93 protein-coding genes, 1 tRNA gene and 1 pseudogene are annotated in these 97,703 nt (G+C 33.0%); 66 read left to right on the forward strand and 29 right to left on the reverse strand.

Translation table 11 applies throughout. From position 1 onward, the window contains the following. The first annotated feature begins 147 nt into the window (after positions 1-147). Positions 148-654 carry a hypothetical protein gene (locus ACRBBL_RS24870; protein WP_431371807.1) on the forward strand — a complete coding sequence of 169 codons (507 nt, stop codon included), beginning with the start codon at positions 148-150 and terminating at the stop codon, positions 652-654. Positions 655-763: 109 nt separating this feature from the next. On the opposite strand, the gene gldA is transcribed toward ACRBBL_RS24870, so the two are convergent. Continuing rightward, positions 764-1,660, reverse strand: a complete 897-nt coding sequence (gene gldA, locus ACRBBL_RS24875; protein WP_431371808.1) for a gliding motility-associated ABC transporter ATP-binding subunit GldA — start codon at positions 1,658-1,660, stop codon at positions 764-766. A 495-nt stretch (positions 1,661-2,155) separates the two neighbouring features. Between gldA and ACRBBL_RS24880 the strand changes: the two genes are divergently transcribed. From ACRBBL_RS24880 to ACRBBL_RS24900, 5 genes are all read left to right on the forward strand, one after another. After that, positions 2,156-2,986 (forward strand): prephenate dehydratase, encoded by an 831-nt coding sequence (locus ACRBBL_RS24880; RefSeq protein WP_431371809.1) that lies wholly within the window; start codon positions 2,156-2,158, stop codon positions 2,984-2,986. Further along, positions 2,983-4,128 (forward strand): pyridoxal phosphate-dependent aminotransferase, encoded by a 1,146-nt coding sequence (locus tag ACRBBL_RS24885; protein WP_431371810.1) that lies wholly within the window; start codon positions 2,983-2,985, stop codon positions 4,126-4,128. Before ACRBBL_RS24880 ends, ACRBBL_RS24885 begins: the two co-directional genes overlap by 4 nt. A 1-nt stretch (position 4,129) precedes the next feature. Then, positions 4,130-4,513 (forward strand): hypothetical protein, encoded by a 384-nt coding sequence (locus ACRBBL_RS24890; protein WP_431371811.1) that lies wholly within the window; start codon positions 4,130-4,132, stop codon positions 4,511-4,513. A gap of 1 nt (position 4,514) precedes the next feature. After that, positions 4,515-5,363 (forward strand): prephenate dehydrogenase, encoded by an 849-nt coding sequence (locus ACRBBL_RS24895; protein WP_431371812.1) that lies wholly within the window; start codon positions 4,515-4,517, stop codon positions 5,361-5,363. Positions 5,364-5,511: 148 nt separating this feature from the next. After that, positions 5,512-6,594, forward strand: a complete 1,083-nt coding sequence (locus tag ACRBBL_RS24900) for a chorismate mutase (protein ID WP_431371813.1) — start codon at positions 5,512-5,514, stop codon at positions 6,592-6,594. A 92-nt stretch (positions 6,595-6,686) separates the two neighbouring features. On the opposite strand, the gene ACRBBL_RS24905 is transcribed toward ACRBBL_RS24900, so the two are convergent. Genes ACRBBL_RS24905 through ACRBBL_RS24920 form a run of 4 tightly spaced genes read right to left on the reverse strand, consistent with a single transcriptional unit; the run spans position 6,687 to position 7,839 of the window. Then, complete coding sequence (locus tag ACRBBL_RS24905; protein ID WP_431371814.1) at positions 6,687-6,968, reverse strand: hypothetical protein; 282 nt, start codon at positions 6,966-6,968, stop codon at positions 6,687-6,689. A 25-nt stretch (positions 6,969-6,993) separates the two neighbouring features. After that, positions 6,994-7,290, reverse strand: a complete 297-nt coding sequence (locus tag ACRBBL_RS24910; protein ID WP_431371815.1) for a class I lanthipeptide — start codon at positions 7,288-7,290, stop codon at positions 6,994-6,996. Positions 7,291-7,315: 25 nt separating this feature from the next. Further along, positions 7,316-7,585, reverse strand: a complete 270-nt coding sequence (locus tag ACRBBL_RS24915) for a hypothetical protein (protein ID WP_431371816.1) — start codon at positions 7,583-7,585, stop codon at positions 7,316-7,318. A 14-nt stretch (positions 7,586-7,599) separates the two neighbouring features. Further along, positions 7,600-7,839, reverse strand: coding sequence for a hypothetical protein (locus ACRBBL_RS24920; RefSeq protein ID WP_431371817.1), 240 nt, complete (start codon positions 7,837-7,839; stop codon positions 7,600-7,602). Positions 7,840-8,096: 257 nt separating this feature from the next. On the opposite strand from ACRBBL_RS24920, the gene rsgA reads away from it, so the two are divergent. The 13 genes from rsgA (at position 8,097) to rlmN (ending at position 21,457) form a co-directional block, all read left to right on the forward strand. Then, positions 8,097-9,050 carry a ribosome small subunit-dependent GTPase A gene (rsgA, locus tag ACRBBL_RS24925; protein WP_431371818.1) on the forward strand — a complete coding sequence of 318 codons (954 nt, stop codon included), beginning with the start codon at positions 8,097-8,099 and terminating at the stop codon, positions 9,048-9,050. Positions 9,051-9,192: 142 nt separating this feature from the next. Further along, a complete protein-coding gene (locus ACRBBL_RS24930; protein ID WP_431371819.1) occupies positions 9,193-9,450 on the forward strand; it encodes a hypothetical protein in 258 nt (85 codons plus the stop codon). 14 nt (positions 9,451-9,464) lie between these two features. Continuing rightward, positions 9,465-9,917: a D-aminoacyl-tRNA deacylase gene (gene dtd, locus ACRBBL_RS24935; protein ID WP_431371820.1), complete on the forward strand. Its 453-nt coding sequence runs from the start codon at positions 9,465-9,467 to the stop codon at positions 9,915-9,917. Between the two features lie 107 nt (positions 9,918-10,024). After that, positions 10,025-11,932: a DUF3857 domain-containing protein gene (locus ACRBBL_RS24940; RefSeq protein ID WP_431371821.1), complete on the forward strand. Its 1,908-nt coding sequence runs from the start codon at positions 10,025-10,027 to the stop codon at positions 11,930-11,932. A gap of 37 nt (positions 11,933-11,969) precedes the next feature. Continuing rightward, complete coding sequence (locus tag ACRBBL_RS24945; RefSeq protein WP_431371822.1) at positions 11,970-13,973, forward strand: transglutaminase domain-containing protein; 2,004 nt, start codon at positions 11,970-11,972, stop codon at positions 13,971-13,973. Between the two features lie 221 nt (positions 13,974-14,194). Beyond that, positions 14,195-14,524 (forward strand): nucleotide pyrophosphohydrolase, encoded by a 330-nt coding sequence (locus tag ACRBBL_RS24950; protein WP_431371823.1) that lies wholly within the window; start codon positions 14,195-14,197, stop codon positions 14,522-14,524. Positions 14,525-14,598: 74 nt separating this feature from the next. Further along, on the forward strand, positions 14,599-15,828 hold the full coding sequence (locus tag ACRBBL_RS24955) for a 3-phosphoshikimate 1-carboxyvinyltransferase (protein WP_431371824.1): 1,230 nt from the start codon (positions 14,599-14,601) through the stop codon (positions 15,826-15,828). 78 nt (positions 15,829-15,906) lie between these two features. After that, entirely contained in the window at positions 15,907-16,962 is a 1,056-nt protein-coding gene (queA, locus tag ACRBBL_RS24960) for a tRNA preQ1(34) S-adenosylmethionine ribosyltransferase-isomerase QueA (protein ID WP_431371825.1), read from the forward strand. 229 nt (positions 16,963-17,191) lie between these two features. After that, positions 17,192-17,575 carry a VOC family protein gene (locus tag ACRBBL_RS24965; RefSeq protein ID WP_431371826.1) on the forward strand — a complete coding sequence of 128 codons (384 nt, stop codon included), beginning with the start codon at positions 17,192-17,194 and terminating at the stop codon, positions 17,573-17,575. A gap of 221 nt (positions 17,576-17,796) precedes the next feature. Continuing rightward, entirely contained in the window at positions 17,797-18,840 is a 1,044-nt protein-coding gene (locus tag ACRBBL_RS24970) for a hypothetical protein (protein ID WP_431371827.1), read from the forward strand. A 70-nt stretch (positions 18,841-18,910) separates the two neighbouring features. Next, the gene (locus ACRBBL_RS24975; protein WP_431371828.1) at positions 18,911-19,363 is read left to right on the forward strand and encodes a hypothetical protein; all 453 of its coding nucleotides are present in this window, start codon (positions 18,911-18,913) and stop codon (positions 19,361-19,363) included. Positions 19,364-19,384: 21 nt separating this feature from the next. Continuing rightward, entirely contained in the window at positions 19,385-20,377 is a 993-nt protein-coding gene (locus ACRBBL_RS24980) for an ADP-ribosylglycohydrolase family protein (RefSeq protein WP_431371829.1), read from the forward strand. A 36-nt stretch (positions 20,378-20,413) separates the two neighbouring features. Next, complete coding sequence (rlmN, locus tag ACRBBL_RS24985; RefSeq protein WP_431371830.1) at positions 20,414-21,457, forward strand: 23S rRNA (adenine(2503)-C(2))-methyltransferase RlmN; 1,044 nt, start codon at positions 20,414-20,416, stop codon at positions 21,455-21,457. A gap of 211 nt (positions 21,458-21,668) precedes the next feature. Here rlmN and ACRBBL_RS24990 read toward each other — a convergent pair whose 3' ends face one another. Continuing rightward, positions 21,669-22,793 carry a choice-of-anchor J domain-containing protein gene (locus ACRBBL_RS24990; RefSeq protein WP_431371831.1) on the reverse strand — a complete coding sequence of 375 codons (1,125 nt, stop codon included), beginning with the start codon at positions 22,791-22,793 and terminating at the stop codon, positions 21,669-21,671. A 303-nt stretch (positions 22,794-23,096) separates the two neighbouring features. Between ACRBBL_RS24990 and ACRBBL_RS24995 the strand changes: the two genes are divergently transcribed. From ACRBBL_RS24995 to dnaG, 6 genes are all read left to right on the forward strand, one after another. Further along, a complete protein-coding gene (locus ACRBBL_RS24995) occupies positions 23,097-24,074 on the forward strand; it encodes a polyprenyl synthetase family protein (RefSeq protein WP_431371832.1) in 978 nt (325 codons plus the stop codon). Between the two features lie 70 nt (positions 24,075-24,144). Continuing rightward, a complete protein-coding gene (locus tag ACRBBL_RS25000) occupies positions 24,145-24,708 on the forward strand; it encodes an RNA polymerase sigma factor (protein WP_431371833.1) in 564 nt (187 codons plus the stop codon). Continuing rightward, a complete protein-coding gene (locus ACRBBL_RS25005) occupies positions 24,695-25,498 on the forward strand; it encodes a hypothetical protein (RefSeq protein ID WP_431371834.1) in 804 nt (267 codons plus the stop codon). Before ACRBBL_RS25000 ends, ACRBBL_RS25005 begins: the two co-directional genes overlap by 14 nt. A 48-nt stretch (positions 25,499-25,546) precedes the next feature. Continuing rightward, positions 25,547-26,608 (forward strand): hypothetical protein, encoded by a 1,062-nt coding sequence (locus ACRBBL_RS25010; RefSeq protein ID WP_431371835.1) that lies wholly within the window; start codon positions 25,547-25,549, stop codon positions 26,606-26,608. A gap of 212 nt (positions 26,609-26,820) precedes the next feature. Beyond that, positions 26,821-28,113 (forward strand): erythromycin esterase family protein, encoded by a 1,293-nt coding sequence (locus tag ACRBBL_RS25015; RefSeq protein WP_431371836.1) that lies wholly within the window; start codon positions 26,821-26,823, stop codon positions 28,111-28,113. Positions 28,114-28,233: 120 nt separating this feature from the next. Continuing rightward, entirely contained in the window at positions 28,234-30,195 is a 1,962-nt protein-coding gene (gene dnaG, locus ACRBBL_RS25020; protein ID WP_431371837.1) for a DNA primase, read from the forward strand. A gap of 130 nt (positions 30,196-30,325) precedes the next feature. Here dnaG and ACRBBL_RS25025 read toward each other — a convergent pair whose 3' ends face one another. After that, positions 30,326-30,955: a response regulator gene (locus ACRBBL_RS25025; RefSeq protein ID WP_431371838.1), complete on the reverse strand. Its 630-nt coding sequence runs from the start codon at positions 30,953-30,955 to the stop codon at positions 30,326-30,328. 162 nt (positions 30,956-31,117) lie between these two features. After that, positions 31,118-31,906 carry an NAD(+) synthase gene (nadE, locus tag ACRBBL_RS25030; RefSeq protein ID WP_431371839.1) on the reverse strand — a complete coding sequence of 263 codons (789 nt, stop codon included), beginning with the start codon at positions 31,904-31,906 and terminating at the stop codon, positions 31,118-31,120. A 204-nt stretch (positions 31,907-32,110) separates the two neighbouring features. On the opposite strand from nadE, the gene gldB reads away from it, so the two are divergent. From gldB to ACRBBL_RS25045, 3 genes are read left to right on the forward strand one after another with little or no spacing between them, the layout of a single operon-like run. After that, positions 32,111-33,061 carry a gliding motility lipoprotein GldB gene (gene gldB / locus ACRBBL_RS25035; protein ID WP_431371840.1) on the forward strand — a complete coding sequence of 317 codons (951 nt, stop codon included), beginning with the start codon at positions 32,111-32,113 and terminating at the stop codon, positions 33,059-33,061. Continuing rightward, the gene (gldC, locus tag ACRBBL_RS25040) at positions 33,061-33,399 is read left to right on the forward strand and encodes a gliding motility protein GldC (protein WP_431371841.1); all 339 of its coding nucleotides are present in this window, start codon (positions 33,061-33,063) and stop codon (positions 33,397-33,399) included. The genes gldB and gldC overlap by 1 nt, the downstream gene beginning before the upstream one ends. 12 nt (positions 33,400-33,411) lie before the next feature. Continuing rightward, positions 33,412-33,846 carry a hypothetical protein gene (locus tag ACRBBL_RS25045; protein WP_431371842.1) on the forward strand — a complete coding sequence of 145 codons (435 nt, stop codon included), beginning with the start codon at positions 33,412-33,414 and terminating at the stop codon, positions 33,844-33,846. 12 nt (positions 33,847-33,858) lie between these two features. Here the strand turns inward: ACRBBL_RS25045 and ACRBBL_RS25050 are convergent, their stop codons facing one another. Continuing rightward, positions 33,859-34,611, reverse strand: coding sequence for a DUF5995 family protein (locus ACRBBL_RS25050; protein ID WP_431371843.1), 753 nt, complete (start codon positions 34,609-34,611; stop codon positions 33,859-33,861). 260 nt (positions 34,612-34,871) lie between these two features. Between ACRBBL_RS25050 and ACRBBL_RS25055 the strand changes: the two genes are divergently transcribed. Continuing rightward, complete coding sequence (locus tag ACRBBL_RS25055; RefSeq protein ID WP_431371844.1) at positions 34,872-35,249, forward strand: GTPase; 378 nt, start codon at positions 34,872-34,874, stop codon at positions 35,247-35,249. Here ACRBBL_RS25055 and yihA read toward each other — a convergent pair. Continuing rightward, entirely contained in the window at positions 35,224-35,832 is a 609-nt protein-coding gene (gene yihA / locus ACRBBL_RS25060; protein ID WP_431371845.1) for a ribosome biogenesis GTP-binding protein YihA/YsxC, read from the reverse strand. The two genes, ACRBBL_RS25055 and yihA, sit on opposite strands and share 26 nt — an antisense overlap. Positions 35,833-35,843: 11 nt before the next feature. Continuing rightward, positions 35,844-36,608 (reverse strand): alpha/beta fold hydrolase, encoded by a 765-nt coding sequence (locus tag ACRBBL_RS25065; protein ID WP_431371846.1) that lies wholly within the window; start codon positions 36,606-36,608, stop codon positions 35,844-35,846. A 283-nt stretch (positions 36,609-36,891) separates the two neighbouring features. Between ACRBBL_RS25065 and mraZ the strand changes: the two genes are divergently transcribed. The 16 genes from mraZ (at position 36,892) to ACRBBL_RS25145 (ending at position 53,798) form a co-directional block, all read left to right on the forward strand. Next, positions 36,892-37,359 carry a division/cell wall cluster transcriptional repressor MraZ gene (gene mraZ / locus ACRBBL_RS25070; RefSeq protein ID WP_431371847.1) on the forward strand — a complete coding sequence of 156 codons (468 nt, stop codon included), beginning with the start codon at positions 36,892-36,894 and terminating at the stop codon, positions 37,357-37,359. Beyond that, positions 37,346-38,242 (forward strand): 16S rRNA (cytosine(1402)-N(4))-methyltransferase RsmH, encoded by an 897-nt coding sequence (gene rsmH / locus ACRBBL_RS25075; protein ID WP_431371848.1) that lies wholly within the window; start codon positions 37,346-37,348, stop codon positions 38,240-38,242. The genes mraZ and rsmH overlap by 14 nt, the downstream gene beginning before the upstream one ends. 2 nt (positions 38,243-38,244) lie before the next feature. Further along, positions 38,245-38,565 carry an FtsL-like putative cell division protein gene (locus tag ACRBBL_RS25080; RefSeq protein ID WP_431371849.1) on the forward strand — a complete coding sequence of 107 codons (321 nt, stop codon included), beginning with the start codon at positions 38,245-38,247 and terminating at the stop codon, positions 38,563-38,565. Positions 38,566-38,570: 5 nt separating this feature from the next. After that, on the forward strand, positions 38,571-40,577 hold the full coding sequence (locus ACRBBL_RS25085) for a penicillin-binding protein (RefSeq protein ID WP_431371850.1): 2,007 nt from the start codon (positions 38,571-38,573) through the stop codon (positions 40,575-40,577). Further along, positions 40,574-42,037, forward strand: a complete 1,464-nt coding sequence (locus ACRBBL_RS25090) for a UDP-N-acetylmuramoyl-L-alanyl-D-glutamate--2,6-diaminopimelate ligase (RefSeq protein ID WP_431371851.1) — start codon at positions 40,574-40,576, stop codon at positions 42,035-42,037. The genes ACRBBL_RS25085 and ACRBBL_RS25090 overlap by 4 nt, the downstream gene beginning before the upstream one ends. 31 nt (positions 42,038-42,068) lie before the next feature. Next, positions 42,069-43,304: a phospho-N-acetylmuramoyl-pentapeptide-transferase gene (mraY, locus tag ACRBBL_RS25095; protein WP_431371852.1), complete on the forward strand. Its 1,236-nt coding sequence runs from the start codon at positions 42,069-42,071 to the stop codon at positions 43,302-43,304. Between the two features lie 148 nt (positions 43,305-43,452). Continuing rightward, the gene (gene murD / locus ACRBBL_RS25100; protein WP_431371853.1) at positions 43,453-44,793 is read left to right on the forward strand and encodes a UDP-N-acetylmuramoyl-L-alanine--D-glutamate ligase; all 1,341 of its coding nucleotides are present in this window, start codon (positions 43,453-43,455) and stop codon (positions 44,791-44,793) included. Between the two features lie 123 nt (positions 44,794-44,916). Beyond that, positions 44,917-46,119, forward strand: coding sequence for an FtsW/RodA/SpoVE family cell cycle protein (locus ACRBBL_RS25105; RefSeq protein ID WP_431371854.1), 1,203 nt, complete (start codon positions 44,917-44,919; stop codon positions 46,117-46,119). Positions 46,120-46,155: 36 nt separating this feature from the next. Continuing rightward, positions 46,156-46,506, forward strand: coding sequence for a four helix bundle protein (locus ACRBBL_RS25110; protein ID WP_431371855.1), 351 nt, complete (start codon positions 46,156-46,158; stop codon positions 46,504-46,506). A 125-nt stretch (positions 46,507-46,631) separates the two neighbouring features. Continuing rightward, complete coding sequence (gene murG, locus ACRBBL_RS25115; protein ID WP_431371856.1) at positions 46,632-47,732, forward strand: undecaprenyldiphospho-muramoylpentapeptide beta-N-acetylglucosaminyltransferase; 1,101 nt, start codon at positions 46,632-46,634, stop codon at positions 47,730-47,732. A gap of 4 nt (positions 47,733-47,736) precedes the next feature. Beyond that, on the forward strand, positions 47,737-49,089 hold the full coding sequence (murC, locus tag ACRBBL_RS25120; protein ID WP_431371857.1) for a UDP-N-acetylmuramate--L-alanine ligase: 1,353 nt from the start codon (positions 47,737-47,739) through the stop codon (positions 49,087-49,089). Further along, entirely contained in the window at positions 49,079-49,798 is a 720-nt protein-coding gene (locus ACRBBL_RS25125; protein ID WP_431371858.1) for a cell division protein FtsQ/DivIB, read from the forward strand. Before murC ends, ACRBBL_RS25125 begins: the two co-directional genes overlap by 11 nt. 3 nt (positions 49,799-49,801) lie before the next feature. After that, on the forward strand, positions 49,802-51,160 hold the full coding sequence (gene ftsA, locus ACRBBL_RS25130) for a cell division protein FtsA (RefSeq protein ID WP_431371859.1): 1,359 nt from the start codon (positions 49,802-49,804) through the stop codon (positions 51,158-51,160). A 22-nt stretch (positions 51,161-51,182) separates the two neighbouring features. Beyond that, positions 51,183-53,123, forward strand: a complete 1,941-nt coding sequence (gene ftsZ, locus ACRBBL_RS25135) for a cell division protein FtsZ (protein ID WP_431371860.1) — start codon at positions 51,183-51,185, stop codon at positions 53,121-53,123. A gap of 100 nt (positions 53,124-53,223) precedes the next feature. Beyond that, positions 53,224-53,673 (forward strand): GatB/YqeY domain-containing protein, encoded by a 450-nt coding sequence (locus ACRBBL_RS25140; RefSeq protein ID WP_431371861.1) that lies wholly within the window; start codon positions 53,224-53,226, stop codon positions 53,671-53,673. Positions 53,674-53,724: 51 nt separating this feature from the next. Next, a tRNA-Arg gene (locus tag ACRBBL_RS25145) sits at positions 53,725-53,798 on the forward strand. Positions 53,799-54,179: 381 nt separating this feature from the next. Here ACRBBL_RS25145 and ACRBBL_RS25150 read toward each other — a convergent pair. After that, on the reverse strand, positions 54,180-54,920 hold the full coding sequence (locus ACRBBL_RS25150; RefSeq protein WP_431371862.1) for a LytR/AlgR family response regulator transcription factor: 741 nt from the start codon (positions 54,918-54,920) through the stop codon (positions 54,180-54,182). A gap of 1 nt (position 54,921) precedes the next feature. After that, positions 54,922-55,947, reverse strand: a complete 1,026-nt coding sequence (locus tag ACRBBL_RS25155) for a sensor histidine kinase (RefSeq protein ID WP_431371863.1) — start codon at positions 55,945-55,947, stop codon at positions 54,922-54,924. Positions 55,948-56,232: 285 nt separating this feature from the next. Here ACRBBL_RS25155 and ACRBBL_RS25160 point away from each other — a divergent pair, with 285 nt between their 5' ends. Continuing rightward, positions 56,233-56,787: a class I SAM-dependent methyltransferase gene (locus tag ACRBBL_RS25160; protein ID WP_431371864.1), complete on the forward strand. Its 555-nt coding sequence runs from the start codon at positions 56,233-56,235 to the stop codon at positions 56,785-56,787. A gap of 45 nt (positions 56,788-56,832) precedes the next feature. Next, the gene (locus tag ACRBBL_RS25165; RefSeq protein WP_431371865.1) at positions 56,833-58,179 is read left to right on the forward strand and encodes a serine hydrolase domain-containing protein; all 1,347 of its coding nucleotides are present in this window, start codon (positions 56,833-56,835) and stop codon (positions 58,177-58,179) included. A 245-nt stretch (positions 58,180-58,424) separates the two neighbouring features. Here ACRBBL_RS25165 and ACRBBL_RS25170 read toward each other — a convergent pair whose 3' ends face one another. Continuing rightward, positions 58,425-66,857: a BspA family leucine-rich repeat surface protein gene (locus tag ACRBBL_RS25170; protein WP_431371866.1), complete on the reverse strand. Its 8,433-nt coding sequence runs from the start codon at positions 66,855-66,857 to the stop codon at positions 58,425-58,427. 159 nt (positions 66,858-67,016) lie between these two features. Further along, the gene (locus ACRBBL_RS25175; protein WP_431371867.1) at positions 67,017-68,681 is read right to left on the reverse strand and encodes a tetratricopeptide repeat protein; all 1,665 of its coding nucleotides are present in this window, start codon (positions 68,679-68,681) and stop codon (positions 67,017-67,019) included. A 338-nt stretch (positions 68,682-69,019) separates the two neighbouring features. On the opposite strand from ACRBBL_RS25175, the gene ACRBBL_RS25180 reads away from it, so the two are divergent. From ACRBBL_RS25180 to ACRBBL_RS25195, 4 genes and pseudogenes are all read left to right on the forward strand, one after another. Beyond that, positions 69,020-69,163, forward strand: a complete 144-nt coding sequence (locus ACRBBL_RS25180) for a hypothetical protein (RefSeq protein WP_431371868.1) — start codon at positions 69,020-69,022, stop codon at positions 69,161-69,163. 89 nt (positions 69,164-69,252) lie between these two features. Beyond that, the gene (locus tag ACRBBL_RS25185) at positions 69,253-70,218 is read left to right on the forward strand and encodes a polyprenyl synthetase family protein (RefSeq protein WP_431371869.1); all 966 of its coding nucleotides are present in this window, start codon (positions 69,253-69,255) and stop codon (positions 70,216-70,218) included. A 220-nt stretch (positions 70,219-70,438) separates the two neighbouring features. Beyond that, positions 70,439-71,923 (forward strand): glycoside hydrolase family 30 protein, encoded by a 1,485-nt coding sequence (locus tag ACRBBL_RS25190; RefSeq protein ID WP_431371870.1) that lies wholly within the window; start codon positions 70,439-70,441, stop codon positions 71,921-71,923. A 13-nt stretch (positions 71,924-71,936) separates the two neighbouring features. Next, positions 71,937-72,002: pseudogene (locus tag ACRBBL_RS25195) on the forward strand (hypothetical protein); the annotation flags it as partial. Positions 72,003-72,115: 113 nt separating this feature from the next. On the opposite strand, the gene ACRBBL_RS25200 reads toward ACRBBL_RS25195, so the two are convergent. From ACRBBL_RS25200 to ACRBBL_RS25225, 6 genes are all read right to left on the reverse strand, one after another. Next, the gene (locus ACRBBL_RS25200) at positions 72,116-73,192 is read right to left on the reverse strand and encodes a 2Fe-2S iron-sulfur cluster-binding protein (RefSeq protein WP_431371871.1); all 1,077 of its coding nucleotides are present in this window, start codon (positions 73,190-73,192) and stop codon (positions 72,116-72,118) included. Between the two features lie 119 nt (positions 73,193-73,311). Beyond that, positions 73,312-74,508 (reverse strand): aromatic ring-hydroxylating oxygenase subunit alpha, encoded by a 1,197-nt coding sequence (locus ACRBBL_RS25205; protein ID WP_431371872.1) that lies wholly within the window; start codon positions 74,506-74,508, stop codon positions 73,312-73,314. 3 nt (positions 74,509-74,511) lie between these two features. After that, positions 74,512-75,468 (reverse strand): sterol desaturase family protein, encoded by a 957-nt coding sequence (locus ACRBBL_RS25210; RefSeq protein WP_431371873.1) that lies wholly within the window; start codon positions 75,466-75,468, stop codon positions 74,512-74,514. A 6-nt stretch (positions 75,469-75,474) separates the two neighbouring features. Continuing rightward, positions 75,475-75,873: a hypothetical protein gene (locus ACRBBL_RS25215; RefSeq protein WP_431371874.1), complete on the reverse strand. Its 399-nt coding sequence runs from the start codon at positions 75,871-75,873 to the stop codon at positions 75,475-75,477. Between the two features lie 58 nt (positions 75,874-75,931). After that, on the reverse strand, positions 75,932-76,195 hold the full coding sequence (locus ACRBBL_RS25220; RefSeq protein ID WP_431371875.1) for a hypothetical protein: 264 nt from the start codon (positions 76,193-76,195) through the stop codon (positions 75,932-75,934). 286 nt (positions 76,196-76,481) lie between these two features. Further along, positions 76,482-76,775 carry a DUF6787 family protein gene (locus tag ACRBBL_RS25225; RefSeq protein WP_431371876.1) on the reverse strand — a complete coding sequence of 98 codons (294 nt, stop codon included), beginning with the start codon at positions 76,773-76,775 and terminating at the stop codon, positions 76,482-76,484. A gap of 236 nt (positions 76,776-77,011) precedes the next feature. On the opposite strand from ACRBBL_RS25225, the gene ACRBBL_RS25230 reads away from it, so the two are divergent. Genes ACRBBL_RS25230 through ACRBBL_RS25250 form a run of 5 tightly spaced genes read left to right on the forward strand, consistent with a single transcriptional unit; the run spans position 77,012 to position 80,365 of the window. Then, positions 77,012-77,398 (forward strand): hypothetical protein, encoded by a 387-nt coding sequence (locus ACRBBL_RS25230; RefSeq protein WP_431371877.1) that lies wholly within the window; start codon positions 77,012-77,014, stop codon positions 77,396-77,398. A 15-nt stretch (positions 77,399-77,413) separates the two neighbouring features. Beyond that, on the forward strand, positions 77,414-78,583 hold the full coding sequence (locus ACRBBL_RS25235) for a hypothetical protein (RefSeq protein WP_431371878.1): 1,170 nt from the start codon (positions 77,414-77,416) through the stop codon (positions 78,581-78,583). A 4-nt stretch (positions 78,584-78,587) separates the two neighbouring features. Beyond that, on the forward strand, positions 78,588-78,944 hold the full coding sequence (locus ACRBBL_RS25240) for a hypothetical protein (RefSeq protein WP_431371879.1): 357 nt from the start codon (positions 78,588-78,590) through the stop codon (positions 78,942-78,944). Between the two features lie 16 nt (positions 78,945-78,960). Then, complete coding sequence (locus tag ACRBBL_RS25245) at positions 78,961-79,506, forward strand: YceI family protein (RefSeq protein WP_431371880.1); 546 nt, start codon at positions 78,961-78,963, stop codon at positions 79,504-79,506. Between the two features lie 7 nt (positions 79,507-79,513). Next, positions 79,514-80,365 carry a DUF5777 family beta-barrel protein gene (locus tag ACRBBL_RS25250; protein ID WP_431371881.1) on the forward strand — a complete coding sequence of 284 codons (852 nt, stop codon included), beginning with the start codon at positions 79,514-79,516 and terminating at the stop codon, positions 80,363-80,365. Positions 80,366-80,417: 52 nt separating this feature from the next. Here the strand turns inward: ACRBBL_RS25250 and ACRBBL_RS25255 are convergent, their stop codons facing one another. Beyond that, positions 80,418-80,978: a Crp/Fnr family transcriptional regulator gene (locus ACRBBL_RS25255; RefSeq protein ID WP_431371882.1), complete on the reverse strand. Its 561-nt coding sequence runs from the start codon at positions 80,976-80,978 to the stop codon at positions 80,418-80,420. Positions 80,979-81,382: 404 nt separating this feature from the next. Here ACRBBL_RS25255 and ACRBBL_RS25260 point away from each other — a divergent pair, with 404 nt between their 5' ends. Together ACRBBL_RS25260 and ACRBBL_RS25265 are read left to right on the forward strand one after the other, a co-directional pair. Continuing rightward, entirely contained in the window at positions 81,383-81,745 is a 363-nt protein-coding gene (locus ACRBBL_RS25260; protein WP_431371883.1) for a hypothetical protein, read from the forward strand. Positions 81,746-81,791: 46 nt separating this feature from the next. After that, complete coding sequence (locus ACRBBL_RS25265; RefSeq protein ID WP_431371884.1) at positions 81,792-82,436, forward strand: hypothetical protein; 645 nt, start codon at positions 81,792-81,794, stop codon at positions 82,434-82,436. An 87-nt stretch (positions 82,437-82,523) separates the two neighbouring features. Here ACRBBL_RS25265 and ACRBBL_RS25270 read toward each other — a convergent pair whose 3' ends face one another. The 3 genes from ACRBBL_RS25270 to ACRBBL_RS25280 form a co-directional block, all read right to left on the reverse strand. Continuing rightward, the gene (locus ACRBBL_RS25270) at positions 82,524-85,598 is read right to left on the reverse strand and encodes a CHAT domain-containing protein (RefSeq protein ID WP_431371885.1); all 3,075 of its coding nucleotides are present in this window, start codon (positions 85,596-85,598) and stop codon (positions 82,524-82,526) included. Between the two features lie 69 nt (positions 85,599-85,667). Next, the gene (locus ACRBBL_RS25275; RefSeq protein WP_431371886.1) at positions 85,668-86,390 is read right to left on the reverse strand and encodes a hypothetical protein; all 723 of its coding nucleotides are present in this window, start codon (positions 86,388-86,390) and stop codon (positions 85,668-85,670) included. Then, a complete protein-coding gene (locus ACRBBL_RS25280) occupies positions 86,387-86,923 on the reverse strand; it encodes an RNA polymerase sigma factor (RefSeq protein WP_431371887.1) in 537 nt (178 codons plus the stop codon). The genes ACRBBL_RS25275 and ACRBBL_RS25280 overlap by 4 nt, the downstream gene beginning before the upstream one ends. Before the next feature lie 211 nt (positions 86,924-87,134). On the opposite strand from ACRBBL_RS25280, the gene ACRBBL_RS25285 reads away from it, so the two are divergent. Continuing rightward, entirely contained in the window at positions 87,135-87,896 is a 762-nt protein-coding gene (locus tag ACRBBL_RS25285; protein ID WP_431371888.1) for a helix-turn-helix domain-containing protein, read from the forward strand. Positions 87,897-87,994: 98 nt separating this feature from the next. On the opposite strand, the gene ACRBBL_RS25290 is transcribed toward ACRBBL_RS25285, so the two are convergent. Together ACRBBL_RS25290 and ACRBBL_RS25295 are read right to left on the reverse strand one after the other, a co-directional pair. Then, the gene (locus tag ACRBBL_RS25290) at positions 87,995-88,348 is read right to left on the reverse strand and encodes a hypothetical protein (protein ID WP_431371889.1); all 354 of its coding nucleotides are present in this window, start codon (positions 88,346-88,348) and stop codon (positions 87,995-87,997) included. Between the two features lie 296 nt (positions 88,349-88,644). Further along, on the reverse strand, positions 88,645-88,839 hold the full coding sequence (locus ACRBBL_RS25295) for a hypothetical protein (protein WP_431371890.1): 195 nt from the start codon (positions 88,837-88,839) through the stop codon (positions 88,645-88,647). 175 nt (positions 88,840-89,014) lie between these two features. On the opposite strand from ACRBBL_RS25295, the gene ACRBBL_RS25300 reads away from it, so the two are divergent. The 3 genes from ACRBBL_RS25300 (at position 89,015) to ACRBBL_RS25310 (ending at position 91,310) form a co-directional block, all read left to right on the forward strand. Beyond that, the gene (locus tag ACRBBL_RS25300) at positions 89,015-90,763 is read left to right on the forward strand and encodes a helix-turn-helix domain-containing protein (RefSeq protein ID WP_431371891.1); all 1,749 of its coding nucleotides are present in this window, start codon (positions 89,015-89,017) and stop codon (positions 90,761-90,763) included. 125 nt (positions 90,764-90,888) lie between these two features. After that, complete coding sequence (locus ACRBBL_RS25305) at positions 90,889-91,056, forward strand: hypothetical protein (RefSeq protein WP_431371892.1); 168 nt, start codon at positions 90,889-90,891, stop codon at positions 91,054-91,056. A 59-nt stretch (positions 91,057-91,115) separates the two neighbouring features. Then, entirely contained in the window at positions 91,116-91,310 is a 195-nt protein-coding gene (locus ACRBBL_RS25310) for a hypothetical protein (RefSeq protein WP_431371893.1), read from the forward strand. 62 nt (positions 91,311-91,372) lie between these two features. Here ACRBBL_RS25310 and ACRBBL_RS25315 read toward each other — a convergent pair whose 3' ends face one another. Then, positions 91,373-91,732, reverse strand: a complete 360-nt coding sequence (locus ACRBBL_RS25315; protein ID WP_431371894.1) for a lipocalin family protein — start codon at positions 91,730-91,732, stop codon at positions 91,373-91,375. Positions 91,733-91,931: 199 nt separating this feature from the next. Then, positions 91,932-93,545, reverse strand: coding sequence for an alkaline phosphatase family protein (locus ACRBBL_RS25320; RefSeq protein ID WP_431371895.1), 1,614 nt, complete (start codon positions 93,543-93,545; stop codon positions 91,932-91,934). Between the two features lie 386 nt (positions 93,546-93,931). Between ACRBBL_RS25320 and ACRBBL_RS25325 the strand changes: the two genes are divergently transcribed. The 4 genes from ACRBBL_RS25325 to ACRBBL_RS25340 all read left to right on the forward strand — a co-directional run bounded on the left by ACRBBL_RS25325 (position 93,932) and on the right by ACRBBL_RS25340 (position 97,643). After that, on the forward strand, positions 93,932-94,678 hold the full coding sequence (locus ACRBBL_RS25325; protein ID WP_431371896.1) for a LytR/AlgR family response regulator transcription factor: 747 nt from the start codon (positions 93,932-93,934) through the stop codon (positions 94,676-94,678). A gap of 185 nt (positions 94,679-94,863) precedes the next feature. After that, complete coding sequence (locus ACRBBL_RS25330) at positions 94,864-97,044, forward strand: S8 family serine peptidase (RefSeq protein ID WP_431371897.1); 2,181 nt, start codon at positions 94,864-94,866, stop codon at positions 97,042-97,044. A 234-nt stretch (positions 97,045-97,278) separates the two neighbouring features. Then, a complete protein-coding gene (locus tag ACRBBL_RS25335) occupies positions 97,279-97,425 on the forward strand; it encodes a hypothetical protein (RefSeq protein WP_431371898.1) in 147 nt (48 codons plus the stop codon). 80 nt (positions 97,426-97,505) lie between these two features. After that, on the forward strand, positions 97,506-97,643 hold the full coding sequence (locus ACRBBL_RS25340; protein ID WP_431371899.1) for a hypothetical protein: 138 nt from the start codon (positions 97,506-97,508) through the stop codon (positions 97,641-97,643). Positions 97,644-97,703 lie beyond the last annotated feature (60 nt).

Consider the following 97,703-nt stretch of genomic DNA (forward strand, 5'->3'; position numbering starts at 1 on the left):
CTTTACTGCGCATTATACAGGACAGCTTATTTTTAATTAATATAGAACTAAAACTATAAGTTACCTTATTCCAAATATAGTTTCACTCATTCCTAATTTTTTAGGATATTAAAATTTCCGTAATTTGTAGTATAAATTTAAAGAGAAATGAAACTGGTTTTTACACTACTGTTTTTTTGCTTAGTTCAAACAGAAAGCTATGCGCAAAACGAAAAAATTACTGCAGAAACAATTGATAATTTGTATGTAAAAGCCTTAAATAATCGTTTTGATATCATGCTAAGCAGTGGTTATACATCTCTTGAACCAACAGCAGAAAGCAAACGTATCAAAAATAAACAAGTTTCAAATCGGTATAAATTTCCATCTTCAGATGAATTAAAAACACGTTCATTACAAGAAAAAAGAACGATACGTTTGATTCGTCTCGGACATAAAATCATTTCAAAAGATACCATAGATATTAACTTTGGGAATGTAGGATATACTGCAAAAGAGGTAAAACATTCTGCAGGAAGAATACAAACCTATATAGATATTGCCGTAAGTTGTGGTGGAACAAAAGGATATCAGCCTTCCATTCGATTTGTATATGACAAGACAAAAAATGATTGGATACTCATCTACAATTCATCAATCGTGACAGAAAATTAAAGACGAAAAAGTATTGAGTATTGAGAGTTTCCAAAGAAAACCGATCACAAAAAAGAATCACTTAATTTCAATCGAAACAATTCAACATTTAAAATCTAGCATTTATAATTTAATTAGAAGTCAACTCCCGAAACAAACTCTCCAAATTTTTATTCTTCTGATTAATCTGTAAGGTCTTCAAACTATTATCATGCGCAAAATCAAACACGGTCGATCGCATATCCTTGCTAGTATCAAACGTGAGTTCGTATATCAAGCCACTCGTATTTACAACCTTAGTTACATGCGGAATCTGTTGAATCAATACATCTTCAATGCGATAATTAAATTCAACTTCAATTACTTGTTCCTGGTTCTTTTTAAGTTTTGCTAATGTAGTATCGGCAACAATCTCTCCTTTATTAATAATAATCACACGATCGCAAATAGCTTCTACCTCTTGCATAATATGTGTAGATAGAAAAATAGTCTTCTCTTTTCCAATAGAAGTAATCAAATTACGAATCTCCGTCAACTGATTCGGATCCAAACCTGTAGTAGGTTCATCCAAAATCAATACTTCCGGATCATGTAACAACGCATTAGCCAAACCAACACGCTGACGATATCCTTTAGACAATTCGCTAATCTTCTTCTTAGCTTCGGGTAACAACCCTGTCATTTCTATTACATCATCAATACGAGATTTCGAAACCTTATACACATTTGCATTAAACGCTAAATATTCGCGCACATGCATATCTAAATACAACGGATTGTGCTCTGGAAGATACCCAACACTTCTCTGAACATTTCGTGCGGCGGTTGTAGTGTCAAACTCATTCACAACAGCAGTTCCTGAACTTGCCTTCAAATACGTAGTCAAAATTTTCATCATCGTCGATTTTCCAGCTCCATTTGGACCTAAAAAACCAACAATCTCTCCTTTAGTAACACGAAAAGAAACATTATCTAACGCTTTCTGTTCGCCATAAATTTTTGTGACATTTTCTACTACAATTGACATATTACAAGAATTTGAAATCCAAAACTACATAAATTTTTATCAGTATTTCCTATGTTTAAATCAAATAAAAACAAAAAAAACGATGCTTTATTGATAAAAACGTTTTTCTTTAAAAAATATTGGAAAACGATTTTGATTATAAAAATTAATCTATACTTTAGCTAAGTAAATAAAAAACAACGATGTACAATACAAACTATTTTTGGCAAGGATATTTTTACTTCTTTATAGAGAAGTCGGGACTCCATGTTATATAGTTAAGTAGTGTATCAACCATATAAAAAAAAGTTCCGAACCATGTTCGGAACTTTTTTTTTGTACTTATTTTGAATCTTAGGATACAATAAAAAGTGAATAAAAATTTGTCTAAATGCGGTGCTTTTTGAAAGCCATAGCACGATACTACTAAAAAGAGTAGCAAGACAGAAGTGAATTTGTTCTACTTTTCGGGTGGATTAAAAATCAAGATAAGTTGTTGAGTAACAATAATAGTAAATGGAAAAAACAATTGCAATACAAGGAGTTCAAGGATCTAACCATCATAAAGTAGCACAGCTATATTTTGGAGAAGAAGTACAGTTAGATGAGTGCTTATCTTTTGATGCGTTGGTACATAGCTTAACGCACGAAAAAAGTAGTTATGCTATCATGGCTTTGGAAAACACCATCGCAGGTTCTATCATTCCAAACTACGCACTAATTGATAAAAACAATATTCACATCAATGGTGAATACTATCTAAATATTCATCATCACTTAATGGCATTGCCCAATCAAACCATTGAAGATATTTCAGAAGTATGTTCGCATCCAATGGCGCTATTGCAATGCAAAGAATACTTTAAGCAATATCCGCATATCAAACTTGTTGAAGATGTAGACACAGCGGCAGTAGCAAGAAGAATTCAAGAAAAACAACAAAAAGGAATTGCCGCAATAGCGACTAAAACTGCAGCAGAATTATTTGAATTAAATGTGCTTTCATCAGAAATTCAAACCATTACTAGCAATGCAACACGTTTTGTTATTCTACAAAAACAAAAACCAATTGAAGACATTGATCAAGTAGACAAAGCTTCATTACGATTTGAATTAGATCACAAAAGAGGAAGTTTGGCAACTGTGCTCAATGTTATGAGCGATTGCAAACTAAACCTTACCAAAATACAATCATTACCAATCATTGAAACTCCTTGGAAATACGCATTCTTTGTAGATGTTACATTTGAATCTTACGAAGACTACACCAAAGCACTTTCAGTATTAGAAATAATGTCAACGACACTAAAAGTTTTAGGGGCCTACAAAAACAGAAGAAACATATGATTCCTGCAAAACGTATACATACCGTAGAAGAATACTACTTTTCACGCAAATTGAGAGAAGTACGTGGCTTGGTTGCTGCTGGAAAATCCATCGTAAATCTAGGAATAGGAAGTCCCGATTTACAACCGCCAAATGTGGTTGTCGATGCTTTGGAAGCCAGTTTGCATGATGAAACAGCACACAAATATCAAAGTTATCAAGGAATTCCAGCATTGCGAGATGCCATTGCACAATTCTATCAAAAAAACTATAATGTTTCGCTTGATTCCGAAACCGAAGTATTGCCACTCATGGGAAGCAAAGAAGGAATCATGCACATTTCAATGGCGTACTTAGATGAAGGCGATGAGGTGTTAATTGCAAATCCGAGTTACCCAACGTATACATCGGTAACAAAACTCTTAGGTGCTATTCCTAACTATTACAACTTAGATGCAAACAACAATTGGTTGCCAAACTTAAAAGAAATAGCAAAGCAAGATTTGAGCAAAGTAAAGCTTATGTGGGTAAACTATCCGCACATGCCAACAGGCGCAAAAGCGAGCAAAGCATTCTTTGAAGAACTTGTTGTATTTGCAAAAAAGCATCAAATTCTCATCATCAATGACAATCCATACAGTTTTATCTTAAACGAAAATCCGTTAAGCATATTAAACATAGATGGCGCAAAAGATGTGGCTTTAGAACTCAATTCGCTAAGCAAATCATTCAATATGGCTGGTTGGCGTACAGGAATGGTTATGGGAAAAGCGGAGCATATTCAACATGTGTTAAAAGTAAAAAGTAACATGGATTCAGGAATGTTTTACGGAATTCAAAAAGGAGCAATCAAAGCATTGGAAAGCTCCAAAGACTGGTTTACAGAACTCAATAATATATATGAAAAGCGTCGTAAACTTATATGGGAATTAGCGACAAAATTGCACTGTGTATTCAGTAAAGAAACTGCAGGAATGTTTGTATGGGCAAAATTACCAGCAGAAAATCAACTGACATCAGAAGCGTTTGTCGACAAGCTATTATATGAAAAAGATGTGTTCATTACACCAGGAAGCATATTTGGAACGCAAGGTGAAGGATATGTTCGATTCTCATTATGTGTGTCCGAAGAAAAAATAAAAGAAGTCATTCAACGAATTTGACATGGAAAAGCAAATAGCAATCATACACGCATACATTAATGCGTACAATAACTTTGATATCTCAGGAATGATACAAAACATGCAACCTGATATCATTTTTGAAAACTATGATTCTGAAAAACGAACGCTTTCTACAAAAGGAATTGAAGAATTTAAAACGCAAGCTAAAAAAGCAGCAACGCTATTTTCAATGCGGAATCAACAAATAAAAGGAATACTAAAAAATGATGCAGAAAACAAGTTTGAAGTATCAATACTATATAAAGGAATTTTTGCAGTAGACATAACAGAAACGCTAAAAAAAGGAACTGAAATTACGCTTGAAGGAAAAAGTATTTTTTACTTCTGCAATCAAAAAATAAATAAAATTATAGATAAAAGTTAATATGAACGTATACATCATAGGAATTGGACTCATTGGCGGAAGCATGTCGCTGGATATTCAACAAAAATATCCGGAAGCAACCATCTATGGAATCGATGTAAACGATGCTCACTTACAAGAAGCACTGCAAAGACAGTTAATTCATGAAAAAGCAACGCTTCAAAATGTGCAAAATGCAGATATTGTCATCATAACTATTCCTGTGCATGCTTCTATCAAGATCATCACAGAAGTACTAGATACAATCAATGATGATGCACTTGTTATTGACGCAGGTTCAACGAAAGAAAAAATTTGTGAAAGCATTGCTGCACATCCAAGACGACGCAATTTTTTAGCAGCGCATCCAATTGCAGGAACTGAATATTCGGGACCTTCAGCAGCAATACAATGTTTATTTGATGGAAAAACAAACATCATTTGCGAAGTAGAAAAAACAGCATTCAGCCTGCAAGAAAAAGCACTAGAGGTATTTAAAAACTTAGGCATGCGCATCCGATACATGGATCCAAAATCGCACGACAAACACATTGCGTATGTATCGCATCTATCGCACATAAGTTCGTTTATGCTAGGAAAAACGGTCATTGAAAAAGAAAAAAACGAGCGCGATATTTTCGATTTGGCAGGTAGTGGATTTGCTTCCACAGTGCGTTTGGCAAAAAGTTCGCCAGACATGTGGACACCAATATTTGAGCAAAACAAAGTAAATGTAATTGAAACACTCGACGAATACATTGCAAACTTACAGGAATTCAAAAGCCTCATGTTACAAGACAATTTTGAAGGAATATATAAAGAAATGGAAAACACAAATCATATAAAGAAAATATTAAAAGGAATCGAATAATAACAATTTGGGCGTTACCACCGAAAAATGGTGGTCAGGCTTTCGGCTATATCTTTTTATAAAAAAGGATGCCGCCTCAATCCTTAACGCCAAGGTTCCCACGAAAGTGGGAAAATAAAAAGAACCAATAAGAAAAAAAGAGATCATCATGGAGAATAAAAAAGAACTCGGAAACTGGCTAAATAACTTCGGATTAGAACATCCAATTGTAATTGCCGGACCATGTAGTGCAGAAACAGAAGAGCAAGTATTAAAAATTGCACACCAACTAAAAGACACGGACGCAACCGTATTACGTGCAGGAATTTGGAAACCACGTACACGCCCAGGAAACTTTGAAGGTGTAGGCGCATTAGGTTTAAAATGGTTGCAAAAAGCTAAGGAAGAAACAGGAATGTTAACTGCAACAGAAGTTGCCAATGCTACACATGTACGTCTAGCATTGGAGCATGATATTGATGTATTGTGGATTGGAGCACGATCAACTGTAAGTCCATTCATTGTACAAGAAATTGCAGATGCATTAAACGGAACAGACAAAATTGTCTTGGTAAAAAATCCTGTAAACCCTGATTTAGCCTTATGGCTTGGTGCAGTAGAACGTTTGCATTCTGCCAATATTGAAAAACTAGGTGTAATTCACAGAGGATTTTCAACGTATGAAAAAACACGTTATAGAAACAATCCAGAATGGCAAATTCCAATTGAATTACAAAATCGTTTCCCAGATTTGCCACTAATCTTAGATCCATCGCACATTGCAGGTCGTAGAGATATCATATTCGATCTTTGTCAAACAGCATTAGACTTAAGTTATGACGGATTGATGGTAGAAACACATTTCGATCCAGACAATGCATGGAGTGATGCCAAACAGCAAATAACACCAGATCGATTAGTAGAAGTAATGGACGATTTAAAAATCAGAAAAGCAACAGATACTGAGGCAGAATATAGAAACTCACTGAACACACTTCGTACACAAATTGATGTAGTCGATCATCAATTGATAGAAATGTTAGGAAAGCGTATGAAAATTGCTGACAAAATTGGTGTTTTGAAAAAAGATAAAAACGTTGCCATATTACAAACAAGACGTTGGAATGAAATTCTAGGAAAAATGATTCTAGAAGGTGAGCAAAATCAACTAAGTGAAGAATTTGTATTGCGTATTTTCAAAGCGATTCACCAAGAATCAATCAATCACCAAAAGAAGATCATAAACAAATAAGAACTTCTGCAAACACACATAAAGAACACAAAAAAAGCGAGCTCAATAAGCTCGCTTTGTTATTTATTACTACCAAAAGTTAAAATTACATTTTATTCTCCGCTTGGAGCATTTGGAGTACCAGGAGCAGCTTCAGATCCAGGATTAACTCCTAAACAAGAAGTGCAAAATTCTTCGGTGTCACAAAAATCAGTAGCACAATCGCCAGTACAATTTCCTTCTGTACAATTCCATAAAGTTGCACCGCCAGCAGAACCACAACCGTCTGTACATCCGGCTGTAAAACCTTGTGCGCCACCATTGATTGCGTGATGGTTCAAATTTGAAATTGATTTCTTGTTAAGATTTAAATTTTTTAATTTTTGTTTTTTCATGATATTAAAATTTATAGTTAAATATTTACTCTCCACTTGGACCTTGTGGATTTCCTGGATTCATTGGGTTTGCAGCACCACCAGGACAAGAAGTGCAAAGGAAACCTGTATCACAAGCAAAAGTGTCACAATCTGCAGAACAATTTCCTTCTGTACAATTCCATAATGTAGCACCTAAAGAGCCACATCCATCACTACATCCGTCACTACAACCTGCTGCAAAGGTGAGCCAGCCTGGAAGACCACCTTTGATTTGAGTGTTACTTAGATTAGAAATTGATTTTTTGTTCAGACTTAAATTTTTTAATTTTTGTTTTTTCATGATATTAAAATTTATAGTTAAATATTTACTCTCCACTTGGAGCTTGTGGATTTTCAGGATTCATAGGATTTCCAGGATTGGCTACATCGGTGCAAGAATTGCAAAAATCTTCGCCACTTGGACAATCGGCAGTACAATTGGTTAGAGAACAATTCCATAAAGTAAATCCAATAGAAGCACAACCATCAGTACAACCAGAAGTAAAACCTTGTGCGCCACCATTAATTGAAAGATGATTCAAATTTGAAATTGATTTTTTATTGAGGTGTAAACGCTGTAGTTTTTGTTTTTTCATGGTGTATTATTTTATTAATTAGGAGTATCACTAGGGTTTCCAGGTTCGCCACCAGGAGCAGCATCTGAAGGAAAACAATCCGTTGCAGGAACAGATATTCTACACAATTCTACTCTAGTACATTGCGAAGTAAATAAACAACCTATATTACAAGAAGCTGAAGCAGATGAAGCATGACCTCCATTAATAGATTCACTCAAACTTGAAATTGATCTTTTATTCAATGCTAGATTCTGTAAATTTCTTTTTTTCATAATATTTTGTGTTTGAATTAGTAATGAATCAAAAGAAAGAATAATTTTCTGACAAAAGAAGAAAGACTATTGATGGTTTATGAAAACGCAATAAACTGTTGAAAACGTGAAAAATAAGTTGTTGATGGTTTATAAACAGGAGATAAAAAAGCTTTTATATGTCAAAATAAATATTTAACTGCATTTAATGCTTATTTCTTTAAAAACCAATAAGTAAAGCTTTGTTATTTTTAAGAATAATCTTAATCTTTGCACCAATGATAGGAACTGTTTATAAATCTACGGGAAGTTGGTATTTGGTGAAAACCGAAAGTGGTAAAGAATACGAGTGTAGAATCAAAGGGAAATTCAGACTTAAAGGAATAAAAAGTACAAATCCTATTGCGGTTGGTGACAAGGTGAATTTTACCTTAGAAACAAAAAACAATACCGAAACAGGAATCATTGACGAAATCTTTGATCGTAAAAACTACATCATTCGTAAATCAGTCAATCTATCCAAACAAACGCACATCATTGCGTCTAATATCGATCAAGTATTTTTATTAATTACGATAGACAATCCACCGACGTTTCCAAGTTTTATAGATCGTTTTCTAGTCACAGCAGAAGCCTATTCAATCCCTTGTGTATTGCTATTTAATAAAATTGATACCTATGCAGAAATTGAAAGACGCGCTGAGGTCATGTATCTCAAAGAGATCTACAAAAATATCGGTTACGAATGTATCGAAATTTCTGCCAAAGAAGGAGAAAATATTGATGCCGTAAAAAATAGAATGAAAGATACGGTAAGTATGTTTGCAGGACATTCTGGTGTTGGAAAATCAACTTTGGTCAATGCTATTGCTCCTGAGTTAAACTTAAAAACCAAAGAAATTTCCGAACAACACAAACAAGGGCAACATACCACAACTTTTGCTGAAATGTTCGATTTAGAATTTGGTGCAAAAATTATTGATACACCAGGAATCAAAGGTTTTGGAATTGTTGACATGGAGAAAGAAGAAATAGACAATTACTTCCCTGAATTTCTAGCATTAAAAAACGAATGTAAATTTAATAACTGCATTCATATGGAAGAACCAAAATGTGCTATAAAAGACGCCGTTGAAGAAGGTGAAATTGCTTGGTCACGTTACAAAAGCTACATTCAAATCATAGAAGGAGACGAAAACAATTATCGCGTAGACGAATTTAAAGAGCAGTAATCTTTCTTTCAAAATGTATATAGATGAAATAATTTTTTGTTTACAGTTTATCCCTCTAGTGTGGTTTTTATTATTAGATGAAGAAGTTTCGAACAAGAAAAAGGTATTTCTAAGATTCGTGTTGATTTCAATAGCAATTTTGATGTTTGGAATTGTTTATAAAAATTATACAGATGAATCTAATAAATTACTTGTGTACTTTGGTTCTCAAATGACATTGATATTTTTATTGTTGTATAAAACAATCCAAATTCCATACTATTGGATATTCAAACGAAGACCTGAAGTTTTAACAATTCCTGAAAAAAATATAGACATCATTCCGTCATTAATTTTGATAGTAGGATCTGTAATTTTACCGTTTATAATTGACAGTTTTATTATTCGAAAATTGATGTAAAAAAAATATTAAAAATGAAAGCAGTAATACAAAGAGTTACAGAAGCAAGCGTTACCGTTGATGAAAAAAAAGTAGCAAACATCGGTCATGGATTGCTCATTCTTTTAGGTGTAGAACACGAAGATACGCATGAAGATGTAAAATGGCTATCCAATAAAGTGGCGCGTTTGCGTATTTTCAATGATGAAAATGGTGTAATGAATACTTCTTTACTCGATACAGGTGGAGAAGCTATTGTGGTAAGTCAATTCACGCTGCATGCAAGTACCAAAAAAGGAAGTCGTCCAAGTTATTTAAAAGCGGCAAAACCAGACATTTCCATTCCTATGTATGAAGCCTTTGTTGCACAACTCGAAAAAGATCTCAACAAAAAAGTACAAACAGGAATCTTTGCTGCCGATATGAAAGTAGCATTGCTAAATGATGGACCTGTAACAATCATAATTGATACAAAAAACAAAGAATAACTCAATATTAGGAGTTTTTTTACTACGCTTATCAATTTTTTGTGGCTAAATTCATTACTTTTCTTATATTCGTGATGTATTCCCCCGAATATTAAAACATATCACGTATGCGCTTAAAAATGTTAGCAATTGCTGTCTTTGTATGTTCAATATACACAGCAAAAGCTCAAGACGACCTCACAAGTTACCTTACACTTCCACAAGAACTTATAAAAAATGCAAATGCAGTTGTTCGATTAGATGAAACCATTGTTGCGGTAAAGGCAATCAATGACATGGAAATCTCTGAAAAGAGGATTGTTACTGTATTAAATGAAAAAGGGTTAAATAAAATTGGCGCGCAAGTTTGGTATGACAATAACATTCGTGTAAAAAATGCCGAAGTAAGAATCTATAATAAATTTGGAAAAGAAATCAAGAAAATTCGTGAAAAGGATTTCCTAGATGTTAGTGCTGTAGATGGCGGAACCATGTATTCAGATTCTCGTGTAAAACATATAGATTATACACCTGTAGCATATCCGTTTACAGCAGTGTTTACAAGTAAAATTCAAACAAAAAAAACATCCAATTTACCTTGGTTTTCGCCTATTCCATACTATACTGGAATTCAAAAAAGCAGATACAAAATTACCTATCCGTTATCACTAACACTTTATAAAAAAGAACACAATCTTGAAGAATATGGTGTTGTAAAAGATGAAAAAGAAGGAAGCCTGACATACATAATTGAAAATGTTCCAGGGATCAAGCCAGAAGCATATAGTCCGTCTGAAGCAAAAATAAAACCACGAGTACGTTTTGCGCTCAGTAAATTTAGCTATGAAGGCATTACTGCGGAAGTTGAAAACTGGGAAGAAATAGGAACGTGGATGAATCAAAATTTACTAAATGGTCGTGCTACAGTTGATGCAGAAACAAAAGCAAAAATTGAAAGTATGGTTGCTGGTGTTGAATCTGATCGCGAAAAAGCAAAAATCATCTATGAATTCATGCAAAGTAAAACCCGATATATCAGCGTGCAAGTAGGTATTGGTGGATATCAACCAATTACCGCAAATGAAGTAGACAAAGTTGGGTATGGCGATTGTAAAGGATTAACCAATTATACAATGGCATTGCTAAAAATTGCAGGTGTAGAATCGTATTATACAGTTGTGTATGCAGGATCAAAAATGACTAGTTTCTATGAAGATTTTGCTTCGTTAGGACAAGGAAATCATGTCATCTTAAACATTCCGAATAAAGGTGATGATATCTGGTTGGAATGTACCAGTCAAAAAATGCCTTTTGGTCACATTGGAGACTTTACCGATAACAGAAATGTGCTAGTTGTAACTCCTGAAGGAGGAAAAATAAAACGCACCAAAAAATATGATACGGAAGAAAATCTCCAAAATACTACAGGTTCTTATGTACTAGATGCCAATGGAAACATAAACGCAGATGTAACTATTGAAACAAAAGGAATTCAATACGATGATCGTTTTTATTTGGAAGACAGATCTGATGTAGAAAAAGACAAGCGTTACAAAAGATACTTTCAAACAGTCGACAATATAAATGTTGACAACATCGAATTAAAAAACGATAAAGAAGCAATTGTATTTACAGAAAAAGTAATGTTCAATGCAGATGCGTATGGTGTTTCTACGGGAGAGAGAATGTTGTTTGCGCCAAATGCACTTAACAGACTAACGAGCATTCCTGACCGTTACAGAAATCGAAAGTTTCCTCTAGAAATTCAAAGAGGTTATTACGATACAGACGATTACGAAATAAAACTACCAAGCGATTACAAAATAGAAGCAATTCCGAACGATGTAACTTACGAAACTAAATTTGGAGCCTACACATTTTCAATCACAAAAAAAGACGATCAAACATTACAATACAAAAGAACAATCAAAATAAAAGACGGTTTATATCCGAAAGAAGAATACAAAAACTATCGAAAGTTTATCAAAAAAATCATAAAATATGATGGTTCAAAAATTGTATTAGTCAAAAAATAAAAAACACCCTAACTACATAATAATAACAATTCCACAGATGAAAAAACACATACTATACGTATTCGTCTTGTTAAGTTTTATAACAATGCATGCACAAGACTTTGATTTTGGAGAAGTATCCAAAGCCGAATTGGAAGAAAAAAAACATCCAAACGATCCTGAAGCCAATGCTGCCATTCTTTATGAAAATACATACATCACAATGCGGTACATTCAAGGAGAAGGTTTTCAGTTAGAAACCAATGTTCATAAGCGTATCAAAATATACAACAAAGACGGTTTTGGCATGGCAAGCCATTCCATTCCGTTATTCAAAGGAAGCGGCGAACGCGAAAAAGTTACAGGTTTAAAAGCGTACACATACAATTTAGTTGATGGTAAAATTAAAGACACCAAACTTCGAAAAGATGGAATCTTTAAAGAAGAACGAAACAAATATGTAGACATACAAAAAATAACAATGCCCAACATAAAAGAAGGTTCGGTAGTAGAATACAAATACAAAATGATTTCGTCATATATTGGGAATGTTAATGAAATTCAATTTCAATATGAAGTTCCTGTAAATCAAATAAACGTAACTTTTGAAGCGCATGAGTATTTTATTTACAAAAAGCATTACAAAGGATATTTTAGATTACAGCCCAAAGAAACGAGTCGCAATGGAAAAATAAGACTCAGTTCAAAATCGAGAAATTCAGTTACTGGTCGTGCAAGTTTTAATGAAGATGAAATAGACTTTACATTCAACGTAACAAAATTCAGTCTAAAAAATGTACCAGCGCTCAAAGAAGAAAGTTTTGTAAGCAATATTGAAAACTACAGAAGTACTGTAAAATTTGAGTTGGCGCAAACACAAATGCCAAATGAAATACCACAATTCCTTGCAAAAACTTGGGATGATGTTGTGAAAACAATTTATGAAAGCTCAGACTTTGGAGTGCAATTAGGGAGAACTTCGTACTTTAAAAGTGATATAGATAACTTAATAGCCGGTGCTTCAACAGATATGGAAAAAGCGGCAAAGATTTACAAATATGTGCGCGACAGAGTTAAATGGAATGGAAACTATGGTAAATATACAGATGTAGGTGTTCGTAGGGCATATAAAGACAAAGCCGGAAATGTGGCTGATATGAATTTAATGCTGACAGCAATGTTGCGTCACGCAGGAATCAATGCCAATCCAGTTATCTTAAGTACGCGCTCACATGGAATTAAAATGTTTCCAACTTTAGAAGGGTTTAACTATGTAATTGCTGCAATTGAAGTTAAAGATGATGTTATTTTGTTAGATGCTACCAATTACTATGGAGAACCAAATGTATTGCCAATGCGTGCCTTAAACTGGGCTGGACGACTTATCCGTAAAGATGGAAGTTGGAGTCAAATCAGTTTAATGCCAAAAGAAACTGCGTTGCGTGCAACTATGCTAAATGTAACCTTAGATGAAAATGGAGACATTACTGGGAAACAACGTACACAACTTACTTCGCACAATGCACTAAACTTTAGAAGAAGTTACACGAAAGCAGACAAGGCAGATTATTTAGAAAAACTTGAAAACAGTATTGAAGATATTGAAATTAGTGAGCATAAAGTTACCAACCTTAAAAAAATAGGGAAACCTGTTTTAGAATCGTATTCGTTTGAAAAAGAATCGCAAGCAGAAGTAATTGGAGATAAAATGTATTTTTCGCCATTATTCTTCTTATCAACTACTGAAAATATTTTCAAAGCAGAAGAACGTGTATATCCAGTAGATTTCGGGTATCCTTGGAAACGAAAAATTATGATGAACATACAACTACCAGAAGGGTATGAAGTAGAATCATTACCAGAAGCAGGAGTCGTAAAAATGCCAGAAGGTTTAGGTGCATACTCGTTTAATATTTCCAAAACACCTTCAGGAATAAGTGTGGTAATGTCTAAAGAAATCAATTCATCAGTTATTACGCCAGACAAATACGGTGCGTTGCGCGAATTCTACAAAATCTTAATTGAAAAGGAAAAAGAAAAAGTAGTATTGAAGAAAATCTAAACACACTAAAAAGTGAAAATGTTTCTGCAAAAACGCATGACATAATTCATTGAAAAACTATATTTTTACAAGTGACTTTATAACACGTTTATAAAGTCACTTTTTTTATCAAAAAAAACTAATATAATTTCTTCTAAATTGTCGCATCGAGCGCAGTCGAGATGCTTTTAAAATGTAATTTTAGATGAAAATGGATTAGAATATTAGTTAAAACAAATCTTATGAACCTAAAAGCAGCACAATTAGACGTAGATACGTGGATCAAAGAACATGGAGTTCGTTATTTTAATGAACTCACAAACATGGCGCAGCTTACAGAAGAAGTTGGCGAAGTGGCACGAATCATTGCTAGACGTTATGGAGAACAAAGCGAAAAAGAAAGTGACAAAAACAAAGACTTAGGCGAAGAACTGGCAGATGTAGTTTTTGTAGTATTATGCTTGGCAAATCAAACAGGAATTGACTTGCAAGAAGCGTTTGACAAAAAAATGGACAAAAAAACCAAACGTGATCACGATCGTCATCACAACAACGAAAAATTAAAATCATAGTTTCCTAGTACATCTCGATACTAAATTCTTTTCGAATTTAACTCGAAGTGACGTTACGAATAAAACATAGAATAATGAACATAAAGCTTCAAAAATCAACACTTCACAAACAATCAAAGATTGCAATTACAGGTTCCAAAAGTGAATCCAACCGATTGTTATTATTGCAGGCTTTATATCCAAACATTACAATCGCAAACATCTCCAATTCAGATGATGCAACCTTAATGCAAAAAGCGTTAAAATCTACTGATAGTATAAAAGACATTCATCACGCAGGAACGGCAATGCGTTTTTTAACAGCATACTACGCAACGCAAAACGAGCAAGAAATCACGTTAACGGGTTCGTCGCGCATGCAAGAACGACCGATAAAAATACTTGTAGAAGCATTGCAGCAATTAGGTGCAGACATTCAATACACAAACAATGAAGGATATCCGCCATTGCGTATAAAAGGTCAAAAATTAGAAGGAAATCAAGTTACGTTGGCAGCCAATGTAAGCAGTCAATACATTTCTGCATTATTACTAATTGCGCCGACATTACAAAATGGGTTAACGCTTACGCTGGATGGAAAAATTACGTCAGTTCCGTATATCAACATGACACTTTCATTGCTTAACGATCTTGGTGTAAAAACAAATTTTGAAGGAAATACAATCACAGTGGAGCGATTTGAAGCTACACAGCAAGTAAAAGCGTTTACAGTAGAATCTGATTGGAGCTCAGCTTCGTATTTTTATAGTCTCATCGCGCTAAGCGAAATAGGAACAACGATAGAACTTTCGGCATACAAACCAAACAGTTTACAGGGTGATTCGTGCTTAGCAAAAATCTACACAGAATTTGGTGTCGAAACTACTTTTGGAGAAAACACTATCACACTGACAAAAACGCGTGAAGCAACTCAGGAAACCATCAAGCTTGACTTAAAAAATGCACCAGATATTGCACAAACCATTGCAGTAACAGCTTTTGGATTGCAATTATCATGTGAAATGATCGGATTACACACCTTAAAAATAAAAGAAACGGATCGTTTAGTGGCGCTCAAAATCGAACTTGAAAAATTAGGCGCTTCTGTAGACATTACAGATACATCTTTGTATTTGCACAAAGCAACTTCAATCAACGAAAATATTACTATCGAAACCTACAAAGATCACCGAATGGCAATGGCTTTTGCTCCGTTAGCATTGCGTGTTCCAATACACATTGATAAAGCAAATGTAGTGTCGAAATCGTTCCCAGACTTCTGGACAGATTTAAGTAAAATTGGTGTTGAAGTCATAGAAAATTAAAAAAACTCACTAAATACTTGACAACCCCTATGTTGAGATTGTATATTTGCCATTCTTAAAAAATAACTTAAAAGACTTATGGCAAAAAAGCTATCGCATTTTAATTTTGATCTTCCTGAAGATTTATTAGCTGAATATCCTTCTGAGCACAGAGATGAAGCACGTTTAATGGTGTTAAATCGCGAAAAACAAACTATAGAACACAAGCGTTTCAAAGATTTAGTGGATTACTTTGATGAAGGAGATGTAATGGTGTTGAACAATACAAAAGTATTTCCTGCAAGACTCTTTGGAAACAAAGAAAAAACAGGAGCACGTATTGAAGTCTTTTTATTAAGAGAATTAAACGAAGATCAACGCTTATGGGATGTTTTAGTAGATCCTGCAAGAAAAATAAGAATCGGAAATAAATTATACTTTGGTGAAGACGAAAGTTTAGTAGCTGAGGTTATTGATAATACAACTTCTAGAGGTCGTACCTTACGTTTCTTATATGATGGTTCGTATGAAGAATTCAGAACAAAATTAGGAGAGCTTGGACAAACGCCACTTCCAAAATATATCAAAAGAGATGTAGAGCCAGAAGATGAAGAGCGTTACCAAACAATCTATGCCAAAGAAGAAGGTGCAGTTGCTGCGCCAACGGCTGGATTACACTTCTCAAAACACTTATTAAAGCGTTTAGAGATTAAAGGAATTGACTTTTCAGAAATCACACTTCATGTAGGTTTAGGAACATTCAATCCTGTAGAAGTAGAAGATTTATCGAAGCACAAAATGGATTCAGAAGAATTAAAAATTGAATCACCTGCTGTAGTAACAGTAAACAGTGCTAAGAAAAACAAGCAAAAAGTATGTGCAGTTGGAACAACTGTAATGCGTGCGTTAGAAAGTTCAGTTTCTTCAGAAAGAACATTGAATGAATATGAAGGTTGGACAAACAAATTCATCTTTCCTCCTTATGAATTTAGTATTGCTAACTGTATGATTACAAACTTCCATACGCCTAAATCAACTTTATTAATGATGGTTTCTGCCTTTGCAGGTCACGATTTCATCTTAAAAGCGTATGAAGAGGCAATCAAAGAAGGATACCAATTCTATTCTTATGGAGACGCAATGTTGATTCTATAATTAGAAAACACATAATATATATACAAAATCCTGTCTTTGGCAGGATTTTGTTTTTTCTAACTAACACATCAATTCGTACTCATAAAATAATAATATCTGAATAAAAGTAACAGATTGACTTCTTTTTCAAAATATGGAAGTGCCGTTTAAGGTAAATTTTTATATGATTTGTTTTTGCTAACTTTAACTCTTCTTTTAAATTACAGAAACTCCAAACCAAAACAACTACATGCATACTTTTTCATTCAATCATATAGCACTTTCCGTTAAAGACGTCAATGAATCTATTGAGTTTTATCAAAAAGTACTTCAACTTGAAGAAATTGAGAATACAGCTTCTAACTCAAAAACAAGATGGTTGTCTCTCAATGAAGGAAAACAACTTCATTTGATTCCTCGCCCAAATTTTGAAATAAAAGTTAACAAAGCTGTTCATTTTGCTATGGCAACATCTGACATAGATTCATTTGTAAAATATCTAAAGGAATTAAAAATTGATTATTCTGATTGGATTGGCACAGCGAACAAAGATTACATCCGAAAAGATGGAATAAAACAGGTCTATTTTCAAGATCCAAACGGTTATTGGATTGAAGTAAATGATGATATGTAATAACATCTTCAAAACTTCTATTTAGCTTTTCGGAATAGTACTAGTATCTACTGGTAAATCAAAGTATCTGTAATTAGCTGTTTATACAGAATTACTAGCCAAAAATACATGTATACTTTTATTGGGGTAGTTTTTTGTTACATTTAATACTTTGGGTGTGCAACTCATTATCAAACAAAGTGTTGGGTGCATCTAAAAAAAATAACCATAACTACTACGTCATGAAAACAAGTATTCTATATGCATTTTTTTGTTTATTAATTACTAACAATGCTTTTGCACAAAATGGAAACAAACAAATCCCTGTATTAAAAGTCAAAGCAAATGCTACAGTTTCGTACCAAGGTACCATATCTGATGGACAACAAATTTCAGATTTGTCATGGGCAGCAAACAGTAGTGTGGCATGTTTTCCGGCTACTCAAAATCAAAAATTTACGGGAAATCACGTTTTTTATACGACTACGATCCCAAAGCGTTCTGAAATGTTCATCAAAGTCATTCCAAAGAACAAAAATCAAAACCTGAGTCTGTATGCGTATCAAGTTGGCATAACCAATGAACAATTACCACCAAATTTAAGCAGTTGTATTACGTGTGAAGCAGACTATAAATGGGATCGTAAATGGAAAGGTAAAACGCAAGATCATACACGACAAGTTCGATTGAATGCTATTAATCGCCCTTATAAAATAGTCATTGGCGTTGTCGGAGCAGATGGTGTAACGGAAGGAGACTTTACTTTAGAAATAAAACTAAATGGAGGAGAGGAAGTTGTTCACTCAATACCTAAAATAGAAGTCACTAAAATAGAAACAAAAGGAGCAATCACTACAACAAGCGGAAACCTTAATACAGGTGATGTAATCAGTGATTTATCTTGGGCGGCCAATAGTAGTGTTGCATGTTTTCCCGCAACTAAAAATCAGAAATTTTCAGGGAAGCACGTTTTCTATTCAACCACAATACCAAAGCGTTCTGAAATGTTTATCAAGGTTATTCCAAAGGACAAAAAACAAAACTTTAGTTTGTATGCGTATCAAGTTGGTGTAACTAATGAGCAATTACCGCCAAACTTAAGTAGTTGTATTACTTGCGAAGAAGATTCTAAATGGGATCGTAAATGGCGAGGGAAAACACAAGATCACACACGAAAAGTTCGATTGAATGCCATTAATCGACCTTATAAAATAGTCATTGCAGTTGTTGGTGCAGAAGGCTTGACTGAAGGTGATTTTGAATTGGAAATTGAAATAAAAAAGTAATACAAATAACGAGCAATACCTTATTTTTTCTTATCATTGAGATGCAGTATCTCAAAATAGAAAATAGAGCATGACCTTTAGTAAGAAAAGTATAAGTACAAACTTATCAAAAGAAGAAGTTCTTGGCAAAATTGAAACGCTCACAAAACCATTATCTCCAAAAAATACATTTAATTTTAATACAAAAGAACGTCATCAATTTGAAGGCCGATTTGATGATTTTTCGTTTACGCTTTTTCCATTATTTGATTATGGGTTAAATCAATTATTAAGACCTAAAATTGTGGGGCAAATTGAAACGGAAGGTTTTCATACTATGGTAAAACTAGAATTTTATATACCAAAAAACATCATGTATGTAATGCTTTTGTTAGTGGGACTTGCTATATTTATCTTCACAAAAACAACCATTGATATCGATAAAATGATGATTTTTTCGGCAATAACAATGTCGGTATTTTATTTTGGATATCTCTATAAAGTCAATAAATCAATACAGATAATTGAATCGGAATTGAATTAAAAAATGTCTTTGAAATTTAAAATGAAAGAAATAATAATCGGTATTGCAATAGGAGATGCTTTTGGTGCAGGAGTTGAATTTCAAGACAGAGATTGGATTCGAGAAAATGTTGATTTCACAAGCTTTGTAAGCGCAAGAAATCAAATTCCTGTTCGAGAAGAAAAAAAAGAAGTCTTCATAAAAAACTACAACGATTGGGATTATACAGATGATACCGAAATGACCGTCGGAATGATAAAAGCGCTAATTTCTCAAGAATCTTTTACGGAAGATTTATTAGTAAGAAGTTGGAAGGAGGAATATAAAAAAGGAGAAGCAGAAAAAGGATACGGAAGAAATGGTCACGGATCTATGAGTTGGTATTACTCAGGAGAAAAAACCATCGAAGAAATTAGAGATTTTCAACGGAACAGAAACAATCCTGGGAATGCACCCGCAATGAGAGCAGTTCCGTTAGGACTCATATCAGAAAGCTTGATAAATGAATATGCTTCCATCAATGCGAAAGCAACACATCCAAATATAAACGCAATCATATCAAGTCAATGCATCGCAAGAGCTGCGGAATATATCTTAAAGAAAAACGGAGATAGAAATTCGATAATAGATTATTGTAAAAGTAAAGTAGACTTAAACAAAGAGTATGAAGAGTATTTAAATCAAGTAGATCTCTTAGGTGATTATCATGATTTAAAAGATGATGACTTTACAATTTTATGCGGTTCACAACCTATAGAAGCACCTTATTTCTTGCCAGGAATAAAAGGAGTTCCTTCAGATTCCAAATACACAACAGGGAGTGTATTGTATGTTTTAAAAAACAGTATAAGCGCTATGGATGCATTGCAAAAATCAATACGACTTGGAGGAGACGTAGATTCAGTGGCTTCCATAACAACAGGAATTATGGCAGGATTGTGTGGCTTGGAGAGTATTCCTAAGTTTATGTTAGATCAAGTAGAAGGAACAAATTATTTGATAGAAATCGCAGAAGCGTTTGAAAAACAAATATAAAACCACAAACTCACAAATTCTCCCTATTTTTGCAGCATGAAGCAAGCAGTTAAGAAGGACATACGCGCATTAAGCAAAGAACAACTTCGTGAATTTTTCGTGGCAGAAGGAGACAAAGCATTTCGTGGAAATCAAGTCTATGAATGGTTGTGGCAAAAAGGCGCGCATAAATTTGAAGACATGACAAATGTTTCTAAAGAAACGCGTCAAATGTTGGAAGATAACTTTGTCATCAATCACATTCGTGTAGATAAAATGCAACGTAGTAATGATGGTACAATAAAAAATGCTGTACGCTTGCATGATGGTCTAATTGTAGAATCGGTTTTAATTCCAACAAGTACGCGAACAACGGCATGTGTGTCTAGTCAAGTAGGTTGTAGTTTAGATTGTAAATTTTGCGCTACGGCGCGATTAAAACGTATGCGAAATCTAAATCCTGATGAAATTTACGATCAGGTAATTGCTATTGATCGCGAAAGCAGACTGTATCATAATAGACCACTTTCAAACATTGTATTCATGGGAATGGGAGAACCATTAATGAATTACAACAATGTATTAAAAGCCATCGAAAAAATAACTTCGGATGAAGGCTTGGGGATGTCACCAAAACGAATTACTGTTTCCACATCTGGCGTGCCAAAAATGATTAAAAAAATGGCAGATGATGAAGTCAAATTCAAATTGGCCGTCTCGCTACATTCGGCAATCGAAGAAGTACGAACGTCTATCATGCCATTCAACGAACACTTTCCTTTAAAGGATTTAAAAGAAGCATTGGCATATTGGTATGATAAAACCAAAAACAAAATTACGTACGAATATGTAGTTTGGGATGGAATCAACGACCAGCAAAAAGACATCAATGCATTGGTGAAATTCTGTAAAGATGTGCCAAGTAAAGTCAATCTTATAGAATACAATCCAATTGATGATGGCGAGTTTCAACAAGCAAGTAACAAAGCAATTGATCGCTATGTAGATTCACTAGAGCAAAACGGAATTACTGTAACCGTAAGACGTTCTAGAGGAAAAGATATTGATGCTGCATGCGGACAATTGGCAAACAAAGAGTAGTTTTATAGTAATGAATATGGAGACATGAGTATTGAGAATTTTCAAAGAGAATTCACGATAAAAAAGCATGTATTTTCAAATAAAACAATTCAATATAAGAAGTCTAGCAATCTAAGAGCGGAGCGATCTAAAAGCAAAGCGATCCTACAATCTAAAAAAAGCCTTCAAAGTAAAAACTTCAAAGGCTTTATAAAATTATATGTAAATTACTTTATTCTTTCACTACTTTATAAGAACTTACAGTATCGCCAATAGTAACGATCATAATATAAGTTCCTGCTCTTAAAGAAGAAATGTCTACTTGTCTGTTAGCCAACACATTTTCATCAACTCGCATTACTGATTGACCGAAAAGGTTAATAATTTCAAGCTTATTAATTGGTAATGTACTATCAAACTGTACAATTCCTTTTGTTGGATTTGGATAGTACTTAAAATTATTCGCATTTACTTCTTCTACAGATAAAGGATCTGCTTCAGTTGTAAAACTCCAAATAGGAGAGTTTACTGCATCTCCACCTACATTCTTAGCTACAATTTGCCAGTAATACAAAGTGTTATATTCCATTCCTGTAATATCTACAGTTACGTTTCCAAGTGTTCCTAATAAGGCTAATGTGCCAGGAGAATCTCCTAAATACACATCATAAGCAGTTGCTGGATCTCCTGTTACAGCAGCTTCCCAAGCAAAAGTTACAGAGTTATCTGGATTTCCATCCATATTATCATCGGCAGTATCAATTACAACGCCCGTAGCCATATCAGCTGGAGTTGGAGTCGTTGCAGGATCTGGCGCAGTTGCATCGGCAATCATATCAATATTATCAAGAATCCAACGGTCACCGTCATTATTCTCCATAACAAAAGCAACATAAATAGGTTGTCCAATATATGCTGATAAATCCACAGTGTGTTGTGCTAATGGTCCACCAGACCAAACATCGGTTTCTGATTGTGTGTCAACAATGGTAAAATCTCCATGTGTGGTTTGACTCATTCCTGTAGAAACTCGAACTGTATATGTAGAACCATAATCGGTAGCAAAACTATCTGATTGATCAAACGATAGGATGAAATTTGTAGCATCTACAGTAAATTGAGGAGTTACAAGCCAGTCTTGTGCATTTCCTCCAGTAACGGCTTCCCAATTTACAAAAATAACATTATTAGTAGCTCCATCATTCACTTGCCAATCTTGCATAGTTCCCAATCCATTGGTTCCTGGGTAAATTGCCCATCCTGCAGGAATCATGGTGCTGGATTCGAAGTCTTCGGACAGTTGAGCAAACCCAAGTTGATAGAATGCTAATAAAAGTAAAAAAGTAATTTTTCTCATAATCAAGGCTTTATATGTTTATAATCATAAAGTTATAAAAAAAAAGACAACTCTAGTAAATTACTATTGTTTTTATCGTTTATAGGAATATTTTTATGGATTATATAAAAAAAGAGAGAGTTTTTCGACTTTTAAAGAAACCAAAAATCAAAATACACTCATTTTGATTCTCTAAAAACATACTGAACTTCTTACAACTATACTAAAAAGGCGAAAATAAAACGATGAATTACACATAAGAACTGTTTGAATCTTGTTAAAAAGGATACAAATCATCGAATTTGTTAATATCTTTGCAGTCGAATGAAAGTAGTTGCGCAGATAAAACAACCTATTCTTAAGGAAATGGAACTTTTCGAAAAAAAGTTTTCCAATTCTATGACTTCCAAAGTCGCGCTACTAAACCGCATCACACATTATATCGTAAATCGTAAAGGGAAGCAAATGCGTCCTATGTTTATCTTTTTGGTGTCTAAAATGGCTTCAGACGGATTGGTAAACGATCGTACATATCGTGGTGCTTCAGTTATTGAACTGATTCATACAGCTACACTAGTGCATGACGATGTAGTAGATGATTCCAACAGACGAAGAGGTTTTTTCTCAATCAATGCGCTATGGAAAAATAAAATTGCCGTATTAGTCGGTGATTATTTACTGTCTAAAGGGCTATTGCTTTCTATTGATAATGGTGATTTTGATTTGTTGCGAATTATCTCTGTCGCAGTTCGCGAAATGAGTGAAGGTGAATTGTTACAGATTGAAAAAGCACGTAGATTAGACATTACAGAGGAAATCTACTATGAAATCATTCGACAAAAAACAGCTACTTTAATTGCTGCTTGCTGCGCTATGGGCGCACAATCGGTAAATGCTCCAGAAGAAGAAGTAGAACGCATGCGTTTGTTTGGAGAGTATATAGGAATGGCTTTTCAAATAAAAGATGACTTATTCGATTATGGAGAAACGCAAATAGGAAAGCCTACAGGAATTGATATCAAAGAGCAAAAAATGACACTTCCACTCATTTATGCATTGAATCATTGCACAAAAGAAGAGAAAAAATGGGCAATTAATTCTGTAAAAAATCACAACAAAGACAAAAAAAGAGTCAAAGAAGTGATTGCTTTTGTAAAAAAAGTGGGCGGATTGGAATATGCAGTAACTCAAATGAAAATGTACCAAGAAAAAGCGCTTGAGCTACTTAAAACCTACCCGCAGTCTACATATAAAGATTCATTAGTATTGATGGTAAATTACGTGATTGATAGAAAAAAATAATTTTTTTTCTACATGCAGACAACCATTTGCATAAAAATTGCGTCTATGTAAATAGAAAGCAAACTGTATAGTGAAAGTTATTCAATTACATCTACAAGAAGCACAACTCATAAAACGAGCAAAACGCAACGACCGAAAAGCGCAGCAAACGTTATATGCACAACACGCACCAAAAATGTTGAGTGTTTGTAGGTATTACATTTCTAACGTTCACGATGCTGAAGAAACAATGCTTTCAGGATTTTTTAAAGTATTTACACAATTAAAAAGCTACCAAGGCAAAGGAAGTTTTGAAGGTTGGATTCGAAGAATTATGATTCGAGAATCAATCTCTTTTCTTCGAAAGAAAAACCCATTAGTGACGGTAGAAGAAATAGAAAGCTTTACAGAAATAACCGAATGTGAAGTAAATGTAAATGCTGGCGTTGAAGAAATCCAAAAAGTAATAGACGCGTTGCCACAAGGATATAGAATTGTATTCAATCTATATGAAATAGAAGGCTATAAACATCAAGAAATTGCAGAAATGCTCAATATCTCTGTTAGCACTTCCAAAACGCAGCTGTTCAAAGCAAAAAAGACGCTTCAAACTCAACTACGATCAAAAAAAAACAGAGCTAATGAAATCGCATGACATAAAAGACATATTGGAAGAGCGCAGGATGGAAGTATCTGAACACTCGTGGGAAAAGCTCGCGGGACAACTCGATGCGAACGATCAAAAGAAACGCAGAAAGAAATTTTACTATCCGTATGCTGCATGTTTGGCATTAATAATAAGCGCAATTGTGTTTATGTTTATGAAAAATGATGGAAATTCAACTACGGAAACTATTGTTGATACAGAAGAAGTTATCAAACAAGATAAAGAATCAAAAACGCCAATCATTCTAAAAGATAAAATAGATACGAAAGCTTTTAAAGAAGCATTGGTGCAATCTGAAGGAACAAAACAACAGCAACAAATAGAAACAACAGCAACCGAGAAAGTACAACCTATAGGGAGTCAATCGAAAAAACAGCTAACGGCAGCATTACAGAAAGAAGTTCAAAACACAGTAGTTGTCACTAAAATAGATACATTTCCAAAAGAAATTATACCAAAAAAGTTGGAAAATGTAATTGTACAAAAAGAAGTTGTGTTAGATAGAGATAAAGAATTAAAAGCTTCTATTGCAGCGTTATCTGCGAAGGAAAATGTGCAAATAACCTTTCAAGAAATTGATCAATTGTTGAAAGAAGCACAAGAATCTCTTAAGCAGTTAGACGTTAAAAAAGAAGATACAGCAGTTTTAAGATTCGCAACTGCAGACGAATTATTAAACGATGTAGAATACGAATTGGACATGTCATTTAAGCAAAAAGTATTCGAGCTTATTAAAGAAAAAGTCAAAAAAAGAAATACTGTTGTCGTAGAAGATTAATAGCGAAACAGTAAAGAAAATCATCAAATCATTATAAAAAAAACGAACATGAAAACAAGTACTTTGTATTTATGCCTGATATTCCTATGTGTAAATTTTACCATGCAGGCACAAAAAATCGATAGCAAAACAATTAAAAAAAGGCAAGATTCTACAGCCATTAAAAAAGAACAAGAAAGAAAATATTTTGAAGCGCTATTACGTATTATTACTGAAGATGAAAAAATATTGCTTAAAAATAAAATAGAGCACATCAATGAAAAATTGGAAAAAGGAAAAATTACCCCAGCGGACGCTGAAAAGGAAAAAAAGAAGGCGGCATTATTAGCGGCTGCGAACATTGAATATCGTATGGCGAAAAAAAAGCGTGAAATGTTTTTGGACCACTATATTCAAGAAGGAGGAAGTTTTATCCGATTTGGGGAAATTTTTGATACAAGGAAAATTAAAAAGAGACCTCTTAAATATGATCGCCGTACAAAATCAGATGTCGTATTTGCTTTTGGACTCAACAATGCAATTCAAGATGGAAAATCACTCAATGATTCCGATTATAAAATTGGCGGATCGCGTTTCTTTGAATTTGGATTTATGTGGACAACGCGTGTTGCAAAAAATCACAACTTTGTACGTTTTCGCTATGGACTAGCATTGCAATATAATAGCTTAAAGCCTACTGGAAATCGTGTTTTTGTAGACAATGGAGATCTGACAACTTTAGAAGAATTTCCAAACGATTTACGTCGCTCAAAAATTAGAATGACCAATTTAACAGTGCCATTATACTTCGAATTTGGTCCGTCGAGAAAACTAGATAGAAAAAAATACATTCGGTATTATACCAATTCAAAATTTAAATTCGGAATCGGTGGTTATGCAGGATTCAATATTGCTGTAAAACAAAAATTACGTTACAAAGAAAACGGAGAACGCATAGATCAAGAAATACGTAGAAACTTCAATACAAATACTTTTGTGTATGGTTTAGGCGCATATATTGGTTGGGATGATATGAGTTTGTATTGTAAATATGACTTATCACCAATTTTTAAAAGCCCAAACGCAAAACAACGTAACATTTCGCTTGGTGTACGATTAGATGTATTCTAACAGAAATTTAAAACTCAAAAGGTCAGATCGAGTGGCGAATCTCTGATTCGTTGTATCGAGATCTACTTAGAAGTAATTGTTTTCAAAGTACTTCTCGATACTAAATTTCCATGAAATTTCACTCGAAGTGACGTTCTGAATCCTCAACTCATATAAAAACAAATTCACAACTGTTTAAAAGTAGTTGTGTAGACAATCAATGCCAAAAAACAATGAAAAAACTCTTCTTACTTTTTACTATTTGTATATCGCTTTTCGCGAATGGACAAACGTTGCAAACAGCCATTGAAAACATAAAAATATCCTTAGATATATCATCAACGCAAAAACTAGATACATCTTTGGATGCGCTTGTTTCTCAAATAGGAGACAAGCGTATCATTGCACTAGGTGAAGACACGCATGGAACAGCAGAATTTTACGAGCTTCGTGCGGTAATTACTAAAAAATTGATTCAAGAAAAAGGATTCAATATGGTGATTTTAGAAAATCCGTATGAAGATTTAGAAATATTATCGCAAAATTTGCAAACAGAATCGATTGATTCATTGATGAAAAAACATTTATTCTCCATCTATCAAACGGAGAAAATGAAGGATTTTTTAATCTGGTTAAAAAAGTACAATCAAACACATACGCCAATTCCCTTTAAAGGTTGTGACGATTCGTATCGTGAAATTTTACCAGAAATGCTTTCCAAAGAATTGCAATCAAATATGACTTCTGAAATCAAAGAAATTTTAAAACAATTCAAGTTGCGTGTTACATTAGAACCGAGTGAATTCTACGAAAGATTTCCAGACAAAAAACCTGCAAAAGTTGATAATTACGGATACAATCGTGAAATATATCGCTTAATTATCAATCTTGAAAAAGCAGTCAAAAAAGAAAATATTTCTTCAAAACGCTTGGATGAATTATTGTTGAACGCAAAAAGCTCTTATATCAATTACGAAATGGTTTTTACAGGAAGCATCATCACCAGAGATATTGTCATGGCTGAACGCGTGGCATATTTGGCGAAAGATCCAAAAGCAAAAATCATTGTTTGGGCACACAATGCACATATTTCAAAAGAAGTAATTATCGACAACGAAATTGGCTTGATGGGAAGAAACCTTAAAAAAGAATTCCCAAATGAGTATGCGGCAGTTGGAATGAGTAGTTTTAGTGGAAGTTATTCGTATATGAAAAAACGTCTAATCAATGATGATCATAACTATGATGATCAACTATACAAATCCGATTATCCTGCCTTACCAACAAATACCTTTGAAGAAAAATTGGCGCAAAACAAGTCGGAAGCATATTACTTTTCCATCACTCAAAAAATAAAAGAAATCTGTATAAAATTACCAAAACAAAAAGTAAAACTCTTCGGATATAGAACCAATACGGAAAAGGACTATTATGAAGTCAATCCTACAACCATGTATGATTTTGTGGTTTTCATCAAAAACACGAATGCTACAAAACCTTTGTTTACGTACGAGTCAAAAAAATAGAAATATATACATTACAGAATTAGCGCAAAAAAGAGATGCAAATCAAAGTATCTCTTTTTTTGTCTAATATTAATCGAAACTTAGTATTTTTGAAGTTCATTCCTAAAAATCCCGAAACCATTGATTTCAAAATCAACCATAGATGCTGTATTTGACATTTCTCGCGTAGAAGAAGTGATTGGCGATTTTGTTCAACTCAAAAAATCAGGAAGTAACTTCAAAGGGTTAAGTCCATTCTCAGACGAGCGTACACCGTCGTTTATGGTGTCGCCTGTAAAGCAAATTTGGAAAGATTTCAGTTCTGGAAAAGGAGGAAATGCTGTTGCGTTTTTAATGGAGCACGAACATTTTACCTATCCTGAAGCTATAAAATATTTAGCGAATAAATACGGAATTGAAATTGAAGAAACCGAACGTACAGACGAAGAAAAAGCCTTAGCAAACGAAAAAGAAAGCATGTATTTGGTTTCTGAATATGCTAAAAAATACCATCAAGAAACACTTTGGGATTCTCCAAAAGGAAAAGCCATCGGACTTACCTATTTTAAAGAAAGGGGATTTACTACAGAAACTATCAAAAAGTTTGGCTTGGGGTATGCCTTGGATGAATGGAGCGCGTTTACGGATGCAGCACTAAAAGAAAGTTACAATCTTACCTATCTTGAAAAAACGGGACTAACAATTGTAAAGGGTGAAAAACGTTTTGATCGCTTCAAAGGTAGAGTCATGTTTCCTATTCATAGTATGAGTGGACGCGTGCTTGGTTTTGGTGGGCGAATCTTAACGAGCGATAAAAAAGCAGCCAAATATCTCAATTCACCCGAAAGTGATATCTACCATAAAAGTAAAGTTTTGTATGGTTTGTACTATGCAAAACAGGCAATTGCAAAAGAAGATAATTGTTATTTGGTGGAAGGATATACGGATGTCATTCAAATGCATCAAGCGGGAATTCACAATGTAGTTTCTTCTTCTGGAACTGCCTTAACGGCGGAACAAATCCGTTTGATAAATCGCTTAACAAAAAATATTACCATTCTCTATGATGGAGATGCTGCGGGAATTCGCGCGTCGCTTCGTGGAGTAGATTTGATTTTAGAGCAAGGCATGAATGTACGTGTATGTACATTTCCTGATGGTGATGATCCTGATAGTTTTACAAAGAACAATGCCTTAGAAGATGTCTTGGCATATTTTGAAAACAATGTAAAAGATTTTATCAGTTACAAAGCTTCCTTATTAATGGAAGTTGCCAAAAACGATCCGATCAAAAAGGCAGAAGTCATCAATGACATGATGTCTAGTATTTCGAAAGTTTCTGACCGAATCAAACAAGAATTGTACTTGCGTGAAACGTCTCGTATCATGGACATTTCTGAAGAAGTGTTATTTGCTACGTTGGCACAATTGCAAAACAAGGACATCAAAGATGCTAATAAGCAAATCAAGCAAGAAAAAAAGGCGTTTGATGTCATCAAAACAGAGAGGAAGGAAGAAGCTGTTGATCAACAATATGTGTTGGAGCGAAAAATCATTGAAATACTATTGATTTACGGAAACATGGACGCCACATTTGAAGACATGATTTTAAAAGAAGATGAAGATGGCGAATTGGAAATGGTACGTGAACTCTTTGATGCAAAAGTCTTTCAAAAACTATACTTAGACTTGCAACAAGACGAGATAGATTTGGCAAATGAAAAATTTAAAACCATTTACTATCGTGCCATTGAAAGGCTTAACGAAACAGGTAGTTTGGAATTGGACACATTTGTCAATGAAATTGAACCTGAAATCGCAAATGAAGTTACAGATATTCTCATGCGAGAAGAACGCTATGAACTGCACAATTGGGAAGAGCAAAATATCTTCGTAAAGCCCAAAGAAGAAACGATAGCGCAACTTACAAGCGAAACCATTCTTACCTTACGTTGCTTCTTGATTAATCGTAAAATAGAAGAACTCAAGCTTAGTCTTTCTGCTGATACCAAAATAGAAGAATCGCAAAACGTATTAGAAGATATTATCAATTACAACACATTAAAAAAATCACTTTCTGAGCAATTAAAAAGAGTGATGTAGTTTTCCAAGAAAGATTTACAAGTAAATTGATGTATAAAAAATGATGATATATTTATAGCCTAAAAAGGGTATATACATATCATCATAAAAATTTTTTACTGTAGTAAAGAGAAAATCTTTACAAATGCAATTACAGTAATTCCAATGCTTTTGCTTGTTGTAATAGATCAACTAAATTGTCTACATTCAACTTACGCATTAGGCGAGCCTTGTAAGTACTCACAGTTTTTTCGTTCAGATTTAGTTCTTCAGCAACATGTTTGTTACGTTTACCAGAAGCTAAAAGTTTTAAAACTTCTACTTCTCTCGTAGACAAACGTCTAAAGAATCTGCGGGGTTTGTTTGTGCTTTCGTCAAATGCTAAGCGTTGCGCTAACTCGTTGCTAATATAGATGCCTCCATTGGCAACTTTAATAAGCGCGTCTTTAATAACATTTGTAGCTACAGATTTTGACAAGTAACCAGAAGCTCCAGCCCTTAATGTGCTTACTGCGTAAACATCTTCGGAGTGTGAGCTAAACATTATTACTTTTACGTCGGCGAAGTCTTTTTTAAGTCTTCTTAGAGCAGTAATTCCATTGACTTCAGGGATATCCATCTCAAGTAAAACAACATCTACATGCTCTTGACTAATGAAGTCAAAAAGCTCTGAAGTAGTAGCAGCTTTACCTACTACGTCAATCTCTGTAGAGTTCTTAAACAAGGATTTAATTCCTTTTCGAACAATGGGATGATTGTCTGCAATTAATACTTTAACCATAATTTAGTTTTTAAAGTTATTATTAAATCAGACCATCACATAAAGAAAGGTTCGTTATGTCATGCTAACATAAAAACGAATCAATTTTTATTTCAGGTTTAGGGGGTCTGTAGCAACAAATTTAAACAAATTTTTATAAAAACTATAAAAAAAGGTGTTTTTTTATGTAAGATTTTGCGGTATTAAACAGACTGGAATTGGAATCATTTTATGTTGATTAGCAGTATTATATCGTTTGTAAATTTTGAATACTTCTTGTTGTCTTCCAGTAAAGTCATCAGTAGTTTTTCCTGCATCTTTCATGCGCATTGCCCATTCAAGTTCATCGTAGTTTGCACCAATTTGATCTTCGTCGCTTCGAGCATCACCAAATAGTCCGTCAGAAGGTTTTGCTTGCATAATTGATGTAGGAACTTTTAGTAATTCTCCAAGTTGATATACTTCACTTTTCATTAAATCGGCAATTGGACTTAAATCTACACCGCCATCACCGTATTTAGTATAAAATCCAACACCAAAATCCTCTACTTTATTTCCAGTACCTGCAACTAATCTTCCTAGTAAACCTGCATAATAGTATAACGTAGTCATACGCAAACGTGCTCTTGTGTTAGCTAAAGCCATATCGACAGTTGCTTGTGCTCCTTCTAAAGAAACTTCTGTTTTAAATTCTTCAAAAACAGGTGTTAAATCTGTTCGTGTATCTGTCACGTTATCAAAACGTTCCTTTAATTGTTTAATATGTTCTTGCGCACGTGTTACATGACTTTTTGCTTGATGAATTGGCATTTCAATGCATAAAGTTGGTAAGCCCGTTTTTGCGCATAAAGTAGAAGTTACAGCAGAGTCAATTCCTCCGGAAACACCTACAACAAATCCATTTACTCCTGCATTAGTAGCATAATCTTTTAACCATGTCACAATATGATCTATAACCTGTTCAGTCTTCATCTATTTATTTTTATTTTATTAATTCTGTCAGATGGAATTTGCCAATAATCATTTCGGTTGCTATCAACGGAATTATTATGACTCATTTCATATCTTTTGATTTTTTTACAAGATAAAAAAAGTAACTTTGCAGACAAAAATAGCGTCGTAATAAAATTTATAAAAACAGATTGCGTTTATCTATTGGATTAATATAAAACCACTATGAGAAAAATATTGTATGTATGCTTGCTAATTTTAATTGGATGTGCTGATGAAAACCAGCTCGAAAAAGAAATTGCAGCCATTCCGTTAGATGTAAATGTAGTTCGGTTTGATCAAGTATTTTTAAATGCTACGCCGTTCGATTTACCAAAACTCAAAGAAGCATATCCATTATTTTTTCCGAGTTCTGTTCCCGATTCCACTTGGGTTTATACAATGAACGATCCGCTACAAAAAGAATTAAAAACACAAATTGACTCAGTTTTTACAGATTTTGCACCTGTGCAACGTGGCATAAAATCATTACTACAACACATAGAGTTTTACTTTCCAGAATACGATACGCCTAAAGTATATGCAGTAACATCAGAAGATTATCGTAAGAAAGTAGTTTTTTATCAAGACGTAGTTTTAATTGCTTTAAATACGTATTTAGGAGCCAATCATAAATATTATGAAGGAATTCAAAAGTACATTTCCAATACATTTGAAAAGGAAGTAATTCCTGTTGATATGGCAACAGAATTTGCGTATGCGCAAGTAAAACCATCGCGTGAACGTACGTTTTTAAGTAAAATGATTTTCTACGGAAAAGTACAGTATATAAAATCACTTTTAGTGCCAAAAGCAAGTGTTGCTATGCAATTTGGGTACACGCAACAACAAGCAGATTGGGCAGCCGCTAATGAAAAGCAAGTTTGGACGTATTTCCTCGAAAAAGATTTGTTGTATAGTACCAATAGTAAATTGGATGCTCGATTCTTAAATTTGGCACCATTCTCTAAATTTTATTTAGAAATAGATAATGAATCTCCTGGAGGAATTGGTCGTTATATTGGCTATCAAATAGTAAAGGCATATATGGAAAATAATGATGTATCTTTGCAAAATCTTTTAGGGAAACCTTCGAAAGAAATTTTTAATAATTCAAAGTTCAAACCAAAGAAATAATGGCAAAAAAAATGAAGTCCGAAATAAAAATTGCAGTCACTGTTGATGAAAACAACGTGCCCGAAGCAATCAATTGGACTGCAAAAGATGGTGGTGTAGAAAATGAAGCTTCCAAAGCTGTAATGTTATCAGTTTGGGATCACAAAGCACAAGAAAGTTTACGAATCGATTTATGGACAAAAGATATGCCTGTAGACGAAATGAAAGTATTTTACCATCAAACCTTAGTGTCAATGGCGCGTTCATTTCAACGTGCAACGAACGATGAAAAAATGAGCGCAACGATGATGGATTTCTGCGATTATTTTGCTGAAAAATTAGAGATTGTAAAGAAATAAGTAGCATTTTTGATGAAAATAAAAGGGTACTCTATATGGAAACCTCTCGTAATATGTGAAGGGGTTTTTGATGTAGCACCATTTGAAACTGCTCTAATAATTTTTCTTAAAGGCTTTCCTGATTTAGCAAATGAGTTTTACGCTGGAAATGAATTTTGGATAAAACCAGAAGAAGCGTATTTACACTTTTTAGAAGAATTAATTCTTGAAAGACTTGAGTCAATAACGAAAGAAGGTGATTGGCGAAATGAATATAAGCAAGAGCATATAGCGCTTTTAAAAAAAGCACAAATGATCATTAAATTTGAGTTTTTAGGTAAACAGTATGAAATAAATACATTTGGTGATAGAAATGCGTCTACTACAATGGATTTAATCTCTTTCTATAATGCGCTAGTTGATGTAAAAGACGGATTGGGACTTAAAGTAACTCCTAAAACAAACTGATTAAGATTAGTCCTAATCTTTCTCTAAAATCTCAATTCTAGTTTTAATTGTACCAGTTTCTTCCAGTCGAATAACCTTAAATAGCAATCGAATTAAAAACCCTGGATTGATAACGATGTTAGCTTTCTTAGCAACTTTTGCATCTCGTTCTTTAATCAAGTTTGGCCATTCAGTTTCAGGTGAACTCGCTAATAAAGTTGCGTATTTCCATGCACCATCTCTGGCAAGTTTCATGCTAAAATCAATCAGGATAGTATCAAACTTTTCGGTGACTTTAATAATTTTGGCTAAAAATGTCCATATCAATGACAGTTCTTTTTCTACATCATGGACTAGTTCGCTCAAAATTTCATTAATCTTATTAAAATCATCGTGCAAATCGATGATATCTTTCCCTTTCATCACTTCTGCTGCGGCAATTCCTAAATCTAAATTAATATGTGCATTCATTCCTAGTAACAAATGCTGTAACACAATTAACCAATAACTATCTGCTTTTTCAAATGCAATTTGCCAAGAAGTTGTGGGTTGGGTACCGTTTTTAAACTCAGTATACGCTTGTAAATAGCGATTGGCAAAAATAACATCGAGCTTTTCCATACGCGGATTATCATCAAAAAAATGATTCTCAATTCCTTCTTTCACTTTGCAAGTCACTTTGTGATACAGAGCTGCAAAATAGCCCATTGTACTTGGCGCTTCTTTATTCTCTTTAATAATTTGGTCTAGGAATGAAATTACTTCATCAATGGTAGTTGCTTGCATGATTGGTGTGTTTGATCTCTTAAAAGTATGAAAATATGTGAAAGCTTAAAAGGAAAGTGTGTTTAATGCGACTTATGTTTTAGTATTGAGGTGTTAGAATTGAGTAGTGAGACGTTTCAAATTACATTTATTGATCCTTTGGTAGATTTGGTGTGGGTAAAGAGGTATTAGGTTTTGGGTATTAGGGATTAGTAAGTTTTTTAAGAACCTATGAATACACAAATGCACAACTTAACAAAGAACAAAGAACAAAAAAACAATTGAAAAAAATAATCTTCATATATAATGCAAAATCAGGAAAACTTAACGGTTTACTAGATATTGCGCATAAATTAGTGAGTCCAAAAACCTATCAATGTAAATTGTGTGCAATAACGCACGATACTTTTTCGGAAAATATATTGTGGAAAGAATTTAGGGAGAACACATCGCTTTCGCTGGAATTTTTGCACAACGACGAATTTGAAAAGCAATATCAATATGCAGAAGCTAAGTATCCTGTGATATTTTTAAAAGAAGCACAAAAACTTACTGAGTGGATTTCGAAAAGTGAAATAGAAAAAATAGAAACAACGGAAGAATTGATTCATCTAATAGAATCAAAAGCAAAAACTATGAATTTTTTAAATCCTTATTAATCTGTCCAATAAAATTCAATACTTCATCACGACCAATAGCTTTCGAAGAAGAAGTCACAAAATATTGTGGCATTTCTTCCCATACATCTTCCAATAACTTCGCTTCATAGTTGGCAACATGCTTGTCAATCTGTGAAGGACGTAGTTTGTCAGTTTTGGTAAAAATAATACAAAACGGAATCTGGTTTTCGCCCATCCATTGCATAAACTCCAAATCGACCTTCTGTGGATCGTGGCGAATATCAACTAACACAAATGCACAAACCAATTGCGTACGTTTTCTAAAATATTCAGTAATAAACTTTTGAAAAACTTTCTTAGCGCTCTTAGAAACACGCGCATAACCGTAACCAGGTAAATCGACCAAAAACCATTCGTTATTAATCTTAAAATGATTAATCAACTGTGTTTTTCCAGGTCTTCCAGAAGTTTTAGCTAAACTTTTGCGTTGTGTCAACATATTAATCAATGAAGACTTCCCAACATTCGAGCGTCCAATAAAAGCATATTCAGGAATTGGATTTTTTGGGCATTTAGCAACGTCCGAGTTGCTCATTACGAATTCGGCAGATTTTATCTTCATAAAAAGTCAGATTAAAAGTTACGTTTAGTCAACCAGTTTTGCAAACATTCGTTAAACTCTTCAGGATGTTCCATCATAGGCGCATGCCCACATTTGTCTATCCAATATAAGTCAGAATCAGGAAGTAATTCATGAAACTCTTCTGCAACATTTGGCGGTGTAACTGTATCATTTTTTCCCCAAATAATTCCTGTAGGAATGTTCATTTTTGGTAAATCTTTCCCCATATTATGGCGAATAGCACTTTTAGCAATTGCTAAAGTTTTAATCAGTTTACTACGATTATTTACAGTAGCAAAAACTTCATCTACAATCTCTTTTGTCGCAACTGCTGGATCGTAAAAAACATCTTCACTTTTCTTTTTAATAAACTCATAATCACCACGTTTTGGGTATCCGTCGCCCATGGCGCTTTCATACAATCCAGAACTTCCAGTAATCACTAAGCCTTTTACCAATTCAGGATACAGTTTTGTAGTAAGTAACCCAATATGTCCACCAAGTGAATTACCTAGTAAAATTGCTTTATCGAGATCTTTGTGTTTAATAAAATCTTTGACATACTTCGCGAAATTCTTCACGTTTGTCTTAAGAAGTGGCATTGTGTAAATAGGCAACTCAGGGATTAAAATTTTATATCCTTTCGTTGAAAAATTTTCGGTAACGGCTTCAAAATTACTCAAACCGCCCATTAAGCCATGTAAAATAACGATAGGTGTCCCTTCTCCCAATTCGAGATAATTGAATTTACCTTCCTTTTTAAAGCTTTCTTTCATTAATGGCTATCAGTTTTTTAACAAGAGACAAATATAGGCATTTCGGAATTATAAAAATGCTTTTTTTTTAATGTCTCAAAAAATAGTAAAACAGAGCAGAAATATTCATAAAAAGCATGGTTTTGCTTTCAAATTCCCACTTTCAATAAATTGATTTATAGCGTATTTAAGGGCTTTTTCGTTAAAAAGTGGAAAAACTTATCAACAAAGTGGTAAAATGTGGTAAAATGTGGTAATTTTTTCAATATATTTGAATCTTATAATAGGTAAGCCATATTCTCACGTGATAAATTTAATTGGAACATACGAATGTAAAGTAGACGCTAAAGGGCGAATGCTTGTTCCTGCTGATTTAAAAAAGCAGTTGTCTCCAGTTTTGCAAGAAGGTTTCGTGATTAAAGAAGGTTTGTTTGGTTCATGTTTAGAGTTGCATCCGATGAGTGAATGGAATTTGATGACGCAAAAACTAAACAAATTGAACCGTTTTAAAAAGAAAAATGTGGATTTCATTCGAAGATTTAACAAAGGTGTTCGAATGGTAGAAATTGACGCAGCAGGAAGATTGCTGATTCCGAAAGACTTAGTAGGTTTTGCAGGAATCAAAAAAGAAATCGTGTTGTCGTCAGCAATCAACATTGTAGAAATTTGGGATAAAGAGCAATACAATGCAGCTACAGATGATGCAGATGTTGATATAGGAGATTTGGCAGAAGAAGTAATGGGAAATGACGATGAAGATGGAATATCATAATCCAGTACTGTTGAAAGAAACAGTAGACGGACTCAACATCAAAGAAGATGGTGTATATGTAGATGTAACTTTTGGCGGCGGTGGACATTCAAAAGAAATTTTAAGCCGATTAGGAGAACACGGAAAATTATATGCGTTCGATCAAGATCAAGATGCGCTTGAAAATGCACTTGATGATCCGCGATTTACGTTGATTAGTCAAAATTTTAGACACCTAAAAAAGTTTTTGCGCTTTTATGGAGCTCGAAAAGTAGATGGGATTCTAGGTGATTTTGGCGTTTCATCACACCAATTTGATGTAGCAGAACGAGGTTTTTCTTTACGCTTTGAAGCGGATTTGGATATGCGAATGGATCAAGAAGGAGAAGTTTCTGCATACCATATAGTAAATGAATATTCGGAAGGTGAATTGCGATCTATACTATCATTATATGGTGAAGTAAGAAATGCAAAGGGAATTGCAGCGCAAATTGTGTTGGCAAGATCGGAAGAGCCAATTCGTACAACAGAAGAATTACGTGTGGCATTGCAACGTTTTTTGCCAAAACACAGAGAGCACAAAGTATTGGCGCAAATCTACCAAGCAATTCGTATTGAAGTAAACCAAGAAATAGAAGTCTTAAAAGAATTTCTATTGCAAACCGAAGAAGTATTAGAAGAAGGTGGAAGGCTTAGTTTAATAAGTTATCATTCGCTAGAAGACAGATTGGTAAAACGATTTATTCGAAATGGATTATTTGAAGGCGAACCTGAAAAAGATTTTTACGGTAGAGTAGAAGTGCCATTCAAAAAAGTTGGAAAATTAATCATTCCATCCAAAGAAGAAATAAAAACAAACAACAGAGCGCGCAGCGCAAAACTCAGAATAGCAGAACGGCTGTAATAATGAAGAAGGAAAATATATATGATATACTAAAAGGGAAGTTCCTTATAAAGGATGACGCGATCAAAAATTGGCGCTTCATCGTTTTTGCTTCATTTCTAGCTTTGATCATGATTGCAAGTTCGCATTGGGCAGATGAAAAAGTACACAAAATTGCAAGGCTCAATGATGAAGTAAAAGAATTGAAAAGTGAGTTTGTAGAAGCGAGGACAACATTGCAGCAATTAAAACTAGAATCGTATATCACCGAAAAAGTTGCCAAAATAGGATTGGCACCATCTGAAAATCCGCCAAAAAAAATTAGAGTAAAGTCACAACAATAAAATAAATGCCAGTAACCGAAAAAAACATATTAAATCGTTTATATTTTGTCGCAGGAGGTATGTTTCTCTTCGCGATAGCGGTTGTGGTGCAATTGGTAAATGTCCAATTTGTAGAAGGTGACAAGTACAAAGCATTGGCTGAAGAACGCACACTACGAAAAGCAATCATTGAGCCAAGTAGAGGAAATGTATATGCAGATGATGGAAGCTTACTAGCAACTTCAGTATCTAAATATGATATCTTTTTTGATACAAAAACAGTCAATAAAACGGTTTTTACAGACAATGTAAAAGCGCTGTCTGACTCACTATCAAAATTACTTGGAAAATCTTCTTCATATCACGAAAACAGAATTACGAAGGCATGTACAAACAAAGCGCAGTTTTTTCCAATAGCTAAGAATTTAAGTTACGCAGAATATATACGTATTAAGAAATTTCCAATTTTTAAACGTGGAACTTTTAGAGGTGGATTTATTGATAAAGTAAAAACAGTACGCGAACATCCCATTGGAGGAATTGCTAGACGTACAGTTGGTCACGAACTCAAAGATAAAGATGGGCATTACACAAAAGTTGGTTTAGAAGGAGCTTTTGGTAAATATTTACGTGGAAAAGAAGGAAGTCGCCTAGAGCAAAAAATTGCAAAAGGACAATGGAAGCCTGTATCAAACGACAATGATTTAGAGCCGCAAGATGGTTTTGATATTATATCTACTGTCAATGTAAATATTCAAGATATTGCGCATCATGCATTGTTAGAGCAGTTAGAAAAGTATAAAGCGGATCATGGTTGTGTGGTGGTAATGGAAGTTGCAACTGGTGAAATAAAAGCAATTTCAAACCTAGGAAGAAACAGTAAAGGGAATTATTCGGAACGTCTGAATTATGCAGTAGGAGAAAGACATGAACCAGGTTCTACTTTCAAATTAATGGCTATGGTTGCGGCTTTAGAAGACAAAGTAATTGATAGTGATTATCTGGTAAATACAGGAAATGGAAAACTTACATTTTATGGTAAAACTGTAGAAGATTCCAACAGACGTGGATACGGAACTATTACAGCATCCAGAGCATTTGAAGTTTCTTCGAATGTTGGAGTTGTGAAAATTATTGATGATTTCTACGGAAAAAATCCAAGAAAATTTGTGGACAGGCTCTACAGTATGAACCTTAACAACACACTCGATTTGCCTATTACAGGTGAAGGAATACCAATTGTTCCACATCCAAACGATAAAACCTGGAGTGGAATATCATTGCAATGGATGGCGTATGGTTACGGTGTTGAATTAACTCCATTACAAATACTAGCTTTCTATAATGCGATTGCTAACAATGGCGAATTGGTACGACCACGATTTGTAAAAGCAGTTCGTGAAAACTGGTATACAGACGAGCAAAAATTCGAAAAAGAAGTCATTAATCCATCAATATGTTCTAAAGAAACCGTAGCAAAAGTCAAAAAGATGATGCAAAATGTGGTTGAAAAAAAGCACGGAACAGGAAATGGCTTGTATTCTCCAGATTTCTCTATGGCAGGAAAAACAGGAACCTGTCAAAAAAACTATGGAGGAAAACGAAGTGAAATAAAATACATTTCAAGTTTCGCAGGATTCTTTCCTGTAGAAAATCCTAAGTATTCATGCATTGTGGTAATTCATGAACCAGTGCAAGAAATAGGATATTACGGAGCAGATGTATCTGGACCTGTATTCAAAAAAATTGCACACAAAATATATAGAGACACACCAATTTTTGATGAAGTAGAAAGTATTGATGTTGTAGATAATATAGTAGAAAGTAATTATGAGGATTATCGTGAGAAATCGATAAAATATAAAACCATTATACCAAATGTTGTAGGAATGCCAGCAATGGATGCCATTCCGCTACTAGAAAACTTAGGATTGCGCGTAGAAATTAAAGGAAGCGGAAAAGTGACGAAACAGTCATTGGAAGCAGGTTTGAAAATAGGAACTGAAAAACGAATTGTATTAGAGTTATCGTGAAAAAACTAAAAGACATATTATATAAGGTTCATATCGAAGCGGTTACTGGCGATACAAATATCGATGTGCGCGAATTGGTTTTTGATTCACGAAAAGTGCAATTAAATGATGTTTTTGTGGCTATCAAAGGATATGAGTTTGATGGACATAGTTATATTGATTCTGCTATAAAATCGGGTGCTGTTGCTATTATTTGCGATGAAATTCCAGAAAATATTAGCAATGGAGTCACATACATTCAAGTTGATAATGGAAGCAGTGCGTTGGCAATAATGGCGTCAAACTTTTATGGGAATCCTTCAGAAAACTTAAAACTGATCGGAGTTACTGGAACCAACGGAAAAACGACGGTTGCTACCTTATTATATCAACTATTTAAAAAAGCTGGATACAAAGTTGGACTGCTTTCTACAGTGAAAATTTTGGTAGATGATACGGAGTACAAAGCAACGCATACAACACCAGATTCATTAACGATCAATAGGTATTTGCAAAAAATGAATCACGAAGGTGTAGAATACTGCTTTATGGAAGTTTCTTCACACGGAATTCATCAAAAAAGAACAGCAGGATTGGTGTTTCAAGGTGGAATATTCACGAACCTTTCACACGATCACTTAGACTATCACGATACGTTTGCAGAATACAGAGATGTCAAAAAGAAATTCTTTGACGAATTGCCAAAAGAAGCTTTTTGTTTAGTCAATATAGATGATAAAAATGGTTTGGTAATGTTGCAAAATACCAAAGCAAAAAAACATACATACGCGCTAAAAACCTATGCAGACTATCGTGCGCAAATCTTGGAAAATAGATTCGCAGGATTGCTTTTAAAAATAAATGACAATGAAGTTTGGGCAAAACTCATCGGAAGTTTCAATGCGTATAATCTATTATCTATTTACGCTACGGCGGAATTATTAGGTCTGGAAGAAATTGAAATCTTACGATTAATGAGTGAGCTTGAAAGTGTAAGTGGGCGCTTTGAATATTTCATAACAAAAAATAAAATAACAGCAATTGTTGATTATGCGCATACGCCTGATGCTTTAAAAAATGTATTGCAAACCATCAATAATATTCGTACAGGAAACGAGCAACTCATTACGGTAGTTGGTTGTGGTGGTGATCGTGATGTGACCAAACGTCCAAAAATGGGCAATATCGCATCAGCACTAAGTACAAAAGCAATATTTACATCAGACAATCCGCGAAGTGAAGATCCGATAGCAATCATCGAAGCAATAGAAAAAGGAGTAGAGCCGCAAAACTATAAAAAAACACTATCGATCACAGATAGAAAACAAGCGATAAAAACGGCATGTCAAATGGCAAACGATAATGACATCATTCTCATTGCAGGAAAAGGACATGAAACCTACCAAGAAGTCAACGGAGAACGAACTGATTTTGACGATTACAAAATTGCCAAAGAAATACTAGACAATCTCAACGAATAACGAATTATAAAAGCGCGCAACAACAAAGAATATGTTATACTATTTATTTGAATATCTCGAACAACAATACCAGTTTCCAGGAGCATCCTTATTCGGATACTTGAGTTTTAGGGCGGCAATGGCTGTGATTTTCTCGTTGTTGATTTCTATGATTTTCGGAAAAAAAATTATCAACTACTTGCGCTCAAAACAAATTGGAGAAACGGTACGTGATTTAGGATTAGCTGGGCAAAAGGAAAAAGCAGGAACGCCAACCATGGGAGGAATCATCATCATTTTGGCAACCTTAGTTCCTGTATTACTTTTTGCGAAGCTTGAAAATATATACATCATTCTACTTATTGTCACAACAATTTGGATGGGAATTATTGGCTTTATAGATGATTACATCAAAAAGTTTAAAAATGACAAAAAAGGACTCAAAGGAAAATTTAAAATACTAGGGCAACTAGGTCTGGGAATCATTGTAGGTGCTACATTATTCTTTAATCATGATGTCACTATTCGTGAAGAATTACCTGCCAGTCAACAGCAGGAATTAGTCATGAATTCAAATGCTCCGACGACGAAGTTTGGTGAAGAAAAGCGTTCAATGAAAACGACAATTCCGTTCGTTAAAAATAACGAATTTGATTATGCAAAACTTGTTACTTGGATCAATCCAGACTATGCGAAATATGCGTGGTTGGTGTTTATTCCAATAGTCATATTCATCATCATGGCAGTTTCTAACGGAGCAAACCTTACTGATGGAATTGACGGACTCGCCGCAGGAACTTCGGTCATAATAGTACTCACACTAGGAATATTTGCGTGGATTTCAGGAAACCTGATTTTCTCCGAATATTTGAATGTCATGTACATACCAAGAGCAGGAGAAATCACCATTTACATTGCCGCCTTTGTGGGAGCGTTAATTGGGTTTCTGTGGTATAACACCTATCCAGCACAAGTATTTATGGGAGATACGGGAAGTTTGACCATTGGAGGAATCATTGCGGTAATTGCAATTGCAATTCGTAAAGAATGGCTTATTCCAATCCTTTGCGGAATCTTCTTAGCGGAAAACCTGTCGGTCGTCATGCAAGTGAGTTATTTCAAATACACAAAAAAGAAATTTGGTGAAGGAAGAAGAATATTTAAAATGTCGCCATTGCATCATCACTATCAGAAACTAGGATATCACGAAAGTAAAATTGTAACCAGATTCTGGATTATCGGAATTCTACTAGCAATTCTAACAATTGTAACATTGAAACTGAGGTAGTGGATGGTTGTTAGTTGTTGGTTCTTGGTTGTTAGCAAAAACAAATTGAGAAATAACACATAAACAAAAAGATGAAAAATAGTGATGAGTTATGATTGAAAAAACAAGCAACCAACAACAAATAACTAGCAACTAAAAAGAAAAAGTAGTGCAAAAACAACGATTGGTCATATTAGGAGCAGGAGAAAGTGGTGTAGGAACCGCGATTTTAGGAAAGAAAGAAAGCTATGATGTATTTGTTTCAGACAAATCAGTTGTAAAAGAAAATTACAAAAACGTTCTGAATCAGTTTGAAATTGAATGGGAAGAACAGCAGCATACGGAAGCAAAAATTTTCAATGCTGATGTTGTAATGAAAAGCCCAGGGATTCCAGATACAATTCCTTTAGTGAAAGAATTAAAAGCAAGGGGAATTGCGGTGATTTCTGAAATCGAATTTGCAGTACAATTTACAGATGCAACGATTGTAGGGATTACAGGAAGTAACGGAAAAACAACAACGACAATGTTAGCGCATCATGTATTAAAGCAAGGTGAATTAAATGTTGGAGTTGCAGGAAATATGGGAGACAGTTTTGCAAAGCAAGTTGCAGAGCAATCTTATGATACATATGTGTTGGAATTAAGCAGTTTTCAGTTAGATGGAATCATTGATTTCAATCCGCACATTGCGATCATTACCAACATTACGCCCGATCATTTAGATCGATACGATTACAAGTTTGAAAACTATATCGCTTCAAAATTTAGAGTTGCGATGAATCAAACAGAAAAGGATTATCTCATTTATGATGCAGATGATGAAGTCGTTGTGGAAGGACTAAAAACACACAAAATAAAATCGACATTAATACCATTTTCACTCAAAAATAAGCTAGAAAATGGTGCGTATATAGAAGACAAAAATATAATACTAACGATACAAAATAAGACAATAACTATGCCGACGGACTCGCTAGCACTAGAAGGACAACACAATGTGAAAAACGCAATGGCAGCTTCTGCAGTAGCACAACTATTAAACATCAGAAAACAAACCATACGTGAAAGTATGTCAGGATTTCAAGGTGTAGAACATCGCTTGGAAAAAGTGTTAAAAATTCAAAATGTTCAGTACATCAACGATTCCAAAGCAACGAATATCAACGCAACCTATTATGCGCTAGAAAGCATGACAACGCAAACCGTTTGGATTGTTGGAGGTGTTGACAAAGGAAACGATTACTCAGATTTATTACCGTTAGTACACGAAAAAGTAAAAGCAATAGTTTGCTTAGGAGTTGATAACTCAAAAATAATAGAATCGTTTGGTAGAGTTGCAGACTTAATGGTAGAAACTACTTCTATGGATGAAGCGGTGAAAATTTCACACAAAATCGCAGAAAAAGGAGATAATGTATTATTGTCACCAGCGTGTGCAAGTTTCGATTTATTCGAAAACTATGAAGAGCGAGGAAAGCAATTCAAAGCAGCAGTAAGAAACCTATAATGTTGAAATTATAAATGCTTAATATAAAATTTTAATTGTAATTTTTTTTAATAACAAATAACAAATAACAAATAACAAATAACAAATAACAAATAACAAATAACAAACAACAGACAACAAATAATGAATACCATCTTTAAAAACATAAAAGGAGATAGAGCGCTTTGGGCAGTAGTTGCCTTACTAGCGCTATTCTCGTTTTTACCTGTATATAGCGCAAGTAGCAACTTAGCGTATTTATATGGAGATGGAAATACGTTAAAATTCTTAGTAAAACATGCATCGCATTTATTTCTAGGATTTGCCATTATATATGGAGTGCATCGCATGCCATATCACTATTTCAAAGGCTTGTCTATCATAATGTTGCCAATAGTTTTGTTCTTTCTAATCTATACGCTAGCACAAGGCACAACAATTGGAGGAGCAAATGCAAGTCGCTGGATGCGCATTCCTTTTGTGGGAATCAAATTTCAAACATCCACATTGGCAAGTGTTGTTTTAATGATTTATGTAGCACGATATCTATCAAAAATAAAAGACAAAGTCGTTACGTTTAAAGAAACAATTTTACCGCTTTGGGTTCCAGTGTTTATCATAGTTGGGTTGATATTACCCGCAAACTTTTCAACCACAGCAATCATCTTTTCAATGGTGTTAATGTTGTGTTTTTTGGGAGGTTATCCGTGGAAATACCTCTTAATGGTAGTGGGTTCAGGAATAATTGGATTGCTATTATTTATTGTGATTGGAAGAGCAATTCCAGGACCAATACAGGTGAAAATACAAACATGGGAAAATCGTGTTTCTAACTATTGGAGTGGAAATGTAAAAGAAAATAACGAAGGGAATTACCAAATAGATCGCGCTAAGATTGCGATTGCAAGCGGAGGTGTTCTTGGAGTTGGCTCAGGAAAGAGCGTTATGAAAAACTTATTGCCGCAAAGTGCGTCTGACTTTATATATGCAATCATTGTAGAAGAATATGGTTTAGTAGGAGGTTTATCGTTACTCTTTCTGTACATGTTATTACTTTTTCGGATTGTAATTGTAGCGCACAAGGCAGATACAATATTTGGAAAATTACTCGCCATTGGTGTCGGATTGCCTATCGTATTTCAGGCACTCATCAACATGGCAGTTGCGGTAGAATTATTTCCAGTAACAGGGCAAACCTTACCGCTAATCAGTAGTGGAGGAACCTCAATTTGGATGACATGTTTAGCTATCGGAATTGTGTTAAGTGTAAGTAAAAAGCGAGAAGAAATATTAGAACAAAAAGAAAAGGACGAAAATCCGTTGGCGGTTTTGAGTGAAGCACTTTGATTTTAGATTGTTGATTTACGATTTTTGATTTGAAATATGAAAGAGATTTTGAAAAATAGAACTAAAAGGTTTGCTTCAGATTGTTGGAAGCTATGTTCTAAATTTCCAATCTCAAGAGAGTATAATGCGTATTGTAATCAATTGATACGATGTTCATCATCAGTTGGAGCTAATTATAGAGCAGCTTGTAGAGCTAAATCAAAAGCTGACTTTATATATAAATTAAAAATAGTAGAAGAAGAAGCAGACGAGAGCATGTATTTTTTGGAATTATTTTCTGAGATAACAGATAAAGAAAAAAATGAAATAAATCGTTTGCACAAAGAAGCTAATGAAATTTTATCAATCATAATTTCGTCAATAAAGACAATAAAAAGTCGCAAATAATAAATAATCATAAAGAATAGTTTTTATAAATAGCGCAAGAGTAAGTAGAAATAAAAAAACAAAATATAATTAGCGAAAAGACAGCAAAAAGTCACAAATCGTAAATCAAAAATCGTAAATCGAAAATGAACAAGCAATCATACAAAATCATACTATCAGGTGGTGGAACAGGCGGACATATCTATCCTGCGATTGCGATTGCGAACGAATTAAAAAAACGCTATCCAGAATCAGAGTTTCTATTTGTAGGTGCTAAAGATCGAATGGAAATGGAAAAAGTACCACAAGCAGGATACAAAATTGAAGGTTTGTGGATTTCAGGATTGCAACGAAAATTAACATTAAAAAACATGATGTTTCCGTTCAAGCTCATAAGTAGTTTGATGAAGTCGAGAAAAATTGTCAAAAAATTCAAGCCAGATGTCGTAATCGGTACTGGCGGATTTGCAAGTGGACCTTTGCTAAAAATTGCATCAGGAAGAAAAATACCTGCATTAATTCAAGAACAGAATTCGTATGCAGGTAAAACAAACAAATGGTTAGCAAAGCAAGTGCAAAAAATATGTGTTGCGTATGATAACATGGAGCGCTTCTTTCCAAACGAAAAAATTATAAAAACTGGAAATCCTGTACGACAAGATTTATTAGAAATAACAAGTAAAAGAACAGAAGCAAAAGCATTCTTTCAGTTAAAAGAAAATACAAAAACGGTATTAATTATTGGTGGAAGTTTGGGTGCAAGAAGAGTCAATCAATTAATAGAAAAAGAATTGAATTTCTTCAAAGATCAAAATGTGCAATTGATCTGGCAATGCGGAAAATTCTATTACGAACACTATAAAAAACACAACGAATTGGCGCATGTACAAGTGCATCAATTTGTCAATAAAATGGACTTGGCGTATGCTGCTGCAGATGTGATCATTTCACGCGCAGGCGCAAGTTCGGTATCGGAATTATGTATTGTAGGGAAACCTGTAATCTTTATTCCGTCGCCAAATGTAGCAGAAGATCATCAAACGAAAAATGCATTGGCAATCACAGAGAAAAATGCAGGAATCTTAATTAGAGAAAGTGAATTAGATGCACAGTTTGAAACAACATTTGAAGCATTAATCCAATCAGAAGAAAAACAAGCTGATTTAGGAAAAAAAATAAAAGAATTAGCATTGCCAGACGCAACATTGCGAATTGTAGATGAAGTTGAAAAATTATTGAATACGTAGAAGAGTGAATTTAAATAGTATACATAACGTTTATTTTGTAGGCATTGGCGGAATCGGAATGTCTGCCTTGGCACGCTATTTTAAATTCAATAATAAAAATGTAGCGGGTTACGACAAAACCAAAACTGAAATCACAAACGGTTTGGAAGCACTTGGAATTAAAGTTTCCACGAAAGACGATGTGGCAGAAATTCCTGCGGAATATCTCAACAAAGAAAACACGATCATCATTTATACGCCTGCTGTTCCGAGTTCGCATGCCGAATTAACCTATTTCCGTGAAAACGATTTCAACATATACAAAAGAGCAGAAGTACTTGGGTTAATTACAAAAGATACTTTCTGTTTGGGAGTTGCAGGAACACATGGAAAAACCACAACATCTAGCATTTTAGGACATTTGTTGGCGGAATCGGGAGTAGATGTAACCGCTTTTTTAGGTGGAATTGCAGAAAATTACAACTCTAATTTAATCCTAAAAGGAAATGAAATAACTGTTGTAGAAGCAGATGAGTTTGATCGTTCGTTTTTACAGCTTTCGCCAGATATTGCTTGCATCACATCAACCGATGCAGATCATTTAGATATCTACGGAGAAAAAGAAGCATTGTTAGATTCGTTTATCGAATTTACCAAATGCATCAAGCCAAACGGAAAATTATTAGTACAAGAAGATATTCAGTTAGATGGAATCACTTATGGATTTAAAGAAACATCTAACTATCATATAAAAAACATTCACATACAAAATGGAGCGTATGTGTTTGACATAGTAACACCATTGAGAGTCATTGAAGACATTCAATTTTATTTGCCCGGACGACACAACTTGTTAAACGGTCTAGTAGCTTTCGCGATGGCGGACATTATAGGTACCCCAGCCGACCGCCTCGCCAAAGCTTTGGGAACTTTTACAGGAGTAAAGCGAAGATTTTCCTATCAAATTAAAACGGAAGATTTTGTCTTTATTGATGATTATGCGCATCATCCAACAGAAATAAATGCATTGCATCAAGCGGTACGTGAAATGTATCCTGAAAAAAAAATAACAGCAATATTTCAACCGCATTTATTCAGTAGGACAAAAGATTTTGCAGATGAATTTGCGGAAAGTCTAGCGCAGTTTGATGAACTAATTTTATTAGAGATCTATCCCGCAAGGGAAAAACCAATTTCAGGGATTACGTCAAGTTGGTTGCTGGATAAAATAAAAAATGACCAAAAACAATTGGTTGCAAAAGAAAATTTGATCGATCATATTTCGGGCATTTCAACAGATGTTTTAGTAACTGTTGGTGCTGGAGATATTGGAGCAGAAGTAGTAAAAATTAAAAATTTATTTACAATTGAACATTAATTGGAATCTCATAAAAGGAATTGCAATTGTCGCAATATTGATCTTTCTATATGCCTTTTCGGCGAATAGAAATGCAACGCGTACCATTGAAAATCCAGACATAAAGTTCCTCGAAAGAGAGCAAGATTTCATTACGCGAGCGATGGTTAATAAATTGTTAATACAAAAAACAGATACGGTTACGAACGTACGAAAAGAACAACTAGATTTGGATGTTCTAGAGGAACGTTTACTGGCGAATGAAATGATTCAAGATGCAGAAGTGTATCTGTCTGTAAATGGGACTCTTGGTGCGAAAATTAAACAGCGAACACCAATTGCACGTATCGCAACAAAAGACTCTTATTACATCGATTCTGAAGGGAAGGCTATGCCTTTGTCTTCGGTTTCTGCTGCTAGAGTTCCATTTGTGGAAGGAAAAGTGGATAAAAAAGAGTTGCAAAACATATATGTACTGGCAACATATATTGCTAAAGATGACTTCTTAAAAAAGAATGTGATCTCCATAGTACAAAATGAAAACAAAACATTCAATCTAAAATTAAGAACGAATGATTTTGTTGTGCTATTTGGCAACATAAAAAATATAGAGATGAAGGTGAATAATCTGAAAGCGTTTTACAAAAAAGCAACAAAAGACAAAACGTTGAATGATTATGCAAAAGTTGATTTAAAATTTACCAATCAGGTAGTGTGCACCAAAAAATAAGTCATGGAAAACAATAACATCGCAGTAGGATTAGATATAGGAACCACAAAGATTGTGGCAATGATTGGGCGAAGAAATGAATACGGTAAGCTCGAAATTCTTGGAGTAGGAAAATCCAAGAGTCTCGGTGTGCATCGTGGTGTCGTAAATAATATTACACAAACGATTCAATCCATACAACAAGCAGTTCAAGGAGCAGAAACAGATTCTTCCGATTATAAAATAACGGAAGTTGTGGTTGGAATTGCAGGACAACACATTCGTAGTTTACAACACAGCGATTACATTACACGTGCCAATGCAGATGAAGTAATTGATGAAGCTGATATTGATTTATTAATCAATCAAGTATATAAATTGGTGATGCTTCCTGGAGAAGAAATCATTCATGTGCTTCCGCAAGAATATAAAGTAGATGGGCAAGCAGAAATTAAAGAACCAATTGGAATGTATGGCGGACGACTAGAAGCAAATTTCCATGTAGTTGTGGGACAAGTTTCTTCAATCAGAAATATTGGTCGTTGCGTTAAAAGTTCTGGATTGGATCTGGCAGGAATTACGCTAGAACCGTTAGCATCCGCGAATGCTGTATTAAGTCAAGAAGAAAAAGAAGCAGGAGTTGCTTTAATTGATATAGGAGGTGGAACAACCGATTTAGCCATTTTTAAAGATGGAATCATTCGCCACACGGCAGTGATACCATTTGGAGGAAATGTCATTACAGAAGATATCAAAGAAGGTTGCTCAATCATAGAAAAACAAGCAGAATTACTCAAAATAAAATTTGGATCTGCTTGGCCAGGAGAAAACAAAGACAACGAAATTGTCTCTATTCCTGGATTAAGAGGAAGAGAACCAAAAGAGATTACATTAAAGAATCTCTCAAAAATAATTCATGCACGTGTTGTTGAAATCGTAGAACAAGCGTACTTAGAAATTAAGAATTACGGACATGAAGAACAAAAGAAAAAACTAATTGCAGGAATTGTGTTGACAGGTGGCGGAAGTCAGTTAAATCACTTAAAGCAATTGGTTGAATACATTACCGGAATGGATACCCGAATTGGATATCCAAACGAACATCTAGCAGGCGATTCGGACCCAGATATGGCAAGTCCGTTATACGCAACTGCTGTTGGATTGGTAATGAACGCAGTAGAAAACCAATCAAAAGTTGTCGTCGAAGAAGAAGTTGTGGAATCACCTACAGAAACAATTTCAGAAGCTGAATCAGCTCTCGAAGACAACGAAGAACATACCAATAACAGTGCTCCAATACAATCGGAACCAAAAAAAGAACGCAAGTCGATCTTTGAAAAATGGGCCGATAAGTTGAAAGATTTTTTAGATAACGCAGAATAATAAAAAACCAGTTTTAAGAATTATGAGTAGCAACACAGAATTCGGAAACATTTCATTTGACTTACCAAAGAATCAGTCGAATGTAATAAAAGTGATCGGTGTAGGCGGTGGCGGAAGTAATGCCATCAACCACATGTTCCAACAAGGAATAAAAGGCGTAGACTTTGTGATTTGTAATACAGATTCACAAGCACTACAAAACAGTCCAGTGCCTAATAAAATACAATTAGGAGTCTCGTTGACGGAAGGACTTGGTGCAGGAGCCAATCCGGAAGTTGGAGAAAAGGCAGCCTTAGAAAGTATTGAAGATATTGGGATGATGCTCGATACCAATACAAAAATGGTGTTTATCACTGCCGGAATGGGCGGTGGAACAGGAACAGGAGCTGCGCCAGTAATAGCAAAATTAGCCAAAGATAAAGATATACTTACCGTAGGTATTGTAACGATTCCTTTTAAGTTTGAAGGAAGAATGCGTAATGCACAGGCACGTGTTGGAGTTGAAAAACTACGTTCGCATGTTGATTCGTTGATTGTAATTAACAATGACAAACTAAGAGAAGTTTACGGAAACTTAGGATTTAAAGCAGGATTCTCTAAAGCAGATGAAGTACTTTCTACAGCTTCTAGAGGAATTGCAGAAGTAATAACGCATCACTACACGCAAAATATTGACTTGCGCGATGCGAAAACAGTGTTGTCTAATAGTGGAACAGCGATCATGGGATCTTCTAATGCTTCAGGTGCAAATCGTGCCAGCGAAGCCATTATGAAAGCCTTAGATTCTCCATTGTTGAATGATAACAAAATTGATGGAGCTAAAAACGTACTGTTGCTTATCGTTTCTGGTTCAGAAGAAATAACGATTGATGAAATCGGAGAAATTAACGATCATATTCAAACCGAAGCTGGTGGTAGTGCAAACATTATTATGGGTGTTGGTGAAGATGAAACGTTGGAAGATGCTATTTCTGTAACCATTATTGCGACAGGTTTTGACGTAGATCAACAAGATGAAATCGTGAATACAGAATCTAAAAAAGTGATTCACACATTAGAAGACGATCAACCTGCAGTTCAAAATTTAACTCCAAAATCAACCTCAGTTGTAACGCCGACAATTCCGCCACAACCAGTTGAGGAAGTTGCACCAAAAAAGCCAGAAGTAATTCGTCATACATTGGTAGATGATACAGCAACGCTTAATTTGATTCCAACAACGGAACTCATTAAAAACATGAATGTTGTTTATGAAGAAGTGAAGGCGAGACAAGTTGAAGAAGAGTTTGTTATTACAACTTTGACTGATGAAATTAAGTCAATTGAGGTAAATGATCCTGAATTTGTAATTGCAGACGAAAAAGATGAGGAAGAAAACCAAATTTCTTTTACCTTTGACATGCCGTTAGCAAATACTGTACAGGAAGAAGCTCCAAAACAGGAAGAAAATGTAGTGAGATTTGACTTATCGTCAGAAGAAGTAAAGTCTATTGAGGTAAATGACCATGTAGAAGTGATTCCTGTGACAGAAGTTCATGACAAAGGTGTCACACGTTACAGTTTAGACGACTATATGGATGAAGAATCGGCTTCAGAAAAAAATATTTCTCAAGCGGCTGAAGATGGTATAGTTTTTGAGAAGAAAATAGTCGAAACTCCGATTGAAGAAACTCCAGTTGCTGAAAGTACAGATCCTGTAAATAGCACTATTGAAGAGAGTTTAAAAAGTAGAACGGACGAACGAAAGAGAAAGTTAAAAGAATTTAATTATAAATTCAATAACAATAATGTTAATCGTATTGAAGAAATTGAGAAACAGCCAGCTTATAAAAGAGCAGGTATTGAACTTAACGAAGGCAAAACGGCTGACAATACTACTTCCCGAACCAGTTTAGGTACGGATAGTAATGATGATATGCAATTGAGAAATAACAATTCTTTCTTGCACGACAACGTTGACTAATTAGATTTAGTACTATTATATATGTTTTTTTAGACCCGGGAATTGCTGTTCTATTTCCGGGTTTAATTTTTTATCTTCACAGCATTAAAATACAGACATCATGGGATTACAACAAGATATAATGACGGCGATGAAAACGGCTATGAAAGCCAAAGATCAAACCGCTTTAAGAGCCTTACGTGCCGTAAAATCAGAAATATTATTAGCAAATACTAGCGGTTCTGGCGAAGAGTTGTCAGAAGAAGATGGAATCAAGTTATTGCAAAAGCTAGTAAAGCAGCGTAAAGACAGCGCAGCAATTTATTTAGAACAAGACAGAAAAGATTTAGCACTTCCTGAGATCGATGAAGCAGAAGTAATTAGTCAATTCTTACCTGAAGCATTAAGCGAAGAAGAAGTTGAAAAAGTAGTTGTTATGACTATTGATAGTATTGGCGCTACAGGAATGAAAGACATGGGAAAAGTGATGGGGATTGTTTCTAAAGAATTGGCTGGTCAGGCAGATGGAAAAACCATTTCTACGATTGTAAAGGCAAAACTGTCTAACTAGAATTTCAACTATACTTTATCGAATAAGTTTCCCGTTTTCACGGGAACACAAGGCTGCGTAGTTCAACTGGATAGAATATCAGATTTCGGCTCTGAGGGTTGGGGGTTCGAATCCCTTCGCGGTCACATCAAGCAAGAAACCATGTCATTTGGCATGGTTCTTTGTTTTTAGAGCAAAGCCAAACAGCGTTTGAGTTTTGCCCTAAAAACAAAGAACTAGAGCGTAAGCTCGTGGTTTCTTATTTGCAGCAGTGAGCTACAAGGGATCATGAAATAATCCCTTCACGGTCACCAAAATCGTAAAACCTGTAATTTAAAAGATTACAGGTTTTTGTTTTTTATACCCGAACAGATAGTTTGTATAAATCTTTGATTTTCAAATATTTGATAGTTAGAATTATTCTTATTTTTTTGAAGAACTGAATTATCTATCTAGAATATGAAAAACTTATCTATTTATCTTAAGAATTAGCATTCTATAAATTTAGGACTTTATGTAATTCATTATCAGAGTCCAAAACGTTTGAGAAATTCATTTTTGTGTCTTTTTCCTATAGGAATTTTATGTTTCTGAATAATTGCTTGATTACCATCTATTTCATTAACTTTTTTAAGTGCTACAATATAAGATTTATGAACACGCATAAAATTAGATGTTGGCAATAAATCTTCTAACTCTTTTAAAGAATAGAGCCCTAAAACTCGTTTCGTTTTAGTATAAAAGTTTACATATTCCAAAGCGCCTTCAATGAATAAAATCTCATCATAAAAAACTTTATGAATTTTACGATCAGACTTGATAAGCATAAAGCCTATATTTTCTTTTGTTAAAGTTGTTTCTGTAGAAACCTTTTCTTTTTTATCTTCTTTATGAGCTAAACGTTTTAAGCGTATAATTTCAGTAGCTTTATTAATAGCTTTTATAAATCTAGGTAAGGAAAAAGGTTTTAATAAATATTCAACAACATCTAATTCATAACCTTGGAGAGCAAATTCTGAATATGCTGTTGTAAAAATAATAACTGGCTTCTTTTGTAAACTTTTTATAAAATCAATTCCTGTTAGGTCTGGCATTTGGATATCACAAAAAATCAAATCAACTGAATTTCTGTGAACATAATCAAGAGCATTTAAAGCGTTATCAAAACTTTCTAATAAGTGAACTTGAGGTAACTTTCCTATATAATCAATCAATAACTTACGCGCTAGAAATTCATCATCAATAATAATACAATTGATAGGTTCCATACTAATCTAAATTAATGGTTAGTTTAACATTATAGCTCTCTTTATCATTATTAATAGTTAATGTATGATTTTTAGGATATAGTAATTCCAATCGTTTCTTAACATTAGCTAAACCGATTCCTCCTTCAGAGTTTAACCAGTTTTTTGCAGGTCTTTTAGGGATGGTATTATTAATTTTAAACGCTAACAATTGATTGTTATAAATATTAATATCTATGGTAACACTAGCATTTTTTTCTGTTTCAATCTTACTATGCTTAAAACTATTTTCAATAAATGGAATTATCATCATAGGAGCAATTTGAATTGATTCATTTATTTTGTCAAATTGATATTTAATATTTTGAGGTTGTTCAGTTTTTAATTGCTGAAATTCTATAAATGACTTTACATAATCTAACTCTCTAGAAAGTAATACCTTTTTGTTTTTGCAATCATAAAGCACATAGCGTAGCATATCAGACAACATTAATATTTTTTCTGGTGCTGACTTATCACCTGTATAACTTATTGCATAAATATTATTTAAAGCATTAAATAGAAAGTGAGGGTTAATTTGGCTTTTTAAAAATTTTAATTCCGTTTCGTTTTGTAATTTTTCTAAACCCTCAATTTGTTTACGTTGTTCTCTTTCTTTTCTTAAAATATAAAAAAATGTACTTACAAATATGGGAATTCCAATAATTAAAATATTCACGAAAAAGAACCATAAAATAGGAACAGGTTGGTTTTGACTATTGGGGCGAGAAGGCAATACATAGTTAATTGCTAAGACTATTATACCAAAGGACAAAATAGCAAATACAACTAATAATATAATTGAAGATAATTTATACTGAGTTGAACCATATTCAAATTTCTGAAGCAAGTATTTGGTGTTAATTCTCACGACTATTCCCTGTATAAGCGCTAAATGAATCGCAAAAAATAATGCTTCAATTGGGCTCCAATATGATAAAATACCATAATATAAAATGCTAATAATTAACCAAAAAATATATGGATTTCGTAATAAATAGCTGTTCATACATTTCAGTTTTCATCAAAATTAGAAAAATATTAGATGTAAAAAATAAAGTTCAATAAAAGAACTGTTTGTTTCAATAAACATATTGAATCCTTCAATTATGTACTATTAAAGGTTCTTAAATGCTTTTATTGAAAATTTTGATATGATGCTTGAATATCTTTTAAATACCAAAAATAAGATAACAACTTTGCGATCAACTTTATTATTTAAAGCTAGGTAAAAAAGTAATAAACTTTATCGAAATTATTAATTACATAATAAGCAATCAATTATAACATTGATATGAAATCATTTTTCAAAGAAGCACTCAGTACAATAAAAACTAGCGGCACTATAAAACCAAGCTCAAAATATTTGATTGATAACTGTTTAAAAGATATCAATTTTAAAGAAGCAAAAACGATTCTTCAATTCGGTTCAGGAGAAGGTTGCTTTACAGCAGAATTACTTTCTAGAATGTCTGAGCATACAGAACTTTTCACCTATGAGATTAATTCTCAATTTTATACTCATTGCGCTAATAGGTTTTTGCCACAAGACAATCTTCACTTATTAAATAGCTCTGCACTTGAATTTGAGGAAGTTTTAAACAAGGAATGTATTAATAAGGTTGATTGTATTGTATCTACACTTCCACTTGCTCTTTTTAAAAATACAGAAGTAAAAAACCTACTCAATAAGGTGTATAAATATTTAAATAAAAATGGTGTGTACATCCAATATCAATACAGTTTGAAATCATACCGAGAACTTAAGAAAACTTTCGATAAAGTGGACTTAAGCTTTACATTGATGAATGTGCCACCTGCATTTGTTTATACATGTTATAAAAAATAAACAATTGTTTCACAACAAATTATAACAACTAAAATTACTTTACATATGAAAAAAAGAATCATGATATTAATAATTACTGTATTTGCAATATTAGTCGGGTTATTCATATACAGAAACACGTTATCTTCTGAAATTAATAAACTTCAATTAGATAATTATTTTACTGCTTTAGAAAAGAATAATGGTTTTATGGGAAGTGTTGCTGTTTTTAAAAAAGGTGAACTGCTTTATTCAAAAACAGTAGGGTTTTCAGATTTTGAGAAAAAAATGAAAGCTGACAAGCATACAAAGTATAGAATTGGTTCTACTACAAAAACATTTACAGCAGTACTAACTTTAAAAGCTGTAGAAGAAGGAAAACTAAGCTTAGATGATAAACTCAATATATACTTTCCAAATATTGTAAATGCAAAAGACATTAAAATAATTCATTTACTAAATCATAGAAGTGGCATTTATAGTATTACTAGCGAGCCTGATTTTTTAAATTGGAGAACTAAACCTAAAACGCGTGAAGAAATTTTAGCAATTATTAAATCAGGAAAAAGTCAGTTTTTACCTAATTCTAAAGCATATTATAGTAATTCAAATTATATCTTATTAACCTATATTTTAGAAGATATTTATAAAAAATCTTATAACGATATCTTAAAAGATAAAATTACCAAGCCACTTCAATTAAGGAACACCTATTTAGATGACAAAATTAATACACAAGATAAAGAAAGTAAGTCGTATCGATTTATAGCAGATTGGGAAGCAGAATTAGAGTCTGATATTTCAATTCCTTTAGGCGCTGGTGGAATGGTATCAAATCCAATTGATTTGGCAAAATTTATTAAAGCCTTATTTAAAGGAGAAATTTTAAACCCAAAGACTGTTAAAAAAATAACAACATTTCAAGAAACAGTTGGTTTGGGGTTATTTGAAACTGTAATTAATGGAAAAGTTGCTTACGAACATCCTGGAACTATTGATGGATTTAGAGCAAATTATATATACATTCCAGAAAATGATATCATTTATACATTGATGACTAATGGACTAAATTTTAAAGAAAAAGATATTCAAAAAACGGTTTTAGATGCTGTTTATGGAAAACCTATCGAAATTCCTGAATTTGAACCTACTTATGAAGTTACCTCTAAAAATTTAGACACATATTTAGGTGTTTATACAACATCTGAGATTCAACATTTTAAAATAACTATTAATAAAAAAGGAACTATTTTAACAGCTCAAGGAACGATGCAAGAATTGTTCTCAACAATGGCTATTGATAAGCATAAGTTTAGAATTGGCGCAATTGGTGTTAAAATTGAATTTAAACCAAATGAAAATATAATGATTTGGGAGCAAAACGGTAAAACAATTATATTCAGAAGAGAATAAAACAAAATGAAATCAGGGTTCGAAACAATAAAAAAATAGATTCATTATCCAAAGATTTGTGGAAGAGGAACATTTTTTATAAATAAACTAACCTCCCTCAAATCCTCCACCAAAAAGTTCGAACTTTGAAGGTTCGCAGTCACAAAAATTGTAAAAACCTGTAATTTATAAGATTACAGGTTTTTTGTTTTATACTCTAGCGGATAATGCTATGTATTTACTAATAATTCAATAATTAAAAATGGCTAATTCCCAGGTATTTGTTCTGTAATTTGATAGGTGCTAAAGTTTAAAAAATTTCCAGGATGTGTCAATACATTCTGTAGTATGAATGGAGCGTCAGGATTGATTCCTGAATATTGTATGTTTCCATCCATGTTAATATCATTATTTTGATAATCATTTACACTATAGGTTGGAAAATTTAAGAAGTTTCCTGGCGCATTTAATACTAATGAAAGAATATTTGGAGTATCTGGATTAGTTCCGGAGTATTGAATAATAGCATCTCCATTGGCATTTCCAGCCCACATAGCTAACTCCCCAGAAGGAATGCCAAAACTTGTTAGCGCATTTGTTCCGTGAGGAATGACATTTCCATTTTTAAAGTCAAGTTGCGTGGTTACATCGCTTAAGAAGTATGCATTTGCAGTCATAATACCTAAATGATTACGGTGCTTGATGGATATATAATATTCACCTTCTGGCATTTTTATGCTTACTGAGGATATACCATCAATATCAACGATATCTCCATCACGCTGTAATAGTGCCGATTGGCTATATAGAATATTTGTATTGTCATTTGTAGCACGTAATTCTATCCAAATCCAATCTACTATATTCTTATCAATACTTCCTGTTCCAGTACTTCCTCCATCATTAAACACTGAAATATCACAAGTTAAGTTGTCTGCATACGGAGAAGTTGTTGGTATTAATCCTCCAATACGTAAATCATCACGCATCAAAGTTTCTTCTCCTGTATTAGGATTTAAACTTGCTCCTTGCAAATAGATTTTTGGTGATACTTTTACAATACCACAGTTCGGGTCTATATCTCCATCATCAATATTCCAACCATAATTAATTATTAAGTTTTGTCTGTCTGACGCACTTAGGCAATACCCAACTGTAGCATTTAAATACACATTACTAGGAATATCATCAATACCATCTCCTTCTGAACCACTACTATCTGTTGCCCAACCAATTAATGTGGCATCATAGTTAGCAACAGACATTCCAGCGTCTATAAACATGCTAGTCATTGAACCAAACCCACTTCCATTTACTGTTTCAATTTTTCCAATATCCCATGTACTCAAATCTTGATCAAAGTTTGTTGCTGTTGTAAACATAGCTGTCATCTTCACTACATTACTTACATTCCAACTACTAATGTTTCCATTAAAAGTGGTAGCTCCATAAAACATAGCTTCCATATTAGTAACTGAACTTACATCCCAGCTATTAAGATCCTGATTAAAATTTATTGCTTCTTGAAACATATTATCCATTGTTTCAACACTGCTCACATCCCAATTGCTTATGTCTTGATTAAATGCTAAAGCATCGGCAAACATAAAAGCCATATCAGTAACATTAGATACATTCCAGTTAGTTATGTCACTATTAAATAGATTTGCTTCAATAAATGCATATCTCATGTTTTCAATAGTACTTACATCCCAACCACTCAAATCTGGACTTTTGAGTTCGTAACAAGCACCAAACATTGCTTGCATGTTGGTAACTTGTGATAAATTTGGGGCATCAGTTGCTTTAATGTCCATATTTCCACAATGTGCAAAAGAATAGTACATAGATTTCCATTCAATATTTCCCCATTTATCTATAGAAATTAGTTTTTTAGCATGATCTGTATCCTCATAAAAATTAGCTGGTGTTATATGTGGAAAAACACCTTCTATATTTACTTGATAGTCACCTGGAACTAGGTATGTATGCGAAATATTCCCCGTAACATTTAAATCTTCACTTCCATCTCCCCAATAAATATTATAATTATAGGTAAGTGGTGTTACTTCGTCTGGTAAGTCTGACTCTTCAGATGAGCTGGTGTAAATAGTTATAGACTCATTAGTTTCTGTTGTTCGCCATGTAGTTAAGAACTCGCCACAAAGTTCTCCTCCATCTGAGGTTATATTCCATCCGTAACCTGCTGGTGAATTTTCTATTAACAAAGCCTTGGCTGTTGCACCTTCGCAATAGGCACTATCTCCTCCACTAAAGGTAATATTAGTTGGTATTTGTGTTTCTCCGGCATCTAATGTTGACCAACCTATCAATAACGCATCATAGTTTTCTATAGAAAGCTGAACTCCATTGAACATACGTGCAGCACCTAAGTCACCATCAGCAATTGTTAGAGAGCTAATATCCCAAGTACCTAAATTTTGGTTGAATGCAGTTGCGTCTTTAAACATATCAGACATATCTTTTACGCTACTCACATTCCAATCACCTAAAAATTGGTTAAAACTACTGGCGCTTTTAAACATTGCATACATATCCTGAACATTACTAACATCCCAACCGTTTACAGTTTGGTTAAACGCAGTTGCTCCATTAAACATACTCCCCATTTCTCTAACATTTCCTACATCCCAAGCTTCTATAGGCTGATTAAAATGAGTGTTTGCCTGAAACATGCCAGACATATCTTCAACATTTGATACATTCCAACCACTTATATTAATATTAAAGCTTGAAGCTGCGAAGAGACTAATCATATCTGTAATTGTGCTTACATCCCAAGCCCAATTTGCTGAAGAACCGTCAAGACTTGAGCAAGAGCTAAACATATGAAATAAAGTATCTGTATTTGATAAGTTTGGTGTATCCGATGCTGTAACATCTAAATTTATACAGCCTGAAAATGCTCGCCTCATTGATGACCATACTCCAGTTCCCCATTGGTTTATCTCCGTGATTTTCTCTTTAGTATCAACTCTATCATAAAAATAAATACGAGGAAAGCCACCAGAAATGCTTATTTGGTAAATTCCTTCACTGTCATAGATATGTGAAGCATCTCCCGTTTGGTTGAATGAATAATTACCATCTCCCCAATTAACAGTATAATTATAACCTGTTCCTGTTGTTGGAATCGTAACACTTTTATCATTATCATCAACGCCCCAAGTTGTTATAAAAAAATCTGAGTCATTACAGCTTCTTCCATCATCTGTAATATTCCAAGAAAAATTAGTGTTTAATGTATTCCAAGCGTCTTCAGCAGCACAATAACGGCTGTTTCCGCCATCAAACTGATCATTAGAAGGAATATCATCGATACCATCTCCTGCTACACCACTATCATCTGTTGCCCAACCAATTAATATAGCATCATAAATATCTGTAGATAATGTAACGCCGTCGAACATTGTAAATAATCCTTCATTTTCATCATCAATACTGGACAAATCCCAACTCCCTATATTTTGATTAAAAGAAGTAGCATTAGCAAACATTGTTGACATCGATGAAACATTACTGGTATCCCAAGAGCCAATGGGTTGATTAAAACTTGATGCTCCTGAAAACATAGATTTCATTAACTCAACATTACTAGTATCCCAGCTACTTATACTTATATTTGCAACAAAATTAGGTGTATCAGAAAAAACAGATCTCATATCTGTTATAGTACTTACATCCCAAGCCCAATTAGCTGTAGATCCATTAAGGGATGTACAACTAGTAAACATAAAAAACATATCATCTACATTTGATAAATCTGGGATGTCTTGTGCTTTAAGATCTAAATTTGAGCAACCTGCAAATGCAGCAAACATACTTGACCAAGCAATTAATCCCCATTGATTGATTTCAATTATTTTATCATTATCTGCGGCACCATTAAAATAAATTCTAGGAAAGTCTCCTCTAATAGCAATTTTGTATGTCCTGGTTTCAGTATATTGAGCACTTGTTGCGTTGCCTGAATAGTTTCCTCCACTATTAAAGCCATTTGCGTCATTATAGTTCCAATCTACTTGATAATTATAACCTGTTCCCGTTGTAGGTATGGTTATGGTTTCATTTGCAGCTACTTCCCAGGTAGTTATAAAATATTCTGTACTACATGTAGGGTCTAAACCATTATCAGTAATGGTCCATGCATATCCTCCATTTCCTGAAGTCTCTGTTAAAATATTCCTAGCTTCTTCAGCACAATAATAACTATTACCGCCACTAAATAAAATATTAGTTGGAATCTGTGTTTCTCCAACTGAAGTATCTAGCGTACTCCATCCAATTAATAAGGCATCGTAGTTATTTCTGGATAATGTTACACCATTAAACATACCTGAAGCGCCTAAGGTACCATTAGCTGTTGATAGAGCGCTGATATCCCATTCACCTAAATTTTGGTCGAATGCTATGGCTCCTGCGAACATTTCGTACATATTGGTAACGCTACTCACATTCCAGCCTCCTAAATCTTGATTAAAGGATGTTGCATTTCTAAACATTGTATCCGTTACAAGCACATTTTCAACATTCCAATTAGAAATATCTCCGTTAAAATCTGAAGCTTCGTTAAACATACTTCTCATGTTTTCTACAAGACCCACATTCCATCCACCAATTTCTTGGTTAAATGCAGCAGCGCTATAAAACATATTTTCCATATTCTTAACTTTAGAAACATTCCATCCGCTAATATTTTTATTGAAAGAACTTGCTAAATTGAACATGCTTTCCATGTTTGTTACATTGCCAACATTCCAACCACTTATATCTTGATCGAATGATGAGGCTACAATGAATAGTCCAAACATATCTGTTACCTCGCTTACATTCCAACCACTAATATTAGCATTAAAGTTAGTTGCAGTTGCAAACATTTGTCTCATGGTAAGAATGCTACTCATGTCCCAATTATTCATACTATCATGTCCTGTGAAATTTTGGCATCCATAAAACATATAATCGGTAGAGATCACTAATGATAAATCTGGACTATCCGTAGCTAATAACTGTACATTAGAACAACCTTGAAAAGCTCCTTGCATTGATTCCCATGAATTTGTTCCCCAATTGTTTATAGCTTGTAGTTTGGCAGCATTACTGGTATCTCCTCCTTGAGTTATTTGTGGAAAAGCACCACTAATTCTCACAAAATGATTTCCTGATAACGCATATTGATGAGACATATTTGTAGAAACATTTGTGTCTGTATTTCCATCTCCCCAATCTATAGTATAACTGTATGCTTCTGAAGGAAAATCGTCTAAGTTTATATAAATAGTTATAGATTCATTAGCTTGTGTTGTTTGCCAAGTGGTGATAAAGTAATCACAAGAAGACGCTACTCCTTCATCAGTAATATTCCAAGTATAATCATTTATTAAAGATGCTCTTGCTGCATAGGCGTCACAATATTGATTCAATCCACCATGAAAAGTAATATTACTAGGAATATCATCATCTCCATCACCAGCCATACCGCTGTTATCTGTTGCCCAACCGATAAGAGTAGCATCATAATTTTCTAAAGACATGACGTTTGCTTGATTAAAAAACAAAGACATCTCTGTAACATTACTTATGTCCCAACTTCCTATATCTTGATCAAAGTCATCTGTAAAAGCGAACATTTGAGACATATTTGTTACACTACTTACATCCCATCCATTTGCGCCTCCTATTTCTTGATTAAATTTTTGTGCCCCTAAAAACATTTGAGACATACTGGTTACATTACTTACATTCCAATTACTTATATCTTGATTAAAGGTGAGACTTATCATAAACATTCTATCCATGGTAAGAATATTTGAAACATCCCAATCGTTCCATGAATCATTGGTCGCACCCTCATCCTCATTCCCAAGTCCATAACAAAATGCAAACATATCTTTTAAGCTTGTTACATTAGATAAATCTGGAGTGTCATTTGCTAAAACTTGTAAAGTTTCACAACGCTGAAAGGCATTATCCATAAATTGCCACTGAATGTCTCCCCATTGATTAATTTCTTTTAACTTACGATTAGGTAAATTAGGATTACCAGGTCCTCCTATAGAAAAGTATCGTGGAAAGTCCCCATAAATTTTGACTATATAAGTACCTTCGGTATTGTATTGATATAATGCGTCTCCGGTATAGCCAGAAATTATATTACCATCTCCCCAATCTACGGTATAATTATAACCTCCACCAATAGTAGGAATAAGAATTTCATCATCTTCTCCATCTCCCTGTTCATTTGTTACCCATGTCGTAATAAATGGTCTTCCATAGTCACAAGGTGATGAACCACTGTTTACCGTGTATGTAAAACTACAAGAAGCTATGGTATCTCCTAAACCATTAATAGCAGCAAATTCCATATACGTATCTCCTATTGGAAAATCACTTCCACTAGGCAAACCAGCAGTTTGTACAACACTTGATCCACAAGGTGCACTTACCAATGTAGGTTCGATATACGTTATAGTAGCGGTACATGAATCTGAATTATCCACTGAAAATGTTTGATCAGTAGGGCAATTTTCAAATACCAGGATCTGTTCTGTCACAGTAATAGTAGCTGTACAATTACTTGTAAGCCCATTATTGTCTTCTACAATTAACTCTACGGGATACACTCCTGGGTTACATGAAAAGTTGAGTGCTGTATTTTTAATAAGTACATTTCCTTGATAGGTAACGGTAGAGCCTGGAGTATTAGTGGTAATATCAAAATAATATGTTTCTCCTCCAATTAAATTGAATGATTCTGTTCCAAAGACAAATTGCCCACCATTTGCTCTAACTGTAACTGCATCTGTAAGTGTATTTCCATGAGCTTCTGGTCTTGTTTCAATGCTGCCTGAATTTCTAACAGGAATATCATCCCATAAAATCATAACAATGCCTTGATTATCACTACTGGTTCCATTAAAAATAAATTCGTATTCTGCTGTAACAGGCGCTACAAAAGAGTATTGATGAAGATAATATGTTAAGTTATTACCAAAATAAACATCTGTTGGATCAGTATTACTGGTAGCTCCATTAAAACTTAATGCACTAAAAGAAAGCGATGCTATACTACAGTTGTCAAAAGAACCATTGTTTATATCTGCTGTGCTTACTGTTGCAGAACCGTTAGAATCTAACTCTATATTAATGTCTTGACACACTGCATTGGGTGCTGAATCAACAACAGTAACGGTGAAAGATTCTGTAGTAACATTTCCACCAGCATCTGTAAATTCAAAAGTATTTATAGTAGTACCCACTGGAAATGGTCCATCATCTGATATACCACTAGTTTGAATGTAAGTTACTCCCGGGCAATTATCTGTTATTTGAAAAGTGTATGGAGAAATAAATCCTTCACAATCATCACTTAAGTAAATTGTTTGATCTTCAGGAATACCAGTAATAATAGGTGGAGAGCTATCAATAACTGTAACACTAAAAGATTCTGTAGTAACATTTCCACCTAAGTCAGTAAATTCAAACGTATTAACAGTTGTACCTATTGGGAATGGTCCAGTACCTGCAATTCCAGTTGTTTGGTTTGTCATTACACCTGGACAATTGTCACTTACAGAAGGTGTGTATGCAGGAATAAATCCTTCACAACTATCAGTAACATTAATTGTTTGGTTCTCAGGGATGCCAGAAACAGTAGGAGGAACTATATCTTGAGGCCTTACAGTAAATGAACAATCAGTAATATTTCCAGAATTATCTGTGGCTCTATAGGTCACAGTTGTTGTTTGATTGATTGGAAATATTGATCCGCTTTCAAGACCAGCAATCCGAACTACAGATTCAATACCACAATTATCAGTAAATGTTGGTATATCGTAAGTTACAGGTGCAAGTCCGCAATTATTAACAACAATATTATCTGGGCATGAGGTATTTACTGGTGGTAAATTATCTGCAACTGTAATAGTAGTTTCACAAGAGTCATAATTAAGAGCTATATCATTTAGAGTTAAAGTCACTTGATTTGCACCTAAGTCGTTACAATTAAAAGTATTTGGATACACAGACCTATTGACAACTCCTCCGGGAGTATTATCATCTACATCTATAGGGTTTAAAGTTGCTTGTCCATTTTCATCTAAATAGATAGTTGCATTTTTACATTGTGCTTCTGGAGCAATTACATCGGTAAAATGTACTTGAAATTTATGAGACCTACCACTATCTCTAACCCAATTACTGGTTGATGGATTTCTAGACATAAATTTACCATCACTATATTGAAGAAAATTATGAGATTGGTAAGATACTCTACCAACAGTCCCCGTTATTATAAATGTATATTGTTGTCCACTGACAACAGGAAATGGTGTAGATAGTTCCGTAATTTGATGCACTACTGATGAACTTGTTTCCCAATTTATGGGCTGTTGATAAACAGGTTCTACTGTATCAACAACTGAAAAAGGAACTACATTATAAATGTTTAATGTACCTGTAACAGGTGCGGTTACTTCACTCGTAAATACACTAATACTTTGTACACTTCCGTTACAGGGAGCTGTAAAAGATTGACCAAAGTCATAAGAACTGCTAGAAATTATCCTGTCAAAGTTGTTTTGGTAGATGTTGTCTGGGACATTACATGTTTGAGCAAAAACAAAGTTAGAAGATATTATAAAATAAATTAATGAATATATCAGTGCACTTTTTTTCATAAGGCTTTGGCGGTTATTTTTTTGCAAAAATATAGCTAGCACTTAGAAAGAAAGATGTTTAGCGGGTATACAAAAGGGTTATGTATGGGTTACAAAAGGGTTACAGTTATAAATATTTAAATTTTAAAGTTCTGATTTGCAGAAGCTTGTGGAGAGTTATTAATATGAGTTTAGAAACTCATGCAAATCATCACTCGCTGTAAGATTTAGTTTTTTTCGAAGTCTATTACGGTTCATTTTTACAGAAGATGGATTTATGTTTTGCAGCGTAGCTATTTGTTTGGTATCCATATTGAGACGTATTAAAGAACACAGTCTTATATCATTTTTTGTAAGATTGGAGAAATCATTTTTTAATTTTTCATAAAAGGAGCTGCTCAATATATCTATTTGATTATGAAAGTTCTCAGTACTCTCATTGACTTTAATTTTATTTTTAATTTCAATTTCCAGATGATCCAGTTCGTTTGCTCTTTTTCTTCCAGTTGAAGATTTTACATTTTTTAACTTCTCAGCTAAAATCAATGCCCATTCTTTATTGTTAGTAATATCTAATGCAAGATGTTTTAGGTCTTTCTTTTTATAATTAATTTCATTTTGAAGTATTTCATTCTGAAGTTTTTCAAGCTTTATTTGTTCTTTTCTTTTGCGCAAGATTAATAGAACGGTTGTAAAAATAAGACCAAAAATGATTGTTATAATCGTTGTAAACTTCCAAAATTGAATGGAGGCTTCTTCCTTAATTTTAGCTTCTTTAACTTTTTGTTTTTCTACAATTCTTAGACTATCAATAGTTTTTTGTTTTTCATAAGCATATTTTGCATCTAACTCAGCAAACTCTTTAATTTTTTTTATGTTTAAGTCTTTGAATTGATGTCTTTTGTATAATCTGTAATAAGAGAAAGCTATCTCGTGATTTTTTAAGTCAGTATGCGCATTGCTTAAAGATAAATAACGGTTAGCTAGCAAATTTTCTAATCCCATTTCATTAACCAAGGCTAACGATTTCTCATAATAAAAAATAGCTTTATTGGGTTGCTTTAGTTTTCTATAAGCATATCCTAATGCTTTATAGCTTCTTTCCATTCCTATCTTATTATTACTAGCCATACTTATTTCTAAATCTTGCTTAGAATAATTAAGCGCTGCAGTATAGTTTTTTTTACGACGTTCATAGCCAGATAAATTTGCTAATGCTAAAGCTTTCCCCTTGTTAAAATTTATTGAATCTGCGTATATATAAGCGCTATTTGCAAATTTTTTAGTTTGCTCAAGGTCTTTGTTAGTGTAATAGACGGCAAATGCATTTAATATATTTACAACCTCTTCTTTATTGTTGTATTTTTTAGCTAAATCTAAGGCTTTGGTATAAAACTGAAAAGCTTTAATACTATCTTTAGTATGATGATAAATCCTGCCTAATTTTCGATAAGAACGACATAAAGTAAATGTTTCTCCAAGAGCTTCTTTAATTTTTAAACTTTCTTGTACAACCTTAAGACTTAAAGTATAGTTTGTTTTTTTTCTATAATTGTACCCCAATTCATCTAAAATTAAAGCTTTCTTCAATAAAAAATAAGGATTTTTTGCTTCTTTAGTTAGTATACGCTCATTAATAATGTTTACTGCTTTTTCAAAATTGAGTTTAGAATTTTGGAGGCTTGTATACTTTTGTGAATTTGCTAAGTCATACAAAGATTCAACTTCGATACTATCGTTTTGCGCATTTGATGAGAAAACAAAAAAGAATAATGGAACTAGGCTACATAAGACTTTGTTATACTTTGTTTTAGTTGAAAAAAGAAAAGAATGATTGAAAATCATAGAGTTATTTGGGCTTGTACTTTTGTAAATTTATAAATTAAGAAGTAAAAAGAGTAATTGATGACCGTATTTTTACGATGCTTGATTTGTATAGAGATTAAAATAGTTGCTACTTCTTAATTAATTGTATCATATTTTCAACAGATTATTCTTAAATCTAAGAATATTGGTTTTTTATAAACAAACCAATCTCCCGCAAATCCTCCACCAAAAAGTTGAAATTTTGAAAGTTTGCGTTTACACCTAACATAAAATTTACATTCACAAACGCCTTACAGGTAGCTTTTTAGTGTTTCATTTCACTGAAATTATGACTATATTTAAGGAAAATATTCATCATGACAACAATTCAAAACTTTTCAGATCAATTGGACACAAACAAAAGTCAATTGATAAAATCACTCAATGCACTTACAAAAGTCAATTTAAAAGAATTCAAAGATAAATCTGAATTTGTAGGTTGGACTCCTTGGGTAGCATGATTAAACAGACAAATAGAATTATACTTATTTGCGAAGAACCGTTAAGTGTAAAGCTTAGCGGTTTGTTATGTTTATAATCATATCATTACATGGAAAAAATACCGATCAATCAAATAAAAGAAAAGTTATTGCAACATGCTATTTTTAATAAATGGCCTCAACTTATTGGGATAATTGAAAGATATTCAGAAAAGGAAGGCTTTGCTACTTGGGACTATGTAGTATGGGCATGTGAATTAGTTGGAGGAAATAAAGAAGATGCAATTAATGGTTCAATTTCCAATTTATGTATGTTTCAAAGCATTCATTTGGTAGATGATTTATTGGATGAAGATCCTTCAGGATATCACATACAAAATGGAGTAGGAACAACAGCAAATATCTCACATATCTTTTCATCTTTAGCATCGCTGTTTTTGGAAGATACTCATTTAAGCGAAAGCAGTAAGATAGTAGCGTTCAATAATATAGCACAGACGATTTTGGATACTGCGTATGGACAAAATGAAGATATACATGCTAAAGGAACAGAGGAAGATTATTGGCGAATTGTAAAGTTAAAAACACCACCTTTATTTTGCTCGGCTATTTTTATTGGAGGACTCTTAGGAGGCGTAGAACCTAAAACTGCAAGATTAATAGCAGAGCTTGGCTATCCATTAGGGAAATTGATACAACTCAATGATGATTTAGCAGATATATTTAAGGACGTCAACACTACAGATTGGGAGCAACCTGAAAAAAATATAGTATTGATATATTGCTTGAATGCTGCATACGAGAAAAAAGAAAGATTTCTGAAACTCCTAGCGAACTTAGATACACAAAATAACATAACAGAACTACAAGGAATAGCACTTGAATGTGGCGCTGTGAGTTTCTGTCTTTATAACATTATTGAAACTTATAAAGAAGCATTAAAAATCATCAATCAATTTCCTACTCAGTATCAAAAGCCGTCAAAAGTACTGTTTGAGTATCATATCCAAAAAATTGTAAGCTTACTAAATAAACTAGGTTTAAATGTAACATTTGATGATTTAGTAAATACATAAAAAGGAAACCGTTCAAAAGGGTATTTTTCCTAAAAGAATTTTACGAATATTCTATAGATTGGTAAAACACGAATACAGAAATTAATATATAGTAAGTCTTTTAAAAAAGAGTAGATGCAACAATTGTATTAACTATCGCTTAATTAGTACTATTAAAGTATTCCCATTTAATGTAGATTTACGTATTCATTAAAGCAGAATATCATTTATATATAAAAGTATGACTCAAAAGTATTATAAACTAGTAGCTCTTTTCGTTTTAATTGTATCCTGTGCTGATACTAAGGTAGAAGATGTAACTAAAACTAAAACTACTCCTGTAACATCTGTGAAAAATTATAATAATAAAACAATTCAAGTATATACAACGGCTAAGGATACTGAATTGAGGTTGACCAAAACGAGCGAACAAACATTCAAAAATAAGGTTCAACCTTTAGAAACAGAGATTGCTGTTTTTGTAAATCCAAAAAAGACATTTCAAGAATATTTAGGAATAGGAGGCGCAATAACAGATGCTTCAGCTGAGGTGTTTTCTAAGTTGAATGATACACAACAAAACAAATTATTGCAATCATTATATGGGAAAGATGGAATTGGATATAATATCATTAGGACAAGCATTCATAGTAGTGATTTTGGTTTAGGAAGTCATACATATATTAAAGAAGGTGATGCTGAATTAAAGACATTTTCAATCGCAAAAGACAAAGAAAAGAGGCTGCCTTTTATAAAAAGAGCTATTGATTTAATTAATGAAAATGATTTAGTCTTTTATGCCAGTCCATGGAGTCCACCTGCTTTTATGAAAAGTAATAAAAGTATGCTGCAAGGAGGAAAACTGCTTCCAGAATTTCGTCAAGCTTGGGCTAATTACTATGTAAAATTTATTAAAGCTTATGAAGCAGAAGGTATTCCCGTTTGGGGATTAACTATACAAAACGAACCCATGGCAACACAACGATGGGAATCTTGTATTTATACCGCTGAAGAAGAGCGAGACTTCTTAAAAGATTACTTGGGACCAACGTTAGAAAATGCAGGTTTAGGAGATAAAAACATTGTTGTTTGGGATCACAATAGAGACTTAATTACCAACAGAGCAAATACAATTTTTGGAGATCCTGAAGCGTCAAAATATGCTTGGGGAATTGGTTTTCATTGGTATGAAACGTGGACTGGCGGTTTACCAAAATATGATAACTTGAAAAATATAAATGAGTCGTTCCCTTCTAAAAATATGTTATTCACTGAAGGTTGTCAAGAAAGTTTTGCTACAGAAAGATTACACTTTTGGCCAAATGCTGAACGTTATGGGAATTCAATGATAAATGATTTTAACAGTGGAGTAGTGGGTTGGACAGATTGGAATATCTTGTTAGATGAAAGAGGTGGACCAAATCATGTTGAAAATTTCTGTTTTGCGCCAATTCATGCAAATACAAAAACTGGCGAACTTATATACACACCGACGTACTATTATATTGGTCACTTTTCAAAATTCATCAAACCTGGTGCTTTACGCGTTAGTACAACAACAAGTAGAACTACTATTGAAAGCACATCGTTTCAAAATAAAGATGGAAAAATTGTTACGGTAGTTATGAATAAAACTGATCGTAAAATTGCTTATAAACTCATTGTAGGAGATAGCGAAACACTATTAGAAATTGAACCGAGAGCCATGCAATCAATAATTTATTAAAATAGAATACCAATTAAGTTTTATAGCCTGTTTTGCATTTTCACTCGGACCAGTTATGTGGGTTTTATTATCAGAATTGGAAAAGGAATTGGTTGTAGATGCTTAGAAAAAAGTTTTCAAAGCGCAACTAGTTCCGAATAAAGTTATAAATCATAGAAATTAAGTAGAATCACTATAAAACTAAGAGCGCTTTTATTGATAAACTACTTCAATTTCCTCAGTTAATGGAATGCTTTGACAACTTAATATATACCCATCTTTAACTTCTGTATCTGTTAGTGAAAGATTGTTTTTCATATGAACTTCACCTGTTTTTAGCTTGCAAATACAAGTAGCACAAACACCGCCTTCACAGGAATATGGAGGTTTTTTTCCTGCATTGATGAGCGTTCGTAAAATAGTTTTTCCTTTTGGAATGGATACTTGAATATGTTCTCCATTAAGGTGAGCTGTTAGTTTTGCATTTTCAAAAGCCTCAGTAGTATCTTTTGAATCACTTCCACCAAAACTTTCTATAAATATTCGATCATCCGGAACATCTATATTTTTCAATGCTTTTTTAGTATTCTGAATCATTGTGCCTGGTCCACAAATATAATATGCTACGTTTTGAGCATATGGAGGATATTGATTGATAAACCAATGTATTGCTTCAGAATCTACTCGCCCTTTTTTAAAAGCTGCATCTTTAGACGATTTCCATAAATCACTCCAAGTACTTTTAGGGCGACTCAAGGTTTGAATCAATATAAATCTATCTGCATGCTCCATTTTTAATTGTTCCAATTCATCTTTGAACATGATTGTATCTTGATTTCTATTTCCGTAGATCATGTGTACATAACTACGTTCTTCTGTCAATAAAATAGTTTTTAGAATTGAAAGAATAGGAGTGATGCCACTTCCAGCTGAAAACAAATAATAGGTTTTGTAATTCCCTTTTTTTACATCAGCAAAAAAACGACCGTCTGGCGGCATGACTTCTACGATGTCTCCAACTTTTATATTGTCATTGATATAGTTTGATACCAATCCTTCTTTTACACGCTTTACACCGATACGTAATGGCTCTTCTAAAACAGGAGAACTACATAATGAATAGGAGCGCCTAACTTCTTCACCATTTATCGTAAATTTTAAAGTCAAATACTGACCTGGTTTGTAATTGAATGTTTCATACAAATCGTATGGAACGTCAAACGCTACAGATGTTGAATCTGCGGTTTCTTTTTTTACTTCAAGTACTTTTAATTGATAAAATGTATTCATTGTTTACACGTTTGCGTTAGGGATTGAACGATTTGTTTGAGCTCCTCGAAGAGAGCGAGTAGTGAAAGCCCGACCACTAGTACTGAGCTTAGTCGAAGTGCAGTGGGAACGCCCAAATACTAATCACTATGCCTTTCTATCCATTCTTTGACAACACTTTGAAATTTTTGAATAGCAAATTCTCCTCGTTGTGCTTGTGCTCCGATACTAAACATAGGAGAGTTTAACGATTTTTGTTGCTGTTCGCAAGCATATATATCTTCTTCCATAAAATTACCAGACGCCATTGGATCACTTGCATCACCTTCATATTTTCCTTTGTTTCCAAGTGTTCTCCATACTTTACTTGCCATCGATTTGGTATACTGTTTTGTATATTCCCATTCGCTTACATTCATAGTTTTTGAACGTATTACGACCAATGTTCTATCTGGAGCTAACGGAGTTACATGAAAAGTATTCCACGCATTTTCGCTTTCTGTAATTCCGATGTTTGGAAATAACCAAGGAACGTAAGCACCTATTTTGTCTTCAGACATTTTATCTATTAACGGAAATTGAGAAGCATTTTTTACATCTGCTAAGTACTCAGGAACTAATGGTTCCCAAAACCAATAATGTGGTCCTGCCCAACCAAATTCAGCCTTCGCATGATCGTACATGTTTAAAGTGCCTTCATGCAAATGTGCTAAATGGTATTGATCGATATAATTTTCAACTACAATTTTCCAGTTAGATTTTATTTCTTTTGTATAAAAAGGTTCTTCTTTTTTATCTGAATATTCTATTAATTCTTCTGGAATATGTGGTCCAAGAAAAGGAGTTACTTCTCCAAAGAAATCCATGATATTTGGTGCATTTTTTTCAGGATGAACGAATAGCATTCCTTTAAAAATATCAACAGATGCTTCATGAAGATTCAAGTCACATTCATGTAATTCTTTATTACACAAATTAGGAAACTCTTCTTCTTTTTTAGGAACACTTACTAGCTTTCCTTCTAAATCGTAGGTCCAATCGTGATACGGGCAAGTGATAGCTTTTTTCCCCTTACCAACAGCTCGTAACAATTGTGTTCCTCTGTGGCGACACATATTGTGAAAAGCGCGTAAACGATTATCTCTACCTTTTACAATAAAAATATTATTCAATCCTGCTTGTACAGAAATATAATCTCCAGCATTTTCTACATCTTCTACCAAACCTGCAAATTGCCAAGTTTTACTAAAAATATGTTCCATTTCTATATCAAACCATTCTTGAGATGTATACGCTGAAACAGGAAGCGCATGCATCATTTTTTTCTTGTTATTCATAATTTAATCTTCTTTAGGCATCCAATCTGGAGGTTTTATAAAAACTAAAATCTTGTTTTTTATACCTTTTACTTTTCCAAGTTTTTTGGCGAATCGGGTTAGGCCATGAAAAAATACTTTAATAGGACTTACACTGTTTAAGGGTTCTGAAATTCCGTAGATTACTTTTTCTTCTTCCACTTCAAAAGTACCTAGCATACGATCCCAAATGATTAAAATTCCAGCATAATTTTTATCCCAATATTGTTTGTTAGAGCCATGATGCGCTCTGTGATGCGATGGTGTATTGAAAATATATTCAATAGGTTTGGGAAGTTTGCCAATGATTTCCGTATGTAAAATAGCCTGAAACGTTTGTACAAATAATTCTGCAGCAAACATTAAAAACGGATTGAAACCTAAAAACACAGCAGGAATTGAAAATAATAATGGAAAAATACCATCTAAAGGTCCAAAACGATACGCTACCGACATATTAAAATGTGGTGAACTGTGGTGTACAGTATGTGTTGCCCAACCAATACCAATTCTATGCATTAATCGATGCTCCCAATAATATAGAAAATCGGCTAATAATATGGCACTTGCTACTGTGATCCAATTCATCGGTAAATGCGGTAGAATTGAAAAATCTGAAGCAAATGTATATAGCTTTAAGATAAACAATCCTCCAAGAATATATTCAATAGCTTGAAATGCAAAAATGGTAATTATATTGGCTGCCGAATCAAGAAGTACATCTTTATTTAATCGCTTCAAATACAAATAACGTAGCAATTCAATAATGAAAAAAGGAAGAATGATATAGATGACACTTAAGTCATTAAAGACATAGAAAAAATAGTCTACTAGGTCCGTGTTTAATACAGCTACATTCAAATATTCAGCTACATAATGTGGAATTCCAACTATAGTGGCTATAATAGCAATGCTATAAACAATTAGTCTTATGTTACTCATCGTATTTTAGTTATAGTTAGATTGTCTTTTCCATGTTTCTGTATACAATTGCCCTTGAACAGTCATGCTTGCTTCTAGTGTATTGGCATCGATCATACGAAAAATAACTTCGTAATAACTTCCATCTGGTAAGTACATTTTTCCATTAATATATATTCCGTCTTTGGCTTCTATATCAGTTAAAAAATAATCTTCTTTTTTGTTTTCTCCTTTGTATTCGGTTTGCCCGTCATTATAATAATGTATTTTTCCAATGAATTTACCTTCAAATGGTTCAATTTCATAAACCGCTTGGTAATAATCATTTTTAACATCCCAAACACCTATAATGTTATCTTGTTGTGCGCAAGAGGTGATTATTGAAAAGAATAAAAGTGACGTAAAAGCGAATTTTAAGTACTTCATAACAAATTGATTTAAATTGAATACAAAGGTGAAAATTGTATAACTTTTATTTTTTGACCTATGTCAAAAACTCAAGTGCATCAGGATTATCCATTATGTAATCATATATAGAATAGAAAATTAATAAGGACCAAATAACAATCATAATCCAATATAATTTTGGAGTCTCTTTTTTTGAAACTTCTTCTACAAAATGAATTGTGCCAGTTTTTAAAATATTAATAAGACCAAGTAATAAGAAGATGATCCAAAACCAATTCCAATTAAAAATTATTGCGAAGAACATTAAAGTTAGCGCAATAAATGTTTTCCATTTTTTCATTATCATGAGTAGTAAAATTGATTATAATCTATGAACAATGTAGATAAAGAATAGATAGCCATTAATAGCCAACTTATGATAATAATCCAATATAATACTTGATCCTCTTTTTTTGAAATAGGTTCAATAAAGTAAGTTATTCCTGAAAAAAGATCTGGAATAACCCAGAATAGGAATAAAACTCCCCAAGCCCATTCCCAACTCATAAGAATAGCTACATACATTAAAATTAATGCTACTATCGTTCTCCATTTTATGGTATTCTTCATGTTTAAATATATGAATGTTAAATAGTTATTCCAAACCTGCTCAATAGCTTCTTTTCCATATTCCAGAAAAAGTTAAACTGACCAAATAACCATCCGAATGCTACTAAGAACAGTTGATAAAATATAAAACTTAGAAAGATAAAGAGTGGATAATATATAAATGGGCTTAAATTATCTAATGTAATTCCGATGCTTCTCAATAAAGGTCTTCCAACTGCTATTGAAGACGAACCTGTAATTGAGAATACAAAAAAGATAACAGCTAATTGCCAAGGTTTTTCAATATTCCAACGTGTCATTAATTTTTTCATGTGTTCGTATTTATTGTTTTTCAGTAGTCACATGTTGTTCGTTATTAACCATTTCTTAGGTTGAGAAACTTTTTAACATGCTCGGTTCATCTGTATGTGTTTTGTTGACAGCAAAACTATCATCTGATTTGAAATTTTGTTTTGACTTAAATCAAAAAAGAATGTAGATGATTTTGACATAGATCAAAAAAAAGATTTTAGAAGGCTTTTAGTTTTGTTGCATAGAAATATTCAGCATGAGAAAAGCTTTTTTAATAAGTAGCGCAATAGTTGTTTTTTCCTGTACTAAAAAGGAAAACCCTATGATTGGTATTTGGAAAGTAAATAGCAGGTTTTATAAAGCTACCTGTGAAATCCTTGAAGAAAATGATACGGTTAAAGGTGAAGTACTTTATTACAATGATAATACAACGGTATATCGATCCGAAAAAGGACAACCCAAAAGTTACTTTTTCAATAATATCAAGGAAAAAAATGGCACATATATAGATGCTGTTTCTGGCGCTACAAAAATTGAAAATGAGAACAAAACAGCAATACTTCATTTGCTGAGCAAAGACACTCTAGAAGTCACAACATATATTCTGAATAAGCCTTTAAAAGAAATCTGGATTAGAAATTAGAACACTACATTTATTATGAATACAACAATTAAAATTTTAAGTTTTTGTGCGTTTTTATCAATACTGATGATAAGCTGCTCAACAGACGATATTAGAAATATAGCTGCGCCAAGCGGATCTACTCCAACTCCAAACCCTACGGTTCCAACAGCAGTGATTCCTGTTGATATTACGACAGACGGATTTGATTTTATGGAAAAAATGCAAGGACATTGGGTAGGTGATAACCTTGTTATTAATCAGGAATATCCATGGTTTGCTTGGGATTACAGAGCAATTTCGCCATCTCATACATTTGGAATTCATGAAGGAGGTTCTATGGGGAATTTATTCACCTCATTTTTTGTTACAAACTATAAAGGCAAGCGTACCATTATGGCGCGTAATGGAGGTGTGTTAAATGGAATTTATCGAACAAGCTATTTTGTTATGGACAAAGTAGAAGATAGAGATAATGGTCGTTATTACAGATTGGTAGATGCTAAAGGTGGAGACGGTATTATGTATATGGAATTACGCTTTCCTACTAACACAGATAGCATATACTTTAATTCTTATACAAGTAGTTTAGGAAATAGAATTCCCAATAGACACATGACATTTAAAGGCAAGAAGATGCATGCTGAACTAGCTGAAACAGCAGCTAACGCTGTAAATTATCCTCAAAATACTGTTGATTCGGGATTAGATTTTTCTAATGGATTTATGGAAGAATACCTTTATGTTAAGGAAGGACTTACAGAAGCCAATTCTGCTACATTTTTAGCATTAGGAGAAGCTAATGATGTTATTGAGTTAGCTCCTCTTTCTGGAGATCCGTATACAATTTTAGATCATCCGAGTTTAGGCTATATTCAAATTGATATAGATAGAGGAGATATTCCAGAAGATCAAACTTTACTCTTGTATCTCTCTAAAGATCCGCTTACAGATGAGAACGGTTATTTTACTTCTGATTTTGATGCTTACAATACAATTCTACATTTTCCAATTTTATCAGAAGGAGAAGATGATTTTTTAATGACTTATATGCATCCAGGTACGTATTATGTAACAGTTGTTGCTGATTCTAATAATGACTCCTCAATTTCTGAAGGTGATATTACACATACACAACGTATGATAACACTAAACCCTTTGGAACAGCAGCAAATCACAATAAATAACATTAATGTTCAAAATTAAAAACATGACAAAACAAGTAACACTAGCTGTTTTAATTTTACTCTTGTTGCAAAGTTGTACAACAGCAATTATAGATGAAGGTGATCCGTCTTCATTGCCTCCAATCACAAGAACTATAACCTATGAATCTGATGTAGCGTCTATAATGACGAATTACTGTATTACCTGTCATGCAGGTCCAGCTCCAAATGCTGGATTGGATTTGTCTAACTATCAAAATACACGTTTTTCTACTGAAATGGGAAGTTTAATTCAACGTATGAATAATGCAGCAAATCCAATGCCTCCAAACGGCTTGGTGTCTCCTGAACTAAGACAAATAATGGATAAATGGGTAACTGATGGCTTTCTTGAAAATTAATTAAAAAAACAACAATATGAAAAATATAGGATTACTACTAATGCTTTTTATAACTAGTTATGCTTCTGCACAAAAGTATTTCTCAAAAACTGGGGAGACTGAATTTAAAGCATCTGTAGAAGCTTTTGAACCTGTAGAAGCAATAAATAAAAGTACAACAGTATTATTAAATACTAAAAATGGAACTATAGCAGCATTACTTTTTGTAAAAGCTTTTCATTTTGAAATTGCCTTAATGGAAGAACATTTTAATGAAAATTATATGGATTCTGATAAGTTTCCTAAAGCAGTTTTTAAAGGAGAAATTATAGATTTTGACATGACTTCCCTTTCAGAGATAAAAAAAGAATTCAAACTTAAAGGCAAATTGACTGTCCGAGGAAAAACTAAAAATATTGAAACTGTTGTTTATTTGAAAAAGGCAACTAATAAAATTCTGTTGACTTCCAAGTTTAATGTGTCTCCTCAGGATTTTGATATCGAAATTCCAAGTATTGTTAGAAACAAAATTGCTAATGCTATTCAACTAAAATTGAATTATGAACTTATCGAGAAAAAATAACAACGTCATGAAGAACTGTGTATTAGTTTTAATAATTATATTTTTAAGTTGTAATTCTGTAGTTGCTCAAGATGATTTATTGAATGAATTAGAGAAAGAAACTCAAGAAGTATCTTTTCAGCAACCCGCTTTTAAAGCAATGAAAATTGGGAATTTACAATCTACAAAAGTAGCAGGAAAGAAAGATTTATACTTATATGTTTCACATCGATTTGGAAGCTTAAAAGATGGACTGACGACCTTTTTCGGTTTTGACAATGCAAATACAAAAATACAATTGGTATATGGAATTTTTGATGGAATACAGGTTGGATTCTCAAGAGAATCGATCAGAAAAACCTATGCTACACATGTTAAAGTAAGACTAAAAGGTCAGTCTAACGATTTCCCTGTAAACATAGTTGGATATGCTACTGCAAATAGTAGAACTGATTTGCGTAAAAATCAGTATCCGTTTTTAAAGTTTGGAGATCGCATGAGTTATGCAACACAATTACTAATTTCAAGACGCTTTAGTAACAAGTTTTCTTTTGAATTAGCGCCAACTTTTGTTCGTCAAAATTTAGTTTTGGAACCACTCCAAAAACACAATCAAATAGCTTTAGGAGCTGGAACTAGAATGAAGTTAAGCAAGCGAATGTCAATAAACTTAGATTATGTGTATAATTTTAGCAGGTATGAAAAATCTATCTATTCAAATCCACTAACTATCGGCTTAGATATTGAAACTGGAGGACACGTATTTCAATTGTTATTTTCTAATGCACAATCTACAAATGAACCTGGTTTTATTAGTAATGCAGAAGGAAAATGGTTTGAAGATGTTTATTTCGGATTTAATATTGTTCGTGTATTTTAATCCCCCAACAACTGTTTAGTAAAAGGTTTTTATAGCAATATAAAAGCCTTTTTTATTTTCCTCTAATTCTACTTAATGTTGCTTGAGAAATTCCTAGCATAGACGCTATATGTCCTAAATTTGCGCGTTGAGTTATGGTAGGGAAAGCATTTACGAGTAATTCATATTTCTCTTTTGCGGTTAAGAAATAATATCCTTTAAAAAAATCATCTAATAACGACATTTGTTCTTCTAAAACTAACCTGCCAAAACGTTCTAGTTTAGGATGTTTCAAATACAATTCTTGCCATTGATTATATGTTAATGATAGTAATATGGAATCTTCAGTAGTTTCAATGTATTCAGAAGCAGGTTTTCTTAAAATATAACTATGCCATGAAGTAATCATCATATTTTCGGGATAAATCCAATACGTAATATCTTTTCCATCTTGATAATGAAAGGTTCTAACAGTTCCTTTTGCTATAAAATAGAGGCGTTCACAAGTTTTTCCTTCTTCTAAAAATTGTTCTCCTTTAGGAATTTCTTCTACTAAAACCTGTTCGAGAATCTCTTTTTCAGCTTCTTCAGATAGTGTTATGTACGATTTAATATATGCTATAAATGATTTCATGTTTTGAAAAAAATAAATTTAATGATTCTTTCCATAAAAAGGAATACTTACAGTTGAATTTTATTTAAACAAGCATTGTATACTAATGATAAGACAATTCTAAAAGACACCTGTTTGTCGTATGAATGGTATGTAACTGTGCAATTTAAAATGTAATTAGGAAGCATCTATTATTTGTTAGATGGTTCTCAAAAGGAAACCAATTTCCTCCAAAAAGTTCAAATTTTGAATGTTCATGACCACATTAAATTAGAAGCCATTAAGTTTTATATGTAGCAATAAGTATTGAAAAGTATAGAGAAGAATGTCATTGTTTTTTATCTCTAAAAAAGAGAAAATTGACATTTCTATCCAATTTTTTAATGATAATTAAACATAGTTTTGTTCTTCTAAAATAAAGAATTATGAAAAAATACATTGGAATTATTGGAGGAGTAATAATCCTTATTTCTGTTTTTTTACCTGCATTGTCAGTTGCAGGAATCTCTGTTAGTCTATGGGATGGAGCGCCTACAAAAGGAGGAGTTTATGCATTTATGGCTTTTGGAGCTATTGTAGCATTATGTTCATACCTTGATAAAACTTGGAGTAAAATTGTAGCTATTCTTTTTGCTATTTTTGCACTTGCGGTTAATTTTATCTGGATATCTGACGCGAGCGGTAATGGAGTTTCAGCTGGAATGGGACTTTGGATAGCTGCCATTGGAGGTGTTATGGGTATTGTAGGTCCTATATTAATGTGGAAAAAGAAAACTCCTGTTAACTAATAAAGGCTTGCACAAACGAATTTATTCTAAAATTAAATATATAAATATGAAATTATTCAAAGTACTGACTTTAGTATGTGTATTTCTTTTCATGTCTTGTGGAGGTGATGAAAAAAAATCTGAAACTACAAATGAATCTAAAGGAAACACAACTAAAAAGGAAACTGTTGCAAAAGAAAAGCCAGTGGTAAAAGTGGCTCCTAAAACTATTGCATCTGGTAGTTCTTTTATAGTAGAAAGTAAGAATACGTATGATAAACAATATCAAACGGGACATTATACAAAAGAAAATTATACCGTAATAGATTATACTACAAATGCTGCATTTAAAGCAACAGATTTTAAAAGTGAATACTCGGCACCTAATAAAAGTCAGCAACTTCTTATGGTACGCATAGGGCTTGAAAGCCTAGAATGTAAAGGTAGATATTCTACAATGAAAACAAGTTTTTCAATCCACATTGATGGAGCGGAAAAAGGAACTCAAAAATTCTCTGCTTTTACAGATGAGTTTTACAAAGCAAATCCTAAAGTTGTACAGTACACTTCAAATGATGTTTCTAAGAAAGGAGAAAAGCACGAAAAAATATTTTATTTCAAAATACCTAAAGACGCAAACCTCTCTGATGCTTATTTAAGCTTATATAGAGGAAGTGATGAAGAAAGATTAACAGTTCAGTTGAATCCTTAAAAGCGAGTTAAGAAGTTAGTTTAATCACGACTTGTAATAACACTTAAAATACCGAGGTTTAGCCTCGGTATTTTTTTTGAGAATATGTTAAGCAGCACGTTTCTTTAAAAAGAAGCGTACTCCAAATATTAGCGCTAATAACAAAGCTCCAATACCTATATATTTTATGTTATTATTGCTATTCAGTTCAATAGCTTTCATGTCTCCAGTTGGTGTAAATGCAGCCCAAAAATATGGCGAAGTCAAGTTCTCACTTTCAATATACGTTAGTTTTGCTGTGCGTAACGCTTCATCTTTAGGCATACCTTCTTTTAGGTTTGTATAAAATAAAGTCATCAGCTTTGTTGTTTGTGCATCATTAACATTCCACAAACTAGTTATAGTACTTCTGGCGCCTGCATACGTAAAAGCTCTAGCTAAACTAATAACACCTTCTCCTTTTTTTAATTCTCCTATTCCAGTTTCACATGCACTCAATACTACCATGTCAGCATCTAAATCTAAGTTATAGAGTTCTCTTACATAGAGTTTGTTTTTTTGTAGAGGATCATTCTTACTAAAAGCAATAAAAGAATAATCGCCATACGTATCGTTAGATTTTGCATGTGTGGATAGATGAATTATTTTGTGGTTTTTTGCATTGGAAATAAAGTTTGATTTTGTTGCTGAAGAATCCTTAAAAACATTTGTGTCAAACAAATTATCAATTGCATCTACTTCAACGGTATTGTATTTTAAATTTCCCAAACCATTACGTCGCATGGCTATAGTTTCAACAGTTTCACCATTTGTAAACTTAGGAGCAAAAGCCAATACATCATTGGTAGAATTAGAGCTTTCTTTTTGTTTTAATTGATTGTATAATGTTGCGGAATAATTATAGCTAATTTGATACTTTTTAATAAGATAAGGCAGGTTTTTAGTCGCGCTAATTTCTTTTGAATCGGCTGTTAATAATGCATCAAATGGTATAAAATGAAGTTCTCCGTCAGGAATAATAATGACTTTATGCGTAATTTCACTTTCAATAGGTTGCACTAATTTTTGATACAATTTAAATGCCATATCCTTGTAAAGTTGATTGTATTTTTTTAGATCTTCATCAGAAGATGCATTAGACATTGACCAATAATTATAGATTCCATTTCGTAATTGTTCAATCCAATTTTTTAAAGGGAAATCCTTTGCAACTTTTACAATTTTATGCGTATTTTTTGTGATAATAAATATGAAAATATCGTTTTCTCCAACAAAATATTCAACTAATGATTCCTCTTTTTTAAGGAGTTCTTGAATCTTTTCAATTTTAGTAACTTCACGATTATATACTAAATCATAATAGTTAGGATATGTTGTTTTAAACGTTTCTTGTAATTGATTTTTTTGACGTTTTAGATCGAAAATTTTTGTATTAAATACAGCAATTAAACTATCACTTTCAGGCAATGGATCGTTGATTTCGATGCTTTTCTTTTCTTCATAAAAAATGATATCTACATTTATTTTTTGTTCCAATTTTGATAAGCTATCTGGCACCTTTGTCTTAATTGTATTTTTGGCTTTGTTAAAACTCTCTAAGAGTTTGCGAGCTTTCGATTTTTCGAATATTTCAAATACAGATTCAGCCTCTTTTTTAGTATCTAAATCGACAATATGCTGTATATAATTTTCATATACAGGAAATGTTTTTGCCAATTGAAAATCCTTTGTTGAAGATGTCGTGTATTCTTTAATAGTAAAATCGTCTAAGGCAATGGCTTTCTTATAGAAATATGTTAATGAATCGGAATCTTTAGTATCAATTGCTTTAAAATAATTAATCTTAGTATGAATAAATTCTTTCCGATCTTTTAATTGATCAAAGTTGAGATCAATCAGTTCTTTTTGTGGTATTTTTTTTGAAATACTATCTAAGTATGTACTTGCCAATGTATATTTTTTTTGCGCAATTAAAACATTGACTAATTCTAATTGACACGGAATTAACAAATAATCATCTTTAGGGTAAATAGCTAAAGAAGCATATAAGTATTTTTCTGCCAAATCAAAATCTCCAGTATGTTTTGCTACAAGTGCAAGATTGGTGTATCCTTCAGTTAAACTAATATCTGATGAACCAAACTTTTTAATGTTATAATCTAGCGAGAGTTGATACTCTTTTTGGGCATTTGCATACTCTTTTAAATCATAATAAGCATCTCCTAAATTTTTATGGGATATAGAATACAAATAATGGTTTTTATCAAACTCTTTTTCAAAATAGAAAAGTGTTTTTTTATGATATTCAACGGCCTTTTCAAGCTTGCCAAATTCGGTGTAATACGCTGCCAAATTACCATATAATGATGTAAAACTAGCTTGTTTCCCTTCTGGAAGTTTTTTATTTATTTCAATAGACCTTTCTTGATATTCGATTGCTTTATCTAAATAATAAAGCTGTCCATACGCGCCTGCCAAATTATGATAGGATACTACATTTCCTAAATAAATTGAACCAAACAATTTCTCTTTAATTTGTATTGCTTCTAAGTACTGTTCAATAGCAAGATTAAAATGTCTTTGCTGCTGAAAAACATCGCCTTTGTATGTTATAAATATTGCTTCTTTTTCTTTGTTCTTATGATGTTTAGCCAAAGTAATTCCTTTCTGTACATAGGAAAGTGCTTTGTCAAATTCTCCAGCACCTTTTTCTATAGTAATCAAATTTTGATACGCTTCGATTAAGTTTTCATGCTGATTCGAATAGTGTTCTTCTAGCACTTTAATAGCCTTCAAAAAATAACCTCTAGAAGTACTATAATCACGTTTTAATTTATAAAGTGTTCCTAGTTTTATATAAGCTTCATTTACAAGTTTGTGCTCTCCATTTTTTGTGAAATAATCTATAGCAATATTGAGATGTTTTACTGAAGCGCCATATTGTTTTTGACTAAAATAGGTTTTAGCAATAGACAAATTTGCTAAACCATTAATAGAATCATTGTTTTTGTACTTTTCTATAGCCCATTTACTAAGTGCAATGGTAGCATTATGATCCTTATTATTAATGGTTTCTTGAACAGTTTCAAAAAAATAAGTAAGACTATCTATTTGCTTGTCTTGTGCATAAAAAGAAAATGAAAGAAAGTAAAAAAGGAGAATAACAATTTTGTTGTTTTTCATGATAATAATTCAAACAGGTTATGGAAAGTTAGTAAGTAATATAACTTCGAAACTACAAAATTGTTTGTGTTATTTCATCTGATTAAGTAGTTTTTTCACCTTGTCATTTCTATACGTGCTGAAATTCAGTTTTTTACTTTTTAAAATGCTTTTTGCCTTGTCTAAACTATCTTGTTTTATAAGACCTAAACAAGTGTACCATTGTGCTTCACTATACAGAGGAAACTCTTCGCTTATCTTGCTCAATTGTAGCTTAGAAGCTTCTACTTTATCCCTGGCTAATAAAGAGATTCCGAAATAAAAATGTTCTGAAGAATTTAATGTTTTTGTAGCAGTTAGCTCCTTAAAGGCTTTGGTGGCTTTTTCATATTGAGCGTCGTCATAAAACTGAAAAGCTTTTTTAACAATAGAATTGCCGTCTGTAGTTCCTTTTATAGCATGTGCATTAGGATATGCTTCAAAGTAAGTATCAAACAATTCAGTAGAACTTAATGTGCTGGTAGCAAAGAACTGAAAAGCAAGAAAGAGTAGGATAGAAGCAGCAATTCCAGAAAGCCAAATAACTGATTTTTTATACGGTTTTTTGTCCTCAGTTTTTAACTCATCACCAATATTCTTTAATTTATTTTTTAATGCTAATCGTCCTTGATATGCAATAACAGATTCTTCTAATAAACTCAAAAAATTGTCATCTTTTTTACGTTCATTAAAAAGTAATTGCTCATTTTCTAGCAAACTTCCTCGCAAAAATTTCTCAATAAGCTCTTTGTCAGAAATAATATCCATACTCATATTTCTATATTTTTAAAAGCGTTCGTAAAACTGAAAGATGCATCAATTATTTTTCGTAGTTTTTTCAAGCATTTACTTTTTTTATTTCGAGCTACTTGTTCATTCTTTAAATCATTAGAAGCTGCTATTTCTTGCATTGATTTTTTCATGTATATACTCTCAATTAAAATCTTTTTACACGATGTGCCTACTTTGTCCAATAGCTCGTTTACCAATTTTGTTTTATCAATATCAAATAATTCAAAATCTTCTTCTACGATATTAATATGTTGCAAATCTTCCGATATAACTTTAAGTTCTCGTTTGTTTTTTCGTTGTTTATTGTACCAAGTATACTTCCCTACTGTATATATATACCCAGTTATTGTAGTATGTAACTTAAATTCTTGATTTTTAATTTTTTCATAGCATATAATTATAGCATCTTGAATAATATCATCTGCCGTAGAATTATCACCACCGTTACTCAAAATAAACTTTCGTAAAGAGGTGTCTACTTCTTTGTATAAATACTTCAAAACTTGAAACTCCATTTCAGAGGAATGCTGAAGAACCTCAATGATTTCGATATCTGAAAAAACTTTTTTGATGATGTTGAATTTCTTTAAAAGTTATGGCTGAAAAAATAGACTGTATTTAGTTAGCGTATGAAAAGCAGCTCAAACAAAAATAAGAAAAATGGAAAATAAAAGGTTACGCTAGTTCAATTATTACATATAGTAAAAAGCTTAGATCTGTTTACGTATGATTATAAAAGAATTTTTACCCAAAACTGAACTATTAAAAAAGGGAGTTCATAGCTATTATTTTATATATGGCGATAAAAAAAAATACTCTTGTATTGCTTTTCCGAATACAATGAAAAGTATTTTGATTGGAATCAATACTAGGTTAAATTATACAAATGATACTATTGACACAAAAACCGATATTGATACCGTTAGTATACAAATTTTGAATAATACACGCGCTAACAAGTTTATTATTAATCAATCTGATATTATACTTCAAATTAATTTTTTGAGTACAGGGTTATGTCGTTTTATGAATGCGCCCATTTCAGTTTTAGATTATCCAAAAAATGATGAATTGATACATCGATTAAAAAATATCTTGTTGCATAACAATCAAACAGAAGAAGGTATTTTAAATACTATTGAATGTATTTTAGTAGCTGTTTATAAAGAACAAAAAATAGAGCAATTACAACGTGCTTTACAATTACTAGAAACGTCAAATAGTATAAAAAAAGTGGCAAATGAAGTGAATATGAGTTACAGAACACTCCACAGACACTTTAAAAAATATACAGGTCTTACACCTTCTATATATCAACGAATTTTTCGATTAAGAGAAGCGTTATTATCCAATGAAAATCATTTAAATATATTTTATGATGAATCACACTTTATAAGAGAATTCAAATTTTTCACAGGATATACACCGAGTAAATACAAAAAGAAACTAAAAAAACAAATGGTAGATTTTTACTTTCAAGTACAGTAAAGAATGGTCTTTAGCCAATTTTAGAAATTATAACAAACAAAAAAAATCCACATGGTCGTGTGGATTTTTTGTTGTTTTATATAATTAAGAAACAGCAACTAAGCTGTCTTATCTTTTACAAAAGGTCCTGCAATTCCTAAAATAGATCCAATTGCACCAATCCACAATCCTATTCCAGCAGAAGTTAATGGAATTCCATAAGCGTCAGATATCCACTTAATACTCAGCCCTAATGCTAAAAGGGCAACAATGACTGCAACGATGTTACTCCATTTTTGTCCCAAATAAGAACATACAGCAATGATAATTCCAAATGCAATGAATATATAAACAGTTGATTTTGAGTCAGGCGCATCCCATAAACTTACTGAGATAGGACCTGCTGTAATAGAAGGTAAGAAAACAGAAATTGCGATTAATATTCCTCCGATGACTCCGATGAATTTTTTCATAATTGGTTGGTTTTTTGAATTAGAAAAGTTTAAATTAAATTGATTTATTTAATAATTTGGTTGTATAATGTGTACAATTTATGCTTTTATTTTAGAAGATGTAAATAATTTTAATTAAAAAAGCAGGTATTTGTTAATTTATTTTGTTTGTTCTAATCAGACTTATATGTCACCAAGAAATGAAATGTAACTTTTTGAATCAATTATAATTAGCTCGTTAACTAAACAAAAGCCAGCAAAATTTTCTTTGCTGGCTTTCATTGATCTTTTAAAGAATACAATCGATTTATTCGTTTTTAGCAATTTCCAAAAGATACTTCACAGTTTCTGTCAGATGGGCTACACTCACTATTTGGGTTAGTTGGAAAATATTTACATTTCTCTAAAGGAATAGATAGTATTCCTCCAACTACTTCTGCATCGATAGATTGATCAAATTTTGATATTGATTTCTTGTTAAGGGCTAAATTTGTAAGATTCTTTTTTTTCATAATGTGTTTATAATTTGAAATTAATAATACACCAAAACAACAGCAAAATAGGCTCAAAAACAATCAGGATATGTCGTGTTTTACTAAAATACGACCAGTTGAAAATTTTTAATGTATAAATTTGGATCATACAACGAACTTCATATATTTAGGTTTTTAATATTGAACTTCTTCTATGTATCGAATTTTTCTATGCCTTTGCTTCTTTGTTACGACTCTACAAGTAAAAGGGCAAGAACTTCCAATTCCTAAATACCAAGACTTGAAAATCTGTAGTTATGATAGTTTGCGAAAAACTTTTTACAGAATATTACATACCAAACCTAAATTAGGAAAGGCGTATGCAAGTGCTTATTATAGAAAGGCAGTTGAAAAAAATGATGTTGTAGAGATTTATAGAGGAGCACATGACTATGCGCTTGCTTATAATGTATTGGGGCAAAAAGATAGCGCACTCCATTATATTAATTTTGCTTTGAAAAAAGCCAAACAAGCAAATGATGATGGACACTATGCAAGTAGTCTTTATTTAAAAGGAAATATTTATTATAATGCAAGCATTTATAGGAAAGCCGCAACAAGTTATACAGAAGTATATAACCTTATTAAAAAAGAGAACGACTCTATTAAATTAGCAAAAGTTGCAAATTCTATTGCGCTTGTAAAAAATGATATTGGAGAACCAAAAGAGGCATTATATTTAGCTAAAAATAATTTATTGTTCTATGAAAAATTGCACAAAAAAAATGATCCACGCCTTAAAGATTTGGATTATGTAAATGCCTTGTTAAATATTAGCAATGCGTATATGCATTTGGCAGAAGAATACCCAAAACATAAAATAGCCTATTCAGATTCAGCATCCGTTTATTGCTTGCAAGGAATTGATAAAAGTATAAGAACTAATGATAATAATGCGCACAGTATTTTCCTTATAATAAAAGGAATTATCAGTCAAACAAAAGAAAATTATAAAGAATCTATCAAAGATCTCAAAAAGGCAGAAGAAAAAATAATCGATCTTAAAACAGTAAGCAAATTACCTAATTTATATTTCTATCAAGGACAAAACTATTTTTTGCGAAAAAATATTGACAGCGCACTCGTGTATTTTTTAAAAGTAGATTCTCTTGTAAATAAAAATAAAATCAACTCTATTTTATCACAGGAAAATAATATTCTTTTAGCAAAATCTTATGAAGAAAAAAAGAATCCTGAAAAAGAGTTGTACTACCTCAAAAAATTTAAAAGTAAAGAAGCTGAAAATAATGAGATCATTAAAAAATCTTTAAAAGATATATATGATAAATATGATGTACCTTCATTTACATCTAAAATAAAACAACTAGAAGAAGCTATGAAAATAGCCGAGGACAGAGCTTTGTTTTTAAAGAAAATTAGTTTCTTTTTGGTCGCAATCATCATTTTAGGAGTCATCTATTATTTTGTTGTGAGACGAAACTATAAAAGAAGATTTGAAACAATTGTAGAAGAACTTAATTCCGCTAAGGAAAAAAGAATTAAAGAAACAGCACTTTCTAAATCAAAAGATTATAAAATAAGTGACGAGAATATTCAAAAAATATTGAAAGGGTTGGAGTTGTTTGAACTAGAAAAAATGTTTCTCCAACAAAAATGTAGCATCAATTTTTTAGCGAAAGAAATAGATACAAACGCTACGTATTTATCAAAGACTTTGCAATCGCATAAAAAGAAAAAATTTACACAATACATTACCGATTTAAGAATTGAGTATGCATTGGTTCAATTAAAAGAAAATAAAAAATTTAGAGCCTATGATATTAAATCGATCGCTTCAGAATTAGGTTTTAATACAGCGGAATCTTTTTCTAAAGCATTTAAAAAGCATACAGGAATTTATCCTTCGTTTTACATTAAAAAACTAAATTCATTAGAGAGTTAGTACTCGGATTTAACGTAAATACGACTTCCTTTCCTTTGTAAACACTGAGTTCATGCTACATTTGTATTATAGTTACCCTTAAATTATAATATATGAAAAAGGAAAGAAAAATAAAGCTTTCAAAAATGAAAATCGCAAGAATAGATTACCTAACAGCTAAAGGAGGAGGAGATTCGGATACTTGTATAACAATAGAAAAAGAATGCCCAACAAATGCATGTGAAACTGATATAAACTATAGTTGTAAAACAACCATAAATACACGCAATAGTGATTCTTTAGGTAGTATCTAATTTTCTGTATGAAAATTGAGTTTATGTTATATTCTAGTAACCCTTAAAATTATAAGATTATGAAAAAGGAAAGAAAAATGAAGCTTTCAAAACTGAAAATTGCAAAAATGAATTATTACACAGTAAAAGGAGGAGTAGCCTCAAATGCATGTGTAACAATAGAAATGGAATGTGTTACACATTTTTGTAATACTGATGTAACGGATTGTATTCCTACTACAGCAGGATCACGCAATGGCAATTCTTTAAAATAGGTAGCATTATAATTTTTTACAAATAAAAAAGCGCAACAAAATTTGTTGCGCTTTTTCAATTTTTATTGTTTACGCAGTAGCGTTAAAGTTTCTTTTTGTCCAGATCTACTCATTACAAATTGTAACGTATCCTTGTCTAATTTTTTAATTTCAACTCCAATTTCTAATTTATCTTTTGGTGTAGAATAAAGCAATCCATTTTCAATTCTGTACACACCAGTTTCTTCAAGTCCAGTAACTTTTGAAGTATACGTTTTGTCTGCTTTAAAATTAAAATAGACATTGTTATTACATCTGTTTTTTCCTGTAGATTCTATAATCCATTCAGAACAATTCCATTCTCCGACAATTTTTTCATATTGCTCAGAATTTGTACATGATATTAGTAACAATCCAAAAACAATTACAATGATTTTTTTCATAAGACCTTTTATTTTTTAGTTGGTATTTTATAGTGAATGCTTATGTGTGTGCGAACCTTTATAAAAGTTACAGGAAACAGTAGAAACTTACAGATAGTTTTTATGAACTTTTTTAAATAAAGGCTTTAGTGTTCTACAAAAAAATAAAAGCTCAACACAGATACTGTTGAGCTTTTGTAGTGAATTCATATAGTAAATACTATGATTCTTGATGAATGTATGCGTTTGCTTCTTCACTTGAATGAAATTCAGGAGTTTGGTTTTGCGTTCCTGTATCACGGTTTATTTTGTCTGTAACTGCATCTGCTTGCGCTCTTACAATTTGAGATGCATGATTCGGAATTTTAACTGATGCATCGGCAACAGGAGGTTTAATACCTTCCATCGGATTGTCTTTTCGAGCTTCTTCTCGAGTTAATACATCCAATACATCGGAAGCTGCTGCATCACGAGCTGTTAATGACGGCAAGTCAAATAAAACTTCAATGGTTTTGAGTAATGATGTATGATCTAAGGGAACTTCTCCTTTTGTTCTGTACACTGTTCCAGCTTCTATCCAAGGAGAAATTAAAATACAAGGAACTCGCACACCAAAACGATCAAACTTAAATCCGTTTTTATTTTGAGTTGTTGGACTTGGCGGAACAGCTCCTTCTGGTGGCGTAATATGATCGTAGCAACCTCCATGCTCGTCATAATTAATCACTAAAAGCGTATCTTCCCAATACTTAGATTCTCTAACTGCATTGTAAATTTCTAACATATATGCTTCTCCAGCGGCTACGTCATAGTTTGGATGCTGACTGTTTCCGTGACTTCCCCAAGATGGTTCTAAAAATGTGTAATCAGGTAATTTTCCACTATTGAGTTCTAATTTAAAATCATCAAAACTTCCCACAAAGCAATTTTCAGGAATAGGGTTATCGGCTACATCTTGACAAAAACTATAGGTATATGGTTTCTGTAATTTATCAGCAAAAATTCCCCAAGTATGATTGTGATCGGAAAGGTTTTTAAAAATACTTTTAGCACTATAGGATTTTAGTTCATCATACAAATGCCCTTCCGAAGTTGCCATGTGCATAAACGCTCTATTTGGAAGTGTTTCCGAAGGCACCGAACAATAATAATGATCGCATACAGCATATTCTTTTGCTAGATTTGATAAAATAGGCAAGAGGTCTGGCGTATACATTCCCATAATATCTTTTGGCGCTGTGCCTGGGAACTTACTAACGATCTCTATTCCAGATTTAGGTGGTGAATAATGTTTATACCAATTTTTATAGTCATCATTTTTATAATCTTTTGAGTGATCGTAATTTTTATCGTATGTTTTTTTCTCAGGTGTCGTTTTTGTTTTGCTGGTAGATTTTTTTGGTTTTAATGGTGGATCACCAAAGTATTTTTCTGCAATCTTATTTTCAAAATCACGTACAAAACCTTGATTAGGCGCAATTCCTGGTTGATACGGAGGATTTAATCCACCAAATAACTGAAAATTTGTATTCATGAATCCTTCTCCAGGATCCATTTTTGGCATATAATACGTGTATTTATTATTTGGATCAATAGGATACACTTTAATAGCATTTCCTTCATTGTCAGGATTCGTCTCATGACCTGTAAGTCCTGAGTACGGATGTCCAAGCGGCGATACATTAATATCCTTTCTATCTATGTTCTTATTCTTATAACGATCATTATATAAATAACCCAACATATGGTCAAACGATCGATTTTCGAACATCACAACAATCACATGTTTTATTTTCTTCTTTTGGGAATCTTTTTTGTTTTCGGTGGTAGCCATTTTATAGTTTTGAAGGGTTTAGATCTTCAATTTATAAGATAATGTGTTGTTATCCAAATACAACTAGTTAAAAGGGGAAACTATACGTAAGAATATATTTTCAATATTTTTATGAAATTTAAAGATGTTAGATGCGAAATGACGTTTCTTATGTTTTTTTATACCTGTAATATTGGTCATTCACAACATTTTTTTAATCGTTCACAACATTTTATTGAATGCTTTATCTTTTTCTTAATAACTAACTATTGAATAATAATCAAGACAAGAATATTTTGATAGAGTATTTAATTAGAGACGTTTATAGTTTATAAAGAACGAGGTTGTTTTTTAATACTGATACTCAAATCATTTTATCATTATTTTGATTTTTCAAAACCTGCCGAATGAACACAATAAAAGTTTTTCTGATTAAAGAAACACATCAGGAAATAATGATTTTAAAGGAATTATTAGAATCAAACTCATACAATGTAATTGGAATTGCTACCAGTTATCAAGAAGCTTTACTTTGCTATAATAGGCAATCGGTAGATATAATCATTACAGATATGTTTATAGATGGAAATCCAGATGGAATTACATTTATTGAAAATTTATTAATGTCTAACAAGAACATATGTCCATTTATATATTTAACAGGTTTTGAAAATAGACATTTATATCAAAGAGCAAAACTGACCAAACCTTTTGCTATACTACATAAACCATTCAACGAAATTGAAATACTATATAGCTTAGAAAATATCCTTGAAAAGTTGCAACAACAATCAGATGAAGTTATAAAGAAAGGTCAAAATTCTAAAGCAACTAAGAAAAGCTTATTCATTAAAAAGAAAAATGCTTTACATAGAGTGCATTTAGAAAACATTATATACATAGAAGTAGAAAATCGTTATTGTAATGTTATTACCAAAAATGAAAAGTATGTGGTACTCATTTCATTAGGTAAAATCAAAGAATTTTTAGATGCAGCAGTATTTCTGCAAATACACCGTAAATACATTATCAATAGTTTAGCCATAGAGCAAATAATTCCAAAAGATAATTTAATCATACTTAAAGGAGATTATAAGGTTACACTTGGAGTTAAGTACAAATCAATTTTAAAAAATTTACATATACTAAGGTAGTTTGTTGTAAACAAATATGTAACAATATCTATTTACAACAAGAAGTGCTTCATATACAACATAAAAACACAACACTCATTACATATTTTTTATTTCAATTCTAAGTTCGTTATAGATTTACGTAAGAAAAATAAGAAAAACAGTAAAGTTAAAGAGACTGTTTTATATAAGAAATTGAATTAATAATGAGCGAACAAAAAAATATAACCAAACTTCTACCAAGCATTACTGCAGTATGGGAAAAAACAAAAGGAGATCCAACTGTTAGGATTGCTGTCTTAGATGGACCAGTTGATTTAGAACATTATGCTTTAAAAGAAGCAAATATCACATCATTAGATAGTCCAGTAAAAAAAGAGGTGCGTTCTACTCACGGAACTTTTGTTAGCAGTTTAATTTTTGCGAATCATAACAGTGGTATTCTAGGAATTGCTCCAAATTGCTCAGGACTTGTAAAGAGTATTTATCGAGAAGATGAAAATGGAAAGCTACTCAGTAGTTCACAATCAGACATTGAACAAGGAATTCGTGTTGCTTTGGAGCAGAATGCAGATATCATAAATATTAGCGGAGGTGAAAAACTGAATGATGGAGATCACATTATTTCATCATTAGCCAATGCATTAGAATTATGTGAAAAGAAAGGAGTTTTAGTCATCGCTGCAACGGGGAATGAAGGAGGTAATAGTATACATGTACCTGCAAGTTATCCAACGGTTTTGGCTGTGGGATCGATAAAAAGTGATGGAAAACCATCTGACTTTAGTAATTGGAGTAGCGTACTATCGGAACAAGGTCTTGTAGCTCCAGGAGAAAATATTATAGGAGCAGTTCCAAGTAAAAAAAATCAAAAAGCCATTGCAAGAGGTACCAGTTTTTCTACAGCTTTAGTGAGTGGAGTAGCAGGATTACTCGCTAGTTTACAAAGACAACAAGGTCTGAAAAAAGATCTTTTAGCTATTCGCCAAATTTTATTAAGTAGCGTAATTCCGTGTGCAGTTAATGAAAAAATTAATTGTGACCGAATCATGAACGGACGCTTAAATATTAGCGGGATTATGAAAATGATGCAAAAAAGTGCTTCTACTGCAACCAAATCAAACAAATTTTTAATTCTAAATACTATAAACATGGAAAACGAACCAGAAGTAACGCCATTAGCGGCAACCAATGACCAACCTAGTGAAGTAACAGCACAAGCAGCTCCAGCAACAGTTGAAGAGACTGCGGTAACTCCTCAAGCTGTTGAAGCAAGTGTAAACCCTTCAGAAGTGGAAACATCATCTTGTGGATGTGATACTGGAGTAACTCCTTCACAAGCGAGTGGATCTTATAATCCAGCATTAAATCCAGGAGGTTATCCTACATTTAAAAATGCACAGTTGATAAATGCTATTGGACAGCCATCCTATGATTTTGGAACACGTAATAACTTAGATACTTTTACTGCATTGATGCGACAATGGTATGAGAATCTTCCACAAGTAGAAATCCCAAATAAACCATCAGAACCAGGTTCATTAGCAAAGGAATTAACTGACTCTCCACACGATCAAAAATCATTAGCAGCTTTTTTATTATATCAAGAAGCTTCAAGTTATCCTAATATATTCCTTACAAGTCAGTTAATTTGGTTATTAAATATGAATGCCTCACCCATATATTCAATTAGCCCTAAACTTGCCACTTTTAGTGATCCTATTTATTTGACAATGGCTCAATTTTTAGCAGATAATGTGGGTATTGACTATATAATGTATTCAAAGTATTTGCAGGATATTGAAAGTGGAAAGGTAAAACCTGGAGATAAGTTACCAAAAGGTTTATTTACTGAAAAGGAAGATAAAAATCAAGAAGATGTTATGCGAATGGTATTGCCAGGTTATGTTTCAGGAAAATCGAAGTTAATAAATGGCAATTATGTAACTACAGTGACGCCAGTAGCCTATGGCTTAAAAGATTGGACTTTGAAAGCATTGTTAGAGTCTATGGGGATAAAAGATCCTGAATTAAGAAAACAATTAATATCAATCTTAAATCGATTGTATGTAACTACGCTAAATAAAGGGCAATCTCCTGATGATCGAGCATTAAATTACTCATTATATAACATTTTAGAATTATCAGATATTGTTAAGAAAGCCACTGAAAACAAACTACAATTAAGCGGATACAAAGTGACACCATCAAAAGTATCGCGTCAAAACTCTATTTCACGTGAAGTGCAATTAACATTCTTTGATCCAGCTGATACTCGCAAAGCATCTACAACATATTCTATGCAAGTAGATATCAGTGGTGTAACTCCAATTATGGTTGGTGAAATTCAAGAATGGTACGCGCCAGTTAGTGTTGCTATTGCTTAACAACAAGAAATACTTAAAACATTAAATCAATATAGTGAAGTAGCATTTTATAAATCATCTGCTGTTTCCCGGGATCACTACCTTGATTTATCAGAATACTTTAATGAGTTAAGCCAAGGTCATAGCACTTATTGCTTCTCTAATTTATACGAGCTTTCAATCTCAATTAAGGTGGATCAATCTGGAATACATATTCCTATACAATCAATTATTAACTTTTTAAATTTTTAAATTATGAAATTACCAAATCAAACAAAAGCAGTAGAACGTAAAACGTATAATGCAAACGCTGTTGCAACTGGAGCAAATGCTTCTTCTTTTTTCTCAACATTAGCTAGAGTTGGAATTCCAGCTTTACAAGCAGGATTAGGAGCACTTTAATCCTAAAAAATTATGGATAGGAAAATTTTTCCTATCCATAATTCTAAACAATTTTCAGTAACAAACTAATACTTTTTATTATGAAATTACCAAACCAAACAAAGGCGGTAGAACGCAAAACATATAATGCAAATGCAGTTTCTGCTGGAGCTAATACTTCTATATTAGGAGCATTATTACCTCTTGTGGCTTCAGGAATTATTGGCGCTTTAACATAGAATATAACGCATCGACAGGAATGATTTTACTAACAAATTAATACTTTTTATTATGAAATT

This window comes from Kordia sp. (assembly GCF_050633145.1).
Lineage (GTDB): Bacteria > Bacteroidota > Bacteroidia > Flavobacteriales > Flavobacteriaceae > Kordia.

Excerpts from the sequence above, each read along its gene's own strand:
- ACRBBL_RS24870 (WP_431371807.1), top strand. The coding sequence starts at position 148 with ATGAAACTGGTTTTTACACTACTGTTTTTTTGCTTAGTTCAAACAGAA.
- gldA (WP_431371808.1), bottom strand. The coding sequence starts at position 1,660 with ATGTCAATTGTAGTAGAAAATGTCACAAAAATTTATGGCGAACAGAAA.
- ACRBBL_RS24880 (WP_431371809.1), top strand. The coding sequence starts at position 2,156 with ATGGAAAAAACAATTGCAATACAAGGAGTTCAAGGATCTAACCATCAT.
- ACRBBL_RS24885 (WP_431371810.1), top strand. The coding sequence starts at position 2,983 with ATGATTCCTGCAAAACGTATACATACCGTAGAAGAATACTACTTTTCA.
- ACRBBL_RS24890 (WP_431371811.1), top strand. The coding sequence starts at position 4,130 with ATGGAAAAGCAAATAGCAATCATACACGCATACATTAATGCGTACAAT.
- ACRBBL_RS24895 (WP_431371812.1), top strand. The coding sequence starts at position 4,515 with ATGAACGTATACATCATAGGAATTGGACTCATTGGCGGAAGCATGTCG.
- ACRBBL_RS24900 (WP_431371813.1), top strand. The coding sequence starts at position 5,512 with ATGGAGAATAAAAAAGAACTCGGAAACTGGCTAAATAACTTCGGATTA.
- ACRBBL_RS24905 (WP_431371814.1), bottom strand. The coding sequence starts at position 6,968 with ATGAAAAAACAAAAATTAAAAAATTTAAATCTTAACAAGAAATCAATT.
- ACRBBL_RS24910 (WP_431371815.1), bottom strand. The coding sequence starts at position 7,290 with ATGAAAAAACAAAAATTAAAAAATTTAAGTCTGAACAAAAAATCAATT.
- ACRBBL_RS24915 (WP_431371816.1), bottom strand. The coding sequence starts at position 7,585 with ATGAAAAAACAAAAACTACAGCGTTTACACCTCAATAAAAAATCAATT.
- ACRBBL_RS24920 (WP_431371817.1), bottom strand. The coding sequence starts at position 7,839 with ATGAAAAAAAGAAATTTACAGAATCTAGCATTGAATAAAAGATCAATT.
- rsgA (WP_431371818.1), top strand. The coding sequence starts at position 8,097 with ATGATAGGAACTGTTTATAAATCTACGGGAAGTTGGTATTTGGTGAAA.
- ACRBBL_RS24930 (WP_431371819.1), top strand. The coding sequence starts at position 9,193 with ATGTTTGGAATTGTTTATAAAAATTATACAGATGAATCTAATAAATTA.
- dtd (WP_431371820.1), top strand. The coding sequence starts at position 9,465 with ATGAAAGCAGTAATACAAAGAGTTACAGAAGCAAGCGTTACCGTTGAT.
- ACRBBL_RS24940 (WP_431371821.1), top strand. The coding sequence starts at position 10,025 with ATGCGCTTAAAAATGTTAGCAATTGCTGTCTTTGTATGTTCAATATAC.
- ACRBBL_RS24945 (WP_431371822.1), top strand. The coding sequence starts at position 11,970 with ATGAAAAAACACATACTATACGTATTCGTCTTGTTAAGTTTTATAACA.
- ACRBBL_RS24950 (WP_431371823.1), top strand. The coding sequence starts at position 14,195 with ATGAACCTAAAAGCAGCACAATTAGACGTAGATACGTGGATCAAAGAA.
- ACRBBL_RS24955 (WP_431371824.1), top strand. The coding sequence starts at position 14,599 with ATGAACATAAAGCTTCAAAAATCAACACTTCACAAACAATCAAAGATT.
- queA (WP_431371825.1), top strand. The coding sequence starts at position 15,907 with ATGGCAAAAAAGCTATCGCATTTTAATTTTGATCTTCCTGAAGATTTA.
- ACRBBL_RS24965 (WP_431371826.1), top strand. The coding sequence starts at position 17,192 with ATGCATACTTTTTCATTCAATCATATAGCACTTTCCGTTAAAGACGTC.
- ACRBBL_RS24970 (WP_431371827.1), top strand. The coding sequence starts at position 17,797 with ATGAAAACAAGTATTCTATATGCATTTTTTTGTTTATTAATTACTAAC.
- ACRBBL_RS24975 (WP_431371828.1), top strand. The coding sequence starts at position 18,911 with ATGACCTTTAGTAAGAAAAGTATAAGTACAAACTTATCAAAAGAAGAA.
- ACRBBL_RS24980 (WP_431371829.1), top strand. The coding sequence starts at position 19,385 with ATGAAAGAAATAATAATCGGTATTGCAATAGGAGATGCTTTTGGTGCA.
- rlmN (WP_431371830.1), top strand. The coding sequence starts at position 20,414 with ATGAAGCAAGCAGTTAAGAAGGACATACGCGCATTAAGCAAAGAACAA.
- ACRBBL_RS24990 (WP_431371831.1), bottom strand. The coding sequence starts at position 22,793 with ATGAGAAAAATTACTTTTTTACTTTTATTAGCATTCTATCAACTTGGG.
- ACRBBL_RS24995 (WP_431371832.1), top strand. The coding sequence starts at position 23,097 with ATGAAAGTAGTTGCGCAGATAAAACAACCTATTCTTAAGGAAATGGAA.
- ACRBBL_RS25005 (WP_431371834.1), top strand. The coding sequence starts at position 24,695 with ATGAAATCGCATGACATAAAAGACATATTGGAAGAGCGCAGGATGGAA.
- ACRBBL_RS25010 (WP_431371835.1), top strand. The coding sequence starts at position 25,547 with ATGAAAACAAGTACTTTGTATTTATGCCTGATATTCCTATGTGTAAAT.
- ACRBBL_RS25015 (WP_431371836.1), top strand. The coding sequence starts at position 26,821 with ATGAAAAAACTCTTCTTACTTTTTACTATTTGTATATCGCTTTTCGCG.
- ACRBBL_RS25025 (WP_431371838.1), bottom strand. The coding sequence starts at position 30,955 with ATGGTTAAAGTATTAATTGCAGACAATCATCCCATTGTTCGAAAAGGA.
- nadE (WP_431371839.1), bottom strand. The coding sequence starts at position 31,906 with ATGAAGACTGAACAGGTTATAGATCATATTGTGACATGGTTAAAAGAT.
- gldB (WP_431371840.1), top strand. The coding sequence starts at position 32,111 with ATGAGAAAAATATTGTATGTATGCTTGCTAATTTTAATTGGATGTGCT.
- gldC (WP_431371841.1), top strand. The coding sequence starts at position 33,061 with ATGGCAAAAAAAATGAAGTCCGAAATAAAAATTGCAGTCACTGTTGAT.
- ACRBBL_RS25045 (WP_431371842.1), top strand. The coding sequence starts at position 33,412 with ATGAAAATAAAAGGGTACTCTATATGGAAACCTCTCGTAATATGTGAA.
- ACRBBL_RS25050 (WP_431371843.1), bottom strand. The coding sequence starts at position 34,611 with ATGCAAGCAACTACCATTGATGAAGTAATTTCATTCCTAGACCAAATT.
- yihA (WP_431371845.1), bottom strand. The coding sequence starts at position 35,832 with ATGAAGATAAAATCTGCCGAATTCGTAATGAGCAACTCGGACGTTGCT.
- ACRBBL_RS25065 (WP_431371846.1), bottom strand. The coding sequence starts at position 36,608 with ATGAAAGAAAGCTTTAAAAAGGAAGGTAAATTCAATTATCTCGAATTG.
- rsmH (WP_431371848.1), top strand. The coding sequence starts at position 37,346 with ATGGAATATCATAATCCAGTACTGTTGAAAGAAACAGTAGACGGACTC.
- ACRBBL_RS25080 (WP_431371849.1), top strand. The coding sequence starts at position 38,245 with ATGAAGAAGGAAAATATATATGATATACTAAAAGGGAAGTTCCTTATA.
- ACRBBL_RS25085 (WP_431371850.1), top strand. The coding sequence starts at position 38,571 with ATGCCAGTAACCGAAAAAAACATATTAAATCGTTTATATTTTGTCGCA.
- mraY (WP_431371852.1), top strand. The coding sequence starts at position 42,069 with ATGTTATACTATTTATTTGAATATCTCGAACAACAATACCAGTTTCCA.
- ACRBBL_RS25105 (WP_431371854.1), top strand. The coding sequence starts at position 44,917 with ATGAATACCATCTTTAAAAACATAAAAGGAGATAGAGCGCTTTGGGCA.
- ACRBBL_RS25110 (WP_431371855.1), top strand. The coding sequence starts at position 46,156 with ATGAAAGAGATTTTGAAAAATAGAACTAAAAGGTTTGCTTCAGATTGT.
- murG (WP_431371856.1), top strand. The coding sequence starts at position 46,632 with ATGAACAAGCAATCATACAAAATCATACTATCAGGTGGTGGAACAGGC.
- ftsA (WP_431371859.1), top strand. The coding sequence starts at position 49,802 with ATGGAAAACAATAACATCGCAGTAGGATTAGATATAGGAACCACAAAG.
- ftsZ (WP_431371860.1), top strand. The coding sequence starts at position 51,183 with ATGAGTAGCAACACAGAATTCGGAAACATTTCATTTGACTTACCAAAG.
- ACRBBL_RS25140 (WP_431371861.1), top strand. The coding sequence starts at position 53,224 with ATGGGATTACAACAAGATATAATGACGGCGATGAAAACGGCTATGAAA.
- ACRBBL_RS25150 (WP_431371862.1), bottom strand. The coding sequence starts at position 54,920 with ATGGAACCTATCAATTGTATTATTATTGATGATGAATTTCTAGCGCGT.
- ACRBBL_RS25155 (WP_431371863.1), bottom strand. The coding sequence starts at position 55,947 with ATGAACAGCTATTTATTACGAAATCCATATATTTTTTGGTTAATTATT.
- ACRBBL_RS25160 (WP_431371864.1), top strand. The coding sequence starts at position 56,233 with ATGAAATCATTTTTCAAAGAAGCACTCAGTACAATAAAAACTAGCGGC.
- ACRBBL_RS25165 (WP_431371865.1), top strand. The coding sequence starts at position 56,833 with ATGAAAAAAAGAATCATGATATTAATAATTACTGTATTTGCAATATTA.
- ACRBBL_RS25170 (WP_431371866.1), bottom strand. The coding sequence starts at position 66,857 with ATGAAAAAAAGTGCACTGATATATTCATTAATTTATTTTATAATATCT.
- ACRBBL_RS25175 (WP_431371867.1), bottom strand. The coding sequence starts at position 68,681 with ATGATTTTCAATCATTCTTTTCTTTTTTCAACTAAAACAAAGTATAAC.
- ACRBBL_RS25180 (WP_431371868.1), top strand. The coding sequence starts at position 69,020 with ATGACAACAATTCAAAACTTTTCAGATCAATTGGACACAAACAAAAGT.
- ACRBBL_RS25185 (WP_431371869.1), top strand. The coding sequence starts at position 69,253 with ATGGAAAAAATACCGATCAATCAAATAAAAGAAAAGTTATTGCAACAT.
- ACRBBL_RS25190 (WP_431371870.1), top strand. The coding sequence starts at position 70,439 with ATGACTCAAAAGTATTATAAACTAGTAGCTCTTTTCGTTTTAATTGTA.
- ACRBBL_RS25200 (WP_431371871.1), bottom strand. The coding sequence starts at position 73,192 with ATGAATACATTTTATCAATTAAAAGTACTTGAAGTAAAAAAAGAAACC.
- ACRBBL_RS25205 (WP_431371872.1), bottom strand. The coding sequence starts at position 74,508 with ATGAATAACAAGAAAAAAATGATGCATGCGCTTCCTGTTTCAGCGTAT.
- ACRBBL_RS25210 (WP_431371873.1), bottom strand. The coding sequence starts at position 75,468 with ATGAGTAACATAAGACTAATTGTTTATAGCATTGCTATTATAGCCACT.
- ACRBBL_RS25215 (WP_431371874.1), bottom strand. The coding sequence starts at position 75,873 with ATGAAGTACTTAAAATTCGCTTTTACGTCACTTTTATTCTTTTCAATA.
- ACRBBL_RS25220 (WP_431371875.1), bottom strand. The coding sequence starts at position 76,195 with ATGAAAAAATGGAAAACATTTATTGCGCTAACTTTAATGTTCTTCGCA.
- ACRBBL_RS25225 (WP_431371876.1), bottom strand. The coding sequence starts at position 76,775 with ATGAAAAAATTAATGACACGTTGGAATATTGAAAAACCTTGGCAATTA.
- ACRBBL_RS25230 (WP_431371877.1), top strand. The coding sequence starts at position 77,012 with ATGAGAAAAGCTTTTTTAATAAGTAGCGCAATAGTTGTTTTTTCCTGT.
- ACRBBL_RS25235 (WP_431371878.1), top strand. The coding sequence starts at position 77,414 with ATGAATACAACAATTAAAATTTTAAGTTTTTGTGCGTTTTTATCAATA.
- ACRBBL_RS25240 (WP_431371879.1), top strand. The coding sequence starts at position 78,588 with ATGACAAAACAAGTAACACTAGCTGTTTTAATTTTACTCTTGTTGCAA.
- ACRBBL_RS25245 (WP_431371880.1), top strand. The coding sequence starts at position 78,961 with ATGAAAAATATAGGATTACTACTAATGCTTTTTATAACTAGTTATGCT.
- ACRBBL_RS25250 (WP_431371881.1), top strand. The coding sequence starts at position 79,514 with ATGAAGAACTGTGTATTAGTTTTAATAATTATATTTTTAAGTTGTAAT.
- ACRBBL_RS25255 (WP_431371882.1), bottom strand. The coding sequence starts at position 80,978 with ATGAAATCATTTATAGCATATATTAAATCGTACATAACACTATCTGAA.
- ACRBBL_RS25260 (WP_431371883.1), top strand. The coding sequence starts at position 81,383 with ATGAAAAAATACATTGGAATTATTGGAGGAGTAATAATCCTTATTTCT.
- ACRBBL_RS25265 (WP_431371884.1), top strand. The coding sequence starts at position 81,792 with ATGAAATTATTCAAAGTACTGACTTTAGTATGTGTATTTCTTTTCATG.
- ACRBBL_RS25270 (WP_431371885.1), bottom strand. The coding sequence starts at position 85,598 with ATGAAAAACAACAAAATTGTTATTCTCCTTTTTTACTTTCTTTCATTT.
- ACRBBL_RS25275 (WP_431371886.1), bottom strand. The coding sequence starts at position 86,390 with ATGAGTATGGATATTATTTCTGACAAAGAGCTTATTGAGAAATTTTTG.
- ACRBBL_RS25280 (WP_431371887.1), bottom strand. The coding sequence starts at position 86,923 with ATGGAGTTTCAAGTTTTGAAGTATTTATACAAAGAAGTAGACACCTCT.
- ACRBBL_RS25285 (WP_431371888.1), top strand. The coding sequence starts at position 87,135 with ATGATTATAAAAGAATTTTTACCCAAAACTGAACTATTAAAAAAGGGA.
- ACRBBL_RS25290 (WP_431371889.1), bottom strand. The coding sequence starts at position 88,348 with ATGAAAAAATTCATCGGAGTCATCGGAGGAATATTAATCGCAATTTCT.
- ACRBBL_RS25295 (WP_431371890.1), bottom strand. The coding sequence starts at position 88,839 with ATGAAAAAAAAGAATCTTACAAATTTAGCCCTTAACAAGAAATCAATA.
- ACRBBL_RS25300 (WP_431371891.1), top strand. The coding sequence starts at position 89,015 with ATGTATCGAATTTTTCTATGCCTTTGCTTCTTTGTTACGACTCTACAA.
- ACRBBL_RS25305 (WP_431371892.1), top strand. The coding sequence starts at position 90,889 with ATGAAAATCGCAAGAATAGATTACCTAACAGCTAAAGGAGGAGGAGAT.
- ACRBBL_RS25310 (WP_431371893.1), top strand. The coding sequence starts at position 91,116 with ATGAAAAAGGAAAGAAAAATGAAGCTTTCAAAACTGAAAATTGCAAAA.
- ACRBBL_RS25315 (WP_431371894.1), bottom strand. The coding sequence starts at position 91,732 with ATGAAAAAAATCATTGTAATTGTTTTTGGATTGTTACTAATATCATGT.
- ACRBBL_RS25320 (WP_431371895.1), bottom strand. The coding sequence starts at position 93,545 with ATGGCTACCACCGAAAACAAAAAAGATTCCCAAAAGAAGAAAATAAAA.
- ACRBBL_RS25325 (WP_431371896.1), top strand. The coding sequence starts at position 93,932 with ATGAACACAATAAAAGTTTTTCTGATTAAAGAAACACATCAGGAAATA.
- ACRBBL_RS25330 (WP_431371897.1), top strand. The coding sequence starts at position 94,864 with ATGAGCGAACAAAAAAATATAACCAAACTTCTACCAAGCATTACTGCA.
- ACRBBL_RS25335 (WP_431371898.1), top strand. The coding sequence starts at position 97,279 with ATGAAATTACCAAATCAAACAAAAGCAGTAGAACGTAAAACGTATAAT.
- ACRBBL_RS25340 (WP_431371899.1), top strand. The coding sequence starts at position 97,506 with ATGAAATTACCAAACCAAACAAAGGCGGTAGAACGCAAAACATATAAT.